The 115,343-nt window shown below is 43.5% G+C and carries 116 protein-coding genes, 2 tRNA genes and 1 pseudogene (1 of these 119 running past the window's edge); 27 read left to right on the top strand and 92 right to left on the bottom strand.

Features of this window, described 5'->3' with window-relative positions:
* Window positions 1-543 carry the 3' portion of a diaminopimelate decarboxylase gene (gene lysA / locus F8R13_RS10735; RefSeq protein ID WP_152834420.1) on the top strand. It extends 711 nt beyond the left edge of the window, so 543 of the gene's 1,254 nt are visible here — the last part of the coding sequence; its start codon lies beyond the left edge, outside the window; its stop codon occupies window positions 541-543.
* A 79-nt stretch (window positions 544-622) separates the two neighbouring features.
* On the opposite strand, the gene F8R13_RS10730 is transcribed toward lysA, so the two are convergent.
* The 4 genes from F8R13_RS10730 to F8R13_RS10715 form a co-directional block, all read right to left on the bottom strand.
* Window positions 623-1,753, bottom strand: a complete 1,131-nt coding sequence (locus F8R13_RS10730; protein WP_152834417.1) for a hypothetical protein — start codon at window positions 1,751-1,753, stop codon at window positions 623-625.
* Window positions 1,754-1,980: 227 nt separating this feature from the next.
* The gene (locus tag F8R13_RS10725; protein ID WP_152834415.1) at window positions 1,981-3,201 is read right to left on the bottom strand and encodes a class I SAM-dependent rRNA methyltransferase; all 1,221 of its coding nucleotides are present in this window, start codon (window positions 3,199-3,201) and stop codon (window positions 1,981-1,983) included.
* A gap of 68 nt (window positions 3,202-3,269) precedes the next feature.
* On the bottom strand, window positions 3,270-3,656 hold the full coding sequence (gene gcvH, locus F8R13_RS10720) for a glycine cleavage system protein GcvH (protein WP_152834413.1): 387 nt from the start codon (window positions 3,654-3,656) through the stop codon (window positions 3,270-3,272).
* An 86-nt stretch (window positions 3,657-3,742) separates the two neighbouring features.
* Entirely contained in the window at window positions 3,743-5,596 is a 1,854-nt protein-coding gene (locus F8R13_RS10715) for a diguanylate cyclase (protein WP_152834411.1), read from the bottom strand.
* An 814-nt stretch (window positions 5,597-6,410) separates the two neighbouring features.
* Here F8R13_RS10715 and fic point away from each other — a divergent pair.
* Window positions 6,411-7,514: a protein adenylyltransferase Fic gene (fic, locus tag F8R13_RS10710; protein WP_152834409.1), complete on the top strand. Its 1,104-nt coding sequence runs from the start codon at window positions 6,411-6,413 to the stop codon at window positions 7,512-7,514.
* Window positions 7,515-7,546: 32 nt separating this feature from the next.
* Window positions 7,547-7,876: a hypothetical protein gene (locus tag F8R13_RS10705; RefSeq protein WP_152834407.1), complete on the top strand. Its 330-nt coding sequence runs from the start codon at window positions 7,547-7,549 to the stop codon at window positions 7,874-7,876.
* Between the two features lie 60 nt (window positions 7,877-7,936).
* Here the strand turns inward: F8R13_RS10705 and F8R13_RS10700 are convergent, their stop codons facing one another.
* The 8 genes from F8R13_RS10700 to F8R13_RS11845 form a co-directional block, all read right to left on the bottom strand.
* Complete coding sequence (locus tag F8R13_RS10700; protein WP_152834405.1) at window positions 7,937-8,221, bottom strand: hypothetical protein; 285 nt, start codon at window positions 8,219-8,221, stop codon at window positions 7,937-7,939.
* Between the two features lie 579 nt (window positions 8,222-8,800).
* Window positions 8,801-8,877, bottom strand: a tRNA-Met gene (locus F8R13_RS10695).
* Between the two features lie 188 nt (window positions 8,878-9,065).
* Window positions 9,066-10,157 carry a redox-regulated ATPase YchF gene (gene ychF, locus F8R13_RS10690; protein WP_152834403.1) on the bottom strand — a complete coding sequence of 364 codons (1,092 nt, stop codon included), beginning with the start codon at window positions 10,155-10,157 and terminating at the stop codon, window positions 9,066-9,068.
* A gap of 31 nt (window positions 10,158-10,188) precedes the next feature.
* On the bottom strand, window positions 10,189-10,770 hold the full coding sequence (gene pth, locus F8R13_RS10685; RefSeq protein ID WP_152834401.1) for an aminoacyl-tRNA hydrolase: 582 nt from the start codon (window positions 10,768-10,770) through the stop codon (window positions 10,189-10,191).
* Between the two features lie 34 nt (window positions 10,771-10,804).
* The gene (locus tag F8R13_RS10680; protein ID WP_152834399.1) at window positions 10,805-11,383 is read right to left on the bottom strand and encodes a 50S ribosomal protein L25/general stress protein Ctc; all 579 of its coding nucleotides are present in this window, start codon (window positions 11,381-11,383) and stop codon (window positions 10,805-10,807) included.
* A 181-nt stretch (window positions 11,384-11,564) separates the two neighbouring features.
* A complete protein-coding gene (locus tag F8R13_RS10675; RefSeq protein ID WP_152834397.1) occupies window positions 11,565-12,530 on the bottom strand; it encodes a ribose-phosphate pyrophosphokinase in 966 nt (321 codons plus the stop codon).
* A gap of 61 nt (window positions 12,531-12,591) precedes the next feature.
* A tRNA-Gln gene (locus F8R13_RS10670) sits at window positions 12,592-12,666 on the bottom strand.
* 113 nt (window positions 12,667-12,779) lie between these two features.
* Window positions 12,780-14,588 carry a tetratricopeptide repeat protein gene (locus tag F8R13_RS11845; protein WP_152834395.1) on the bottom strand — a complete coding sequence of 603 codons (1,809 nt, stop codon included), beginning with the start codon at window positions 14,586-14,588 and terminating at the stop codon, window positions 12,780-12,782.
* Between the two features lie 99 nt (window positions 14,589-14,687).
* Between F8R13_RS11845 and hemA the strand changes: the two genes are divergently transcribed.
* The 4 genes from hemA to F8R13_RS10645 are packed head-to-tail and all read left to right on the top strand — an operon-like array spanning window position 14,688 to window position 18,712.
* Window positions 14,688-15,968 (top strand): glutamyl-tRNA reductase, encoded by a 1,281-nt coding sequence (gene hemA / locus F8R13_RS10660; protein ID WP_152834393.1) that lies wholly within the window; start codon window positions 14,688-14,690, stop codon window positions 15,966-15,968.
* A gap of 29 nt (window positions 15,969-15,997) precedes the next feature.
* Window positions 15,998-17,083, top strand: coding sequence for a peptide chain release factor 1 (prfA, locus tag F8R13_RS10655; RefSeq protein ID WP_152834391.1), 1,086 nt, complete (start codon window positions 15,998-16,000; stop codon window positions 17,081-17,083).
* Window positions 17,084-17,094: 11 nt separating this feature from the next.
* Complete coding sequence (prmC, locus tag F8R13_RS10650; RefSeq protein ID WP_152834389.1) at window positions 17,095-17,931, top strand: peptide chain release factor N(5)-glutamine methyltransferase; 837 nt, start codon at window positions 17,095-17,097, stop codon at window positions 17,929-17,931.
* Between the two features lie 28 nt (window positions 17,932-17,959).
* Window positions 17,960-18,712: a molybdopterin-synthase adenylyltransferase MoeB gene (locus tag F8R13_RS10645; RefSeq protein ID WP_152834386.1), complete on the top strand. Its 753-nt coding sequence runs from the start codon at window positions 17,960-17,962 to the stop codon at window positions 18,710-18,712.
* 2 nt (window positions 18,713-18,714) lie between these two features.
* On the opposite strand, the gene F8R13_RS10640 is transcribed toward F8R13_RS10645, so the two are convergent.
* From F8R13_RS10640 to F8R13_RS10625, 4 genes are all read right to left on the bottom strand, one after another.
* Entirely contained in the window at window positions 18,715-19,452 is a 738-nt protein-coding gene (locus F8R13_RS10640; RefSeq protein ID WP_152834384.1) for a flagellar motor protein MotB, read from the bottom strand.
* Window positions 19,453-19,486: 34 nt separating this feature from the next.
* Entirely contained in the window at window positions 19,487-20,332 is an 846-nt protein-coding gene (locus F8R13_RS10635; protein WP_152834382.1) for a motility-associated protein, read from the bottom strand.
* 71 nt (window positions 20,333-20,403) lie between these two features.
* Window positions 20,404-22,635 carry a DNA topoisomerase IV subunit A gene (parC, locus tag F8R13_RS10630; RefSeq protein WP_152834380.1) on the bottom strand — a complete coding sequence of 744 codons (2,232 nt, stop codon included), beginning with the start codon at window positions 22,633-22,635 and terminating at the stop codon, window positions 20,404-20,406.
* Window positions 22,636-22,676: 41 nt separating this feature from the next.
* Window positions 22,677-22,958 (bottom strand): heavy-metal-associated domain-containing protein, encoded by a 282-nt coding sequence (locus F8R13_RS10625; RefSeq protein WP_152834378.1) that lies wholly within the window; start codon window positions 22,956-22,958, stop codon window positions 22,677-22,679.
* A 101-nt stretch (window positions 22,959-23,059) separates the two neighbouring features.
* Here F8R13_RS10625 and F8R13_RS10620 point away from each other — a divergent pair, with 101 nt between their 5' ends.
* Together F8R13_RS10620 and F8R13_RS10615 are read left to right on the top strand one after the other, a co-directional pair.
* Complete coding sequence (locus F8R13_RS10620) at window positions 23,060-23,404, top strand: PilZ domain-containing protein (RefSeq protein WP_152834376.1); 345 nt, start codon at window positions 23,060-23,062, stop codon at window positions 23,402-23,404.
* 45 nt (window positions 23,405-23,449) lie between these two features.
* On the top strand, window positions 23,450-23,815 hold the full coding sequence (locus tag F8R13_RS10615; protein ID WP_152834374.1) for a PilZ domain-containing protein: 366 nt from the start codon (window positions 23,450-23,452) through the stop codon (window positions 23,813-23,815).
* Between the two features lie 44 nt (window positions 23,816-23,859).
* On the opposite strand, the gene parE is transcribed toward F8R13_RS10615, so the two are convergent.
* Window positions 23,860-25,746: a DNA topoisomerase IV subunit B gene (gene parE / locus F8R13_RS10610; RefSeq protein ID WP_371414950.1), complete on the bottom strand. Its 1,887-nt coding sequence runs from the start codon at window positions 25,744-25,746 to the stop codon at window positions 23,860-23,862.
* A gap of 185 nt (window positions 25,747-25,931) precedes the next feature.
* On the opposite strand from parE, the gene pdxH reads away from it, so the two are divergent.
* The 3 genes from pdxH to F8R13_RS10595 all read left to right on the top strand — a co-directional run bounded on the left by pdxH (window position 25,932) and on the right by F8R13_RS10595 (window position 29,308).
* A complete protein-coding gene (gene pdxH, locus F8R13_RS10605) occupies window positions 25,932-26,579 on the top strand; it encodes a pyridoxamine 5'-phosphate oxidase (RefSeq protein ID WP_152834369.1) in 648 nt (215 codons plus the stop codon).
* A 22-nt stretch (window positions 26,580-26,601) separates the two neighbouring features.
* Window positions 26,602-27,300 (top strand): uracil-DNA glycosylase, encoded by a 699-nt coding sequence (ung, locus tag F8R13_RS10600; RefSeq protein WP_152834367.1) that lies wholly within the window; start codon window positions 26,602-26,604, stop codon window positions 27,298-27,300.
* A gap of 163 nt (window positions 27,301-27,463) precedes the next feature.
* Complete coding sequence (locus F8R13_RS10595; protein WP_253806434.1) at window positions 27,464-29,308, top strand: methyl-accepting chemotaxis protein; 1,845 nt, start codon at window positions 27,464-27,466, stop codon at window positions 29,306-29,308.
* Window positions 29,309-29,328: 20 nt separating this feature from the next.
* Here the strand turns inward: F8R13_RS10595 and F8R13_RS10590 are convergent, their stop codons facing one another.
* Genes F8R13_RS10590 through glyQ form a run of 7 tightly spaced genes read right to left on the bottom strand, consistent with a single transcriptional unit; the run spans window position 29,329 to window position 35,940 of the window.
* On the bottom strand, window positions 29,329-30,015 hold the full coding sequence (locus F8R13_RS10590; RefSeq protein WP_152834364.1) for a flagellar motor protein MotB: 687 nt from the start codon (window positions 30,013-30,015) through the stop codon (window positions 29,329-29,331).
* Window positions 30,012-30,758 carry an OmpA family protein gene (locus tag F8R13_RS10585; RefSeq protein WP_253806433.1) on the bottom strand — a complete coding sequence of 249 codons (747 nt, stop codon included), beginning with the start codon at window positions 30,756-30,758 and terminating at the stop codon, window positions 30,012-30,014. The genes F8R13_RS10590 and F8R13_RS10585 overlap by 4 nt, the downstream gene beginning before the upstream one ends.
* A gap of 16 nt (window positions 30,759-30,774) precedes the next feature.
* Window positions 30,775-31,602 (bottom strand): motility protein A, encoded by an 828-nt coding sequence (locus tag F8R13_RS10580; RefSeq protein ID WP_152834362.1) that lies wholly within the window; start codon window positions 31,600-31,602, stop codon window positions 30,775-30,777.
* 12 nt (window positions 31,603-31,614) lie between these two features.
* Window positions 31,615-32,349 carry a 1-acyl-sn-glycerol-3-phosphate acyltransferase gene (locus F8R13_RS10575; RefSeq protein WP_152834360.1) on the bottom strand — a complete coding sequence of 245 codons (735 nt, stop codon included), beginning with the start codon at window positions 32,347-32,349 and terminating at the stop codon, window positions 31,615-31,617.
* On the bottom strand, window positions 32,346-32,882 hold the full coding sequence (gene gmhB, locus F8R13_RS10570; RefSeq protein WP_152834358.1) for a D-glycero-beta-D-manno-heptose 1,7-bisphosphate 7-phosphatase: 537 nt from the start codon (window positions 32,880-32,882) through the stop codon (window positions 32,346-32,348). Before gmhB ends, F8R13_RS10575 begins: the two co-directional genes overlap by 4 nt.
* Window positions 32,883-32,941: 59 nt before the next feature.
* Window positions 32,942-35,020 (bottom strand): glycine--tRNA ligase subunit beta, encoded by a 2,079-nt coding sequence (gene glyS / locus F8R13_RS10565; RefSeq protein WP_172967754.1) that lies wholly within the window; start codon window positions 35,018-35,020, stop codon window positions 32,942-32,944.
* Complete coding sequence (glyQ, locus tag F8R13_RS10560) at window positions 35,020-35,940, bottom strand: glycine--tRNA ligase subunit alpha (protein ID WP_371414949.1); 921 nt, start codon at window positions 35,938-35,940, stop codon at window positions 35,020-35,022. Before glyQ ends, glyS begins: the two co-directional genes overlap by 1 nt.
* A 120-nt stretch (window positions 35,941-36,060) precedes the next feature.
* On the opposite strand from glyQ, the gene F8R13_RS10555 reads away from it, so the two are divergent.
* The 3 genes from F8R13_RS10555 (at window position 36,061) to F8R13_RS10545 (ending at window position 38,793) form a co-directional block, all read left to right on the top strand.
* Window positions 36,061-36,312 (top strand): sulfurtransferase TusA family protein, encoded by a 252-nt coding sequence (locus tag F8R13_RS10555; RefSeq protein WP_152834356.1) that lies wholly within the window; start codon window positions 36,061-36,063, stop codon window positions 36,310-36,312.
* A gap of 104 nt (window positions 36,313-36,416) precedes the next feature.
* Window positions 36,417-37,709, top strand: coding sequence for a peptidoglycan DD-metalloendopeptidase family protein (locus F8R13_RS10550; RefSeq protein ID WP_371414948.1), 1,293 nt, complete (start codon window positions 36,417-36,419; stop codon window positions 37,707-37,709).
* A complete protein-coding gene (locus F8R13_RS10545; RefSeq protein WP_152834354.1) occupies window positions 37,702-38,793 on the top strand; it encodes an anhydro-N-acetylmuramic acid kinase in 1,092 nt (363 codons plus the stop codon). Before F8R13_RS10550 ends, F8R13_RS10545 begins: the two co-directional genes overlap by 8 nt.
* Window positions 38,794-38,914: 121 nt before the next feature.
* Here F8R13_RS10545 and F8R13_RS10540 read toward each other — a convergent pair whose 3' ends face one another.
* The 12 genes from F8R13_RS10540 to rplU form a co-directional block, all read right to left on the bottom strand.
* On the bottom strand, window positions 38,915-40,093 hold the full coding sequence (locus F8R13_RS10540; RefSeq protein WP_152834352.1) for a citrate synthase: 1,179 nt from the start codon (window positions 40,091-40,093) through the stop codon (window positions 38,915-38,917).
* 15 nt (window positions 40,094-40,108) lie between these two features.
* Complete coding sequence (gene erpA, locus F8R13_RS10535) at window positions 40,109-40,450, bottom strand: iron-sulfur cluster insertion protein ErpA (protein WP_029910425.1); 342 nt, start codon at window positions 40,448-40,450, stop codon at window positions 40,109-40,111.
* A gap of 105 nt (window positions 40,451-40,555) precedes the next feature.
* Window positions 40,556-41,599, bottom strand: coding sequence for an N-acetyl-gamma-glutamyl-phosphate reductase (gene argC / locus F8R13_RS10530; protein WP_152834351.1), 1,044 nt, complete (start codon window positions 41,597-41,599; stop codon window positions 40,556-40,558).
* Window positions 41,600-41,750: 151 nt separating this feature from the next.
* Complete coding sequence (locus F8R13_RS10525) at window positions 41,751-42,188, bottom strand: hypothetical protein (RefSeq protein ID WP_152834349.1); 438 nt, start codon at window positions 42,186-42,188, stop codon at window positions 41,751-41,753.
* The gene (locus F8R13_RS10520) at window positions 42,188-43,276 is read right to left on the bottom strand and encodes a PepSY domain-containing protein (RefSeq protein ID WP_216642629.1); all 1,089 of its coding nucleotides are present in this window, start codon (window positions 43,274-43,276) and stop codon (window positions 42,188-42,190) included. Before F8R13_RS10520 ends, F8R13_RS10525 begins: the two co-directional genes overlap by 1 nt.
* A gap of 47 nt (window positions 43,277-43,323) precedes the next feature.
* The gene (locus F8R13_RS10515; RefSeq protein ID WP_152834345.1) at window positions 43,324-45,489 is read right to left on the bottom strand and encodes a TonB-dependent siderophore receptor; all 2,166 of its coding nucleotides are present in this window, start codon (window positions 45,487-45,489) and stop codon (window positions 43,324-43,326) included.
* Window positions 45,490-45,864: 375 nt separating this feature from the next.
* Window positions 45,865-47,499, bottom strand: a complete 1,635-nt coding sequence (gene groL, locus F8R13_RS10510) for a chaperonin GroEL (RefSeq protein ID WP_152834343.1) — start codon at window positions 47,497-47,499, stop codon at window positions 45,865-45,867.
* 71 nt (window positions 47,500-47,570) lie between these two features.
* The gene (locus tag F8R13_RS10505; RefSeq protein ID WP_029910434.1) at window positions 47,571-47,861 is read right to left on the bottom strand and encodes a co-chaperone GroES; all 291 of its coding nucleotides are present in this window, start codon (window positions 47,859-47,861) and stop codon (window positions 47,571-47,573) included.
* Window positions 47,862-48,144: 283 nt separating this feature from the next.
* Window positions 48,145-49,272, bottom strand: a complete 1,128-nt coding sequence (gene proB / locus F8R13_RS10500) for a glutamate 5-kinase (RefSeq protein ID WP_371414947.1) — start codon at window positions 49,270-49,272, stop codon at window positions 48,145-48,147.
* A gap of 30 nt (window positions 49,273-49,302) precedes the next feature.
* Complete coding sequence (cgtA, locus tag F8R13_RS10495; RefSeq protein ID WP_152834339.1) at window positions 49,303-50,364, bottom strand: Obg family GTPase CgtA; 1,062 nt, start codon at window positions 50,362-50,364, stop codon at window positions 49,303-49,305.
* A 159-nt stretch (window positions 50,365-50,523) separates the two neighbouring features.
* The gene (gene rpmA, locus F8R13_RS10490; RefSeq protein ID WP_152834337.1) at window positions 50,524-50,784 is read right to left on the bottom strand and encodes a 50S ribosomal protein L27; all 261 of its coding nucleotides are present in this window, start codon (window positions 50,782-50,784) and stop codon (window positions 50,524-50,526) included.
* An 88-nt stretch (window positions 50,785-50,872) separates the two neighbouring features.
* Window positions 50,873-51,187, bottom strand: coding sequence for a 50S ribosomal protein L21 (gene rplU, locus F8R13_RS10485; protein WP_029910447.1), 315 nt, complete (start codon window positions 51,185-51,187; stop codon window positions 50,873-50,875).
* A 337-nt stretch (window positions 51,188-51,524) separates the two neighbouring features.
* On the opposite strand from rplU, the gene ispB reads away from it, so the two are divergent.
* Window positions 51,525-52,490, top strand: coding sequence for an octaprenyl diphosphate synthase (gene ispB, locus F8R13_RS10480; protein ID WP_152834335.1), 966 nt, complete (start codon window positions 51,525-51,527; stop codon window positions 52,488-52,490).
* Between the two features lie 15 nt (window positions 52,491-52,505).
* Here the strand turns inward: ispB and F8R13_RS10475 are convergent, their stop codons facing one another.
* Window positions 52,506-53,126 (bottom strand): hypothetical protein, encoded by a 621-nt coding sequence (locus F8R13_RS10475; protein ID WP_152834333.1) that lies wholly within the window; start codon window positions 53,124-53,126, stop codon window positions 52,506-52,508.
* Between the two features lie 199 nt (window positions 53,127-53,325).
* Between F8R13_RS10475 and F8R13_RS10470 the strand changes: the two genes are divergently transcribed.
* Window positions 53,326-53,910, top strand: a complete 585-nt coding sequence (locus F8R13_RS10470) for a helix-turn-helix domain-containing protein (RefSeq protein WP_152834331.1) — start codon at window positions 53,326-53,328, stop codon at window positions 53,908-53,910.
* Here the strand turns inward: F8R13_RS10470 and F8R13_RS10465 are convergent.
* The 14 genes from F8R13_RS10465 to F8R13_RS10400 all read right to left on the bottom strand — a co-directional run bounded on the left by F8R13_RS10465 (window position 53,907) and on the right by F8R13_RS10400 (window position 71,548).
* Entirely contained in the window at window positions 53,907-55,073 is a 1,167-nt protein-coding gene (locus F8R13_RS10465; protein WP_152834329.1) for a sensor histidine kinase, read from the bottom strand. The genes F8R13_RS10470 and F8R13_RS10465 overlap by 4 nt on opposite strands.
* A 266-nt stretch (window positions 55,074-55,339) precedes the next feature.
* Window positions 55,340-56,059, bottom strand: a complete 720-nt coding sequence (locus tag F8R13_RS10460) for a type 1 glutamine amidotransferase (RefSeq protein ID WP_253806432.1) — start codon at window positions 56,057-56,059, stop codon at window positions 55,340-55,342.
* A 62-nt stretch (window positions 56,060-56,121) separates the two neighbouring features.
* On the bottom strand, window positions 56,122-56,970 hold the full coding sequence (folD, locus tag F8R13_RS10455) for a bifunctional methylenetetrahydrofolate dehydrogenase/methenyltetrahydrofolate cyclohydrolase FolD (protein WP_152834328.1): 849 nt from the start codon (window positions 56,968-56,970) through the stop codon (window positions 56,122-56,124).
* A gap of 6 nt (window positions 56,971-56,976) precedes the next feature.
* Entirely contained in the window at window positions 56,977-58,296 is a 1,320-nt protein-coding gene (locus F8R13_RS10450; protein ID WP_152834326.1) for an FMN-binding glutamate synthase family protein, read from the bottom strand.
* Between the two features lie 30 nt (window positions 58,297-58,326).
* On the bottom strand, window positions 58,327-59,004 hold the full coding sequence (locus F8R13_RS10445; protein ID WP_152834324.1) for a protein glxC: 678 nt from the start codon (window positions 59,002-59,004) through the stop codon (window positions 58,327-58,329).
* Between the two features lie 32 nt (window positions 59,005-59,036).
* Entirely contained in the window at window positions 59,037-59,936 is a 900-nt protein-coding gene (locus F8R13_RS10440) for a glutamine amidotransferase family protein (protein WP_152834322.1), read from the bottom strand.
* 12 nt (window positions 59,937-59,948) lie between these two features.
* Window positions 59,949-61,283, bottom strand: a complete 1,335-nt coding sequence (glnT, locus tag F8R13_RS10435; RefSeq protein WP_152834320.1) for a type III glutamate--ammonia ligase — start codon at window positions 61,281-61,283, stop codon at window positions 59,949-59,951.
* Window positions 61,273-61,761: a hypothetical protein gene (locus tag F8R13_RS10430; RefSeq protein ID WP_152834318.1), complete on the bottom strand. Its 489-nt coding sequence runs from the start codon at window positions 61,759-61,761 to the stop codon at window positions 61,273-61,275. The genes glnT and F8R13_RS10430 overlap by 11 nt, the downstream gene beginning before the upstream one ends.
* Window positions 61,758-64,640 (bottom strand): FAD-dependent oxidoreductase, encoded by a 2,883-nt coding sequence (locus F8R13_RS10425; RefSeq protein ID WP_152834316.1) that lies wholly within the window; start codon window positions 64,638-64,640, stop codon window positions 61,758-61,760. Before F8R13_RS10425 ends, F8R13_RS10430 begins: the two co-directional genes overlap by 4 nt.
* Window positions 64,630-64,899, bottom strand: coding sequence for a sarcosine oxidase subunit delta (locus F8R13_RS10420; RefSeq protein ID WP_152834314.1), 270 nt, complete (start codon window positions 64,897-64,899; stop codon window positions 64,630-64,632). The genes F8R13_RS10425 and F8R13_RS10420 overlap by 11 nt, the downstream gene beginning before the upstream one ends.
* Before the next feature lie 8 nt (window positions 64,900-64,907).
* Window positions 64,908-66,149, bottom strand: a complete 1,242-nt coding sequence (locus F8R13_RS10415; protein WP_152834312.1) for an FAD-dependent oxidoreductase — start codon at window positions 66,147-66,149, stop codon at window positions 64,908-64,910.
* A gap of 9 nt (window positions 66,150-66,158) precedes the next feature.
* Window positions 66,159-67,010 carry a formyltetrahydrofolate deformylase gene (gene purU / locus F8R13_RS10410; protein ID WP_152834310.1) on the bottom strand — a complete coding sequence of 284 codons (852 nt, stop codon included), beginning with the start codon at window positions 67,008-67,010 and terminating at the stop codon, window positions 66,159-66,161.
* Between the two features lie 565 nt (window positions 67,011-67,575).
* Window positions 67,576-68,910: an ammonium transporter gene (locus tag F8R13_RS10405; RefSeq protein WP_152834308.1), complete on the bottom strand. Its 1,335-nt coding sequence runs from the start codon at window positions 68,908-68,910 to the stop codon at window positions 67,576-67,578.
* A gap of 358 nt (window positions 68,911-69,268) precedes the next feature.
* On the bottom strand, window positions 69,269-71,548 hold the full coding sequence (locus F8R13_RS10400) for a DUF1989 domain-containing protein (protein ID WP_371414946.1): 2,280 nt from the start codon (window positions 71,546-71,548) through the stop codon (window positions 69,269-69,271).
* Window positions 71,549-71,957: 409 nt separating this feature from the next.
* Between F8R13_RS10400 and F8R13_RS10395 the strand changes: the two genes are divergently transcribed.
* The 8 genes from F8R13_RS10395 (at window position 71,958) to F8R13_RS10360 (ending at window position 79,070) form a co-directional block, all read left to right on the top strand.
* Complete coding sequence (locus F8R13_RS10395) at window positions 71,958-72,650, top strand: response regulator transcription factor (protein WP_152834306.1); 693 nt, start codon at window positions 71,958-71,960, stop codon at window positions 72,648-72,650.
* On the top strand, window positions 72,650-73,447 hold the full coding sequence (locus tag F8R13_RS10390) for a PAS domain-containing protein (protein WP_152834304.1): 798 nt from the start codon (window positions 72,650-72,652) through the stop codon (window positions 73,445-73,447). The genes F8R13_RS10395 and F8R13_RS10390 overlap by 1 nt, the downstream gene beginning before the upstream one ends.
* A gap of 172 nt (window positions 73,448-73,619) precedes the next feature.
* Window positions 73,620-75,002, top strand: coding sequence for an NAD(P)-binding domain-containing protein (locus tag F8R13_RS10385; protein ID WP_152834302.1), 1,383 nt, complete (start codon window positions 73,620-73,622; stop codon window positions 75,000-75,002).
* 21 nt (window positions 75,003-75,023) lie between these two features.
* Entirely contained in the window at window positions 75,024-75,599 is a 576-nt protein-coding gene (locus F8R13_RS10380; RefSeq protein WP_152834300.1) for a dimethylamine monooxygenase subunit DmmA family protein, read from the top strand.
* Window positions 75,599-76,552, top strand: coding sequence for a PDR/VanB family oxidoreductase (locus F8R13_RS10375; RefSeq protein ID WP_152834298.1), 954 nt, complete (start codon window positions 75,599-75,601; stop codon window positions 76,550-76,552). Before F8R13_RS10380 ends, F8R13_RS10375 begins: the two co-directional genes overlap by 1 nt.
* 13 nt (window positions 76,553-76,565) lie before the next feature.
* A complete protein-coding gene (locus F8R13_RS10370) occupies window positions 76,566-77,585 on the top strand; it encodes a DUF3445 domain-containing protein (protein ID WP_152834296.1) in 1,020 nt (339 codons plus the stop codon).
* A 63-nt stretch (window positions 77,586-77,648) separates the two neighbouring features.
* Complete coding sequence (locus F8R13_RS10365; RefSeq protein WP_152834294.1) at window positions 77,649-78,005, top strand: cupin domain-containing protein; 357 nt, start codon at window positions 77,649-77,651, stop codon at window positions 78,003-78,005.
* Between the two features lie 162 nt (window positions 78,006-78,167).
* A complete protein-coding gene (locus F8R13_RS10360; protein ID WP_152834292.1) occupies window positions 78,168-79,070 on the top strand; it encodes a DMT family transporter in 903 nt (300 codons plus the stop codon).
* A 172-nt stretch (window positions 79,071-79,242) separates the two neighbouring features.
* Here F8R13_RS10360 and F8R13_RS10355 read toward each other — a convergent pair whose 3' ends face one another.
* The 11 genes from F8R13_RS10355 to F8R13_RS10300 form a co-directional block, all read right to left on the bottom strand.
* Window positions 79,243-80,364 (bottom strand): helix-turn-helix domain-containing protein, encoded by a 1,122-nt coding sequence (locus F8R13_RS10355; RefSeq protein ID WP_152834290.1) that lies wholly within the window; start codon window positions 80,362-80,364, stop codon window positions 79,243-79,245.
* On the bottom strand, window positions 80,357-80,686 hold the full coding sequence (locus F8R13_RS10350) for a type II toxin-antitoxin system RelE/ParE family toxin (RefSeq protein WP_152834288.1): 330 nt from the start codon (window positions 80,684-80,686) through the stop codon (window positions 80,357-80,359). Before F8R13_RS10350 ends, F8R13_RS10355 begins: the two co-directional genes overlap by 8 nt.
* Window positions 80,687-80,758: 72 nt before the next feature.
* Complete coding sequence (locus F8R13_RS10345; RefSeq protein WP_152834285.1) at window positions 80,759-81,592, bottom strand: recombinase family protein; 834 nt, start codon at window positions 81,590-81,592, stop codon at window positions 80,759-80,761.
* Window positions 81,593-82,009: 417 nt separating this feature from the next.
* Window positions 82,010-83,407, bottom strand: coding sequence for a hypothetical protein (locus tag F8R13_RS10340; protein WP_152834283.1), 1,398 nt, complete (start codon window positions 83,405-83,407; stop codon window positions 82,010-82,012).
* Entirely contained in the window at window positions 83,407-88,458 is a 5,052-nt protein-coding gene (locus F8R13_RS10335; protein ID WP_152834281.1) for an AAA domain-containing protein, read from the bottom strand. The genes F8R13_RS10340 and F8R13_RS10335 overlap by 1 nt, the downstream gene beginning before the upstream one ends.
* A 413-nt stretch (window positions 88,459-88,871) precedes the next feature.
* Entirely contained in the window at window positions 88,872-89,288 is a 417-nt protein-coding gene (locus tag F8R13_RS10325) for a hypothetical protein (RefSeq protein WP_371414945.1), read from the bottom strand.
* Window positions 89,275-91,305 carry an integrase gene (locus tag F8R13_RS10320; RefSeq protein WP_371414944.1) on the bottom strand — a complete coding sequence of 677 codons (2,031 nt, stop codon included), beginning with the start codon at window positions 91,303-91,305 and terminating at the stop codon, window positions 89,275-89,277. The genes F8R13_RS10325 and F8R13_RS10320 overlap by 14 nt, the downstream gene beginning before the upstream one ends.
* Window positions 91,298-92,839 carry a site-specific integrase gene (locus tag F8R13_RS10315; protein WP_152834278.1) on the bottom strand — a complete coding sequence of 514 codons (1,542 nt, stop codon included), beginning with the start codon at window positions 92,837-92,839 and terminating at the stop codon, window positions 91,298-91,300. Before F8R13_RS10315 ends, F8R13_RS10320 begins: the two co-directional genes overlap by 8 nt.
* A gap of 8 nt (window positions 92,840-92,847) precedes the next feature.
* Window positions 92,848-94,059: a site-specific integrase gene (locus F8R13_RS11740; protein ID WP_216642628.1), complete on the bottom strand. Its 1,212-nt coding sequence runs from the start codon at window positions 94,057-94,059 to the stop codon at window positions 92,848-92,850.
* A gap of 148 nt (window positions 94,060-94,207) precedes the next feature.
* The gene (gene ssb, locus F8R13_RS10305) at window positions 94,208-94,780 is read right to left on the bottom strand and encodes a single-stranded DNA-binding protein (protein WP_371414952.1); all 573 of its coding nucleotides are present in this window, start codon (window positions 94,778-94,780) and stop codon (window positions 94,208-94,210) included.
* Window positions 94,781-94,914: 134 nt separating this feature from the next.
* Window positions 94,915-96,303, bottom strand: coding sequence for an MFS transporter (locus F8R13_RS10300; RefSeq protein WP_152834276.1), 1,389 nt, complete (start codon window positions 96,301-96,303; stop codon window positions 94,915-94,917).
* Between the two features lie 185 nt (window positions 96,304-96,488).
* Here F8R13_RS10300 and uvrA point away from each other — a divergent pair, with 185 nt between their 5' ends.
* Together uvrA and F8R13_RS10290 are read left to right on the top strand one after the other, a co-directional pair.
* A complete protein-coding gene (gene uvrA / locus F8R13_RS10295) occupies window positions 96,489-99,302 on the top strand; it encodes an excinuclease ABC subunit UvrA (protein WP_152834274.1) in 2,814 nt (937 codons plus the stop codon).
* 7 nt (window positions 99,303-99,309) lie between these two features.
* Window positions 99,310-100,095, top strand: coding sequence for a DUF2927 domain-containing protein (locus F8R13_RS10290; RefSeq protein WP_152834272.1), 786 nt, complete (start codon window positions 99,310-99,312; stop codon window positions 100,093-100,095).
* A 28-nt stretch (window positions 100,096-100,123) separates the two neighbouring features.
* Here the strand turns inward: F8R13_RS10290 and F8R13_RS10285 are convergent, their stop codons facing one another.
* The 30 genes and pseudogenes from F8R13_RS10285 to tuf form a co-directional block, all read right to left on the bottom strand.
* The gene (locus tag F8R13_RS10285; RefSeq protein WP_152834270.1) at window positions 100,124-100,846 is read right to left on the bottom strand and encodes a ThiF family adenylyltransferase; all 723 of its coding nucleotides are present in this window, start codon (window positions 100,844-100,846) and stop codon (window positions 100,124-100,126) included.
* On the bottom strand, window positions 100,833-101,603 hold the full coding sequence (locus F8R13_RS10280) for a TatD family hydrolase (protein ID WP_152834268.1): 771 nt from the start codon (window positions 101,601-101,603) through the stop codon (window positions 100,833-100,835). The genes F8R13_RS10285 and F8R13_RS10280 overlap by 14 nt, the downstream gene beginning before the upstream one ends.
* Before the next feature lie 32 nt (window positions 101,604-101,635).
* Entirely contained in the window at window positions 101,636-102,019 is a 384-nt protein-coding gene (rplQ, locus tag F8R13_RS10275) for a 50S ribosomal protein L17 (RefSeq protein WP_152834266.1), read from the bottom strand.
* Between the two features lie 16 nt (window positions 102,020-102,035).
* Window positions 102,036-103,016 carry a DNA-directed RNA polymerase subunit alpha gene (gene rpoA, locus F8R13_RS10270; protein ID WP_029910476.1) on the bottom strand — a complete coding sequence of 327 codons (981 nt, stop codon included), beginning with the start codon at window positions 103,014-103,016 and terminating at the stop codon, window positions 102,036-102,038.
* Between the two features lie 25 nt (window positions 103,017-103,041).
* Complete coding sequence (gene rpsD, locus F8R13_RS10265) at window positions 103,042-103,662, bottom strand: 30S ribosomal protein S4 (protein WP_152834264.1); 621 nt, start codon at window positions 103,660-103,662, stop codon at window positions 103,042-103,044.
* Between the two features lie 17 nt (window positions 103,663-103,679).
* Window positions 103,680-104,069: a 30S ribosomal protein S11 gene (rpsK, locus tag F8R13_RS10260; RefSeq protein ID WP_029910482.1), complete on the bottom strand. Its 390-nt coding sequence runs from the start codon at window positions 104,067-104,069 to the stop codon at window positions 103,680-103,682.
* A gap of 21 nt (window positions 104,070-104,090) precedes the next feature.
* Window positions 104,091-104,447, bottom strand: coding sequence for a 30S ribosomal protein S13 (rpsM, locus tag F8R13_RS10255; protein WP_029910486.1), 357 nt, complete (start codon window positions 104,445-104,447; stop codon window positions 104,091-104,093).
* Between the two features lie 106 nt (window positions 104,448-104,553).
* On the bottom strand, window positions 104,554-105,870 hold the full coding sequence (gene secY, locus F8R13_RS10250; protein WP_029910489.1) for a preprotein translocase subunit SecY: 1,317 nt from the start codon (window positions 105,868-105,870) through the stop codon (window positions 104,554-104,556).
* Window positions 105,871-105,872: 2 nt separating this feature from the next.
* Window positions 105,873-106,307: a 50S ribosomal protein L15 gene (rplO, locus tag F8R13_RS10245; RefSeq protein ID WP_152834262.1), complete on the bottom strand. Its 435-nt coding sequence runs from the start codon at window positions 106,305-106,307 to the stop codon at window positions 105,873-105,875.
* A gap of 1 nt (window position 106,308) precedes the next feature.
* Window positions 106,309-106,497 carry a 50S ribosomal protein L30 gene (gene rpmD / locus F8R13_RS10240; RefSeq protein ID WP_029910501.1) on the bottom strand — a complete coding sequence of 63 codons (189 nt, stop codon included), beginning with the start codon at window positions 106,495-106,497 and terminating at the stop codon, window positions 106,309-106,311.
* Between the two features lies 1 nt (window position 106,498).
* A complete protein-coding gene (gene rpsE, locus F8R13_RS10235; RefSeq protein ID WP_029910503.1) occupies window positions 106,499-107,008 on the bottom strand; it encodes a 30S ribosomal protein S5 in 510 nt (169 codons plus the stop codon).
* A 14-nt stretch (window positions 107,009-107,022) separates the two neighbouring features.
* Window positions 107,023-107,376 carry a 50S ribosomal protein L18 gene (gene rplR, locus F8R13_RS10230; protein WP_029910505.1) on the bottom strand — a complete coding sequence of 118 codons (354 nt, stop codon included), beginning with the start codon at window positions 107,374-107,376 and terminating at the stop codon, window positions 107,023-107,025.
* A 15-nt stretch (window positions 107,377-107,391) separates the two neighbouring features.
* Window positions 107,392-107,925, bottom strand: coding sequence for a 50S ribosomal protein L6 (gene rplF / locus F8R13_RS10225; RefSeq protein ID WP_152834260.1), 534 nt, complete (start codon window positions 107,923-107,925; stop codon window positions 107,392-107,394).
* Between the two features lie 12 nt (window positions 107,926-107,937).
* On the bottom strand, window positions 107,938-108,333 hold the full coding sequence (rpsH, locus tag F8R13_RS10220; protein WP_152834258.1) for a 30S ribosomal protein S8: 396 nt from the start codon (window positions 108,331-108,333) through the stop codon (window positions 107,938-107,940).
* Window positions 108,334-108,345: 12 nt separating this feature from the next.
* Window positions 108,346-108,651: a 30S ribosomal protein S14 gene (gene rpsN, locus F8R13_RS10215; protein WP_152834256.1), complete on the bottom strand. Its 306-nt coding sequence runs from the start codon at window positions 108,649-108,651 to the stop codon at window positions 108,346-108,348.
* 12 nt (window positions 108,652-108,663) lie between these two features.
* The gene (rplE, locus tag F8R13_RS10210) at window positions 108,664-109,203 is read right to left on the bottom strand and encodes a 50S ribosomal protein L5 (protein ID WP_029910514.1); all 540 of its coding nucleotides are present in this window, start codon (window positions 109,201-109,203) and stop codon (window positions 108,664-108,666) included.
* A gap of 14 nt (window positions 109,204-109,217) precedes the next feature.
* Window positions 109,218-109,532 carry a 50S ribosomal protein L24 gene (gene rplX, locus F8R13_RS10205; protein WP_152834255.1) on the bottom strand — a complete coding sequence of 105 codons (315 nt, stop codon included), beginning with the start codon at window positions 109,530-109,532 and terminating at the stop codon, window positions 109,218-109,220.
* A gap of 10 nt (window positions 109,533-109,542) precedes the next feature.
* Window positions 109,543-109,911, bottom strand: a complete 369-nt coding sequence (gene rplN, locus F8R13_RS10200; protein ID WP_029910519.1) for a 50S ribosomal protein L14 — start codon at window positions 109,909-109,911, stop codon at window positions 109,543-109,545.
* Window positions 109,912-110,054: 143 nt separating this feature from the next.
* Complete coding sequence (gene rpsQ, locus F8R13_RS10195) at window positions 110,055-110,318, bottom strand: 30S ribosomal protein S17 (protein ID WP_152834253.1); 264 nt, start codon at window positions 110,316-110,318, stop codon at window positions 110,055-110,057.
* Between the two features lie 2 nt (window positions 110,319-110,320).
* A complete protein-coding gene (rpmC, locus tag F8R13_RS10190; protein ID WP_152834250.1) occupies window positions 110,321-110,509 on the bottom strand; it encodes a 50S ribosomal protein L29 in 189 nt (62 codons plus the stop codon).
* On the bottom strand, window positions 110,510-110,923 hold the full coding sequence (rplP, locus tag F8R13_RS10185) for a 50S ribosomal protein L16 (RefSeq protein WP_029910528.1): 414 nt from the start codon (window positions 110,921-110,923) through the stop codon (window positions 110,510-110,512).
* Between the two features lie 14 nt (window positions 110,924-110,937).
* Complete coding sequence (gene rpsC, locus F8R13_RS10180; protein WP_152834248.1) at window positions 110,938-111,624, bottom strand: 30S ribosomal protein S3; 687 nt, start codon at window positions 111,622-111,624, stop codon at window positions 110,938-110,940.
* 11 nt (window positions 111,625-111,635) lie between these two features.
* Window positions 111,636-111,968, bottom strand: a complete 333-nt coding sequence (gene rplV / locus F8R13_RS10175) for a 50S ribosomal protein L22 (RefSeq protein ID WP_152834246.1) — start codon at window positions 111,966-111,968, stop codon at window positions 111,636-111,638.
* Between the two features lie 11 nt (window positions 111,969-111,979).
* On the bottom strand, window positions 111,980-112,255 hold the full coding sequence (gene rpsS, locus F8R13_RS10170; RefSeq protein ID WP_029910537.1) for a 30S ribosomal protein S19: 276 nt from the start codon (window positions 112,253-112,255) through the stop codon (window positions 111,980-111,982).
* 11 nt (window positions 112,256-112,266) lie between these two features.
* The gene (gene rplB, locus F8R13_RS10165; RefSeq protein ID WP_152834244.1) at window positions 112,267-113,097 is read right to left on the bottom strand and encodes a 50S ribosomal protein L2; all 831 of its coding nucleotides are present in this window, start codon (window positions 113,095-113,097) and stop codon (window positions 112,267-112,269) included.
* 13 nt (window positions 113,098-113,110) lie between these two features.
* Window positions 113,111-113,407, bottom strand: coding sequence for a 50S ribosomal protein L23 (gene rplW / locus F8R13_RS10160; RefSeq protein ID WP_152834242.1), 297 nt, complete (start codon window positions 113,405-113,407; stop codon window positions 113,111-113,113).
* Entirely contained in the window at window positions 113,404-114,024 is a 621-nt protein-coding gene (rplD, locus tag F8R13_RS10155) for a 50S ribosomal protein L4 (RefSeq protein WP_152834510.1), read from the bottom strand. Before rplD ends, rplW begins: the two co-directional genes overlap by 4 nt.
* A gap of 10 nt (window positions 114,025-114,034) precedes the next feature.
* Window positions 114,035-114,673: a 50S ribosomal protein L3 gene (rplC, locus tag F8R13_RS10150; RefSeq protein WP_152834240.1), complete on the bottom strand. Its 639-nt coding sequence runs from the start codon at window positions 114,671-114,673 to the stop codon at window positions 114,035-114,037.
* A 64-nt stretch (window positions 114,674-114,737) separates the two neighbouring features.
* Window positions 114,738-115,049, bottom strand: a complete 312-nt coding sequence (rpsJ, locus tag F8R13_RS10145) for a 30S ribosomal protein S10 (RefSeq protein ID WP_029910554.1) — start codon at window positions 115,047-115,049, stop codon at window positions 114,738-114,740.
* A 146-nt stretch (window positions 115,050-115,195) separates the two neighbouring features.
* Window positions 115,196-115,343, bottom strand: a pseudogene (tuf, locus tag F8R13_RS10140) (elongation factor Tu); the annotation flags it as partial.

The following is a 115,343-nucleotide window of genomic DNA, read 5'->3' as shown; positions in this document are numbered from 1 at the left end:
TTAGGCGGCGGACTGGGTATTCAATACACCGACGAACAACCACCGGAAATCGCAACTTACATTCAGGCACTGCTGACCAAGTTGAATGAACCAGGCATTGAAATCATTATCGAACCGGGGCGTGCCATCGCCGGTAACGCGGGTGTATTGCTAACAGAAGTGGAATACCTAAAACCGACTGACCACAAAAACTTTGCCATTATCGATGCTGCCATGAATGACTTGATTCGCCCGGCACTTTATCAATCTCACCATCATATCCAAGCGGTCACGCTTAGAACGGACGGCGAAGATTGCAGCTGGGACTTGGTTGGCCCTGTGTGTGAAACTGGCGACTTCCTAGGTAAAAACCGCACGTTGAATTTAAAAGCGGGCGATTTCCTAGCAGTAATGTCTTCTGGCGCCTATGGCTTTAGTATGAGCTCAAACTACAACACGCGTCCAAGGGCGGCGGAAGTCATGGTGGATGGCGATCAAGCATTTGTAATTCGCCCTCGTGAGACTTACGAAGACTTGATGGGAACAGAAGCCCTACTGCCATAAAAAAAATGCCAGGTTGGGGTCTCTTCTTATCACCCCCAACCTGGCAGATTTTTGATATTTTCTTTTCGTAATCCAGCTTTCAGCTAGCTGATTTATTCACTTCATTCGCTATTTGCGTTGACCACAAATGAATACGGCTGAGCTGCTCCGAGGTCGGCAACTGGTTCTGCATTTGACGGACTCTCAAAACTTCCTGACGCGTTTCATCAAACAAGAAGGCGACCACTTCCTCATTCACCTGCATGGCGTAAAGTCCATTTAGTGAGTTGTCTGCACCCTGCCAATCTGTAAACCAAGCATGCCCCTGTAACGCGCTTAAAGCCAAACAGGCTTCGTAGGATGTCAGTTTTTTAGGGACGTCGCTTAGCGCTAACGCTGGTTCGCTCTCAGCCCCTTTTACCACCGACTGCAACCAGCTGTTATAAAGTTTCTCAACCTCAACCAAATAGCGGGTGTGGGCAATCTTATTGATTTCAGCTATCGGCAGCGCCAAATGTTCTGCCAAACGATAGGCATCTTCCAGCAACGCAATCATGCTCTGACATTGCATCGGTCGACACGGCATGGAAGCCAACGTCAAATGCAGGCGACAACCAATCATCTCAGGGAACTTTGCAGCTAAGGACAGTGCCATTGAATTCACTCTTGGCAAGGCTTGCAATGCATTCAAACGTTTTTCATCCAGTAAACAGACATCAACCTGCTCGGCAATCTGTTGATTGACTTTTCGTAAGCGGAGTTTTTTCAGAAAACGGAAAGTTTCCACCTTACCCGGCCACCCCAGTTGCTCGACCAGTTGGGTGCGTTTATCGTTCAACATGGAAACCACATCCTCTTCACTCAGATGAGAGGTCATTAATCGCCATGCCAGCACTGGAGAGTGATCCAACAACTCCAACAACTGCGGGTAACGCCCAACATAATGCAACAGCTTGAGCTGATGGGTCGGAAACAACGCGCAACTTTCTCTCACCCAACTCGGTATTTGCTTTTGCCAATAGGACAACTGAGGGTGTGCTGAAGGGAAAAGTAATGCGAAATCTTTCGGGTAATCAGGGATTGGATCAGAGCTCAGCATCATGCGATCCCAACTTGGAACCGCCATCACACCATGCTCCGGCAAAACTTTACGGCAATCCACCCACAACTGCTGCTCTTCTTCATCCCAGAAGCAGTTCTGCATCAGTCTTTTCAGTATCAAATTCGACATTGATACCGTTGATGGGTGTTGGGGCATATATCCGACTACCTTTGTATGATTAAAACGAGAAGAGATCTTTATATGAGTCAGGGGCGAGAGAAGAACGAGAAAAAATTTTTACTCGTTGCGGCGAAGAGTGCAGTTAATAGCCTGCTATTAGCAAACTCTTCAACAAAAAGGAGTGAAATTTTAGCCGTTCTGAATCGTTCATGATCTCGTATAAAGTTCTCTATACTTTACCAAGTTTTACTGACTTTGAAAAAGAATGATTTAAGGTACTCGGTTTCAGCAATCGCAGGATGTACCGGATGGTCTGATCCTTGATGACCTTGGTCAAACATTTGAATCGTTCGGTCAATATGTTTTGCCGCCGATTGCACTTGCTGCAAAAGGTCGTCGCGCGACATGTGATGCGAACAGGAAGCCGAAATCAACACACCATCGTTTTCCACCAAGCGCATTGCCAACTCATTGATGCGACGATAACCTTCCGACCCCGACTTCAAATCTTTTCTACGTTTGACGAATGCCGGTGGATCAACAATTACCACATCGAATTTTTGCGCTTCGCCAATCAAGACTTTCAACACATCGAATGCATTGCCCTCGTAGGTCGTCAGCTTGTCGGACACACCGTTCAACTCCGCATTGATTTCTACACCATCCAGCGCGGCAGAAGAGGCGTCAACACAAACCACTTCTGTAGCACCTGCAACTGCGGCTTCCATTGCCCAGCCGCCAAGGTAACTAAAGACATCCAATACGCGCTTTCCTTGCACCAAAGACTGCATGCGCTTTCTTGCCATGCGGTGATCGTAAAACCAACCGGTCTTTTGTCCACTTTCTACCGGGATCTGAAACTTGGCGCCATTCTCTTCAATGACAATGCTTTCAGGCAGCGTGCCGATTGCAACTTCTTCGTAAGACTCTAAGCCTTCTAGTGATCTACTGGCGGTGTCATTACGATAGACCAATGCAGTTGGATGAAACAGGTTTTCAATGGTCTGGGTGATTTCGGCTTTCATCTTCTCCATACCTGCGGTCGTGATTTGCGCGACGAATACATCGCCAAAACGATCAACTACCAAACCTGGCAGGCCGTCCGACTCACCGAATACCAAACGATAATAAGGTGCCTCAAAATTCATTTCACGCAACGCCAATGCCGCTTGAATGCGTTTTTTAAGAAACGCCTGATTGAACTCCACTTTAGGATTTCTGCTCAACAAACGTCCGCAGATAAGTGTGTTTGGGTTGATATAAGCGATTCCCAACGGTTTACCATTGGACGACTCTACCGTCACCACTTGGCCGGACTCAAAGTTCTTCAACGGCGATACTTGGGTATCGACTTCATTGCTGTAAATCCACATATGGCCTTGTTTGAGGCGACGGTCTTCGTTTTTTTTCAGCCTGAGAGTCACTTTGGGTGACGTGCTTGAGGTTTCGGTCGTCATAATCAATCCTGTTTGTTATTTCATCATGCCATGCTAATCACACGGCTTAACAGCAGGTCACTAAACACTTAGTAACCAATCAACTGCTCGTATTCTTCATCCGTTAGAAACGCTTCCAGCTCTTCGCTATCGGCAGGCGCAATCTTTACCAGCCAACCACTGTCATAGGGTTCGTAGTTGATTAAGGTCGGGTTTTGATTGAGCTCTTCATTCACTTCAATCACCTCGCCACTGATCGGCGCGAAAATCTCAAAATGGTTTCTTTCGCCTGCAAGAGACATCAACTCCGAACCTTCTGCCAGCTCTTCCCCTTCCTGCGGCAAGAAGACTTCAACAATATCACCCAAAGTCTCTTGGGCATAGTCTGTCAGACCCAAAGTGACATAGCCTTCGGCATCGACAAACAACCAGAGATGGGCGTCGGAATATAAAAGATGGTGCGGCAAGATACCCATAGACTTTTCTCCACAAAAAACAGGCGTATGCTAACAGATTTGCAACAGGAATGAATAGCTTTGCAGGATGGAGAAAACCGCGAGGTCTAACTGGCAATCACTTCGACGCGATTTCGACCATTATCCTTGGCTTGATACAATGCGACATCGGCACGTTTATAGAGCGTCGACGCGTTATCCCAACGATTGAGTTTGGTCACACCTAAACTGATTGTCACGGCACGCGGGACATCGGAATAAGGAATTTCCTGAACAGATTTTCTTAAACGCTCTGCTGTTGTGGCGGCTTCTTCCAAATCTGTCTCCGGCATCAGGATACAGAATTCTTCCCCCCCGATTCGGCAGAACTTATCCGTGTCTCTCAAACTGCGCGCAACTTCTTTCGTCAATATTTTCAAGACGGTGTCACCAATGTCGTGACCAAAGTCATCATTCACATTCTTGAAATAATCAACATCGAAAGAAATCAGCGAGAAAGGCACTTGGTAACGGTGCGCACGCTTGATTTCTTCTTCCAAGGTTTCATTGAAATAGTGGCGGTTGTAAATGCCTGTCAACTCATCATGGATAATCAGATGTTCCAGCTCTTCTTTATATCGAATCTCTTCCGTAATGTCCGTCAGCAGTACACTGATATAATCATGTCCAAAACTGTTGCTGATAATATTGGTTCTGACTTTGAAGGTTCTGACACCATCTTTTGTCTTCAACTTTGCCAGCAGGGTTTTGTGGTTATCTTGTAGCAAATACTCGTACCAAAGCATACCGTCAACATAACGACTCAAATACCCATCTTCTTCCACCAGCATATTACTCAGGCAATCGAATTTCTCATTAAACTGCTCGACGGTCGAAATATCATCAAACAACGAGAAGAATTGTCTGTTTGCTTGCACCACCCGATGCTTATCGGTGACATAAATCACTTCCGAAGATTCATCGAACACCTGATAGAAGAATCGTCGTTCCAAATCAGACTTTTTCTTGAAGAACAACAACAACATCGACAATACCAAGAACAGGATTGTCGCCACCATTCCCATCGCATAATTCTTATACAACTGACGCGTGTTCGAAAGATCGACCACATTCATCGGTTTAAAACTCAACCAAACCGCAATTTTTTGACCCAGAATGTTTTTCATTGGCGTGGTAATGACAAGCGTGTTATCAATAACCACATGACCTTTTGCACGGAACAGCTTATCTGCACCATACTGGGTGATCATATTTAGCACAGATTTCTGTACACCCGCATTTGCTACATAATAACCATCAACAAACATCCCTGTACGCGCCTTGGTCAACTGTGAACGATAACGTCTATCCACCAGCACTACCGAATTCACACCACTGCTAGTTTTCAAATCACGATCAATGGAGTCAACCTGCGAAATGACATCCAATATCCCCAATAGCTTACCGTTGCTATCAAAAATCGGCGCCAGAGACTTAAAAGTCAGTGAGAACTTGCCCACACTGAAGTTATTGATTTTTCTAGGATTCTTTAAAACATCCGCAATATCTTTACGCACCATTGCCAGACTGTCGCCAGCAACTGTTGTCCAACTTCTACCAATGCTCACACCTTTTGTGTCAATGAGCTGAATCCAAATGGATCTATACCCGGTGTGCAGAGCCAATTCGTCGGTGAATTTCTTCAATCTTTCATGCAGGTCTGCAGGGCGTTGTTTAAGAACTTTACGGAAATCAATGGAGTTGGAAAGTGCTATTGCCAATACTTGCGTTGTCGTTTGTTTCTGACGGACAAGGTTACTGATGGTTTCATGCAAAAACCCTTCATACTGGTTAAGTTGATTTTTTTCAGCTTGGGTGATTTGCGAATGGAAAAAGGTATTCAGAAAGAACACAGCGGTCAACACAATAATAACTGCAGACAGCACAAAACGCCGGGTATATGCATTCCAATTTAAGATCAATCCTTCGTCCTCGAATAGTACTGACTGACAATAATATGCGCGTATATACTAATTTAATAGCAAGCGCCAAAAATGTCTATTTTATTTCTGCCAAATGACAAGTCTGGCAACAAGCAGGATTCCACCCACAGGTCATAGTAGTGAATCTTACCATTTTCTACGCAGTACTACTTCATTAGAATATCGACCGCAATACCGGTTTCTTTACCGTATTCAGCCTTAAGTTAGCACCGAAAGCGACCCTAAAGCTTTGACTGAGTGTATTGATCTACCATGGAATTTCACAAGAAATTTCTAACAAAAAAGCCGTCATAAAGACGGCTTTTAAAATATGGTGGCTACACCGTAATTCACAAAGTTAACGTATTATATTGTTTCTATTATATTGTTTCTATTATATTTAGTTAATTAGTAAGCCTGTAATACCGTTACAAATACCGTCAATAATTATTACTATGATAGAGACCTCATAAACATACAGTGTAAATATGTTTAGAAAACTCAACTTAGTAAACATGTTCTTACTATATAGTTATCATATAAACATATTGTTTATATATGTTTAGAAAACTCAACTTAGTAAACATGTTCTTACTATATAGTTATTATATAAACATATTGTTTATATATGTTTAGAAAACTCAACTTAGTAAACATGTTCTTACTATATAGTTATCATATAAACATATTGTTTATATATGTTTATATTTTTTAATTTTATAAATACAAAACCATAATATATTTACAAAAAATAAAAATATAAACATAATAACCTCATCAAGAAACTAAACACCTAAATGCTGAGGTACAAAATATGGCTTGGAATCCTGAAACTCCATATAACGACATCCCGACATTACCTATAACACACGATATAGAAACTAAGGTCATCCTAAAAAAAGTAACGTCTGCCAGAACTGCTTTAGCACAGCTAAATCAATCTGCTAAACAAATGCCAAACCAATCGGTTCTCATAAATACTCTACCTCTATTAGAAGCGCAGTCCTCTTCCGAAATAGAAAATATCGTAACTACAAAAGATAGCCTATTCCAATTTTCAGACAACTATAACAGCGCTGACCCGGCAACCAAGGAAGCTCTAAGATATAGAACAGCATTATTTCAGGGTTATAAAAATATAAATGAAAGACCCCTAACAGCAAATACTGCCATAAAAATTTGTAGCATCATAAAAGATCAAGACATGGGGGTTAGAAAGCTGCCTGGTACTGTTTTAGCAAATAGCCGAACAGGTGAAACCATTTATACACCACCAGAAGGAGAAGCCGTAATACGAGAGTTACTATCAAACTGGGAGAAGTTTATACATTCAGATATAGACTTAGACCCATTGATAAAACTGGCGATTTCGCACTACCAGTTCGAAGCAATTCATCCTTTTAGTGATGGCAATGGCCGTTCTGGAAGAGTCATAAACAGCTTATTCTTGCTACAAGAAAAACTCATTGATTTACCAATTTTATACCTAAGTAGATACATAATTGAGCACAAAGACGACTACTACAGATTATTACTATCTGTTACTAAAGATCAAAACTGGGAAGAGTGGATTTTATTCATGCTGACTGCCGTAGAGGATACCTCTAATTGGACTCTAGAAAAGATCAATGCAATTGATAAATTAATGCTGCACACAAAGAAATATATAAAAGCTCAAATGCCAAAACAATATAGCTATGAACTTCTAGAGGTTCTATTCAATCAGCCATATTGCAGAATACAAAACCTCATAGATGCCGAAATCGCACAAAGACAAACAGCATCAAACTACTTACAAGAACTTTGCAAAATTGGTGTTTTAAAAGAAATAAACATGGGAAGAGACAAGTTATTTTTACACCCCAAACTACTTAAATTATTAACTCAAGAATCTAACGATTTCCCATTATATTCTTAATATAACCATTACGTAACAGGGTTAAAAACATCATGCTAAACCGTAAATTGTGGAAAGAATACTTCTTGCTGACTGTGGCTTTTGCGTGGTCAATGTTTTCATACTTCTTTACACTTTCTGGAACGCAGGAAGTATGGTTTGCAAGATCAGGAGCATTAATGGTTTTTGCCGCGGTAACAGTTGAGTTCAGATTAGCTGGAATACTCCAAAAAAGCATCAGTGATGCAAATACAGTAGCTGGTTTAGGCATTCCTGCCGGAGTTTCCGTACCAAAAGCGAATAAGATTCTGGCTATAACAGCGCACTTATTCGCTTTAACAGGAACACTTATTTGGGCTTACGGAGATTTGTTTTATGTCTAACTTATTCAATAGTACAGCAAATTAACTTACAGCAACAACTAGACGAGTAACTGACAGAATTTACCTAATCTGCTCAAGTCCAATCCAACTACTGCCGATAGACTCACTAACTAGGACTGCTCGACCATTTACTATCCTGCCAGCAATATTATTTACTAAGTCCCGAACCTCATCAGTAGTTAAGTTTTTGTGGCCGGTGTACTCACCTGGAGGCATTTTGAAAACACGATTATCATTAGATACTATTTCATCTGTAAAACCATTGCTTTGCATTTCTTTATGCAACTTATCATAATCCGCTGAGTTCGCAGAATGCAACTCTACTCTTACTATAAACTTTGCCATAAAATCTCCAAAAATAATTTAATTACATTTTTACAAGATACCAACCAATTATATCCATTAGCGACAAAAATAATATCATTCTTTACTAAGTAACTGGGGCAGTTGGGGCAAGCGGGGCAGCCCAGTTTTTATAAGGGTTTTACCTGCCCCAAGGGTTTGGGGCAGCTGCCCCAGTTGCCCCAACGTTTTTTTAAACAATTTAAAAAAATCACTCATCAACTTCCCCCAAAAGTTCGCCATAAACAGCAATCATTCGAGGGCGTTTTTTCGTTGCGTTAGAAGGCAGTTTGCAATCAAAACGATCAACATCACATTTCAAAAAGCCTCTTTCTTTTAATTCAGAAAGTGCCGTTTTGTAGTTAACATCTTTGCAAACCTCGGCTTTAAACGTTTCCGGGTAGATGTAATAAACTTCTTGCCTGCTTTCATGGTTTTTAAAGCCCGCCCTATCCCTAATAATCTAATTCCAATACCGTCAAAAAAGTTGATTCGTTAAAAGACTTAAAGCAAGGCGTCCACAAAGGGCTATAGCGGATTTCAGGCATAAAAAAAGCCGTCATAAAGACGGCTTTTAAAATATGGTGGCTACACCGAGATTCGAACTTGGGACCCCATCATTATGAGTGATGTGCTCTAACCAGCTGAGCTATGTAGCCTAAAGAAGTTGCGTATTATAATTTGTTTATGAATCTTGTCAATTGCTTGACGCTATTTTTCTTCATATTTTGTTAACAAGAACGCAAAATCTACCAGGTTGGGGGTCGATTGAGTACCCACCCAACCTGGCAGATTTTTAATTCAATTTCACTTTGGAATTTGAATTTGTTGGTGTGGTGAGAGTATGTCAAACATTGAAACGGAAATGCATCACATCTCCGTCTTGTACGATATATTCTTTCCCTTCCAAACGTTGTTTACCTGCGGCTTTCGCGCCAGCATCGCCTTTGTATTCGATAAAGTCATTGTAAGCCGTCACTTCTGCTCGGATAAAGCCTTTCTCGAAATCGGTGTGGATAACACCTGCCGCTTGAGGAGCGGTGGCTCCTTTTTTGACTGTCCAGGCGCGTACTTCTTTTACACCTGCGGTAAAGTAGGTTTGTAACCCAAGAAGATCGTAAGCAGCACGAATGACACGGTTAAGCCCTGGCTCTTCTTGCCCCATTTCAGCTAGGAATTCTTCTTTTTCTTCGTCGTCCAGTTCGGTCAACTGTTCTTCGATCTCTGCACAAATCGGCACTACCACGGCACCTTGAGATTCTGCGATTTTTTGTACGGCATCTAGGTGAGGGTTGTTCTCAAAACCATCTTCATTCACGTTCGCAATGTACATCATTGGCTTGATGGTCAATAGGTGCAAATCTCTTAATAATTGAAGCTCGTCTTTGTTGAATTCAATTAAACGGACCAGCTTGCCTTCTTCGACTTCTTTCAATACGCGCTCGTAAACCGCCATTTTTGCCGTGGCAGATTTGTCTCCGCTCTTGGCGATACGTTGAACTTTTTGGATGGCTTTTTCCAAAGATTCCATATCGGCGAACATCAATTCCATATTAATGATTTCGATATCGGAAACTGGATCGACTTTACCGGCAACGTGAACGATGTCGTCGTTTTCAAAACAACGCACGACTTGAACAATGGCATCGGTTTCACGAATATTTGCTAGGAACTTGTTACCCAGACCTTCCCCTTTAGAGGCACCTTCAACCAAACCGGCGATATCCATGAAATCAACCGTGGCGGACAATACTCTCTCTGGCTTAACGATTTCTGCCAAAGCATTTTCTCTTGCATCCGGTACTGGAACAACACCGACGTTTGGCTCAATGGTACAGAAAGGGTAGTTAGCGGATTCAATACCGGCATTGGTCAATGCATTAAACAGGGTTGATTTACCCACGTTAGGTAATCCCACGATGCCACATTTAATTCCCATTCTATACTCCTAAATATTAAATTCTGAACGGCTATTTTGTTTCGGTATGCAGTTGATTCATGGCTTTTTCGACATTGCCTGCAAGCAAATCGGGCAAGACTCGGGTTGCTTGGTAAATAGCATCATCAATCTGCTGAAATTCGGTTTTTGAGGGCGCTTTCAGCACAAAGTCAACGACCTGACTTTTGTCACCTGGGTGACCAATCCCCAACCTTAAACGTTGAAACTCTTTTGTACCCAAAGCGGCAATGGTGTCTCTCAAGCCATTGTGTCCGCCATGTCCGCCGCCTTTTTTCAAGCGGGCGACACCGGGAGTCAAATCCAGCTCATCATGAGCCACCAGAATCGATTCGGGCTCTATCTTGTAGAAATTTGCTAGGGCTTGGATGGATTGACCGCTTCGATTCATAAACGTGGTCGGCTTCAAAAGCCAAAAGTCCATTCCGTTTTGTTGAATACGAGCGGCTTCACCGAGAAATTTGGTTTCTGGACGAAATTGCACACTGAATTGTCTGGCAACTTCCTCCACAAACCAAAAACCCGCATTATGTCGGGTCTGTTCGTATTTCGCTCCTGGGTTACCAAGACCGACTATTAACTTAACAGAGGACATATGCGGGCTTTCAGACTAGCTTTTTAGGCGCTTATTAGCGTCTAACTTTACCAATACCTACTACAGCTTGGTCGTAATCGGCACTACCGTGCGTCAAAGCTGTTAGCACAACACCAGCAGGCATTTCCAATTGTGAAAGACGTAGGCTTGTGCCTGCTTCCATTTTAGAAACATCAACAGTGATTTTAGTTGGTAGATCTTTAGCCAAACAACGCACTTCAACAGTTTGTTGCATGAATGACATCAAACCACCCATTTTCACACCAGGAGAGTTTGCTCTACCTTGGAAGTCCAAAGGTACACGTTTAACGATGTAAGATGCATCAGACGCTCTTTGGAAATCGATGTGAGAAATCATGCCAGTAGCAGGATGACGTTGTAGGTCTTTGATAACGCAGTTTTCTTCATCACCAGCACCTTTAATGGTTAGCACAGTGTTGTACATATCGTTATCTTGTAGTGCATGCTCAATCGTGTTGCTTGATAGTGAAACAGATTTAGCGTCTTTACCAGCACCGTAAATAATTGCTGGGATTTTCCCCGCATGACGAAGGCGGCGGCTCGCACCTTTCCCTTCTTCAGTACGAAGTTCTGCAGTCCATACTTGACTCATGTTTTTACTCCAAAAAAACTGAGAAATCGTTATTTCTCAATATTACAGAAACTCCATGCCCGCGACCAAGCATGGAAATGAAGGCGGTATTATACAGAAAAACGATAAAAATAATAGACTTAGAAACAAAAAAGCCCCGATTTTTTCTTCGAGGCTTTTTAGGGATTTGATGCCGGCATTCTTAACGAATCGGCATAATCTCTGAAACGGATTCTTCTTGGTGAACACGACGGATGGTTTCACCCAGCATTGGCGCGATGGTGACCTGACGAATTTTGCTGGATTCAATCGCTGCAATCGACAGTGGAATCGTGTCAGTCACTACTAGCTCAGTCAAAGCAGAGTTATTAATGTTTTCTACTGCAGGACCCGATAGAACGGCATGCACAACATAAGCTGTGACACTTTTTGCACCGTGATCCATTAACGCTTGCGCCGCTTTACAAAGCGTGCCGGCTGTATCAACCATGTCATCAACCAAAATACAGTCGCGACCGGCAACATCACCGATAATATTCATGATTTGCGCGACATTGGCTTTTGGACGACGCTTGTCGATAATCGCCATATCGCAACCTAAAGCTTTCGCAACGGCTCTGGCACGAACTACCCCACCCATATCAGGTGAAACCACCATCATATCATCTTCAACGATATGCTTAGAGGTACGCATGTCTGCAACCAATGTCGGTGAGCCGTAAATATTGTCTACCGGAATATCAAAGAAACCTTGAATCTGGTCGGCATGCAAATCAACTGTAATGACACGATCCGCACCCGCAACAGTAATCATATCTGCCGCCAATCTTGCCGTAATTGGTACACGAGCTGAATGAGGGCGTCTATCCTGACGAGCGAAACCATAATAAGGAACCACCGCAGTAATACGTTTGGCCGACGCACGTTTAAGAGCATCGATCATCACCAACAACTCCATCAAGTTGACAGCAGGTTCTGGTGTACAGGTAGGTTGAAGAACATAGACATCTTTCCCACGAACAGATTCGTTGATCTGCACCATGATTTCGCCATCACTAAAACGACCGACATCAGCTTTGCCTAGAGGGATTTCAATTGAGGAAGAGATGTTCTCTGCTAGACTAACGTTTGCGTTTCCTGCAAACAATCGGACATTTTTATAGGCCATTCAAGGCGTCTCCTAATGGGTAGGACAAGGAAAAATGTTTTGATGAATTCTGTAAGGATAATGGCTGGGCTAGCAGGATTCGAACCTGCGCATGACGGGATCAAAACCCGTTGCCTTACCGCTTGGCGATAGCCCAACTATATGTGTCATCGAAGACAGGAGCGTATTATCCACTTTATGGAATTCAAATCAAGAGGATTTTTAAAAATAAATCCTAAAACGATGGTGAAATGATAACAAAATTGGAACCTACTTCTCCAATTGAATTATCAAACCCTGCAACTCTGTATTTTCAGGAAAGTTTCGATGATATTGATTCCAAAGGTTTTTGGCATCATCTCGCTTCCCTAGCTTCCACTTAACCTTAATCAGATGAATCAAAACTTCGTCATCTTTTTCCATGCTGAAAGCGCGTTTTAAATCTGATTCGGCTTGTTCGTATTTTCCCTGTTGGTAATACAGCCAGCCGCGACTATCCAGTATGTAATATTCATCCGGCGCAAGCTTGAGCGCTTTTTTCAGCAACTTCTCTGCTTCATCCAAATGTTCATTGCGTTCAACGTAGAAATACGCCAAAGCATTCAAGGCTTCGATGTTATCCGGCTCAACCTTCAATGAACGCTTGATGTTGGAAACATAAGATTTATATTGCTTCAAATCATAGTAAATCATCGCCTGCGACAGAAGTACCGTAACATTTTTCGGTTGTAGTTGTAGTGCTGCGGAATACATATTGATGGCTTTTTGCTTTTCGCCTGCCAACTTATAGAAAATTGCTTGCGCACGATACAATTTAACGCGCTGATCATCATTTGTGGCTTGTAAGCTGTTCAAAATTTCCAGCGTACGCTCAAGCCCAACATCTGGAAAACGGATTTCCGCAATATGAAGCTGCGCATCCAAGTAATAATCCGTTGTCTTAACCGACTGGTAATATTTAACAGCTTGCTTGAACTCACCCTGCCCCTGACTGGCCAAGCCAAGATAATAGTTTGCGGTCGAACGGTACTCAGGCAATTGGCGCAATTGTTTCAGGTTGCCAATGGCATCTTTGTAATCTTTGCGCTCAAGCTGCAACAATGCCACCGACAATCTTGAAGTAAAGGCTTTAGGTTCGTGTTCCAAAACTTTTAGGTAACGTTTTTCCGCATCAGCAAAGCGCCCGGCTTTTACTTCTAGGCGTGCAAATTTTTCCTGCAACTCCCAATCTTCTTCATGGGCATCAAGGTAAGGATGGACTTTTTCCATCCCCTGTTCAGGTTGGTCTGACTTCAAATAGGCTGTCGCCAGCAATAAATAGATTTCTCTGTTGATCTTTTCAGGATCAATCGAGTCTTCAGAACTCGTACTGCCATTCCCCTTTTGATATAAGTCTGCAGACTTTTCCAACACAGGGATCGCTTGGCGATAAGCGCCGTAATTAACAGATGCCAGCCCTAACGCAAAATAAGAAGCGGGTTCTTTTGGATAGTTGTTTTTTAATTTGGTTAAAAACTCTAGCCCTTTCGCACGGTCAGCTGACTGACTGACTTTGAGTCCTGTTTCAATCAAAACGGACTCAATGGGCGCGCCAGACAATGTCTTGTAGTGACCCCACTGTGCCAGGGCGGTATTGATATCACCTGCTCGAACCGACATCAGATAAGACGCTTTCCAAGGCAAAGCTTTGTTGGGTTCGACTTCTCGCCACAAATTGGTGGCATCTTCGATGGCTTGTAAATTAAAAGTCGTCATCGACAATTGGAATGCGCGCTCAGCCAACCCGGGATCTTTCGATTCCTGGGCAGCCGAATACATCAATGGATAGGCAGCGGAAGCTTGGTCACGCTTGATTAACAATTCGGCAACCATCACTTTATACATAACATCCGGCGGAAAGTGTCGATAAACCACTTTTGGCTCAGGTTTTGTCACTTTTGACGTGGCGGATTTTGTAGGCATCTTCCCTGTTTGCCCATCTGGTTTAACGTTTTGACTACAGGCAGACATCAAAACAATGAGAGAGGTGATAGAGAAGAAGGATAAAATCGTCTTGAAATTTGAAGGGAAATTCTGCACAGAAATCTATCCATAAACTTGCAATTAGATGCATAATTTAGCAAAATTACGCCTCTTTAGCGCAGTATTTTTTCTTTTTTATTAAAAATCGGTTCTTCAATGAAATTATTTGTGTTGGGCGTGAATCATAAAACAGCCCCTGTGGATGTCCGTGAAAAGGTGTCTTTTTCACCGGAACAAGTGCAGCATGCACTCGTAGAACTGAAAGAGAAATGTCCTAGTGATGAGTACATGATCCTCTCGACATGTAACCGCACGGAAATCTATTGCAACCTGAAATCCTTAGAAGAAGGTGTCATTGAGCAATGGCTACATGACTACTTCAATCTTCCGCCAGAAAGCTTGCAGGATTACCTTTACAAGAAAACCAATCTGGATGCCATTAAGCACATCATGCGCGTATCCAGCGGATTGAATTCCTTGATTCTGGGGGAACCTCAGATTTTCGGCCAGATTAAAGACGCCTATGCGCTGGCACAAAAGTCCGATAGTATTCATCAACGCATGGATGCTTTGTTCCAACACATCTTCAAAACGGTCAAACAAATCCGTACCGATACGGCCATTGGTTCAAGCCCGGTTTCCGTCGCGTTTTCTGCGGTGGCACTGTCAAAACAGTTTTTTGGTGATCTATCCGATCAAACTGCATTATTGATTGGTGCTGGAGAAACCATTGAATTGGTTGCCCGCCATCTAAAAGAACACCATATCGGCAAGTTGATTATTGCCAACCGTACGTTGACGAAAGCTCACCAAATTACCGAAGCATTAGGTGGCTATGCGATTGGCTTGAATGAAATCAATGATCACCTTCATGAGGCGGACATGATTATTGCTTCCACAGCAAGCCCAACCCCTATTTTGAATCAAAACGATATCAAGGCGGCCCTTAAAGCCCGTAGACACAAGCCTATGTTTATCGTCGACATCGCAGTACCAAGAGATATTGCGCCGGAAGTTGGGCAACTGGACAACGTCTATCTTTATACGGTTGATGACCTCACCGCCATTATTGAAGAAAACAAACAATCCCGCAAAGACGCTTCTTTGGAAGCGGAAGAAATCGTCAGCTCTCAAGCTGAAAACTTCATGATGCAATACCATGCATCTCTACAGGCAAGCCCGTTGATACAGCATTACCGCCAGCAAGCCTATCAAATCAAGGACCATGCGCTAGAAGATGCCTTAGCCCTACTGCAAAAAGGCGAAAAACCAGAGTTGGTCATCAAAAAACTGGCCAATCAGCTCACCAACAAAATTCTACACACACCTACGGCAAACCTACACCATGCTGGACTGAAAGGTGAGCAACACATCATTGATGCTGCAAAACAACTGTTATTTGAAGCTGATAAACCAAACAACTCGCATACTTCTTAGTACGCCACATTTGATAAAGACAATTCGTAATGAAAGACTCTATTCGTAAAAAACTCGACCTGCTCGTAGAACGCCTGGATGAAGTGAACCATCTGATGTCCGATCCTGAAATCATCAGTGATCAGACCAAGTTCATGAACCTCAATAAGGAGCACTCGCAGATCAGTTCCGTGGTGGAAGCCTACACACAGTTTCTGCAAACTGAAAGTGACTTGAATGAAGCAAAAGCTATGATTGCCTCAGGCGACCCTGACCTGAAAGAAATGGGGCAAGAAGAGCTTCCGATCCTATCCAAGAAACTCGAAGAGCTTGAGTTGGCATTACAGAAAATGCTACTTCCAAAGGACCCGAATGATGACGCCAACATCTTCTTGGAGATTCGTGCCGGAACGGGTGGAGACGAAGCCGCTATTTTTGCCGGGGACTTATTCCGTATGTACAGCCGCTACGCGGAAAACATGAAATGGCAGATTGAAGTGCTTAACGCTCAGGAAGGTGAGCATGGCGGTTATAAGGAAATCATCACCCGAATCATCGGTGATGGCGCTTACTCTCGCTTAAAGTTCGAATCCGGCGCTCACCGTGTACAGCGCGTACCGGCAACTGAAACCCAAGGACGTGTCCACACCTCCGCCGCAACCGTGGTTATCATGCCCGAAGCGCCTGATGTTGAAGCAGTTGAACTAAACCCTGCCGATTTAAAAGTGGACACTTTCCGCGCCTCTGGTGCGGGGGGACAGCACGTCAACAAAACCGATTCGGCGATTCGTATCACTCATATTCCAACCGGAACGGTCGTTGAATGTCAGGACGAACGCTCTCAGCATAAAAACCGTGCCAGAGCCATGTCTCTGCTGGCGGCACGCATCATGGATGAGAAGCAACGCAAACACGACCAGGAAATCGCACAAGAACGTAAAAGCCTGGTCGGCTCAGGCGACCGCTCCGAACGTATCCGTACCTACAACTACCCGCAAGGGCGCGTTACCGACCACCGCATCAACCTCACGCTTTACAAGCTTGACGATGTTATGCAAGGCGGCTTACAGCAAGTCATTGATCCGTTAATCAATGAATACCAAGCGGAACAACTTGCCTCTTTGAGTGAACAGTAAGCAAGGTCAATATGACGATTACCGAGGCGCTCAATCTGGGGCGAAGCACCCTAACCTCTGAATCGCCATTACTGGACACGGAAATCCTGCTTGCCTATGCCTTAGGCAAAGACCGAACTTATCTTTTTACCTGGCCGGAACATGAGCTTTCCCCTCAACAGGCAGAACACTTTTCTGAGTTGTTGAAAAAACGCCAGGTTGGGGTACCGATCGCCCACCTAACCGGTAGCAAAGAATTCTGGGGATTAGACTTCAAGGTCACTTCTGACACACTGATTCCTCGCCCTGACACGGAAATACTGGTGGAACAAGCACTGCTAAAAATCGAGTGCTTTAAGCAAGATCACATTAATGCTCGTGTATTGGACTTGGGCACAGGCTCAGGTGCAATCATTTGCTCACTCAAACATGAAGCGCCTTACATAAATGCCTACGCCGTTGACCTTCAACCAGCGGCACTAGAAGTTGCCAAGCAAAATGCCGAACAACATGGCTTGTCCATTGATTTTCGCGTTGGTAGCTGGTTTGAACCCATAGCAAATGCTCGCTTTGAAGTGATTGTTTCCAACCCGCCATACATTGTTGAAGACGACCCTCATTTATCTCTGGGAGATGTGCGCTTTGAACCACTCACAGCATTAACCTCCGGGCACGACGGGTTAGAAGACATTCGCTCCTTGATATCAGAAAGCAGAAGTCATTTAATTGAAGGCGGCTGGTTGTTGATAGAACATGGATTCGACCAAGCCGAGGCATTACAACAACTCTTTACCGACAACGGTTTTCAACAAGTAGAAACCATTTACGATTACGGGCACAACCCAAGAGTCACCTTAGGGCAACTCTAAGCCAATACCAAGACAAAAAGGATTTGAGATGAAATCTTTAAACGATGACGAATTGAGTCGCTACAGCCGCCAAATCTTACTCTCGGAAGTGGATTACGACGGCCAATTAAAGCTCACTGAATCCCATGCTGTGATTGTTGGGCTGGGTGGCCTAGGGTCTCCTGTATCACTTTATTTAGCTGCTGCGGGGGTAGGAACGCTTAGTCTGATTGATTTTGATGAAGTAGATGACTCCAACCTACAACGCCAAATTGTCCATCGTGAAAACAATATCGGCATGACAAAAGTCAGGTCTGCTGAAGAAAATCTCAGCGCGCTAAACCACTTTATCGATATTCATTCTTACGATGACAAGTTATCCGAACAAGAATTTGAAGCCATTATCGAAAACGCAGATGTGGTGATTGATTGTACTGACAATTTTTCGACACGCTTTACGCTGAACCGTATCTGTTATGCCCAGAAGAAACCTTTGGTCTCTGGCGCAGCCATCCGCTGGGAAGGACAACTTTCGACTTTTGACTTCAGAAAGAACACCTCTCCTTGCTATCAGTGCTTGTATAAGGAAGACTCAGGTCAAGAGCTGACTTGTAGCGAAAACGGTGTGCTGGCACCTGTCGTGGGTATGGTCGGTTCAATGCAGGCGATTGAAGCCATTAAAGCGTTATTGGGCAAACCAACATTGACTGGAAAACTCATGATTTTGGATGCCTATACCATGAATATACGCACCCTTAACTTGAAAAAAGATCCACATTGCCCGATCTGCTCGGGCAACTAATTTTAGCGAGGAAGTGGCGGTGCCACCTGACCGGCTACCGGACGAGTCGGCTGAGCCACTTTCTTGTTCTTGATCATAATCACCACTCGGCGGTTCAACGAACGTCCATAAGAACTATTGTTCGGTGCAACAGGTTCATTGTCTGCTTTACCTTCAATGGTGATGTATTTTTGATCTACCCCCATGTAGATAAAGGTTCTGGCAACTGTTGCCGCCCTAGCTGCCGACAACTCCCAGTTTGAAGGAAATTGGAAATTGGAAATCGGCACATTATCGGTATAACCGGTAATGATCATATCCTGTTTACGCCCTGCAAGGGTTTCCCCAAGGTTTTCCAACTGCTCTCTGGTTTTATCTGTGATATTCGCACGTCCACTTTCAAAGAAACTATCCGATCTCAAGGTAATCTTGATACCTTCCGGCGTTTGCTGAATATCGATATCCTTTGGATTAACTTTCGCTACAGCAGACTGAATCTCTTGTTCCGTGACAGGTTTTTCCTGCTCGATTGGTGGCTTGATGGGTGCAGCCTGTGCAGAGGCATCCTGCTTTAAAACCTTATCGCCGCCACCGCTGTCACCAACAAGGTTTTCAACGAAGGCTTTTCGTTTCTCAGGATCGATGATAGAAGTCAGCCACATGACCAAAAAGAAAACCATTAAAACGGTCATCAAGTCGGCAAGTGCAATTTCCCATGCACTGTCTTCTTGTTCGCACTCATTCCCTCTACCTCTGGACATATTGGCTCCACTCATCTCGGCGCGTCATAAACGATTAAGGCCCTTCTCGCTTAATCTCAAAATCTGGCGGAATACGTTGTCTACCAATCTCTGCAGCCATACTAGGCGATACTCCGTGAGAGAATGCATAGAGGAAAGCGGCAGCCACTTCAAAAATTGCCTGATCCTGACGAATCATCACTTCTGTTGCATGCGTAAAGGGCGCAACAACAGCAAATGAGAAAAAGATACCCGTCAAAGTCCCTACAAGGGCGGCGCCGATTGAGCTACCAATTTTTGCCACATCCATGTCACCCCCCAACAAATTCATTGTCAGGATAACGCCCATTACCGCCGCCACGATCCCGAAACCAGGCAACAACCCGGAAATCTTACCAGTCGCGCGCGGCACTTCCATCATCGAATGAATAATATCGTGAATCTGATCTTCTAAATAATGCTTAAAATCCAGCGCTTGCGGTGGATTCAACAATAGGTAAGAGAAGTTATCGACGATAAACTTCTTAAGCTCTCTATGCTTAAGAATCAGCGGATAGTTCATAAAGATTGAGCTGTCCTCAGGTGAAGTGATGTGAGCTTCCAACGCAAGTACCCCTTGCGCACGAGCCAAGCGGGACAATTCATCCAACAAGCCCAACAACTCAATATATATCTTTTTATTGACGCGGCCACCTTTGAAAAAGCGCCCCAAATAAACAAACGTCTTACTCCAGACATAGACTGGTGTCGCTGCAAGGAACACACCAAATGCAATTCCAAGAATAATGACCAGCTCTGAAGGGTGCCATAATGAAGAAAGCACACCCCCTTCCATGAGGAAACCGCCAATAAAACTTCCGATAATAATCAGTATGGCTAAAGGTTTTGAAATAATATTCATAATGTTTCTACAAGCCTAAAAATCTCTACAGTCGCTTAAGCAACTTTAAGACCAACTTTATTTTTTAGACTCTATTCCTTAACCAAACGAATTTCGGTAACCTGTTTCAAAGTTCTTGGCAAGGTGATTCCTTTCTTCGCTCTAACTGCAAAGGCTTCTTCTATTGCCGTTGGGCCAAAAGACTTCGCATAATCACCCGCAACTAGCTCTAGTTTAGCGCCCGGACTAAAGGCAAATACTGCCGTCACAGCTTCACCCTTGGGCATTTGAATCAACTTATTCCCTTTCCCTTTAGCAATTTCCGGCAACTCGGATTGTTCAAACACCAACATTCTTGGCTCACTAGTCGTCACAATCACCCAGTCCCCTTCTTTCACAGCAGCTGGCGCAAGCACTTTTGCACTCTTATCAACACTCAGCGCCGCTTTTCCGGATTTGTTCTTTGAAGATAAGTTCTCCAACTGGGTAATAAAACCATACCCGGCAGAGCTGGCAAGGATAAAGCGGTCTTTATCCTGCCCTAGAATCACGCTTTCAATACTGGCTCCTGTCGGCAAGCTCAAGCGGCCCGTTAACGGCTCACCATGACTTCTTGCCGAAGGTAGACTGTGGGCAGCCAATGCATAAGCCCGCCCGGTTGAATCCAAAAAGATCGCTGTTTGACGGCTTTGCCCTTGTGCTTGATGTTTAAAGGCATCCCCAGATTTATAGCTCAGCGCCCGTCCATCAATATCATGCCCTTTTGCCGCACGTACCCAGCCCGTTTCCGACAATACAACCGTAACCGCTTCCGATGGCAAAAGATCCTGCTCGCTCATGGCACGTGCCATTTCAGCACTAACAATTGGAGAACGGCGCTCGTCGCCATAAAGTTCGGCATCGGCAATCAATTCTTTTTTCACCAAGGTTCTCATTCTGGTTTCGCTGCCAAGCGTTTTTTCCAGCATTTGACGCTCTTTGTCCAACTCGTTTTGCTCGCTACGGATTTTCATCTCTTCCAAGCGCGCCAAGTGACGTAACTTCAACTCAAGAATGGCTTCTGCCTGGATTTCCGTTAGATTAAAACGCTCCATCAAAACCGGTTTAGGCTTATCTTCTTCTCGGATAATGGCAATCACTTCATCAATATTGAGGTAGGCGATTAACAAACCATCCAAAATATGCAGCCTTGCCAACACCTTATCCAAGCGGTATTGCAAACGTTTTCTAACGGTCTCAAGACGGAACATCAACCACTCGGTCAAAATGTCTTTTAAGCTTTTAACTTGAGGGCGTCCGTTCAGTCCAATTACATTCAGGTTAACGCGATAACTTCTTTCCAAATCCGTAGTGGCAAACAAGTGAAGCATTGCCGCCTCAACATCAATGCGACGCGAGCGTAGCTCGATAACAATTCTGACTGGATTTTCATGGTCAGATTCATCTCGCAAATCCACCACCATCGGCAATTTCTTGGCGCGCATTTGCGCGGCAATTTGCTCCAACACTTTAGAACCTGAAACCTGGAACGGCAACGCATCAACAACCACATTCACACCGTCTTCTACTTCGTAGTGCGCGCGCTGACGAATGGTTCCGTTTCCGGTTTGATACAAGCGCTGCATTTCACTCTTTGGTGTGATCACCAACGCACGGTTTGGATAATCCGGTCCCGGGACGTGTTCAAAAATCTCTTCATCGGTAATGTTTTTATTTTCCAGAATGGCAATACAGGCACCGACGATTTCTTTGAGGTTATGAGGGGGAATATCCGTCGCCATCCCGACGGCAATACCCGAAGTCCCATTTAATAGAACGTGAGGTACACGAGACGGCAGCACACTTGGCTCATTGAGAGAACCATCGAAGTTCGGTACCCAATCCACGGTACCTTGACCAATCTCTTCCAGCAACAACTGACTGAATTTTGACAACTTGGCTTCGGTATAACGCATGGCGGCAAACGACTTCGGATCATCGACAGACCCCCAGTTACCTTGCCCGTCAACTAATGGATAGCGGAAAGAGAAATCCTGCGCCATCAATACCATGGCTTCGTAACAGGCCGAGTCGCCATGTGGATGGAATTTACCTAACACATCCCCAACGGTACGCGCTGATTTTTTATGCTTTGCAGAAGCCTTCAACCCCAACTCTGACATGGCGTAGATGATACGTCTTTGAACAGGCTTCAACCCATCACCGATATGCGGAAGTGCACGATCCAAAATAACGTACATCGCATAATCTAAGTAGGCCTTTTCGGTAAATTGAGCGATGGTTTGATGTTCGATGCCTTCGTAGTTGATTGATTGCTGGCTCATGCGTCGTCTTTTCTCTAAAGGTTTAAATTAGGTTCGTTTGATTATGCTTTGTCAGACATACGACCAACGGCACAGGAAACAAAAGATTTCGCTTTTGCACCCGCCGAAGCCATTCCCTGAATCGTACCGGTTTCAGGATACCCCATTCCGGTCAATTGCGCTTTAACCTGCTCAACTTGATTTTCGTTGTCCACCTCAAAGCGGACTTCGCCGTTTTCGATATCGACCTGAACATCAGCGACACCTTCCAACGATAAAAGTTTTTTGGTGATGCTATTGGCACAACCACCACATTTGATATTCTCTACCTGAAGGCTATACATTATGTTATTTCCTCTAAATCCGGTATGATGAATCTTGTCCATGATTATCAAGTTAATTTATCATAGAAATCTATTCGAATAAATGCGCAATCTCTAAACATATGAAAGCAATAATACCCAACAGACGCCACTACGAACGAGTTTCAACCGAAAGACCCGTTACCTTATTAACGCCCGAAAACAATGCTTTGCAGGGCAAAATGATCGACATTTCCATTCATGGCGCGGGCGTTATTGTCCATTCAAGCTGCATAACTTGCGATCAAGTACAAATCATGTTCCATTTACCGACCAGTGGCGGAACACCGCTTACCCTTTCAGCAATCATCACGCACCACAGTTCAATCAGAGGAGATTGTTTTTTGGGACTAGAGTTCGTCGGGCTTCTAAAGAATTACGAATCGGCAATCAACGAATTTATTCGATTTCATCACCGATTGGATTAAAATAACTTTCAAAACGATAATAATTAAGAGTTTCAGAGACGCCAAATGCTCTTCAACAATCCATCTGTACATACCGAACGTGCTGCCAAGGTCAGAGGCCAAACCGTTACTGTTGATGCTGTCTTAACCGAGATATCCATCAGTGGTGTGGTGGTTATCAGCCCAAAAAGAGCCAGCATCGGTACACGTGTTGAAGTGTTCTTTGAGATTCCTGCAAAAGGTTATTTTAGAGAATTAAGCACAACAGGATTTGTGGAGCACTTTCACAGTGCCGACAATGGGTTTCTATTGGGCATACGTTTTGAAGACGTTCCTGATGAGATCAAAGACTACATTCAAGACTTTATCGACTACAAAGATCGCCTACATCAACTCGGCAAAAAGACTCACCACAAACCTGACAACAGCTAACCCCAACCTGGCAGATTTTTAACTTTCTCTGCCCCGGTCGAATCTTAAATCACTGCAGCCAAATCGCCTTTTTCTTCCAGCCACTCTTTACGATCAGCTGAACGTTTCTTCGCTAACATCATATCCATAATAGGAATTGATTCCGCTTCGTCCATGCTCAGTTGAACTAAACGACGAGTTGCCGGCAACATGGTGGTTTCACGCAACTGCGAAGGATTCATCTCCCCCAGACCTTTGAATCGCGTTACCTGAATCTTACCGGGTAACTTTTCAGTCTCTATACGATCCAGAATGCCTTCTCTTTCAGCTTCATCCAATGCATAAAAGACCTGCTTACCGACATCGACACGATACAAGGGTGGCATCGCAACATAAATATGCCCGTTTTCGATAAGCGCGGGAAAATGTTTAACAAACAGCGCACAAATCAAGGTAGCGATATGCGCACCATCGGAATCCGCATCCGCCAAAATACAAACCTTCCCATAGCGCAAGCCAGACAAGTCTCTGGAGCCCGGGTCAACACCCACTGCCACACTGATGTCGTGAATTTCCTGTGATGCAAGAACCTGTGAGGAGTCTACCTCCCAAGTATTCAAGATTTTTCCGCGTAACGGCATGATGGCTTGATAGTTTTTATCTCGTGCCTGCTTCGCAGAACCACCAGCCGAGTCCCCTTCCACTAGGAATAGTTCAGTCATATTGATGTCCGACTCGGTACAATCCGCCAGCTTTCCAGGCAATGCAGGGCCGGAAGTAATCTTTTTACGGGTCACTTTCTTGGCTTTTTTATTCCGGCTTTGCGCATTATTAATAACGATTTCCGCAATTTTCTCGGCAATCTCGGTGTGTTGGTTCAGCCACAAGCTAAAGGCATCTTTAACCACCCCCGAAATAAATGGAACGCACTCGCGTGAAGACAAACGCTCTTTGGTCTGACCAGCAAACTGAGGTTCGCGTACTTTGGCCGACAAAACAAATGCAACGTTTTGCCAAACGTCTTCGGGCGTCAGCTTAATGCCTCTCGGCAATAAATTTCGGAACTCACAAAACTCACGAATGGCGTCAGTCGCTCCCGAGCGCAAACCGTTAACATGCGTCCCACCCTGTGGGGTTGGAATCAAGTTCACATAACTTTCTAATAGGGCTTCCGCTGGTTCAGCTAACCAAGCGATTGCCCAGGAAACACCTTCATGTTCCCCATTCACATCCCCAACAAAACCTTCAACCGGGAAACGCTCAATGCCATCCAGTGCGTGGTTCAAATAGTCTCTCAAACCATCTTCATAGTACCATTCGCATTTTTCATCACTGACTTCATCAAAGAAGATCACTTGCAATCCGGGACTCAGCACCGCTTTTGCGCGGAGTAAATGCTTCAGCTTCGACAACGCATATTTAGGTGTATCGAAGAAGCTGGCATCCGGCCAAAAAGTCACTTTGGTTCCGGTATTTTTTTTACCGACTTTACCAATTTCCGTCAAAGGTTCGACAAGATTGCCATTTTCAAAAGCGATCTGGTACTTAACACCGCCACGTCTAATTTCAACCTCAACACGTTTTGACAAGGCATTTACAACAGAAACACCTACACCGTGCAAACCACCCGAAAACTGATAAGCCTTATTGGAAAACTTTCCGCCGGCATGCAACTTGGTAAGAATAACTTCTACCCCAGGCACACCCTCTTCCGGGTGGATATCTACGGGCATCCCTCGCCCGTTATCTTCAATCGACATTCCGCCATCTTTATAGTGCGTGACGAGAATTTCATTGGCATAACCTGCTAGCGCTTCATCCACAGAGTTGTCGATAACCTCTTGTGCCAAATGGTTAGGTCGAGTGGTATCGGTATACATCCCAGGGCGTTTTCGAACTGGATCCAGTCCGGTTAGCACTTCGATTTCTGAGGCATTATAGTTTTCGCTCACTAGCAACAACTCCTGCAAACAATTAAATGACGATTTTAGCTTTTCGGTAATGCTCGTATGTTGAGTTACAAACGAGTCTCCGCTATATTACATAAAAAAAGGGACAACACCAAGATTCAACCCAAATCATATCTGTGAACAATAGGTTCACTGACATCAAATTAACTCAACATAGAGACATATCAATGCCGAATCGTGATTATCACTCTGAGCGACGCGAGTACAACTTCGCTTCACTTGACAGAGACCAGATTGACGCCAATCCTTTTGAACAATTCACGAAATGGATGACTTTCGCGCACCAAGAAGCGGAGATTAAAGATCCGACTGCCATGTCGGTCACCACGGTTGATGCCGAAGGACAACCTCACAGTCGAGTCGTGCTCTTGAAAGAATTTTCTGCTTCAGGTTTTGTGTTCTACACCAACTACAACAGTGCAAAAGCGCACGAACTTGCAAATAATGCCAAAGCTGCACTCTTGTTTTTCTGGCCGGAGCTTGACCGACAAATTCGCATTGAAGGAACCATTTCTAGAATTGATCCCGAAAAATCCAAAGCTTATTTCCACAGCCGCCCAAGAGGCAGCCAACTGGCTGCGTTGATTTCAGAACAAAGTGAAGTAGTCGCAGACCGGGCGACACTTGAGCAGCGACTACAACAAGCTGAAACGACCTACCAAGATCAGGAAATTCCCGCTCCGGCTAACTGGGGTGGTTATCAATTAAAAGCGAATCTTTTCGAGTTTTGGCAAGGCCGCCCGAACCGTTTGCATGATCGTTTTCGCTACCTAAAACAAGGCGAAAACTGGCAAATAGATCGCCTTTGCCCTTAAACACACATAACCGACAAAAGCTATGACAAACACCAACCACATGATTGATTTAGAAGCATCCTGGCTGTCACAACTCAAACAAGAATTCGACATGCCCTATATGCAGCAGTTGAAGGCTTTTTTATTGGCGGAAAAGCAGCAAGGCAAAACCATCTTACCGAAAGGAAGCCTTTGGTTTAACGCGCTCAACTCTACGCCGTTCGATCAGGTTAAGGTAGTTGTGCTTGGACAAGACCCTTACCCCACACCCGGTCACGCTCATGGGTTAAGTTTTTCCGTACTGCCAGGCGTGTCTCCCCTCCCAAAATCTCTGCTTAATATTAATCAGGAACTCCTAACCGATGTAGGCGTGAATAACGCCCATACCGGTTATTTACAACCTTGGGCAAATCAAGGAGTCTTGCTACTCAACGCCGTGCTTACCGTGGAGGCAGGCAAACCCAATGCTCACCAAAACAGAGGCTGGGAGCAGTTTACCGACAAAATCGTGCATCTATTGGCCGAAAATAATGAACATTTGGTATTCATTTTATGGGGGGCTTACGCGCAGAAAAAAGGAAAATTTATCGACCGACAAAAACATTTTGTGATTGAGTCTCCGCACCCGTCTCCCCTCTCTGCTTACCGTGGTTTTTTTGGTAGTCAGCCCTTTTCTAAAACCAACAGTTATTTGCAACAGCATGGCAAAACACCGATAAACTGGCAACTTCCGGTTGTTTAATCTTAATAACCCAGAATTTCTATCCCTATACACCCTGTTATTAAAATCCACTTTTTAGGCAATTATCCCTATAAAACTGGGGTTTCTCCACTTTTCTCCTAGGTAAGAATTCATAGATTTTATGCTAGACTATAAGTATTAAAACTAGCACTCTTGTGACCAAATGAGCTTTAACATTATGGACAAAAACGTCAAAATACAGAAAGCTGGCTTATGGAGCCGGGCAAAAATATCAACTTTGAGCATCATATTGCTTGTCATGATGGCAGGTGCAGGGGTCTTTTTCACCACAGCCTTTAGTGTTCTTCACATCCAACTTGATGGCGCATTGAAGGACTGGCAGATTATCCAGAAAATTTTGTCTGACACCGGCGTCTTACAGACTTCAAACCTACAAGCACATAGCGAACAACTCTCTCACAGTATTGAAGCGGTGAAGGCATTAACCGTTTATTTCATTATTGCCGTACTACTTGCAGTTGGCGCGTTCTTTATTTTGATGTACAGCACACTTATTATCAAAATCGTCAGACCTGTCAAAGAAATGGAAAAAGGCATTTTGGAAATCACGTCCACCAATGACTTTTCTAAAGTTTTGAATGTGAAATACCAAGATGAAGTTGGGCAGGTCATCCGCTGTTTCAATGGGCTGACTGGCGACCTAAAGAACGTATTTGACCGTATCAACAGCAATCTTGAACAAGTGGCAAATGGTAACTTTGAACAACGCTGTACAATCGATGTTCACGGAGACCTGGAAACTTTGAAAAACCGCGTAAATGCATCCGTTGACAGTGTTCATGTCACCATGAATTCTCTAGAAGATATAGGAGATGCCATTTCTAATGGCGATTTCTCAGCGCGAATGAACCCTGAAGTCAAAGGCACTATCCGCATTAAAATCGACACGGCTATGCACAACATGGACACAATCATTCAACAAATCAATGACGTGATGCAAAAAATGATGGTATCGGACTTTAGTGAACGTGTTACTGGCGAAGCAAAAGGGCAAATGGCGGAGCTTAAGTCCTTCATCAATGAAGCCGTTTCCGAAATATCGCAAGGCATTCAGGAACTGAACACTGCAACCAAACACCTAAGCCAAGGTAACCTTGCCTACAGCATGACCCGAACATTCAGCGGTGACTTGAAAACATTACAAGACAACCTGCAACATGCCGTCAGCCAATTGAATGACTCTATGACACAGGTTATCAACACGTCGTCAGAAGTCGCACAAGGAACATTTGAAATCTCCCAAGGAAACGACAACCTTTCGGAAAGAACACAATCGCAAGCGGCTTCTTTGGAGGAAACCGCCTCAGCCGTTGAGCAAATCACGTCTACAGTACAGCAAACTTCCGATCATGCACAACGTGCTCACCAACTGGCTACTGAAACCATGAAGCTAGCCAACGAGGGTCGTCAGGTCATGCAGGACTCCGTTGAATCCATGTCCCGCATACAAGAGTCCAGTGAACGTATCAGTGACATCATTGCACTCATTGATAGCATCGCTTTCCAAACTAATCTATTGGCGCTTAACGCGGCGGTTGAAGCGGCTCGAGCTGGCGAACACGGGCGAGGCTTTGCCGTTGTTGCCGGTGAAGTTCGAAGCCTAGCCGGAAAATCTTCGGATGCCGCCAACGACATTAGAAAGCTCATTGATGAAGTGGTCGCAAAAGTAAATCAAGGGGCTTCGCAACTTAATGAAACGAATGATGCTTTCGACAAAATCAATCATGGTGTACAAACTGTTACCGAAATCGTAGCTGAAATCACCGTCAGTGCTAGAGAGCAGGCTACCGGTATAGGCCAAGTGAACCAAGCTATTTCACAATTAGACAGTGCCGTTCAACAGAATGCAGCTTTGGTTGAAGAGACTGCTGCCAACGCCTCTCATCTGACGGAACAGGCCATCAAGCTACAACAGGATGTGTCTGGATTCCAAGTAAAAGCATCAAGCTCTCACAATGACAATTATGCGCTACCATACAAAGATTAAACTCTAATTTAGCTTAACGACTACTTTTCTAACTTTTCTTGGTGCGCGAAGTTGGCGGTGATGACTATTTTCACCCGGCGGTTTTTAGCACGACCGTCCGGTGTGTCATTTGACGCTATCGGGCGGTACATACCATAACCGGCAATTCCGAATAAGTCCTGAGGTAACCCACTTGAAGCCGACAGAAGCTGCATTACGCTTTCCGCTCTCATGGTACTTAAAAACCAGTTATTTCTTAGGCTCGATTCCGGGTTGATTTTTGCATTATCCGTATAACCGGCAATGGAGATTTCCCGATGTAAAAGCAAGCCTTGTTTCCCTGCATCATAAGCAATCCCTGCAGGCAGAATTTTCGATTGCTCTTCCGTCAACAATGGAATTTTTTTCAATTCTTCTCCAACTTCTGTCAACTCTTTCACCAAACCTTCGGATGGTTTAAACCCCCCTTCCACAAAGGCCTGGTCGTTATTGATATTAATTTCCACCCCTAACGAGGTTCTTTTCACCTTGATGAAAACAGCATCTTTCAACCTTTCCGTCAACTCAATAGAGATCTGATCCAAGTCATCTTCCAGCCATTTCTGAACTTTTGAAATTTCACCTTTGTTCAGCACAATCATCAAAATAAAAAATGTAATCAGAAGCGTGATCATATCGCCAAAAGACAATAGCCAACCGGATTTAATCTTTTCCGATTTAACACTCATGACTGCCCCTCTGGCTTGGTAATAATTTGAGGCAACAGATAAATTTCTACTCGACGGTTAATGGGATCCATCTGATTGTTGGAAATAGGACGTAAACTACCGTAGCCGGCAATGCCAAAGCGATCCTCTGGAATCTGACTATAGAGCTGAATGTAATTCATAATGGCGTAAGCCCTAAAACCACTGAGTTCAATATTACTCTGATACAGGGCGGTTTTTGCCAAAGCACCTGCATCAGTATGACCTTCCACTCGAAGGGTCATAATCAACTCATCCCCCTTCTCGATCGGAATCGCTCCAACCAAAAACTTATGCTCTTGAATATAATTTTCAAAGTTTACTTGTTTCAGCAACTGAATTAGCTGGTTCAAATAGGGTAAGTACAGCGGATTTATTTTTGCGCGCGCCGCTGCAAAAAGTTGGTTTTTCTCAAACAGCTCCGGCTTGAAGGTAATTTTGACACCTTTTGCTACCGTATTATCAACCTCCAGCCAACTCATACCATCCTTCTGCGCCTGTGTTTTGACATCACGGTAGAGTGTATTAATCACTTTTTGATAACTACGTTTTTCTTGACTGGTTTCGATACCGACAATAGCAATAATGATGACAAACAATGCTAACAGCGAAGTAAACAATGCAATGAAAATGATTTGAGACGAACGATAGCGCTTAAGCCTTAAAAAACCACTCGCTTCAACTTCCGCTTCTTGTTTAGACTGATTAAGGAGCATGCGTTTCATGGTTTCTCCTTAGTCTCTAATGAAGCTCTAAGTCTAGCTTTTGTTTAGTTTTGTGATTAACGTAGGAAAGTAAACTTTCTTTCATCATCAATGGTGGTAGCTTTTGTTTCAACCCCATCACACCATAGATAATAATTTCGTCTTTTACGACTTCTGCATCAGAAAGCACCTTGAGCTTCCCAGCCATTGGAATAAAGATAAAGTTGGCGAACAAGACCCCATAGAAAGTTGTCACCAATGCCAACCCCATCCCAGCCAACAATGAGTTCAACATATTTTCGGACTGCCCGACAACATTGGCAGTATCGCCTCCGCCAACTTGAGAGGTCATCATCATGATCAACCCCATTACCGTTCCCATCATACCGAATGCAGGTGCATAAGAAGCCATGTTGTTAAACACATCTTGGCAATTCAAATGGCGCATACGCATGGAGTTAAGGTGATTCTCAAGACTTAAACGTAGTTGTTCTTCATCTCGATAGATCATCATTTCTGTCAAAGCAAACGTCAGGAATCGATCTGATTGATTCTCTATCTCTTTTTCCAATGCCAGTTCTCCCTTGGTATAAGCGAGATGAGATAGATACATAAGTTGTTCGATGATTTTTGATTCCGACTCTGGTTCGGCAACAAGGACTTTACCAATTCCTTTGAAAAAACAGAGCATTTGATTCAAAGGATAATTAATGAAAGCGGCAGCGAATGTACCGCCTAAAACCACCAATAAAGCTTGCAAATTAAAGAACGCGGATAGCAACTGACCTGATTTAAAGTCGACCATATTGAATAGGACGACAACTAAACCCAGAATTAATCCGATAATGCTCGCTAATTTACTCATTTATTATAGGTTTTAAGCACCTCCACTCTCTTCAGGAGGGGACGGTAGGTGCGTTCTAAACCAATCCTCTAGTTGTTGGTTGATTTCTTCAACTGAAAATGCCGCTGGATCAATCGATGGACTGATGTAAACATCTATCGTCCCAGGATAGATAAGCAAACTGCCAGAAGGCCAACATTGTCCCGCGTTGTGCGAAACAAAATAGGTTTTGGCCTTTGACCGATTGGCGAGGATTGCCCCGCCTGTATTGATTTTGCCTATCTTTCCATGCGATGTTCGGGTACCTTCCGGAAAAATTACGACCCAAACACCTTCTGCGAGCTTTTCATTCCCTTGATTAATGACTTGCATCATCGATTTTCGGCCGGCTTTGCGATCAATCGCAATCGGCCCCATCATCCTTAAACCCCATCCAAAAAAAGGAATTTTCAATAATTCTTGTTTTAATACAAAGGTTTGGCGAGGAAAAAACTCCTGAAACGCAAAAGTCTCCCACGCCGACTCATGTTTAGCAAGGATTACGCCAGGTTGGGATACGTCCAGATGTTCGCGCCCATGCACCTGGTACTTGACCCCACAAGTCCACTTCAACCAACGAATGGTGAAACGCGCCCATAAGTGAATGTACGCATAGCGTACAGCGGGCGATGTGAGCCATAAAACCTGAGCCGTCGTCACAAAAAAAATCAGCGAAATAATTTGCCCAGTAAAAAATACAGCAGACCTTAAGGCTGTCAAAAACTTCATAACAAACTCTCCACCGCCGTCAAAAGATTGTCGTAAACCGGCACATCCGACAGCTCAGGGGCATTTTTTGCCAACGTCCGCTCACCCTTGCCGGTTTTAACCAGCATAGGCTTCATTTTCATTGCCTGAGCGACTTGAATATCCGCAATTGAATCACCAATCATTGGGCTGCCAACCAAGGAAACATCAAATCTATTTTGTATGGCTTGTAGCATTCCAGTCCCTGGCTTTCGACAAGGAGAGTTATCTTCAGACACATAGGGCGAGTAACTGATCCAATCAACTGTCACACCATGCTCCGCCAGAAGCCCAACGAATTTTTGATGCATTGCATGCAATGTTTGACGAGAATAATATCCTCGACGCACACCGGATTGATTGGTGGCAATAGCAACTGTCCACCCTGCTTTTTTCAGCTTTGCAATCGCTTCAATACTACCAGTTTCGGGAATCCATTCATTCGGGTGTTTGATATAGGCGTCTGAATCCTGATTGATGACACCGTCACGATCCAAAACAATGATTTTATTCATAAGACAACAACAAGTATACGCAAAAAAACGGGCGAATTATCTCGCCCGGTTTGGTTGAACTAAGCTGACAAACGTGAAATATCAGCGGTCTGCAAGAAGAGTTGATAAATTTGGTTCAACAAGGCCAGACGATTGTTGCGAACATTCAAATCATCAGCCATCACCATAACATCATCAAAGAACACATCTACCGGCTGGCGGATTTTCGCCAAAGTCTGCATGGCTTGCGCGTAATCTCTGTCAGCAATCAAGCAACTCACCTCTTCCCTTAGCTCATCTAAAGTGGCAAACAGGTTCTTTTCCGCATCGGTTTCAAACAAATTAGTATCGACCGTTTCTGCAAAAGGTTGATCCAACTTTTTCAAGATATTCGAGATACGCTTATTCGCTGCACTCAAGCTTTCCGCCTCTTCCATCGCACCGAATTGCTGAACCGCAGCAATACGTTTGTCGAAATCTATCGGATGACTCGGCTCACAAACTCTAACCGCTTCAAACTCTTCAGCCGAAATACCTTTATCAGCATAATAAGCTTTCAGACGGCTGACAATAAAGTCGTAGATATCTGCTGCCAATGCATCTGTCGCGTCAACCGCATCATGCAATTTCAAGCTTTCTCGAATCAGTAACATTAAATCGAGATTTAGTTGCTTCTCAATCATGATTCTTAGCAAGCCTAGCGCCGAACGACGCAATGCAAAAGGATCTTTGTCTCCGGTAGGCACCTGACCCAAACCGAAAATACCGGTAATGGTATCCAATTTATCAGCTATCGCTAAGGCCTGTGCAACGCCGGAGTTTGGCAAATCATCACCCGCAAATCTTGGCTGATATTGCGCATCTAACGCATCTGCCACTGCGGCGTTCTCACCTTGTTCCAGAGCATAATAACGCCCCATAATGCCTTGCAATTCAGGAAACTCACCCACCATTTCAGACATCAGATCGCACTTGGATAAACGTGCAGCTCTTTCCAAAAGCTGTGGTTCTTCACCTAAGGGTTTCCCGATTTTGACCGCCAAAGTTTCAAGGCGTTCAATCTTGTTAAACAAGGTTCCCAACTTCTGCTGAAAAACAACTGTTTTCAGGCGTGGTAAAAAGTCATCAAGCGATTGCTTGCGATCTTGATCCCAGAAGAATTTGGCATCCGACAATCTTGGTCGAATAACGCGTTCATTCCCCTTCTTCACTGAATCCGGGTTATTACTTTCAATATTTGAGAAAGTAATGAATTTCGCCATCAAACTACCGTCTTGGTTTAGCAAATGAAAATACTTCTGATGTCCTTTCATTGCAGAGATCAATGCCTCGGATGGCACCGACAAAAATACTTCGTCAAAATCACCCACCACAGCTTGAGGCCATTCATTTAGAGCCGTAACTTCTTCCAACAGGTCTTCATCGATATCGGCAATACCACCCAATGATTTTGCCGCCGCTTCAACTTGCTGACGAATCATGTCTGAGCGTGAAGCAAAGTCAGCCTTCACTTTCCCTTCTGATTCCAGTGTAGACAAGTAAACCGCAGGAGACGTAATTTGAATTTCCTGCGGTGCATGGAATCGATGTCCACGCGTGGTGTTGCCCGTTTTCAAACCTAGAATCTCAGCGGGAACCACAACCTCATCCAACAACATCAACACCCAATGAACAGGACGAACAAACTCAACATCTGATGCTCCCCATCTCATACGCTTTGGAATCGGCAATTTGGCAAGGGATTGATTGACGATTTCAGGCAACAATACTTCGGCTGCTTGCCCTTGTTGCGCCTGATAGTAAACCATCCAAGTACCTTTATCGGTTTCAATCTCAGAAAGTTCACTGACCTCTGCCCCACAACCACGAGCAAAACCAAGCAAAGCTTTGGTTGCTTGACCTTGGTCGTCAAAAGCTGCTTTTTTCGCTGGCCCTTTTTTCTCGACTGTTTTATTTGCTTGAACGCGCTGGAGCTGTTCAACTCTCACCGCCAAACGACGAGGAGAGGCGTAAATACTGACGGCTCCATAAGTCAATTCAGCTTCATCCAGTCCTGACTGAATGCCCGAAGCAAATGCTTCTGACAATTTTTTCAACGCCTTTGGCGGAAGCTCTTCTGTTCCTATTTCGACCAAAAAATCTGCTGTCGTCATCGTCATTATTGGGCTCCTCCATCTTTCACCAATGGGAACCCTAAGGCTTCACGCCCCTCATAATAGGCTTCGGCAATTTGTCTGGCCATTGCTCTTACTCTTCCGATAAATCTCGCTCTCTCGGTAACACTGATGGCATGACGTGCATCCAGTAAGTTAAATGCATGAGAGGCTTTTAATACTTGTTCATAAGCTGGCAAAGGCAGTTTGTCTGCTACCAACTTGGCAAAAATCGTTTCACACTCGTCAAACGTACGGAACAAAATATCCGTATCCGCTTTTTCGAAGTTATAGGCCGACATTTCGACCTCATTTTGATGGAAAACATCCCCATAGGTGACTTTGCCTTCTGGTCCATTGACCCAAGTCAAATCGTAAACACTATTCACCCCTTGCAGATACATAGCAATACGTTCCAAGCCGTAGGTGATTTCACCCGTCACCGGACGACATTCCAAACCACCGACTTGCTGGAAGTAGGTGAATTGCGTCACTTCCATGCCATTCATCCAGACTTCCCAACCTAATCCCCAAGCACCGAGTGTTGGCGATTCCCAGTTATCTTCAACAAAACGAATATCGTGTTCTAAAGGGTCAATACCCAATTTGCGCAAAGAGTCCAAATACAACTCTTGAATGTTGTCTGGAGAAGGCTTGAGCATGACTTGGAACTGGTAATAGTGCTGCAAGCGGTTAGGGTTTTCGCCATAACGACCATCTGTCGGACGGCGGCATGGCTGCACATATGCAGCTCTCCACGGCTCCGGACCGATGGATCTTAGAAAAGTGGACGGGTGAAAAGTTCCTGCGCCCATTTCGTTGTCATAAGGCTGCATGATTACGCACCCTTGTTCAGCCCAATAGGCTTGCAATGTTTGGATTAACCCTTGAAAAGTTAAAATATCGGTTGCTGCATTTGAAGACACTTGAATTGTTTCCTATCTGAGTGTTTCGGGATGTTTTTTCGTTTAAAATGTTTCTATTCGTGTTCGACACGTAAAATTCTGATAATTATACCAATTTAAAGTCACTAAATTAGGAAGAAAATGCCTGAAAACCACGTAATAGACGCTAAGGGACTCAGATGCCCGATGCCGGTGATAAAACTCCAGCAAGCCATTCGCAATGCATCGTCTGGCGACACCATCACGATAGAGTGCACAGACATGGGTGCTGAAAAGGATATTAGCAGCTGGTGCAAAGTCAACAAACACGACATGACAGACAGCTCAACAAGAGAAGGCGACTTTAAAGGTCAAACCACATCCGTACTTTTCATTACGGTCAGTGTGAGTTAGGGACAATTTTTCTTGTCACCATTTGACTCCGCTAGATTCTATTCCGGTTTTCAGTATAATCTGAAGCCATAGATTAAAAATTTCAGTCAGGTAAGAACACTCTCGTGCAGGCTTTCATTAAAAAATTGGGGTTTATCGTCACTTCCCTCCTATTAGTGAGTCTCTATGCATTTAACTCTGATGCAAGCCAGCCTTTTGAAAAACAAACCTTACCGCTTCCCCCGCTTCACTCGCAACTCAACCCGTCTTTAGGACTTGACACTTCAAACAAATCCAGCTCAGCGAAATGGGCAAAATACTCGGTCAAAATCCCCAAAAATGGTTCTTTATCGGAAGCACTGGATAGCCTAGGCATCAGCAAAGCCACTGCTTTTGAAATCAAAAAACTGAAAAACAGTCGTCACTTGACGCAACTCCGAGTTGGTGACACCTTACACATTTGGGTTGATCAAAACAGAGAACTACAAAAAATTGACTACCCAAGAACTCGCGGACTTCACTACCAACTAACGCGTTCTGATGAAGGATTTAAAATTCAAGCCGTTGAACACCCAGTCGAAACCAAAATCGTATCGACTGCCGGCGTGATCAAGCACTCTTTTTACTTAAGCGCTCAGGATGCTGGGTTAAGTGCGAACACCATTATGAATCTTGCGGACATCTTCAATTGGGAAATTGACTTTATCCGCCAGCTTCGTCCAGGCGATCCATTTAAGGTCATTTACGAACAACGCTTTATTGATGGTCAATATGTTGGCGATGGCGACATCCTGGCTGCCGAGGTAACAACTGCAGGCGATGACAAACACACTGCATTTCTCCTTAGGAGTTCTAAGGGTGAAAACATCGGTTACTACGACATCCACAAACACAATCTGAAAAAAGCCTTCTTGCGTAACCCTGTTGACTATGTGCGCATCACCTCTACTTACAAACCTATGAGATTCCACCCTGTGCTCAAAAAATGGCGTGCACATCGTGGTGTTGACTATGGTGGACCTGTTGGTACGCCAATTCATGCCGTAGGCGAAGGCCAAATTATCAAGCGAGGTTGGAGCAATAGCTATGGCCGAGTCATCTATATCAAGCATGCCGGGAAATACACCACTGTCTACGCGCACATGTCACGCTTTGGAAAATTCAAACAAGGGCAATGGGTAAAACAGGGACAAGTCATCGGTTACATCGGGCAATCAGGTCTAGCAACTGGCCCTCATCTTCACTATGAGTTCCGCATTAATGGACGATTTGTCGACCCTATGAAAGTCAAGTTCCCGGACGCCGCGCCGGTTCCTAAGAAGTATCGCACGCAATTTGTTGAGTATGCCGCCTTGATGCATGGCCAACTGGACAGATTGACGCCTCAAAACACACAACTGGCGAGTCGCTTTGAATAGCGCACTCTATCTTGGGCTAATGTCAGGCACCAGCCTGGATGGTGTGGACATTGCGCTGACTGAAATTTCTGATGACTCTCACGCTATTAGATGCCTGGTATTTGACACAATTCCCTACCCGGCTGACCTTAAAGATGAGCTGCACACCCTAAACTTAAGTCCCGCGGTATCACTACACACGCTTGCCAAGCTGCAGTCAGAACTCGGTCAACTCTACAGCGACAATATCAACCGCTTCCTGAAAAAAAATGACCTCACTAATCACTACATTAAGGCCATTGGTTCACACGGGCAGACTATTTTTCATGATCCAATCGTCTCAATGTCAATACAAATCGGCCACCCTGCTTTTATTGCCAAACAGACTGGCATCAAGACTGTGGCTGACTTTCGTATTGACGACATGGCCAATGGCGGCCAAGGTGCCCCGCTAGCACCGGCATTCCACAAAACATTATTCCAACAAAATAATGAACGCCTGGCTGTTGTTAACCTAGGGGGCATCGCCAATGTCTCTCTACTGTCGGAAAACGGGAATGTCATTGGCGCCGATACAGGCCCCGCAAACGGTTTAATGGATGAAATTTGCCAACAACATCTCGGCATTAATTATGATGAGAATGGTGCTATTGCTGCCTCTCAAAACCCAGACCAAACGCTGCTAATGAAAATGTTGGCCGAACCTTACTTTGCAAAACCCTTTCCTAAAAGTACAGGAAGAGATTTATTCAATCTGAATTGGTTAAACCAATTCAACACCAACCACCTGTCGACTGAGGTTTTAATCTCAACACTTAATCAATTGACTGTTGAAACGCTTGCTAATGCAATACGCGGCTTTGATGTTGAAAAAGTCATCTTATCCGGTGGCGGTGCTGAAAATAGCACTATAAAAAACAGATTACAGACTGCTCTGAACGTTGAAGTACTTACCGCTTTTGATTATGGCGTAAACCCACATGCGATTGAAGCAATGATGATGGCTTGGCTAGCGCATCAAAGATTAAACGAACAACCCGTCGAACTACAATCAATCACCGGCGCCTCTAAAGCCTCCATTCTCGGCGGCGTCTGGCTACCTTAATCCTCGAAACTATTCGCCAACTCTTTGCAAAAATCTACCAGGTTGGGTCTGGCTTTTCGCCACAAATAAAAATGCCCAACAAAAGTCGGGCATTTAAAGTTCAACCTGGCTCAGCAGACTGTTATTTATCCATAAAGTCCGGGTCTCCGTGACCACGTTGCTCCAGCGGGATATAACAAGCACTACCGACACCCGTATAAATCTGGGTTGGTCTAAAAATTTTGTTGTCCTGCAACTGCTCACGCCAATGCGCCATCCAACCTGCAGAACGCGCTACCGCAAAAATAGGCGTAAACAAACCAGCGTCAAACCCCATTTCTTTATAAAGAATACCGGAATAGAAATCGACGTTTGGATAAACCCCTTTATGCCCCAGCAGCTCTTCGCAAACTCTTTCAACTTCCTGCGCCGTATCAAACGCAATACTGAGACTGCCGGATTTGTTTCTCAGAATATCACTCGATAGCTTCTGCAAAATGGTAGCACGAGGGTCTTTGGTTTTGTACTCACGATGCCCCATCCCCCAAATCACTTTCTTCTTGGCAAGACGATCTTCGATATAAGCGCGTGCATTTTCAGGACGACCGATCTCGTCCAGCATTTCAATCACCATTTGGTTGGCGCCGCCATGCAAAGGGCCTGACAAAGAAGCGATAGCAGACGCAATAACCGAACATGGATTCGCCAAAGTCGACCCCGTCACCATCGTGGTGAACGTTGATGCATTGATGGTGTGCTCCGCATGCAAGATCAAGCAAGCATCCAACAGACGCGCCCAGTCTTTGTCCGGCTCTTCACCCGTCACCATGTACAAGAAGTTTTCCGCATAACTTAAGTCGGTACGCGGTTCGATTGGGTCATAACCATTGCGCATATGTTCCCACATAGCAACCAACGTCCCCATGTGCGCGATGATTTTTACGGTTACGTCATTGATATAGGCTTGGTTTTCCGTACCACCTTTCATATATTCGGTACTTGGATAGAAGCTCGCCAAGCTCGCAACAACCACCTGCAACATGTGCATTGGATGTGTTGTTGATGGTAAATTGCGCATCATTTCACGAATATTGAACTTAACGCGACGAGATTGGCGCAAAGACTGGTCAAATGCTTCCAACTCTTCTTTTGTCGGCAAGCGACCGAAGAGTAGCAACAGCGTCGTTTCTTCAAACGAAGATTTCTCCGCCAGCTCCATAATATCGTAGCCCCGGTATGACAAAATGCCTTTCTGACCATCAATGAAAGAAATTTCTGATTTGGTAGCAGGGACACCTGCCAATCCTGGGATATATTCCATAAGCCTATTTACAAGTTAAACACTAAAAGATGACCCGCAACCACACGTGGTCGTTGCATTCGGATTTTCAATGACAAAGCGCGCGCCTTGCAAGTCTTCAAGATAGTCAATCTTGGCGCCCATCAAGTATTGAAAACTCATTGGGTCAATCATCAGTTTGACACCACTTTTTTCTACAACAGTATCGTCTTCCGCTTGGTTTTCATCAAAAGTGAAACCGTATTGGAAGCCAGAACAACCGCCACCGGTAATATACACGCGCAGCTTAAGTTCAGGATTGCCTTCATCTTCAATCAAACCACTGACTTTTGAAGCGGCGGCATCCGTAAAATTTACTGGCGTTGGGATTTCTGACATAACGACCTCCTTCAGAGCGTTATCAATTCTAAGAAGGGTATTATAACCCAAAACCCTTCTTTTAAGAATGTGAGGACAGCTTTGTCCTAGAAACTAATCAGTTGATTATGGCAAGAGTGCTACTTGCTGTAGCCCGGTTGTTTCCGGCAAGCCAAACAGGATGTTCATATTTTGCACTGCCTGACCAGAAGCGCCTTTGACCAAGTTGTCGATGACCGAAGTCACCACAACCAAAGGACTGTCTTCCGGGCGGTAAATCGCCAGACGACACATATTGGAACCTTTTACCATTCGAGTTTCAGGCAGGCTTCCCGAAGGCATCACATCGACAAACGGCTCATCCTGGTAGGCAGATTCATACAATGTCTGGATCTCAGCTTGAGATTTTTCAACCGTCATGGTCGCATAAATCGAGTTTTCCATCCCACGAATCATTGGCACCAAGTGAGGTACAAACGTCAGACCAACCGCTTTACCGGCTTGTTGCGCAAGTTTTTCCTTCATCTCAGGCAAATGACGATGTCCGGCAACGCCATACGCCTTAAAGCTCTCGCTCATCTCCGCACCTAGCATCGCAACATTAGCACCTTTACCTGCACCGCTCACACCTGACTTACCATCGGCGATGATTGAATTCAAATCAATCCAACCTGCCTTCACCAAAGGTAACAACCCAAGCATGATACTGGTTGGATAACACCCAGGGTTTCCGATAATATCGGCCTTCTGAATCGCATCACGATAATATTCAGGCAAACCATAAGCAACCTTTGGAAAAAGGTGCTTCCCAGTATGCTCGTGCTTGTACCATTTTTGCCAAACATCCAAATCTTCAAGACGGAAATCAGCCGCCAAGTCGATCACTTTGACGCCTTTCTCCACCAACGATTCCGCCATGCTCATCGCTACACCATGCGGCGTCGCAAAAAACACTACATCGCAAGTTTGCAGTTGCTCGACATCAGGCACTGAAAAACACAGGTCGTAAAACCCTCTCAGGTTGGGATACATATCAGCGACAGCAACCCCTTCTTCACTACGAGAAGTAATCATCGCAACTTCGGCATTCGGGTGGTTTGCCAAAATTCTCAGCAATTCCACACCGGTATAGCCTGTTCCACCGACGATTCCAACCTTAATTTGTTTCATTATTTACGACCTTACAAATTCTTTTAGACAGAAAGCTAATTTTGCCAGAAAACGGCAAAAAAATCAGCGATAGTTTATTTAACCACTTTCTTTTAGAGAAAAAAAACCGCAGTAATTGCGGCTTTTTAAAAATAGTTTAAATCTCATTCCATCATTTTTCCAATACCCACGAGAGTTGAATGATTCGCCCTTGCCAATCTTGAATAGTTAACCACAAACGATCATCTGTTTTTATTACATCGGGAAAAGGTACATGAGCGTGCTGTATTGAGGTATTGCCATGTACAATTCCACTGTCATCATCAGGCAGATTAGGTGCGCTTGTAGCGACTCTCAAATACGCCTGCTTAACTTTATTGGCACAACTGTCACCAAAAATCACACTAAAATCTTTCTCTCTTTTACCATCATGCAGGTATGGCGGTTCTTTATCCATCGGCCTAACCTCAGCCGAAAACTCTCCGCTCTGTTTTTTCGCCCATTTTGACTCTAATGGCGGCGGCGTTAATGCCTGATATAAAAACCAGAATGGCAACAACAGAATAAAGCCATTTATCCAAAAACGATATCTCAGCCAAAATACTTTCATCACACTGCCTTCTTTGGCTTAATAATTGTGCGCTTACTCCACATCAAAAACCCCGTTATCGACATGGTCGAAAGCAACAAACCAAAAACAAACCATATTGCTTTACTCCACAATCCCGCAAAGGTGCCATAGTGCAATGGATCCGCTATATGCGAAATAACTTGCAACACATTCATCTGACTAGGTTTTCTTACATCAGAAACTTCATCATTCCAAGGGTTGACCAACAATTGATATGAATAGTCATCAAATAGAAATGCGCCTTCAGTTCCCGCAACCCGGAAGTAGTCGCGATTATGCTCAGGAAAAGAGATCATCTTTGGTTGAAAGTTTTTAAATTCAGATTCAGACCTCTTCAGTGCTGCAGACAAAACATCTGGGGATTGCAGTGACTTCTGTTGCGCTTGAGACATTACCTGTTGAGAAATAGGCTTTGCCTCCTTCCATAGAGGCACTTCGTTATGCCACATGACTGCTTGAACGAAATACCATATGCCTGTCAGCGACATAATGACAAAAAACCAAATTGACCATATGGCAACCAAGCGGTGAAAGTCTTTATAGAAGGCTTGCCTGCCTTGATTTAACCTTAACTTTGGTTGTAAAAAACACCGCCAAAATTTTTTATAAACGACCAAACCCGAGATCAACGCCCCCATGAGCACAAATGCCATCAAGGTCACCAAGTAATAACCCACGCTGTAATGATGGTGCCACGGAAATAAAAGCCAGCCGTGCAACATTCGCATAAACCCGATAAACGTTAGACCTTGGTTCACTTCCTGAACTTTTGCGGAGTATGGATTTACATATAAAATTGCAGGTGGCTTATCTTCTCTATTTACAAATACGGCTGTCACCAAGTACGGCTCCAACTCCATGATCCGTGTTACTTTTGCATCCGGAACTTGTGCCTGCACTGCTTTAAAAAGCTCAACCATAGATTTTTTGGGCAAATTCTTAGGATTTTCAGCACGCGCTTCTGGATTGGTTATCCAAGTTATTTCATGACTCATAACGGCGATTGTTCCGGTAACACATACAAAGCTAAACAGCAACCAAACAGGCAGCGAAAACCAACCATGCAACTTAAACCAAAACCTGCGTGATCCAAACACCATACAGCTACCCTTTTTTAAAGTTCTACTTTCATGCCGGCTTCAACCGTTCTTGGTTTTCCGAACCAACACCAAGAAGTAGAGTAACAACCGGACACGTAACGTTCATCCGTCAAGTTATGTACAGACAAATTGAACAACACAGATTTGTCCATCATTTTTGTCTTGTAGGAAGCTGACGCATCATAAAGCGTATATCCAGGTGTCTTGCCTGTATTAGCTGCATCAACATAAGTTTCTCCTACATAACGCGCACCACCACCCAACTTCACACCACTTGTAAAGGCATATTGCCCCCATAAAGATGCCGTCTTGTCAGCGACCCATGTTGGCGTTTTCCCCTTGTTATCACCTTTTGTATACTCCATATCCAGAGCCGTATAAGTCAAGGCCACATCAAAGCGATCAACTGGAGTAAAGTTTGCCTCCATCTCAAACCCTTTAGATTGCGCTTCACCCGACTGAATTTTGTACCCCGTGTGAGCAGGATCTGTTGCCGTGATATTCTGCTTTTTCAAATCAAAAACAGATGCCGTCAAAGATACTTTCTTGTTCGGTGAGTTATACTTCGTTCCTAACTCTATTTGCTGACCTGTCGTCGGCTTAAAGGCTTTGCCGTCATAACCGGAACCAGACTGAGGCTCAAATGACTCGCTATAACTGATAAATGGCGCAATACCTGAATCAAACGTATAAAGTGCGCCCAATCTACTTGAAACATGATTTTGATTCACTTTGGTTTTTGTACCATTCGCAACCTCGGAACCATCATATTGATCGTAACGGGTGCCAGCCATCACAACAAAATTGTCCCACTTCATTTGATCTTGCAAATAGGTTCCAACTTGCTTGGCTTTGATTTCGCGCTTGGTAATCGAATACATGGATGACATGATGCCTGCATGTGTCACCTGACTATTGTTAGGGTTAAAAATATCTAATGTTGGTGCACTGCCATACCCTGTATTCAGGTGAGCATCCATATTCTGATAATCCAACCCAACCAACAAATGATGCTTAACCTTTCCTGTTTCCAGTATGCCTGACAACTGGTTATCTATGGTTTGCGTATCCATACTTTCATAGGAGTAGATTGAATAGCGCGTCAGCGTATGATTATCAGCCTGTAGACCTGAACCATAAATGCTTTCATAATCGACCTTGCTATTCATCACTCTGGCATTTTGCTTAAAAGTAATACCGTTTTTAAACTCATGTCGAAGACTGTATCCAAGAGAACGTTGCTCCCGATTGAATTTTTCAAAATTAGTATCACCATCATAAAAATCAGGCTCTAACTGCCCCAATGGATTTGAGTAAAGCGAACCTTTGCTCGGTGCAGATCCATAAGAGCCAGATTTTGGATCATTCTGATACAGTGCCCGGACTGTCAACGAGGTTTTATCAGATGGCTCCCACTTTAAAGATGGAGCCAACACTACGCGCTCTGCTTCCGTTGTTTTAGCTTGCCCATCTTCAGTACGACCTAACGCAATTAACCTGTAACTAAAGTCACTACTACCGATACCGCCAGTAAAATCACCTGATAACTCTCTTAAATTGTAGTTACCAAGCTTAACTCCAATTTCATTCTTGGATTTGAAACTTGGTTCTTTACTCACCATATTAACCAAACCACCTGGAGCAGCATTACCATACAGCACAGATGCTGGCCCTTTGAGTATCTCAATTCGATCCAAAATACTGTTATCCAACTGTGGATACAAATACCAGTTGTCATACATCAACGACAAGCCATTCCAGTAATTGTTGTTTGAAGAAAAACCACGAATGGTGAACATGTCATAACGACTGACGACGCCACCTCTAGAATCAGGCGTAATCCCTGCCATATAGTGTGTTGCCTCACTTAAAGAACTTGCACCTTTAAATTCCAAGTCATCACTCTTGGCCACGCTCACCACAGCGGGGGTCTCAGCCAAAGACAGAGCTGACTTAGTCGCCGTACTTCCTTTTACAGTTGAAGCATCTTTACTAATAGCCGCCTTATCTTTATCAGACTGTACAACTACCGGCTTAAGCTCTGTTACTTTGGCAGCATGCGAGATTAGTGGATTTACAATCAAAGCCGACCCTAGTAGACATCGACTGAATACTGATGACAATGGATTCTTGCTTTGGTTTAGACAACTAATACCAACATTTTTTGATGACTCGTTCATTAAGATACCCAGCAAATTTTGTGAAGATGCGTAAGTATATAATAACAATTATCGTTTACAATACTTTTATCAAATAAAACTAAAACTCAACCATGAAAAACATAAGGTATATTAAGTAAGTACGCAAAAATTATTAAAAGAAATTTTTAAAAGGAAGGAAGTATTAAAATCAGGTAATTAAAAAAGCCGGCATATGCCGGCTTTTGAGAATAAACGAACTTATTTGAGTTCAATTTTGACATTCAGAGTTTCAGTTTTGCGCCAGACTTAAGGCGAGAATTTGACCCGAAGCGGAGTGTGCAAATAGCACATGAGCATCGGAAGCAAATTCTCAACGCAGAAGATGGCGTGAAAATGAGCCTCTGAAACCAAAATTTACATCATGCCGCCCATACCGCCCATTCCACCTGCTGCGCCAGCATCAGAACCGCCATCTTTAGCTGGAAGATCCGCAATCGCTGCACCAGTCGTCAAGACAAGTCCTGCGATAGAAGCTGCATTTTGTAGTGCAGAACGCGTTACTTTAGCAGGGTCAATAATACCTGCCGCGATCATGTCTACATACTCTTCTTTCGCTGCATCAAAGCCGAAGTTACCTTCACCTTCCATTACTTTGCTAACGATAACAGAACCTTCTAGACCACAGTTAGTAGCGATTTGACGCATAGGCTCTTCCATGGCGCGTAGAGCAATCTTAATCCCTACGTCTTGGTCATTGTTATCACCAACCACGTTGATTTTAGATTTAGCGCGAACCAAAGCTACACCACCACCGGCAACGATACCTTCTTGTACCGCAGCACGAGTTGCGTGCAATGCATCATCAACACGGTCTTTCTTCTCTTTCATTTCAACTTCAGTTGCCGCACCCAACTTCAATACTGCAACACCGCCTGACAACTTAGCCAAACGTTCTTGAAGTTTTTCTTTATCGTACTCAGAAGTCGTGTTTTCGACTTGAGACTTGATTTGCGCACAACGAGCTTCGATATCTTCTTTAGAACCAGCACCGTCGATCAACTTAGTTGAGTCTTTACCAACAACTGCAGACTTGGTTTCACCCAGTAGATCCAAAGATACGTTTTCCAGTGTCAAACCAACTTCTTCAGAAATAACGGTACCACCAGTCAATACTGCCATGTCTTGCAACATCGCTTTACGACGCTCACCGAAACCAGGCGCTTTAACCGCAGCAACTTTCACGATACCACGCATGTTGTTGATAACCAAAGTCGCTAGTGCTTCACCATCAACATCTTCAGCGATGATCAACAAAGGACGACCTGCTTTCGACACAGCTTCCAAAGTTGGTAACAACTCACGGATGTTAGAGATTTTCTTGTCGTAAAGAAGAACGAATGGCGTTTCCAATTCGCAAACCATTTTTTCTTGGTTTGTAACGAAGTAAGGAGAAAGGTAACCACGGTCAAATTCCATCCCTTCAACCACAACCAACTCATCTTCGAGAGAAGAGCCTTCTTCAACGGTAATAACGCCTTCAGTAGAAACTCTTTCCATTGCGTCTGCAATCATCTTACCGATTGTAGCATCAGAGTTTGCAGAGATCGTACCTACCTGAGCAATCGCTTCAGAAGTTGTACAAGGAACAGACATCGCTTTGATTTCTGCAACAACCGCTTCAACTGCTTTGTGGATACCACGGTTCAAATCCATAGGGTTCATACCAGCCGCTACAGCTTTCATCCCTTCGCGAACGATTGATTGCGCAAGAACGGTTGCAGTGGTTGTACCATCACCTGCAACGTCATTGGTTTGAGAAGAAACCTCTTTAACCATTTGCGCACCCATGTTCATGAACTTGTCTTCAAGTTCGATTTCACGAGCAACAGAAACACCGTCTTTAGTCACAGTCGGTGCACCAAAGCTTTTCTCTAGTACAACGTTACGACCTTTTGGCCCTAGTGTGACTTTAACAGCATCTGCAAGGATGTTAATCCCTTCAACCATCTTTTCACGGGCATCTAAACCAAACTTTACTTCTTTTGCCATTGTGTATTCCTTTTACTTAAATCTGTTTGTTCAAATGTTTTAGACAATTCTAAAAGTGCACTATCCAATCATTAATCAATGATGGCGATGATGTCGTCTTCGCGCATTACTTTCAACGCTTGACCGTTGTCATCTTTTACTTCTTGACCAGAGTATTGGCCGAAAAGCACTTTGTCGCCTACCTTCACAGTCATAGGGATAATCGAACCGTTATCCGCAGCTTTACCTGGACCAACCGCAACAACTTCACCACGATTTTCTTTTTCTTGCGCAGAACCTGGCAGCAAAATACCACCAGCAGATTCTTTCTGCTCTTCAACTTGGCGAACTACAACGCGATCATGCAAAGGTTTGATATTCATACATTACTCCTAAAAAAATGATTTGATTTCATAAATATATCGCTTTCAATTAGCACTCTATCTATGAGAGTGCTAAACATTTTAGACAATCATTTAAAGCTGTCAAGAATATAGTGACGCTTTTCTGCTTTTCAAGGAGATGAAAGGAAAAAAATTTTTGAGGAGCCCCCCAACCTGGCAGATTTTCATCCAACAAAGTACTCGGCGCCCGAAGGAGTAAGGCGAGAAAATCTGCCAGGTTGGGTCAGTTAGAATTCAGTTAAGAGAAATAAAAGCGAAAGGCTTATTCAGACAAAACAAAGTTATCGCAATGAATCAAGAACTCGCCTTCGTTATACCCAAGCAAGGATTCTATTTCTGATGACGGCTTACCAATGATTTTTTGCGCATCATCAAAATCATAGTTCACCAAGCCACGACCCACTTCTTGATTCTGTTGATTGACACATACCACCATTTCACCACGACGAAACTGCCCCGAAGCTTCCAACACACCAATCGGCAATAAACTTCTGCCAGTACGTTTAAGCGCTTGTACCGCGCCATCATCCAGCACCAACTGACCTTTTGCCTGAAGGTGACCTGCCAACCACTGTTTACGCGCGGTCATTGGCTCCAAGTCAGGAATCAACAAGGTACCGATTTGTTCACCAGACTGCAGTCTAGGCAAAATATTCGCCTCTCTACCCGAAGCAATAAAGGTTGCCGTACCGGAGCGTGCCGCGCGTTTCGCCGCCATCACCTTGGTATACATACCACCTTTACCCAGCAAACCGCCTTCTGGACTTGCCATGGCTTCAATATCCTTACGACTCACATGTGCTTCGGAAATAAGTTTTGCATTCGGGTTGGTACGCGGATTATCGTCATACAGCCCTTGCTGGTCGGTCAAAATCACCAAAATATCCGCCGACACCAAGTTAGCTGTCAACGCCGCCAAAGTGTCATTATCCCCAAAACGAATCTCATCGGTTACGACCGTGTCATTTTCATTAATGATAGGAATCACACCTTGCTGAAGCAGCGTCTGAATAGTATTTGAAGCATTCAAATAACGTGCACGATTTGACAAATCATCATGCGTCATGAGAATTTGTGCCGTTAAAATCTGATGCTCTGAAAAAGCTGATTCATAAGCTTGAATCAACCCCATCTGACCTACAGCAGCGGCCGCTTGAAGCTGGTTGATTTCTGTTGGGCGCTTTGCCCAGCCTAAACGCTTAATCCCTTCTGCAACTGAGCCGGACGAAACAATCACCACCTCAACCCCCTGATTTCTCAGGGCTACAATCTGCTCAACCCATTGTTTCATTGCGGACAGGTTTAACCCCTTACCATCGTCCGTCAGCAAGGCACTGCCAATTTTTACGACCCAACGCTTAGAATTTTTGACTGCTTCTCGACTTTGCACGCTAATTTTTCTCGCTAAAATCCAATGCAATTAATCCCAAATATCGCTTTCGGATGAAGCATCCGATACTTCTCTGGCATACTGACGATTTTGATGAAGGGCATAGGCGATGTCTTTTACCAAAGCCTCTGTCCCCTTTCTATTGACGGCAGAAATATAATAAACAGGTCCTTGCCAATCAATTTGCTGAACAATATCGTCACAGAGTTCTTGCGCTTCTTCCGGCAACAAAAGATCTGTTTTGTTCAGCACCAACCAACGCTCTTTAGAGGCAAGATGCTCACTGTACTTTTCCAACTCAGCTTCAATCACACGAATCGATTCAAGTGGATCTGATTCGTCCATCGGCGCTATATCCACAACATGCAACAAAAGTCCGGTTCTGGACAAATGCTTCAAGAACTGAATACCTAACCCAGCACCTTCCGAGGCACCTTCAATCAAACCAGGAATATCCGCAATCACGAAACTGGATTCCGGCGAGACTCGCACAACCCCTAAATTTGGATAGAGCGTGGTAAAGGGATAGTTTGCAACCTTTGGTCTTGCAGCAGAAACTGCGGTAATCAAGCTAGATTTACCTGCATTTGGCAACCCAAGTAGGCCGACATCCGCCAACACTGCCAACTCAAGCTGTAGATTTCTCTCTTCTCCAGGCTCACCCGGTGTAAATTGACGTGGCGTACGGTTGGTACTGCTTTTGAAGTGGATATTACCCAAACCATGACGCCCGCCCTGCGCGACCAAAAGTACTTGATCATGCTCAATCAGATCACCGATCAGCTCATCGGTATCAACATCTCGCACCAAAGTACCCACTGGAACTTGGATATACAAATCCTCACCAGCTCGACCAGTTTTCTGCTGCCCCATTCCTGCTTGGCCGTTTTGAGCCTTATAGTCACGGGTAAAGCGGAAATCCACCAAAGTATTCAGATTACGATTAGCCTTAAGATAAACACTACCGCCATCACCGCCGTCGCCCCCGTTAGGACCACCAAATGGAATATATTTTTCACGACGAAAACTCGCCACACCGTTTCCACCTCGGCCGGCGACTACATGGATTGCCGCTTCATCTACAAATTGCATGCCTATCTCTTTTTTTGACTTTGCATCTAAAATAAAACAAAAAACGAATGCTCCATTATAAAAGCTTTCGTTTCTTAAATATAGCTGGTGAAATTTTCTTTGGAAACAAAAACGCCCCGTCAATGCGGGGCGTTTTGCTAGTAACGATTAAAGCTAAGCTTACGCAGAAGCTTCAATAGTTACATAAGTACGTACTGGCTTACCTTTAGATACAAAAGCAACTTTACCATCTGCTTTTGCAAACAAAGTATCATCCTTACCGCGACCAACGTTATCACCCGCGTGGAACTTAGTACCACGTTGACGAACGATGATGCTACCAGCAGAAACTAGCTCACCACCAAAGCGTTTTACGCCTAATCGCTGAGCATTAGAATCGCGACCGTTTTTTGTACTACCTGCAGCCTTCTTATGAGCCATGGTGACAATCTCCTGTTAACCTGTCTACCCCCTACTCAGAAGTAGCTCAAGTTCTATTAATCGAAATCTAAGTATCTAACTCAGAGTATTAAGCAGAAATCTTACCGATTACTACTTCAGTATAGTTTTGACGATGGCCTTGCTTAGAACGTGATTTGTTCTTACGACGACGGAATTTGATGATCGTCACTTTTTTACCACGACCGTTAGACTTAACAGTTGCAGCAACTTTAGCGCCTTCAACAAGTGGAGCACCAACTTTAACATCAGCACCTTCACCAACCATCATAACCTGGTCAAATTCAATTGCATCACCTTCACTTGCGTTTAGGGATTCAACTTTCAATACTTGACCTTCACGGACTCTATATTGCTTACCACCGGTTTTAATTACCGCATACATTCTTGGAAACTCCCGGTTTCATAGTTACCTGAAACATCCCAAATAGCCAACTCATCCAGTCGTTTTTTCCCGACCTACTGCTACAATGGCTCAAAGGACTACTTTTCAGAAATTCTTTTAAATTCTGTATTTCACGCCGAATTACGGCAAAGGCGGGATTATAATGAGTTTTTAAACTTAGGTCAATTGAATTTCTAAAAAAATCTAACTAATTAATACGAAAGATAAATCACCCTATCATTTGCGCATTAATTACCCCCTTTTCCAAACGAAAGCTTTGAATCCCACTCCCATTCATAATAAACTTTGCAAACTTATTTATATTCTATAAAACTCTATGACTCTTAATGATATTCGCGCACTGATTATTGATGACATCCAAAAAACGGATGATTTGATTCTAAACCGCTTGGCTTCAGATGTTGTTCTGATTAATCAAATCGGCCACTACATCATCAATAGTGGCGGCAAACGCCTAAGACCGCTATTGGTTCTTTTATCTGCAAAAACTTGTGGATATCAAGGCAACCAACATCACAACATGGCTGCTGTCATTGAGTTTATCCATACATCAACACTATTACATGACGATGTTGTTGATGAGTCTTCAACTCGCCGAGGCAACAAAACCGCTAATGAAGTTTGGGGCAATGCCGCGAGCGTTCTGGTGGGTGACTTCCTTTATTCCCGTTCCTTTGAAATGATGGTTGAACCCGGCTCTATGCGCATCATGGAAATCCTCTCGGAAACCACCAATGTTATCGCCGAGGGAGAAGTGCTTCAGTTATTGAATTGCCACGATGCCGACACGACCGCAGAACGCTACCTAGAAGTCATCCATCGTAAAACGGCAAAACTGTTCGAGGCTGCAGCCCTTTTAGGCCCTGTACTGGCAAATACACCAGAGTATGAAACCGCTTTCACTCTATACGGCAAACACCTTGGAGCAGCTTTCCAGCTAATTGACGACGCGTTGGACTATATGGCGGATGAAGAAGAGCTCGGCAAAAACATCGGTGATGACCTAGCAGAAGGCAAACCGACTCTGCCACTAATTTATGTTCTGGAAAATGGATCTGAAGACGAAAAACAAATTATCCGTCGAGCAATCGAAACCGAAGGACTGAATCTGCTCAAGAAAGTGACGGAAATCATTCAGAACAGTGGCGCAATCGACTATACCGTCCGCTTTGCTAAAGATGAAGCTGAAAAAGCTAAGCAAGCGATCAAATCGCTACCGGAATCGGCATTTAAAACAGCCTTAATCAGTTTGGCAGACTTAGCGGTTAATCGTAACCACTAAATCCGCAACCACCAATCAAGGTGACACATTCCTAATTGGCAAACGGCCTTCTTTTCCGAAGTGTTTATCTAGCGTCTTTTGTAACTCCATCGCTTCCAACTGAGCGATTTCCTCTGCCACTTGCTCTTCGTACTCTTGGCGCTCGACTTCTTTAAAACGTCTATACAAGTCAAGATTGCTGATTTTAGTTTTACTCCAATCAATACGCTTCACCACCCAATTTGAGAAAAAGCGAATTACATGACACTCGTCAACGCTTGCATACAACAACTCAGGCTTTGGTCTATAACCATGCATGCGTTCAACCACAATTAATTGCTGTTGATAACATGGACGCATGCGGATATACCCTTGAACCGATTCATCAAAACTCGTGGAATAATATAGTCGAACCACTTTATTGATGCTAAACATAGCTTTCGACAAAATCGTTGACTCATGCTTACCATTCACCCCAACCGTGTGAATAAAGATGTTCTGCGTCATCAACGCACGCGAAAAATTCTCCACCTGATCAAAGGGGACATCCCGGTGCGAGGCAACAAGAGACGCCCTTTCTTCTTCAAGCTCAGAGGATTTTTTCTCCAATTTCTTGAAGAAATATTTCAATCCCTTGGTAATGTCTTGCTTTTTCATAAACTCAGTCTCCCTCTGTAGAAATCTATCGGCAGAGAACAGACTTACTTAAGCTAAATAAAGAAATAAAAATGCCGCTATTTTCAACACTTTTAGTCCCCCAAAAATCGCCCGTTTTTGTCAAAAAACAACAAGAACCTATCATCCATTTAAATTTGCCTTTACAATGAACATCAGGAATATAAGAAAAAAGTAAATAATGGAAAAAAGTACTGATTTAGACGCCTTCATAGGCAAAACAATTCATGATTTTCGTAAAAAACTTGGCCTGACAATCGCCGAAGTTTCAGAACAATCAAATATCAGCCGAGGTATGTTTAGTAAAATTGAGAACGGACAGGTTTCGCCCAGTTTAGACTCTCTATTAAGAATATCCCAGGCACTCGGTATACCAATATCTGCTTTATTCAAAGAATTCGACTCAGAAGGTGAAACGGCTCAACACGTCAAATCAAATGAGCGACTCGAAGTGGTTCGAAGAGGCACTAAAGTCGGACATACATACCATTTACTTGCTTACGACTCTGGGCCAAATAAGCTTTTTGAACCTTTTCTGATTTCGCTAGACAATAAAAGTGAAATTTTTCCTTCATTCTCACATGAAGGTAAAGTATTCATGTACTTAATTGAAGGCGAATTAATTTATCGTCACGGTAAGTCAAAATACCATATGAAACCAGGTGATTCACTGACATACGATGCAAAAGTATCACACGGTCCAGAAGAACTAATCGATGTTCCGATCAAATTTTTGAACATCATCATCTATGATAATGTTCATTAAGGATTAACACTAAAAGAAGTCTGCTGAAGCGGCAGGAAAATTGAAACTTGAGTTCCCCCTCCCTGCCTAGGCTCTACCTCAAGCAATGCGCCAGCTTTATGCATCCTTTCTTGCATAATTTTTAAACCAAAACTGTCTCTTCTTTTGGCTGTTTTATCAATACCGATCCCGTTATCCTCTATTCGCAATAACACCGTATTATGTGCAGATTTTCTAACCAGTATTCTTGCGTGCGAAGCATGAGAATGCCTTACCAAATTAGTAATTGACTCTCGAACCACATAAATAATTTCATTCGCGCTCCCCAAAGAATCGACTTCCGGCTGGCAGCGATTATCAATCTCAAACACGATACCTGAAAGCGATTCATACTCATCGACAATCAATTGAATTGCCTTTGAAATCGGGTGACAAGAAAGTTGAACACGAGAAGAACCTATCAATTCTCTCGTCAAGCGATTTGCATAGATGACTTGCTGATGAATATCCTGAATATTGTTTTTTAAACGTAAGTGATTGCCTTTTGCCTCACATAAGTTTTTTAAACTAGATGTCTTGAAGTTCAAATAGCTCAAGACTTGTGCCACGGTATCATGTAGATCGGCTGCAAATTCCTTGCGCTCATTTTCAATCGCCCTTTCGAGCTGCTGGTGCTTAACCGCTTGAACTTCAAGTATTTTTCCAACCGCAACAAGAAAAGGTTTAAAGGCGAAAGTGAATTGCTCACAGTCAGACACAGGTTTAAAACAGGCAACAAAAACATTCCCAAGGAGTTGTTTTTGTTCACTCCAAACAGGAAAACCGTAGAACACATACCGTTTGCCAGCATTATCCTGAAAAGCAAAGTCATGCTCATGTTCAGAATATTGAGATAGCAATACAGTCCTCAGCTCTTCAGATAACATATCGTGCTTTTGCGCAGTCAGTTTGAGCTGGTTATTGACAATGAAAAGTTGGCAAAAAGGATTAATCGTTGATCGGAAATAAAACTGGAGCGCCGGATCAGACAACATTTCTAAAAACGCCTGCTCAAAACTTACACCCGTCAAAACATCAAGAGCAAGACGTGAAAAATCCGGCTCTTTTGAAACGGGCTTTGTGCTATCGCATGCCCTTTTTTTAAACAAGTAGGGCGACTTGAAACCAGAGGTTAGTCCAAACATAATCCGTCATCCACTTTGACTTATTTTTACTTATTTAAGCAAAAAACTAACCAGAAAAAGTATTGATCAACGTAGCATATTAGGCTCTGTAAGACATTCCTTTAATCCCGCTAAATAAGCGGGGTTAAACACCTCTTAAAGCAGAAAAAATTTCAGAGACGAGTCTGTATTTTTGGTACATGAAATAAACGAACCACAAGATGTAATAAAACAGGGCAACTCGACTCTCAATTGCCCCAGAATCAACCATATGTTTTTAAAGTTTTTTACCTTCTGGTTAGATAATCTAAAAGCGAAAATAAAACCGGCTTAACAGCCTCTGATTTTTCATCGGTTTCTGCCAGCATTCGATCAGGGGTATGAACATAAGCACCTTCAATCATTTGTTCGCCTATTTCATCTACCCATTCTTGAACTTCTTTAGTGGTGACTTCAGGGTGACACTGCAACCCGATCACATTTGCGCCAAGCTGATATGCTTGATTAGCACACACTTCGCTTTGTAATAACCGAACCGCCCCTCTTGGTAGCTCAAAGGTTTCTCCGTGCCAGTTAAAAACTTCTATTTCATCTGGAAATTGAAACACTTCAGCGGTTGAAGGCACTCGTTGCAGTTTATGCCAACCAATTTCTGTTTCGTCATTAAGTGTGACTTTGGCGCCTAATGCAGCCGCAATCAGCTGCCCACCAAGACAAATACCCAGTACGGGAATCTCTGCTGCAATCGCATCGGCAATATACTGCTTCTCTGCAACCAGCCAAGGATAGTCATCTTCTTCATTGACACTCATTGGCCCTCCCAGAACAATCAACAAATCCAAAGACGACAATTCAGGGTACACAAATGACTTTTGATAGAGATTCACTTCTAGAACCTCTGCAGATTGTGTGTCCAACCACTGCTGAATATTACCGAGTCTTTCATAAGGAGCATGAACCAAAACCGCTACTTTCATCAAACCAACCTCTAAAAACAAAAAAGCCATACTTCCCTTTAACGAAAAGCATGACAAGTACCGAAACGCCCTTTCTTTGAAAGGAAACTAGGTTAATGCAATTGCTCGCAAGCCATCAGTGTATTCTCTAACAAAGTGGCTATTGTCATTGGTCCAACACCACCTGGCACGGGAGTCACATAACCGGCAATATCTGTTGCCGACGGCTCTACATCCCCCGTCAAACTGCCATCCTCCAAACGATTGATTCCCACATCTATCACGATACAGCCAGGTTTCAACCAGCTTGCCGGAATAAAGTTCGGCTTGCCGACCGCTACCACCAAAATGTCCGCCATTGAAACATGGATCGGAAGATCAGCCGTAAAACGGTGACAAACCGTTGTGGTCGCACCAGCAAGAAGCAGTTCCAAAGACATAGGGCGACCAACGATATTTGAAGCCCCAACAATCACTGCATGTTTACCTTTTGCCGACAACCCATAGTGATTCAGCAACGTCATGCACCCGTAAGGGGTGCATGGACGCAAAGTTGGCATTCTCACCGTCAATCGACCGATATTGTATGGATGAAATCCGTCCACATCTTTATCGGGATGAATGGCCTCAATCACGGTTTCCGTATCAATATGATCAGGTAATGGCAGTTGAACCAAAATACCATCAATCGAGCCATCTTCATTTAATTGATCAATCAATTCCAACAGCGCCTCTTGCGAAACAGATGCCGGCCATGCCCAAGACTTGGAAACAAAGCCGACTTCCTCACAAGCCTTCTTTTTACTATTGACATAAACCGCTGAAGCAGGATCATCACCGATCAAGACGACAGCCAGCCCCGGCACTCTCAAACCTTGAGCAGACCTTAAAGCGACCTTCTCTTTGATTTTGTCACGCACTGCCTTGGAAACAACTTTTCCATCAATAATCTGCGCACTCATGGTAAATCAATATCCTTTACCAGGAATCCAATCCGTACCCGCTAACGGAACACCAGCCATCGCCGCTGCTTCAACATTCAATGCAACCAAATCTTCCGGCTCAAGATTGTGAAGATGCGACTTGCCACAAGCCCTTGCCAGAGTTTGTGCTTCCAACGTCAACACTCGAAGGTAGTTTGCTAAACGTCTACCGCCTTCTTCGGGATTCAGACGAGCAGCCAACTCTTCATTTTGCGTTGAAATCCCTGCAGGACACTTGCCCTCATGATAATCATCATAAAACCCTGAGGCAGAACCAATTTTGCGATACTCTTCATCCCATTTAGGGTGGTTACAGCCCAGTGCAACCAAAGCTGCCGTCCCAATAGCCACTGCATCCGCACCAAGCGCCATCGCTTTTGCCACATCAGCACCACTACGAATCCCCCCAGAAACAATCAACTGGACTTTACGGTGCATACCCATTTCCTGAAGTGCTCTTACTGCTTGAGGAATCGCCGCCATGGTAGGAATCCCAACATGCTCGATGAATACATCCTGAGTTGCTGCAGTACCACCTTGCATACCATCTACAACAATCACATCCGCACCGGATTTCACCGCCAGCTTCACATCATAATAAGTACGCGTAGCACCCACTTTGATGTAAATAGGCACTTTCCAGTCGGTGATTTCTCTCAATTCTAGAATCTTGATCGCTAAATCATCCGGTCCTGTCCAGTCAGGGTGACGACATGCACTACGTTGGTCAATGCCTTTTGGCAGGTTACGCATCTGTGCAACACGATCAGTGATTTTTTGTCCAAGCAGCATTCCGCCGCCACCCGGCTTAGCGCCTTGCCCAAGCACCATTTCAATAGCATCTGCTTTTCGCAAATCATCTGGATTCATACCGTAGCGCGATGGTAAGTATTGGTAAACCAATGTTTTAGACGTTCTGCGCTCTTCCGGCGTCATACCGCCATCACCGGTGGTTGTACTGGTTCCGACCATATTAGCACCACGACCCAAAGCTTCTTTGGCATTGGCGGACAACGCCCCAAAACTCATTCCGGCAATGGTAACAGGAATGTCCAATTTGATTGGGTTCTTCGCAAAACGGGTTCCCAACACGACATCCGTACCGCATTTCTCGCGATACCCTTCCAAAGGATAACGTGACATACTTGCACCTAAAAACAGCAAATCGTCAAAGTGAGGTACCTTACGCTTGGCTCCAAAACCACGAATATCATAAATACCGGTTTCTGCCGCACGTTGAATTTCATGAATCACATCTCTGGAAAACGTTGCCGACTCGATTAATCCTGGTTCTTTCATTGTCATATCTGACTCCTTAAATTTAATCAACAAGTCTTAGTACGCCGAAGCGTTATCGACTTTAAAGGTGTAGAGTTGGCGAGCAGATCCATAGCGCTTAAAGCTCTTCGGATCATCATCACAGCCGGCTTCTTTCAATAGCGCAGACAGCTCTTCAAGGTGCTCCGCACGCATTTCTTTTTCAACACAGTCCGCTCCCAATGAAGCCACTTTTCCTTTTATGTAAAGGTGCGCTTCATAAAGAGAATCTCCCAGAGCTTCTCCCGCATCGCCACAGACAACCAGACACCCTGATTGCCCCATGAAAGCACTCATATGACCGACGGAACCCTTGACAACGATGTTCACACCTTTCATTGAAATCCCGCAACGTGCGGCGGCATCGCCATCCACCACCAGCAAACCGCCATGAGCAGTAGCCGCTGCGGATTGACTGGCATTCCCCTTAACGTGAACCTTACCGGACATCATGTTTTCCGCAACACCTTGTCCGGCATTACCGTTGATAATGATTTCCGCGGATTTATTCATACCTGCGCAGTAATAACCCGCATGACCATTCAGTGTTATTTTCACTGGATGATCCATTCCCACAGCAAGGTTATGATCCCCACTGATGCCGCCTACCACCACTTCTGCCGATTGGTCTTTTGGCAAATCATGTAGTGCTTGGTTCACTTCTCGAACCGTTTGTTTCTTCAAATCAAATTCCATGGCTAATCCCTTCTAATGCTATTCTGTATCTATTACCCTTTACCCCAGAAGTACACTTTCCCCGGATCTGGCTCCCAAAGCTTGGCATTTTCAATTCCAGGTAAAGTAGACAACGCATGGTATTCGGAGGCCATGGCGACATAGTCCTCTGTTTCCGCCATGACGGCAGGCTTACAAGCGATAGGGTCGCGCACTACCGCAAAGCCATCTTTCGTCCCAACAGTAAAGGTGAAGAAACCATCCAAATCCTCAATTGCGCCTTCCAGTGCTTCCTGTACGCTAGCACCTTCACGTAAACGCCAAGTTAAGTAGCCCGCAGCCACTTCAGAATCATTTTCGGTTTCAAACTGAATGCCTTTACGCTCAAGTTCTTCACGCAAGCGGTTATGATTGGAAAGCGAACCGTTGTGCACCAGGCATAAATCCATACCGGTTGAGAATGGGTGAGACCCTTCCATCGTCACACCACTTTCGGTTGCCATACGGGTATGGCCGATAATGTGGCTACCTTTCATACCAGACAAGCTGAATCGCTCCGCAATGTTTTCCGGCAAACCGACTTCTTTTAAGATTTCAATTGAATGCCCAACGCTCATAATGCGAATACTTGGGTCAAACTCACCAATCGTTCCACGAACAGGCGTTTCTTCCGCCTCCATTTTCAAGACCGCAGCATTGGCGTTGTGCATAACGGACACCGGCGTGTCATAATCTTCTTCCAACTTTTCCGCCAACAGGTGCCAAGGATAGTGTTCATCTTCATGTTGAAGCGTTAGCTTGATCATGTCATCACCAACCTCATCACCATAAATAGCAAATCCCGCACTATCTGGCCCGCGCCCCGTCATGGCAATCAGCATTGGCTCAAATAGTTGGCCGAGCTGCCCCTCAAGTGCGCTATTTTTCAAATACAACCCTACAATTCCACACATGAGTTTTCTCCTTTAAAAATACTCTGCATAACGGTTTAATTCCCAATCAGACACATGGCGTTGATACTCAACCCACTCCATACGTTTGACGTCAATAAACTCTTTGATAAAGTTAGTTCCAAACTGCTCTTCAAACAATGAATCAGCTTCCAACTCATCAATGGCTTCAGACAAGGACTGCGGCAGGGTATCAATGCCCATTTCCTTGATTTCCTCTAGCGAATAGCCGTAATGGTTGATATTACGTGGCTCGCCTGGATGCAATTTTTTCGCGACACCATCAAGACCTGCGGCAATAATCGCGGCAGTCACTAGGTAAGGATTACATCCGGTATCCGGTAAACGGAACTCCAAACGGCCGTAAGGAATGCGCACCATCGCTGAGCGGTTGTTATCACCGTAACTGATGAACGCCGGAGCCCAAGTGGCACCTGAAAGCGAACGCCCTACCACCAAACGTTTGTAAGAATTCACCGTTGGCGCAGCAAAAGCACACAAGGCTTTTGCATGGTGCATCAATCCACCTAAGAAGTGGTAAGCCAGCTCAGACAATCCAAGGTTGTTGGTGTCCGTCTTATCCATGAATAGGTTTTTGCCATCTGCATCGGTAATGGATAGATGGAAGTGGAAACCATTCCCTGTACGATTGGCATTCGGTTTTGGCATAAAGGAACAAATCATGCCCATTTCATTGGCAATCTCGCTTCCTGCCATACGGACAAAGGTAATGCGATCCGCTGATGTTTTAGCGTCAGAATAGGTGTAATTGATTTCGAACTGTCCGTTGGCGTCTTCATGGTCAATTTGATAAACATCAAAACCAACCTGTTGCAACGAATCTACAAACTTCTCCAAGAATGCACGAGAGCGTGATAGACCTTTGTAGTCGTAACAAGGTTTATCCAGGGCATCCGTTTCATCAAACGGCATCAGATGACCTTTCTCATCACGCTTGAGCAAACTGAATTCCGGCTCGATGCCCGTATTCAACGTCCAACCTTTTTCCGACAGACGCTCAATTTGCTTTTCCATGATATAACGCGTGTCGTATTCATAAGGTTCGTCATTAACATAACCGGTACAGGCAACACGCGCATAACCCGGTTGCCAAGGAATCACGCTGAGTGTCGTCAAATCTGCTTTGGCCATATAGTCCGCACTATGAGGTTCCATCCCCATCCCCCAAATTGCAAAACCCGCAAACCCAGCACCGTCGGTTACAATCGACTCCAAACAACTTGCTGGAACAGACTTGGTTTTCGCTACTCCGTGAATATCGACAAATTGCGCCAGAATGAATTTAATCTGGTTGTCTTCAAGAAATTTTTTCGCTTCTTCAATCGTCATCTTGACACTCCATTTTTAAAAAAGGGGACACTTCGAGCTGTCTTACCAGCGTCTCGTAAAAATAATGACCATAGGTAGGGTCACATCCTAGAACCAGCGGAGCACCTTCTTCAGGAATCAACAACCAGGCAGAAACACCTGCAATCAATACCATCAAAAAATCGCCAGGTTGGGTCTGACGAAAGTCGTAAATACAAACTTCCGCCATCAATCCCTTCCAGTCACCCGACAGTTCAAAAATTGCATCCCCTCTTTGGAATGCATATTGTTTCTTTTCTTCGGAGATATCTAACGGCTGCTCAACACAGACGAATATCTCCTCATTTCCCAGCTTGGCAACGAACTGACCATTCGCCACAAACCGGTACTGAAAAATATCTAAATTCGATGTCCCTAGCGAGGCCAAAACTTCATCTAAACCTTCGCCACGCAAGTGCATCAATACAGGAAATGCTTTTGGAACGATTTGAATACTCATGCCGCTTCTCCTGAACCTTCATTCGATTTCTGTAACCACCCTTCAGGATCATAGAATGGTGTTTTCACTACTTTTGCCTTAACCAAACGCCCATCACTCAGTTTGATATTCAACTCTTGACCTTCTGCCGAGTATTCAGTCGACACCATCGCTAGGCCAATCACTTTTTTCAAGGTGTCACTCTGGCCGATACTGGTAACCCTACCGACCATTTCCTTACCTTCAATCAAAAGGTTTGATTCCAACGGCTGATCTTTTTCGGCATCCGACAGAAGTTCAAACCCAACCAATGTTCTCGTCTGCATCTGTTTCAACTTCATCAAGCTAGGTTTTCCTAAGAAGTAAGGTTTTTTGAAATGCACCGCCCAAGACATGTTGGCTTCAAAAGGATTGGTTAAACCATCAGTATCTTGTCCAACAATAATGTGCCCTTTCTCCAAACGAAGAAGTCGCTGTGCTTCAACACCGAACGGCTTGATACCAAACTCCTTGCCGGCATTCATAATCGCATCCCAAACCATCAATGCGTTACTGGCATCAACATGAATTTCGTACCCCAACTCACCAACAAAACCAACTCGGATCATCGTGACATCAACCCCCGCCAACTTCGCCTGACGCGAAGCTAAATAAGGGAAGTTGTCATTCGACAAGCCAAATGCCGTCAGTTTTGACAAGACCTTTCGGCTGTTTGGTCCCGCGACATTCATTGCCCCAATTTGTCCAGTACGGTTCAGCACCGTCACCATAAGATTCCATTCAATGACTTTTTTCTGGATCATGCGGTAAGCGGAATCGGATGTTGATGTCGTTGTCGTGACATAAAAATGTTCATCTGAAAAACGCACGGCAACCCCGTCATCAATCAACACACCCGCATCATCAACCATCAGTGCGTAACGGCTAGCACCAATTGCCATATTCGACATACGCATGGTGTAAAGGCGATCCATCAATTCCGCGGCATCGCGGCCAAAAATTTCCAACTTTCCAAGTGTTGAGACATCAACCAATCCGACTGCATTTCTGACGGCAGAAACTTCGGCTTTTATTGAATCCTCTCGTGTTGCTTCTGTCGGATAATATTCTGGTCTCAACCAATTACCCGCTTCCATAAAGCACGCCTTAGCTTCTTCATGAAACAACTGCATCGGCGTCACACGCTCAGGACGAAAACGCATTCCGGCCAGATGTGAAACAGGGGTTGGATGGAACATGGGTCTGGCTGTCGTCGATCCTGTTTCATCAATGGTCTTACCCGTCAATTTCGCTAGCATACGAATACCATTCATATTGCTGTGCTTACCTTGACTCGGCCCCATCCCGATTGTCGAGAAGCGCTTCATAAGCTCAATATTGTCAAAGCCTTGGGCAATCGCGCCTTTTAGGTCTTTGACTTGAATATCCTCATCGAAGTCAACGAACTCTTTACCTTTTGGATGTTGCCAAATCGGATACGGATGAGAATGTGCGACACCATCTCTGAAGTCTTTCCACTCAGGAATCGCATCACCTTTGACATGCAAGGCAGCGGCCAACCCTGCTTGCTCACCATCTTTAATTCGATCTTCCATCACATAGACCCCGTTAACTCGCCCACAGGCGAAAACGCCATCGGGAAGAGAAACGGGAATCAGTTGCTGGACTTCCGGTTCATAACCGAATTTTGCACCGGCTTGGTACAAGGGAGCCCCCGCTGGGGCCCATCCGACACTCATCAAAATGCCATCGCAATCCAAACGATGTTCCATGCCATTCAAACCGAAGATAAAGCCTTCTACTTCTCGGCTACCTAGCGCTTCTATCGGCGTAACCTGTTCATAAACAACAATCCCTGCTTTCTTAGCCTCGTCTACCCAAACACCTTCGGTTTTTCCTGTGTCCAAGATGGCTTTGACAATCAAGCCGTTCTCATGCATATCCAAAGCCGCACGATAACCTTCGTGGTTGGCCGTCAAAACAACCCCTGCGTTACAGGGAGCTACGGCATATCTCGCCATCAACCTTTGTGCTGCGGAAGCGTTCATCACACCGGGCAAGTCGTTGTTTCTAAATACTGCAGGTTGTTCAAACACACCTGTTGCAACCACCACCGATTGAGCGGATAACTTAATCAACCCCTGATCAGTATTGACTGCTAACCAGTGATCTCCGTAGTACCCGGCAACATAAGCCGAAGTAATCACCTGAATGTTTGGCAATGAAGCAACTGTTTCTTTAAGATATTGACGATTGAGTGACTGGCTACGCTGATTAGCGAATTGATAGTCCAACGAACCTCCGATAAAAGGGTTCTCATCTATCAAACAAACATCAACCCCCTGTTTTGCAGCCTGGATTGCCGCTGCCATACCTGATGCTCCCGCACCGATAATCGCAACATCGCAATGACGATAGCGTTTAGGTTGACGCTCTTCGCTCCAATTGGTGTTAATTTTCCCCAATCCGGCCATCTCACGAATTAGTCGCTCCCACTTCGGGAACAAAAATTTCGGCGAATAGAAGGCTCTGTAGTAGAAGCCAACAGGTAAAAATTTTGCAATCCACTCCACCAAGGCGCCCTTGTCATTTTCCAGCGAACCAAAGGTATTGACTGCCGTCAAAGACAATCCATTCTTAGCAGGCGTGACATCACCTCTGACGTTTGGCATTTCAGCTGTTTGAAACAATGCATTGATGTCATGATTGGCAAAAGACATCAGACCACGTCGTCGATGATATTTGAAGCTACGCCCCAATACCTTCCAACCCTCTGCCCAAAGGGCACTGGTAACGACATCTCCTTCAAATCCTGTAACGCGCTTACCTTCAAAATCGAAAGTCACCGAAACATTACGATCAATCCATTCCAATGGTTGCGGGCCAAGTCTAAGCTTCATGTGTCATTCCTTTTCTCGCAAAATCAACTTTGTTGATTCGATCTGTCAAAGTATCTCTTTCAAATAAGAACCAAATACCTGTCGGACGGTGATACCACCACTCTATTTGTACTTTTGGCGCACCATTGTGATAGAAGACGTAATCAGCCCATTCCTTTTCAGATACGGTTTCTTGTGCAGGCTCTTGCTCGTATCGACCACCATAGGTGAACTCGCTCAAGGCCCTTTTTCCCAAACTTGGACAAGTTACAAATTTCATATTGACTCCTAATGCCCAACCGAGGCCGCGCCTTTTTCGCCGACCAGTTTGAAATCTTCATAACGGGATAATGCAAACGGCTTTATCAACTCATGCGGCCTGTCGTTTGCCACGGTATATGCCATGGTCTTTCCACTCACAGGAGTTGCCTTGAACCCCCAAGTACCCCAACCAGCATCAAGATAAAATCCTTCAATATCTGTTTTTCCCATAATCGGCGCAAAATCCGGCGTGATGTCAGCCATTCCCGCCCATTGCCGCATGATTTTCATACGACTGGTGAAAGGAAAGAGATCCATCATCTGATCGGTCAGCCCTTCCACAAAATCCAACGTAGAACGCGTTGAATGAAGTTCTGCCGGATCAACAGACGCCCCCATGACCAATTCACCACGGGAAGACTGACTCACATACACATGCAAGCTGCCCGATACAACTATCGTGTCCATAAAAGGCTTCACTGGTTCCGTCACGCAAGCTTGCAAAGGGAAAATTTCTATTGGTGTCTTGATGTCTAGCATCTCGGTGATTCGGGGGGTGGAACCGGCCACCGCAGAAATCACCTTTTTCGCTTCCACGAATCCCCGGTCGGTTTCTACCCCCACCACTTTTCCACCTTTGGTCTTGATGTCCATTACTTTTGTTTTTTGGTGAATTTCCACCCCGCGCATTTGCGCGCCTCGCGCATAACCCCAAGCTACAGCATCGTGCCTCGCCACCGACCCGGGTGCGTGATATAAAGCGCCCATGACTGGATGCTGACCATTGCATGTCATATCCATATAAGGCACTTCTTTTTGAATGGTTTCGACATCCACCACTTCACTGTCAATACCGTAATGTTTATTCACTTCTGCGCGCCATCTCATAGTGCGCATCGCGCTGTCGGTATGCGCTAGAGTGAAATGGCCACGAGTGGAATAAAAAATGTTCAAATCGAAGTCATCACTCAAGTCTTCAAACAGGCTCAAACTCTCGTCGTAGAACTTCACCCCCTCTGCCGTCAAATAGTTTGAACGAACGATGGTGGTGTTTCTTCCGGTATTGCCTCCGCCAATATAGCCCTGCTCAAGCACAGCAACATTGGTGATGCCATGCTCCTTCGCCAAATAATAGGCACAAGCCATCCCATGCCCGCCGCCGCCAATAATGACGACGTCATAAGCCTCTTTTAAAGGTTTTTCACTAGGAAAAAATCTTGGTTCGTCTTCCGGCTTTTTCCAGGCATATTTAAGTAATCTAAGCGGCATGCGAGTCTCCTACGCGAACACAACAGTTTTGTTGCCATAAACCAACACACGATCATGCAAGTGATACTTCAGACCGCGTGCCAATACATTTTTTTCAACATCCTTGCCAAGCACCACCATTTCTTCAGCCGACTCACTGTGTGTGACCCGCGTGACATCCTGCTCGATGATTGGACCTGCATCCAAGTCTTGCGTTACATAGTGACAAGTTGCACCAATTAACTTCACCCCTCTTTCATAGGCTTGGTGGTATGGTTTAGCACCGATAAATGAGGGTAAGAAACTGTGATGAATATTGATGATTTTCCCTGGATACTTTTGACACAGCTCCGGTGGAATGATTTGCATGTAGCGGGCAAGCACGATGGTGTCCGCCTCATAATGTTCAACCCATTTGACCACCTCTGCAAACGCCTGAGGTTTATTGTCTGGTGTGACTGGAATATGAATAAACGGAATGCCATGCCACTCAACCAAGCTTTTCATGTCCAAATGGTTAGATATTACACATGGAATATCACACTCTAATTCACCACTACTCCAGCGGTAAAGCAGATCAGACAAACAATGGTCTTGTTTGCTAACCATCAAGATAACCTTCTTCTTCTCGCAGGTTGAATTAAGCTGCCAAGTCATTTCAAACTCATCAGCAATTTTTGAAAAATCTTCGCGAAAAGCTTCATCTGAAATTTCGATATCAACAATTTCATTGCGCATAAAAAACATACCGGTATGCGTATCTGCATGATGATTGGCTTCTGCAATCATGCAATTTCTTTCCGCCAAAAAGGTTGAAACTTTGGAAACAATACCAACCCTATCTGGACATGAAATCGTTAACACATATGAGTTTTTTTCCATTATTTATTTTCCTTTAAAGAAACTTTGATTCATATGATAAAAAATATAGTTTTTCATATCAAGAACTTTTTTTAATTAAAAGTAATTTTTTTGCATATTTATCCTTAAACCCAACCTTTTCCATAAGAGAGCCTCAAAATTGATATATAAACTAAGCGTTAAAGCGTTCAATCACGTATGAATACACGGGTGATTTAGAAACAGAAGAAAAGTGTTTTTATTGGATAATTTTTAATTGATATTCACAGAAAAAAGCACCCTGAATCCTTTCAGGCCTAGCTTTTGTAGTAACGACTAAAACCATTTACGAAAACAATTAACGGCGCATAAAGAAACTATGCGCCGCCAACTGCTAAATGGTTAAACAACTTTGGAAAAGTTACTTATAGTCTATATAGCTGTGATTTTCATGCATAAAGGTATAAACCACTACACCAAGCGTTATCACAATAGACAAGGTCAGGATGACCCCGATCATTGTAGGACTATGAGCAAAAGTAAAATACGCTGCCGCATCTTTCCAGCTAGTAATTGGACTTACATTCATTTTAGACCTCCGAAACAATTAAACTGCTTTACCAAAAGAAACCACATCTGGTGACTGTGGAACAGACTCAGGGTAAGCTTTCATTGGAACTTCAACAGCATCAAGACCTGCCATTTCTGCTTTAGGTGGAACACGAAGCACACCTGCTTTTGCCAAGATATATGACAGAACAAACCCTGGAACAAACCCTAACAATGCCATGACGATGGCACTCTTAAGCTGCCCCATAAAGGAAATTGCTGGCGCACCTTCCAAGACATTAGGGAATCCGCTGAATACGCCCAACATCACGATACCGATTAGGCCACTAATACCGTGCACAGAGAACGCGCCAACTGGGTCATCTACTTTCAGTTTATGCGTCATGAATTTATCAACCAATGGCGCAACACCGCCACCAATCATCGCAATCATAAATGCCAAAGGCGGATAGTAAAGGTCTAGACCCGGAGCAGCCGCAACGATACCGGCGATTGCACCGGACAGCATCCAGAAAGGCTGGCGAGTTGATAGATAAGCACCAATAATCCCACCGGCAATCGCCATCAAGGTATTAAAGCTAATTGCAGAAAGTGTCGTAGGCGTTCCGAAAATTGACGTCCATTGCTCACCAGGCACATAGATAATACAACCGCCAAGGAATCCGAAGAATCCAACCACAATCAGCATCAAACCGATCATACTCATTGGCGTACTATGTCCAGCAATGTTATAAACCTCGCCATTTTCACCAAATCGACCAATACGAGGTCCTAGATTCAATACCACGCCTAGTGCAAAGAAACCTGCAACCATATGCACACAGCCTGCCGCACCGAAATCATGAAAACCCCAATCCTTCGTCAGCCAACCTGACGGACTCCATCCCCAAGCAGCAGCCAAAATCCAAATGACCGACCCGAGAATAATCGACAAGACTAAAAAAGCACTCATTCTAATACGCTCAATCACAGCACCTGACAAAATTGAAGCTGTGGTTGCCGCAAAGAGAACAAACGCCCCCCAGAAAATGCCGCTGGCATTATCCGTTAAATTTGGCCCCATGTTTTCTGACCAAGGAAGACCGGCAGCACCGGCTTCAAAATCAGGCACAAAGCCGTTGTACATACTTAAATAAATCCACCATCCGACAAAGAAGAAAGTGGGAACCATAAATGCAAATGCAAGAATATTTTTTACGCCTGACGCCAAAGCATTCTTGAGTCGAGACGCGCCCATTTCATAAGCTAAGAAGCCGACATGAATAATGACCATCAGGGCAGTACAAAACCAGTAGAATATTTCCATACTGACTGTATCTGACATTGAAATCATCGCATGCAAGCTTTCTAATGTAGGTGCTGTATGCTCCATAGTTGAAAACCCTCTAGTTGTATTGATTAACAAACCTGTACTTACAGAAGATCGTGTCAGACAAACTAACCCATTCTTCCAGTTCCTATAAATAAATTAGGTACGCAAACAACCACTCACAAAAGAGCTATCTAGCCTATACCTACCTTATTGCCACTCCTAATCATTACTTAGAAGTGACCACTTACCCACTAGCCTGCATCAAACTTTCTGACACTTAATAGTGAGCCACAAGCGCAAACCAATACCCCTATGCATTGGATTCAATTCACACCGGCTTAAAACCAGTCGAATTTGAATTCGTTTGATGAAAAAGCGTTACTCCGTTCTTCACCAAGATTTTGAGAACACCTAACTGTTAGCTTCTGACCCTTACCCGCTCTGGATCATAAAAAGGTAACGAAGTTACTTTGACAGGAATTCGTTTCTTCTGCCCATCCAATTGACCGACATCCAACTCGGTTCCCAAAGCTGTAAAATCCGGTGCTAACCGGCACATCGCAATTTGTTTTTTCAACAATGGTGAAAAAGTCGCACTGGTCACTACCCCCACTGGATAACGCCCATGATAGACTTCGTCACCATGATGAATCGGTTCATTCGACTCAACAAACAAGCCCACCAGTTTGTATCTGCTTTCTGGCGCTTGGCGTTCAATAGCCGCCCTACCTACAAAATCTTCATCATTGGTTTTCAAAGGTGTTGTAAATCCAATTCCAGCTTCAAATGGGTTTGTTTGTGGACAAAACTCATGGTCTGCAAAAATCAACCCGGCTTCAATGCGCAACTTATCCAGCGCATCAAATCCCATTGGCGCTAGATCATATTTTTGACCCTTTTCCCAAATCAAGTCCCAGAGCGCTTCCGCATCATCTGGATGACACCAAACCTCAAACCCTAGTTCTCCGGTGTATCCTGTCCTAGACACCATGACTGGAAACCCTGTAGCATCGATCACTCGACCTACCGTAAAATGAAACCACGCCAAATCATCAACCGATGTACGTTGCTCAGGAGTCCACACTATCTCAGAGAGCAGTGCTCGGCTATTTGGCCCTTGAACCGCTATATTATGAATTTGGTCTGATGATTCACGAACACTGACTTTATAATTATTCTTCGAGGCCAACTCCCTTAACCAAACACCCGTATACGGATCTCCACAAACCCAACGAAATGCTTGCTCTCCCATTTTGAACAAAGTACCGTCATCAATCATGCCACCAGTTTCATTGCAAATTGCCGAGTAGACAATTTCTCCTACTGATATGCGACGCACATTTCTCGTTACGGCATACTGCATAAATATTTCAGCGTCAGGCCCAACAACTTCAAACTTTCTCAGCGGCGTCAGGTCGATCATGGCAACCTTTTCTCTACAAGCGAGATATTCGGTGTTTACCCCCCAGCCAGCATATTCCGACGCCACCCAGTATCCTCGGTATTCGATAAGGTGTTTTGTTAATGCTGATATTCGGTTATAAAAACCCGACTGCTTTGTCATTCTGGCCAACTCCTGTGGTTCGGTTCTATAGGCAATGGAACGAGGAAATTCTTCAACTTCACTGTAAACTCGTACATGAATATCTGTTGGATTCCACCCATTTGCTGCATCAATATCATCCGGGCAAGCCGACGATCCACATAACAAATCCCGATTTGCCCTTAACAAAACATAATCTCCCGGTTGCGACCAAGGTTCCGCAAACCCGATGGTTCCACAAGGTTCAGAATGAGTATTAAAGAAAAAATTAATCGCCGGCCACCCCATCCTTGGTTTGATTCCATAATCTTTCAACGCCTTGTTAAAGTTCTCGGTACAACTATCATGACCAAAATATCCTTGATCCTCGTAATACTTAGGGGTACAGGCAAATAAAAAACTGTCATGACGACCTACCGTATCCTGAACCACCTCCAGCATAGCTTGCTGATTTTGATCAAGAAACTTTGAATACAATCCTGGCTGCGGAAGTGACAACCCCATTCCTGTTCTGGTTGCCGTCGCATCAATAAAAACTTCTTCGCCTTGATCTAGAGCTGCCTTATCAAAAGCAATGAAATCCGAACTTTGTTTACCCTGAACATCAATGATTTGAATCCACTGCCCTGCTCTCACCTCATAGATTCGCGCACTACTATGCGGAATGCGAACTTCAAAAACTGGCTCAGCCAATGGTTGCGGCAAGTCATCCGCCTCAAAAGAATAGTGCGTTACTTTCAATTCTGTCGCTGGACAGTGTTCATCAACAGCCATCCTTTTACCGGAGGCAACCACAATCACTCTAGCTTTGTCGTCGAAATGTATTTCTGACTCAAATGACGGAGGGAGACAATAGGCATTCGACAGGACATCACTGTTCACGCGCCATAGTTCAAAGTCCCTATTCAGCTTATCTGACACAGCCCCCTCAGATTCCAAGAGTTTGAGGGTGCCACTTGCCTCTCCTTTGTATTGGTCATACACAAGATCTAATAAACTTAACGGCTCACCATCACCACTGAACAACATGACCTCACAGTCCTGACAACTATCAATCGAACAAACGCTGACCTTTTCACCTGCACGCACAGACAGACAGACTGCACCCAATCCTGAGACGCGATATTCTTTTTGAAAGCTCGCCACCTTTACCACAAAAACACTCCCAACCAATGGTTGCCCTGAACAAATCTATAATCTTCAATAACTTGCATTAAACTAGTGCATCTTGGTTCATAATTAGTGCGCAGATCACTACTAAGCTCAAACGCAATTTCTTAAATCTTTCATTATTCCTGTGAAGAATAAAAATTTACTGATATGATTCAATATAAATAACCCCAAAACAATACACCATTGGCGGTATCTCTTTTTGGGTACCCCCAATAAACCAAGTTGTGGCATATACTCTGCTTGATGGTAATTATTTGCTACCAAATGAGCAGAGCCATAACCACTAAATCGCTATCAATAAGCCACGTCATTTAGTGGATGTTTTACCTTCTCTTTAAACATTAAGAGTGAATGAGCAATTAGAAAAACTACAAGATCTCAAGGAAACTTCATGTCGATTCATACGACCGTGCAAACCATTGTTGTTGATGACCACCCACTTTTTAGACGAGGCGTGGTGGAGCTACTTACTGAAAGTGGGCACTTTGAAGTTGTTAACGACTTCGGCTCCGCCGTGGAGTTACTGGAAAATATGCCGGAAGTTCACCCAGATCTATTACTGATGGATTTTCAAATGCCAGGGCTTACAGGCATTGAAGCGGTAAAGAAACTCCGACCTCAACTTCCAAACACAAAAATCGTTATGCTTGCCGTCTCAATGGATGCTCAAAGTCTATTGGAAGTGATTAGCGCGGGTGTAGATGGTTACCTACCGAAAGATACCGATGCTGAAGTCATTCTGGACAAGCTCACCAAGGTACTTAATGGTCAAATGATTCTAAGCGATTCAAGCCTTAATCTACTTGCCGAAGGCCTTCGTGCTCAATCCTTTGGCACATTTTCAACGCCCGATGTCACTCAAAATCATGAATCCTTAAAGGACCTAACTGAACGAGAGCGCCAAACTTTGGACTTAATCTCAAAAGGCTTGAATAACAAACTCATTGCTAGAGAGCTTGGAATCAGCGATGGCACCGTTAAAGTCTATGTAAAAAACCTACTAAGAAAATTAGGTCTCCACTCGCGCCTTGAATTGGCTGCTTGGAAGCATAACCAAAAAATAGACATATTTGGAGATGGTTAATGTCATATTTAAAAGACCTACTAAGCAGTTGGTTTCGACATCACGGCACCTCCCCCAACCTTAAAGCTATCATTAACAGCCTAGAGAACGCTGTCATCATTATTGGCAAAGACAACACACTGCAATATGCGAACAGCTACTGGACTCACCTGAGTGGACATCTTCCCCATGAAAGTCAACACACGGTATTTAGTGAATTCATTCACCCTGAAGACCGCGTGCTATGGCTCACGCATCTGCAAAAATTTTATCAATCATCTGAGACGCCGAATCCAGTTTGGCTTCGTTTAATTAACGACAACGACGACAAAGTCTACTGGTGTGAAATAAGAGTTCAACGCCTTTACCCAAACTCACCATACCCATTAAGTGCGACCATTTTTGATATAACCCCTCAAATTCGCTCGGATCAAGTCAAGGAAGCCCACTATCGAAGTTTAAAAAGTCAAATAAACCGAATTCCTGCAATGCTGTACAGATCTCGTAACGACTTAAACTGGACAATGGAATATGTTTCAGACGGCTGCAACACCTTGACAGGCTATGCCCCAAAACAAATGATCAACAATGCCGAATTATCCTACGGCTCTCTCATTCATGAAGACGATCGAGAATCTGTCTGGCGAAATGTACAAAAAGCCATCCAATCAGACAAATGTTTTGAAATCACCTATCGCCTACAGCATGCTCGCGGCGAAACCATCAAGGTATATGAAAAAGGCTGTGCCATTTTTTCTGAATCCGGTTCAATACTAGCAATTGAAGGCATCATCTTCACCCTCAACGAATTGCCCTAGCTTACAACCTACCCCCAAACGAATAGTTGACCTACCCTTTTCGAGTTACTAATTCTTAGGAATACCCCTAAGCATTCATTTCTTATAAATTTAAAAACAGCAAGAAACTTTTTTTCTCAAAAAGAAACTTATATTTAAATCTATATGTTACCGAATGTTAGGAGAACAAGTCATGAGTGAACGTGTTGCTATTCTCGGCGCCGGCCCTAGCGGCCTAGCACAGTTAAGAGCTTTTCAGTCCGCACAGTCCAAAGGGGCAAAAATTCCTGAACTGGTGTGCTTTGAAAAACAAAGCGATTGGGGCGGTCTTTGGAACTATACATGGCGAACAGGTACCGACGAGAATGGTGAACCTGTTCATTGCAGTATGTATCGTTATCTTTGGTCTAACGGCCCAAAAGAATGTCTAGAATTTGCTGACTACACCTTCGAAGAACACTTTGGTAAACCTATAGCATCTTATCCACCACGCGAAGTGTTGTGGGACTATATCAAAGGGCGTGTTGAAAAAGCTGGCGTCCGTGATTACATTCGCTTCAACACAGCAGTTCGCAATGTGTCTTATGACGAATCAACTGATAAATTCACCGTCACCGTACAGGACCATTCACAAGATAAAATCTATTCTGAAGAATTTGATTATGTGATTACCGCTACTGGCCACTTTTCGACACCTAAGGCACCCGAATTTGAAGGATTTAAAACCTTTGGAGGACGTATCCTGCATGCTCATGACTTTCGTGATGCACTAGAATTCAAAGGCAAAGATATTCTGCTTATTGGCGCCAGTTACTCGGCAGAAGATATAGGTTCTCAATGCTACAAATACGGCGCGAAAAGCATCACTAGTTGCTATCGCACAGCGCCTATGGACTACAAATGGCCGGATAACTGGGATGAAAAACCATTATTGCAACGCGTAGACACCCATAAAGCCTACTTTGCCGACGGCTCTTCGAAAAAAATCGATGCCATCATTCTTTGCACGGGTTACCTACACCACTTTCCGTTTCTACCTGACTCTCTCAGACTTGTTACAGACAACCGTCTGTGGCCTCTCGATCTTTATAAAGGCGTGGTTTGGGAAAACAATCCGAAATTCTTTTACTTGGGAATGCAAGACCAGTGGTACACCTTCAACATGTTTGATTCTCAGGCTTGGTATGTCAGAGACATTATATTAGGCCGTATCGCCCTGCCCGAAACAAAAGAAGAAATGACCGCCCACTCCATGATGTGGCGAGAAAGGGAATTAACGCTGGAAACCGCTATTGAAATGTACACCTTCCAAGGCGATTACATTCAGGAGTTGATTGACGCGACAGACTACCCTTCTTTCGACATTCCCGGCGTTAACCAAGCTTTCCTAGAATGGAAGCACCACAAGAAAGAAAACATCATGACGTTTAGAGACCACTCCTACCGCTCATTGATGACAGGCACTATGTCGCCAAAACATCATACGCCATGGATTGATGCATTGGATGACTCTCTTGAAGCCTATCTTTCCGAAGAACCAGAAGGCTTTAACAACACAGCTGTCGCTAACCAATAGAAACGTCATTTGGAGAGCTGTATGCAACCCGTACCTACTATTAAAAGCCGACCTGTCTACCCTGCTATTCATGTCGATCCATCTGTTGCCTACCACTTATTCATTGCTGGTACAGGAGCTTTTCCATCTTTATCCGAGCTTTACAACGCATGTGATGGTGAACGCTCCTGCTGGGTGATAGGTGAAAGCCTGCAACACATTTCTTACAAATATCCTAAAGGTTGTCATTTTATTGATGAATCCGCAATGCAAGAAACATTTTCAAAACTGTTTGCGACACTGCCCATTTCAACCAACCTCTATCTGGCTTCTAAACAAGAGTCGATGTTATGGGATATTCACCGTTTGGCTGTCAACGCAGGTCTAGGACAGGAACAAATCAAAAAACTCGAACCCCTTAGCAATGAAAGACGACTGTTTTGCACCCATTGCTACACACTAACGGACGGTGTTACTTACACCCCCTATGAATGTCCTGGCTGCAAACGACTACTTTTGGTCAGGGATCACTTTTCAAAGCTTCACTCTGCCTATGTCGGTGTACAGATCAATGCTGAAGACCCAAGTGACATCCCTGAAAGAGAGGAGCTAATCTAATGGCTGCAATGCAAATGAAAGTCACGGTAACGGACATCCAAGATGTTGCACCGTCTATTAAAGAGTTCACGCTCTCACCAGTGGATAAACGTTTTTCAGCTTTCTCTCCAGGGTCACACATTGTTGTTGAGATGAATGCCCCAGGAAGAAAAATCCGAAATGCTTACTCGCTGTTGAGTGATCCCAGCTTAAACACCAGCTACAAAATCGCCGTAAGGTATCAACCTGAGTCTCGCGGCGGTTCAATCTTCATGCACGAGAACGTCAAGAAAGGTGACCAACTGCTAATCAGCCCTCCAGCAAATCTTTTTGCGCCGGATTGGCAAGCAAAGCACCACATCCTGCTTGCAGGAGGGGTCGGCATTACGCCCTTTATGTCCTACATTCCTGAAATGCTGAGACGTGAAGACCTCGACTTTGAATTGCACTATATGTACCGCAGCAGTCAAACCGGGGCGTACGTCAACCAATTGAACTACATACTGGGCGATAGAATCAAAACCTATGACTCTGACAACAGCAATCGAGCAAATATAAGAGACATCCTTTCCAATCGACCTCAGGGAACTCATGTCTACATTTGTGGGCCGGAATCCTTAATCGAAGATGTAGTCAATGTGGCAAAACAGACAGGTTGGCCACTATCTCACATTCACTATGAAGCATTTGCAGCACCCAAACCAGGCCAACCATTTGTTGTCGAATTGCAAAAAACCAAGCAAACGGTTTACGTCAACGAAGACCAGTCATTGTTAGAAGCGCTGGAAGCTGCGGGATTAGATATTCCAAACATGTGTCGAGCCGGTGTTTGCGGCCAATGCATCACCCCTGTTCTTGAAGGCGACATTGAGCACAGAGACGAATTTCTGTCTGAGAAGGAGCACAACGGCAACCGTTGCATCATGCCCTGTGTCTCCAGATCAAAAGGCAGTCTTTTACAACTGAACCTATAAGAAGGAATTGACCATGAGATTAGCGCCCAAAGCCATTCAAAGTTTCCGAGACGACTTCACCTATACCAATAGCGAAGAGGCCATTAAACGGTTTCCCTTCCCTTTCCCAGAAGACGAATACATGTATTCGGTCAATATCGAACCTCACGCCCTGCCGGGGCCGAAAGACAGTGTCTACGAACACCTTTTTGATATCGACGAACACTACTTGTCCGAAATGGCTGAACGTGAAATCGTCTTGAAAGAAAACCCTAAACGTTGTTTGGCAATGCCCCATATGGACTTAGCTTGCTGGGACTTTATTGATCGGGCAATGACAAGCCTCTCTGAAGACTACCCAAACTACTTCTCGCTCGAGAAAGATGGCGAATTTTGGACTTGGGAAAACAAACTGCTAGGCATCAAAGACACCTTCACTTTTGGTCAAAGTAGCACCCTACCCAAACCGCCACTGGAATACATTGGCTGCCAGGTTCAAGGAGACATTGCCCTACTGGATCAACGTAATAACGATTTATACATGGACGCAGGCGTGATCACCTGTCCCGCAGACTGGTCCTTGGCATTTGATGCAGGCATGAGTTTCTCGGAATGGCATGGCCCTGTTCCGCTAGCCCATGAAGCCGGCATTTTCGAACGCGCCCTCAAGTTTCTGACAGCCATTCCCATAGGTCAGCCTGTACGACGTTTGAATTGGACTTTAACCATCAATGCTCGCATGGACACCTCCCCGGAAACCTACCCAAACTGGGGAACAGATCGGGACACCGTCACGCTCGAAAACGTAGGTGAAAAAGTCTATTTGCGCGTCGAGTTACAAGTACTTGATCGCATGGCAAGAAGCAACGCGCTTTTATTCAGTATTCGCACCTATCTCATCAGTATGAATGATTTAGTCACGAACAAAGCCTGGGCCAAACGAATGCACAGAACCATGAAAACGCTTCCAAGTGAACTTATTGAGTACAAAGGTTTGTCTCGATATCACTCAACTCTCGTTGAATGGCTAAAGCAATTTGATCCAGAAAATTAACGCAGTATTTGCCCGCAAAATAGATCGCTGGCTAAAAAAAATTTTTAACAAAGGAGTCCTATTATGGCAATGACACACTACCCTGTTGCAACAAAACGATTCAAGCTTCCAAGCATGGGCGTCGAAAACACCAATGCCTTTTTGGCAGACTTAACCGTCTCTGATGACCCTGAAAAAACCATCGTTGGTGGTTTCTTTAGAATGGAAAAGTCTGATAAGCCTTTGGTTTATACCTACCACTACCATGAAATGAAAATTATTGTAGAAGGAGAAATGATCATTACAGACGAAACAGGTCAGGAAGTCCACGCAAGAGTGGGCGATGTTTTCTACTTCGCTAAAGGAAGTGTTATCACTTTCCAATCGCCTAGTGTTGGCCTCGGGTTCTTCTGTGGCCAACGTCTTGAAGGGGAAGGTTAAAAAAATAAGTCTCTAGCAAATTGGCACATTTATATTTGTTGAATATCCCACAACAGACTTAGCCATCTAAACCCTCAACCAACTTTGGTTGCTTGAGGGTTCCACCTACAAGCATGATAAGAAAACAAACCAACTTAGCATGTTACTCACGGTTGAACTTCTATGCAAAATGTCGCAATTTTAACGCTCTCGATTTCTTCAATCTTGTGGGGACTTACCTGGCTACCGCTTAAGTATCTCCATGAAAAAGGTTTCGACGGCATAGCTATCACACTATTGATTTATTGCCTGATGACCATTGCCACACTACCGATTGTCTGGAAATATCGAAAGCTGGCAATTCAAAATTGGCCTTACCTAATCGGAATTTTGCTCTTAGGCGGCGGTACACAGCTAGCATTCAACACTTCTATGGTGTATGGCGATGTCATACGAGCCATGGTGCTTTATTACCTGATTCCATTTTGGGGAGTGATTGGCGGGCGTATATTCTTGAAAGAGAAAATAACGCCTCTTAGATTCCTAGGTATGGGGTTTGCACTACTTGGCGTGTTTTTAGTCGAAGGCGGAATGTCTGTCTTCACCTCCCCAGTAAGTTGGGTTGATTTGACGGCGTTGCTATCAGGTCTTTTGTTTGCGATGAACAACATTGTCTATCGCGCTTCCCCGAATTTACCCATTATGCTGAAGTTACACGTTATGTTTATCGGCGCCGCTTTTTTTGCCGCCATCACAATCGGCATGATGACGCAGCAACCCGCGATACTTCCTGATGTAAGTTTTAGCGCTTGGCTGATTTTATTGGGCTTTGCATTAATTTGGATGTTGACGGCAAACTTTGGAACCCAATGGGCTGTCACTCACATTGAATCCGGAAAATCTTCTATCATTCTGATTCTAGAACTTTTCACCGCCGTAGTATCGGCACACTTCATTTTGAATGAGACCCTTCAAGGATTGGAAGTTGTCGGCGGCATACTGATCCTTGCTGCTGCAATGATGGAAACGCTTCCACTCCCAAAAACCAATATTCGCATGTCGTTCAAATACAAAAAAAGCTCCTAAAGAGGAGCTTTTTTAAACATCGCCCAGAACTTTGAAGAAAGCTTAGAATGGTTAAATTTACCTGATTATACAAACACCCTTATAAAACAATTAATTAAAAATAATTGTAAATTATTTAGTTAATTTTTATATCAATTATATAAAAATGTCAATTTGTGATGAGACTGCTCTATCAATTTGGATTTTTTGCAAATTCAAATTTTTCTTTTAGATCATTCATCCATGAGGGTTGTATAAACCCATCATGCTGTAAACGACCCACCACAATGCCTGGATGTATGCCAATTTCTTTTGCAAAGGCCTCTACCCCAGCTTTAGTATTCAAACTGGCTAATAGCCCCGAAAGCTCAGAAGGTATTAACCAGTTTCCAGCCCAAGCATTTGCCTCATGCTCCTCAGATGAATCAGAATGAGATGAATTCGGATCATCAAGGAAAATGGATTTTTTTTCTTCTCTAGTTCCTGAATGCAACAATATATGGGCCGCTTCATGAAAAAAAGTGAACCAAAATTTATCATTTGTTTTGCCATACAATGACAACTGTATTAAAGGTCTAGTAGGCCCTAGCCATCGAGCTACTCCACTTACATGGGCTCTGGGAATAGCTGGTACTAAAATAAAAGTAACTCCCGCACCTGAAAGCAGTTTCCTCATTTTTGGCTCAAACTCTTCTGGCGGCTGACATGTGAAGGTACGAATCTCGTCTAAAGCTTTTTCAAAACGGGCCTTGTTGTACTTAGGAACCTCAATTCTCTCAGCATATTGCTCTCCTAAGCGTAGCCAAGATGATATTGCACCCACGTCACATTGCTCAGCTTTGCTTTTTCTAAAAGCTACCTGCATTCCTGCGTAGTAACTTCTCCATTCATCAGGAGACGCAACTCCAAAAAATCGAAGGCATGATTCAACGACACCAGGCTTATTCTTTTCAAGCAAACGTTGTTTTTGAATGAATCCACTATTCATTAGATCTTTAACTGGCAACTCATCTAGCCAAGATACCCAACTAGAATGCTTTTCAGCGGCCTCTAGTCGAGCTTTATGATTTTGATAATTTGCTTCACGAGATAGCCAGAATGCAACTGTTCCACCAACCACACGTTCCAGCCGCGATGCAGCATCAACACTAAGTGCTACTTTTCCATTGATAAGCTGACTAACGTGTTTTTCTGTATATCCCAAACGTTGAGCAAGCTCACTTTGAGACCAACCACGTTCTTCAGAAATATCAATAATGGATTCGCCAGGCGGAGAGACCCAGTCTGGCGCAAATTCAACACTCAACTCAGCCATGATAATCTCCTATATACTCTATGTTAACTATGGTCACTTTTGACCAATCAATTCCACCATCATCCTTCATGGGACAAGGATCATTAGCAGGACAAAAAACTAAACGCCAACCTCCTGCAAGATCAAGTGCAAACTGGCCTGTCCTATCTCCTTCAAGAGGATGTGGATTTCCTGCAACAAGCTCGGTCACCCTACTAACAGCCTCCAAATCACTCAAACGAGTACGCAACTTACGCGCACAATCTGACCCAAGCTTCTTCACAGCTTTACTCTTATTCTCACAGAGCTCTCTGATTTTTTTATTGTCAAATAGGATTTCCAAAACGTTACCTATTTTATATTTTTTTACCAATTAGGTAAAGATTTAAAAAAATTTAGGATTTAAAAATAGTGACTACTTCAATTTTTTATCTTGAATTTGTCTTGCGCCTTTTTTAATTTCACCACCAACCATAGGATGACTTGATTCTAGAATCAAGTCCAAAGCCTGATTCGTCAATCCTAACCTAATTATTCTTCTGGCATTATTGATTCTCGTTCTGCTGGCAGTTTCAGCATAACCTTCTTCATTAAGTAAAAGTTCAACAATATCCTCAACTGGCTTATCAGAAGCAAATTCTTCGTAGTACTTCACAAAACAAGTTTTTCCCACTGAATTTAAAGCACGTTGTAAGTCCATTTCACCTCCTATCAAGCGATAAACGCTCGGAATACTGATACCATATTTCTTAGCCAAGTCTTTAACTAAGACACCGGACTCGCGCTCTTGAGTCATTTGCTCAATTTCTTCTTCTGAGAGCTTCTTCTTAGCCCCAAACTTCACGCCTTTCGATTTAGCTTTCTCAATGCCTTCAAGCTGCCGCTCTTTACGGATCTCCGTTTCAAATTCAGCAATGCTGGCCAGCATATTGAAGAGTAACTTACCCGTTGGCGTTGAAGTATCAATTTGCTGATCCAACACAACAAAATCGATAGACTTCTCTTCAAGCTGATTCGCAATTTGGGTTAAATGAAATGTAGAGCGGGCCAAGCGGTCTAACTTAGTGATGACGAGACTATCACCTTCACGAAGGTATTCTAAACACCGCTGCAACTGAACACGGTTCGCTGTGGTGCCACTGACTTTTTCTTCAAATATTTTGTCACAACCATACTTATTCAGCTTTTCGAGTTGCACATCCAGCTTTTGACCTAAACTCGAAACACGAGCGTACCCTACAACAGCCATTATTAAAACCTTTTAGACTTTTCAATAATTTAATTATAAGACATAAAATAATAATACAAAAGCGTTATTCTCAAAATGTATACATTTTGAGAATTTAATAGTTACTATTGGCTTTTAAGTACAAACCTATAATGCTGTTGTTGCTGAAAATCGCACTCAAAAAGATATTTCAAAACTAAAGTGCCTTTTGTTCTATCATCTTGCCCATCCTCTTCAAAAGATACATCTACGAAACGATCATCTTCAAAACACACAGTGTAGTGGTAAAGTGAACTTGCAGAGGTCATAAAGGAAAAGAGAATAGAGAAATACGATGACTTCTTACCTGTTGAGCTCTAGTGAACCTCCGACACGATAGTGTGAAGGTTCAAACAGGGTTGCTTAGTTCGATAACTTCAAGAATCTTGCATCAAACTGTCATACCAATTTCTGGCCACTAAGTACCAAAGGGCCGTAATCTCTTTTTTCCATATGCGTATCATAGCTTTGTAGGTATGACTCAAAGTTTTGATGGATACGATCTATATCTAATTCACCTGTCGTGATGAACCCAAACGGGATAGATACTGATTCACCTGGATTTTGTAAGTAAAAGCAGACCATGGAAACTATTCCTGGCACTAAAATTACTTCTACTGATCCACCCATAAAGCCTTCTGAAACCTTTATGGCCTTGCCCTTCATAGAGCCGAGTGATTTCTTCCATAACAATTCCTGATGCTTATCCTTACTACCTTCAACAGGCACATAAAGTTGTGCCTCAAGCCCTTTAGTGGCGTTGATTAATTCAGAAGTTCGGCTAAAGGATTGATTGCTCATTAACCAAAAGCGATCTGACGGTGCTAACCAGGTACATGTGGCAGTGGATTTACCGTCCTTCAGATGTTTTTTTATGAGAGTCGTTAGTTGGCTCCAATTAGCACTATTTGTTGGCGAGCCTAGAAAGTATGAGCGGCCAGATGATGAGGCGCTTTGTTTGACCGCCAATATAGCCAGTGCCGTAAGGTCAATGCCATCCGGTGTAAAACAATCTAGCAATTGTGTTTCATCTAGCGTATCTAACGCAGAAACAATATCCTGAATGTTAGATGTGTTAAATGAGCTGAGTAGTACCTCGTTGAGATTCTTTTGGATTTCATCAACATCGAAAAAGCGGCTGTCTGAATGTCGCTCGATTGAATTACGTTCAGTATCCAGAGAAAAAGTAAGAGAAAATCTGGTGTTATAATCTTTGTTCTTTCTGACGTCAGATAATTTATACAGCTCTACTTTACGAATATCGTTAACACCATCGAAGCTGATCGACTCTTCCTCAAAAATATCAATGTAGTTTCGTAGGAATGCCGATTTAGCATAGTTGACACTGTTGCTGAGCTTTTCTGTTTCAGGAGAAAGACGTAAAGTATTAAGAGGAGGACTTATCTTGTCATAGGGTCGAATTAAGCCAAATGACAATAGGTCAAATTTGAAGGTACTGGTTCCTTCAAATAGTTTTGTGATTTTCGGGCGATTATCAGAAGGCCCATCAAAATATTTGTGAGCTTCAGCTGTCAGTTGAATATTGCCTTCGTTGTCCAAGCAGATTTCATTCAGGCTGACTAATTGTGACACGGCTATGCTGACCTCTTTCTCAGTGAGGCCAAGAAACTTCGCCAAGTGAGTAGCCGACATATTCCCCACTTTCAACAGGCGCAGGATAAACTCACGGATGAAGGGTAGATCACTTCTTCCCACCAGTGTGTATTCAAACCTAAAGGCCTGAACAGGTAGCGCTATATCTATCGTCATTAGAGGAATCAAAGTGTGATTTGCCATTATCGTTTCCCTCCATTCTTCACCGTCTGTTTCGCTGACACGATGCGATACTCATCGCTTTGGTGACGTTGGATATACGAGGCCACTTGGCCAAGTGGCAAAGAGGCGTTTTCTCGGTTCCACATTTGCATGGAACCAACAATCAACAAACGATCCATAGCACGGGACATGGCAACATTGATTCGGTTGGGTTCTTTCAAAAACTTGGGCTTTCGATCTTTACCATTTCGGGTAATTGACACAATGATGATCCGATTCTCTTTACCTTGATAGCTATCAACGGTATCGATTTTGATCAGAGATCTGAACTCTGGACTCCATGCTAGTTCGTTGAACTTTCTTCGTAAGAGTCGTTTTTGAGCACCATACATACAGATAATGCCAATGGCAGGTTCGCCTGAAGAAACTAGAGAGGCAAGCTGTTCAACATATTCGCCATTGGCTTCAATCTCTTTTAAAACGGCGAGGATCTGATTTATTTCTTCAAGATTAACGAGGCTCGTACCATCTTCACTGTCGAAGCCGAACTTACATTCTGACGTGTCCAGCCAGGTCACAGGTGCTTTCAAAACATCGATGCCATCATTATAAAAAACTGGGATTTCTCGATCTCCGGTGATTAAAGGTTGATCATAGAAAGTATCTGAAACCAGTCGACTGATCGGCTCAGCCATACGGTATTGAGTTAAAAGGCTCTTTCCGACGGCTTTGCCATATGGAGACAGAAATGCCTTTTCAAAATCGCTCTTGAAGACTTCCTTTTGAAATGGCTCAACTCTTGGAACACCCAGTTTCCTCAATATGGCGTTTTTATGCTCCTCCTGGAATAGAGGTGGCAATTGCTTGTGATCCCCAACCAGCAAAATACGATTGGCAGATTGCATTGCAATAGCAAGCTCTGATGATATAGAACGTGCCGCTTCGTCGATAATCACCCAGTCATATTGAATCTGATTTAAGCCCAGATGCCCGAGTCCCATACCTACGCAAGTCCCGCATACCAAAGTTCTGGATCTGGCCAGAAACTCCTCATAGCTTCCAGGATTGGATGATAGCCTGTCTCTGTAATCATTAACCAAATCTAATAGGGCGCTTATGCGTCTATGCTCATGGGGGCCGATGCCATACAGCGCATTAAGGTGTTTATCGATTTTTTCACCGATACTGCCTAGCTCCAACTGACTGATCTCAATTGAATATGATTCATTGAGTTCAGATATGATTTGATAACAAAGCGATTCTAGGCTAGACGATAAACTGGATGACAGTTGCTCATCCGAAGAATCACTAATATCCGTCTGCAAGCGAAGTGCGTTTTTGATTTTCTTCTTGATACCAAGTTCCGCGTTGAGAATGGCATCGATATACTCAGGTTCCAACTTCAGTGATGGCTGAATAAACTGAATCCGCTCCCTTAGTTCAGCGATAAAGGACTGTCTTCTTGATTCGATCAAATTGCGGGAATAGACATCTTTTAGACCCTGGGAAACCGATGCTTCTGAGTTACTAAACCGAACAATATCGATTGGCGACTCCAGTCGGGTGCAGTGTTTACGGATACGCTCAACTGCCGTATTGACGGCTTCATGTGACTGACTAACAAGCAATATATGCTTCGCATTGCCTTCAGTCAGCAAGTAATGCACGAAAGCCGAGATAAACTCGGTTTTACCGGTACCTGGTGGTCCTTGTAAAAGTGACAGTGGCCCTTTGCTGAACAGTGTCTTGAAAGCATCACGTTGTGCCGCGTTCAAACTAACGGTTAAATTTCCCTCGTCGTCATATTGGTCATAGAGATCCAGCTGTTCTTCAGTGGGAATGACTTTATAATCAGTAAAAAGCTGATCTTTAGAAGGCTCAAAATAGTCTGTTAGGTCAGATATGACCGCATTCTTATTGAGCACTCTCTCCATCGCCTTTTTACGGCGACTGTAGGATGCCCTGTCTCGTTTTGTGCGAAGGTATAAAACGTCGCCGGTTTTAGGGTAATTCCTACCGGAACTCAGCGGGACTCGCATTTCTGAGCTGGTGGACTGGTCAATGTTGACCTTCCCTACGATAAACTCCTTATCATCCACCTTCTTGATGGCGATGACATCATCCTCTTTAGAAAAGCGGTCAAGCACTTCGTTATCTGAATCATAGGGAATAACCAATTCATTTTTTCGAATATCAGGCTTCGGTTCGTCGGCGACTTCAACGCTTGGAAGCGCTTCTGTCTCTGTCTCTAAAATAGCCTTCCATATGTTCTTTGTGGCAATCTTTTCATTCTTTATTGAAACAATGGATTCTTCATCATATTCAACATCAGCAAGTAGATTCTTGAGTTGCTCATCAATGTCTTTACTGAGCTTCTCATCGACCTCTTTGCTTTGAGTGCTTTCCTTGATAGCTGCTTTACTATCAATAAGAAATGTTTCGTGAGCCAATAGGTAGGACTGAAGTGCTGAGGTATCCGTCTGGTAATCAGAAGGTTCGATGTTGATTTTTATGGGTAGCGTTAACTGGCTTTTATCCCGAATCCAGGGTGGAATATCATCGGTTTTTAGAGGCGCTAGTCCACCTTCGATAGCTTCATTTATCGGGTTAAAGAAAATCGTCCAAGAAGAGTCTACACCAGACAGTAACACCTTCACTGAGTCTGTGTTTTTCGTGGAGGGTTCATAAAACAGAAACAGCTCACCGTTATCGGGTAAAAGACTGATTGCTTCGTGAAAGTCCTGACGGAATAGCTGGACGCTCAGCTCCTCGATGGATTCAGATGAGGTTTCGTAAAGTTCTTTGAGTGACTGGCTAAATCTTTCCAAAGAAATAAACCCGGCACTGTCCGATTTTTCAGCTTTGATGATTTCAATTAACTGCGGATGCGTATTTTCTTCTTCGAGCTCATCCCAGTCGAGTCCAAGGAGCTCACAAGACATACGAATAACCGCATAGTTATCGCGCACAATGGCTGTTGCGTTATGGATCGTTTCAGGACTATATCGATGGTTCTTAACTTCAGTTGTCCCAAGCTTAAAATCGGGTAAGTCGATGATATAGACGTTAAGTTCTTCACCTTCGGCCAGTACAAGTATATTCCCAGGATGTATATCGCCATGAGTAACTTCACTTTCATGCAGGAAGCTAACATGGCTAATTAAGGCGTTGATGGCTTTGAGCTTCTGTTCTTCAGAAACATTGTAAGTCGCCCATGTGCCCCATGAGGGCGCGTCGATAAAATCCTGGATCAGAAAGAGTTCAGATTTGTGAGTAATACCCTTGTCCCGAATGCTAGGGATAAACCCAGCTCCAAGCCCCTGGATCTTTTCAGCTTTCTCGATAAAAGCTTTACAGAAAAAGATATTACTCGAATCTTCATTGTCGAGGGCGTTGTTCCAGATTTTAACAAGTAGCTGACCCGAGCGATAAACCTCTTTTGCATCGGTAGAGGATATTTCCTCATCTTCGACATAGGTCTTATAGAGTTTAACCTCGGTTTTGTATTGTTCGATAATGGAACTATCAAATAGCTCAATGGTTTCTGCTTCAGGCTGTGATGCTGAAAAAGCGGCTAGAAATTCGTGGGCATTCCGGTAACGACCCTGTGGCTCAGGACTGATAGCTTTTTGTATGACAGGTGCGTACCAGATACTGGAAGCGGTAATGTTTTTTATAGCGTCTTTAATTGATGCGGGATTGAGGCGTCTCCCCTGCATTATCAGCCAGGTCAGAATGCCCAGTGAATATATGTCACGGTGATACTCGGTGCCATTATGTTCCGAGTTCTGTTCCTCAGGGATGGGTATAATCCCTGAGCTAATTGCTTTGCGTCTATCACCGACAGTTCCTGCTGGCTTATGGTAGGCCGACATGAAACTGGACATGGCCATTTTCATACCAGGGGAAAGCCATAAGCTGTGATCGCCAATATCTCGGTGAGCAATTTTTATATCATGCAGAGAGGAAAAATTATTCAGGATAATTTTGACGAGTGTCGCCCGCTCTTCTTCGGCGTACTTGATAACAAAAGAAGAAATAAATTCATTTAGGCGTGAATAGTTATGGGGAAGCTCAAAAAGCTCATAAAACTCCTCGGTAATATTGTTTGGATCAATATTGGTCAGAGAGCGTAAACAGGCGTTATATAAATCCACGTCGTTTGAACGTATGAATGATAAGACTTCTTTCTCGTGACTAACGATTTTATAGCGTTCGTCTCGCGTTTTACTGCCAACATCATCTAACTCAGAGAAGTCCCATCTTCTCAGCAGTGCAAAGTCGTCCTTGTTGTTCTTGTTTTTAGATAAGAACTCGGTGTATATGGACTCAATGTTCTCTGGCGGGAATATCTTCTCAATGGCTTCGTAACCATCGACGATTAGACTCTTGGGTTTGGTCTCACCTTCGGAGAAGATTTGATCAAAAACCGAGATGTCTTGGTTTAAGCTTTTATTGGCTTGCGGATGTGGTCTAAAACTTTTGTTGTACGCATCTTCGACCGAAAGTTGTAGAAACTCATTAAGCGTTAGGACGTGTTCCTGTTCTCTAGGCGGCAGTTTAGAAGCATCAGCAGTGCCCGTTAACACCACTAGAAAGTCTACCTTGGGACGGTCAAACTTGTGCCCCTGGAAGCTAGGAAAAGCCCGCCCACACTTGGCAAGTTTCGCTGTGAGCAGATGAACCTTGTCTTGTGTTTTGCTGACAGCTGATCGCTCTCTGTACTCTCCATTTTGATACCAATTATCACCAGACGCAGTAAGCTCGCCATTCCAATGCTTTAGCTCAACGATGATGACGTTATAGTGGGTCACGATGACAAGATCGAATTCCCCTTCACGGCCAGAACCAGCAAGTCGAAATCCTGCATATCCTTTCCAGGGGAACATAGCATTCCCTCCAGGCTTTAAGACCTTTAAGTCACTCAAAGAGCCGAGTTTTGCTGGTTTGGATTCCTGCTTCTGGTTAGCACCTGCAAAAGTTTGAGCGATTTTTTCTATGGCTCTAACTTCGTGAAGCGTTAATCCACCTTCCCAGTATTTAACGTCCATTTTATTTGTATCATGCGACATTGATTAATATTCCAATTCAATTTAAGGAAACACCTAACAAGTGATAGTTACTCGATTGCTTGCGCTGAAATTCCAAAATTGACTGAATTCCGGTCATCATTCTACCACTTACCTCCTGAACTTCACTTAAAACTGGGATTTCAGATAGTTTTAGAAACACCTATCCTGCATTTCGTCGAATCAACTGGCCAATCTTGCACACGTTGGCGAGCGTAAATAACATCGCAAGCTCGTTATCATTCTTGGCTCGTCCACGATAAAGGGTTTTAGTAAAACGGGTTAGAACCCAAGGAACGGATTTACGGCAAGTCACCGATTCAAAACGGGCAACTGTCAGATGAAGTCTGAACTACTACAAATAAACACTGCCTTTACCAGTCTAAAAACCTTGATTCTAGCCCTTTCAAACCTTATCAGTTTTCAGTTCTTTCTCTATCAATTTCTGGCATTGGCTCATTTAGTTTTTGCTCTGTTACGCCATATTTATAAGCATTATATTGCCAACGTACAAACTGCTCTAATAATGCCGCATTTTTTTGTTTGAGCATATCATTTTCGGCTCGAAGGTGCGCAATCCGATCTGCTGCCACATTAAGGTTACTCGGCTTTGGTTTATCCTGACCACGTTGCCTAATTCCTGTTTTACGCGACTTAAAAGCATCCCGAATATCGTGGTTTGCATATAGAGTCTGACGTGTTGGTCTGAAGCCGATTAGTGGTTCAATCGAATCAAGAACGACATCCCAAGTGAGCTTCTCATCACCCCAGCCAAGAATATGGCTAACAACCGCTTCAATATCTCTTTTTGATAAGTGCTTAGCCAAGACCACCTCCTAACAGCGCTTTAGCTTGCTCAGCTAATTTCTGCTGCTCTTGTTTTAACCGGCTTTCACCGTGCTTGTTTCGCAGTACTCGATTTGTTTGTGAAAAAGATTTATCGTTAGCTAGCTTAATCAACGAGCCGTCAGGTACGTTAGGGTCTTCAAGAATTTCAACCAATTGCCTCAAGTGAGTTAGGGTATGTTGATGATATTCATACCAGCGGTCAGCACCAGCTAACCCCTCTTTCATTGATGATTCTGCCGCTTTATATTGCTCTTCTACTTCGGCTAGCTGAACCTTAACTCTCTTTAACTTTTCGGCTTCACCTTTAATACAAACTTGCTCTGAACAATTCAAGCAGTCTCTATATTTTTCACAAGGTGAAATTGTGTAATCATGAATACAAAAACCATATTCAGTAACATGTGCGGCTCCTTTTTCAAGTGTATTAAACTCTTGAACCGTTACAGGGATATGCTTTTTAGCTTCACCAACCGGGCCAAATAATGATTTCGATGGATCGAACTGTTCCGCACGCACGACCATCTCAAACTCACTCATTTGGTTATAAACACGGTTTTGCTTTGCGTCGGCTCGTCCAGCCCATTTAGCTAACTCATCTTGTGCCATACCGCCGCGTTCAGCAATGGTAGATAAAAGGTGGCGCATTTGATGTGAAGTCGCTTTAAGAGGATTTCCAGACTCATCACGATATCCATAACGCTCAAAAATGCTTTTATGCACATCTTTGTTTAATGAGGCCCTTGGAGACAAGTCGTTATTGAACACATTGTTAATCGGAGCCCAAAGAATAACCGGCGAAGTTCCTCTTTGCTCATGGAGTAAGTTTTTAGTCATGCAAAAAAGGGCATTGCTGTATTTAATGCTTTGTTCTTTCGGCAACCACGGAAAACCTTCAGGTTGTCGGGGCATAACGTAATCATTCCAAAGCTCATTTAGACTATAGCTGTTATTCTGAGACTTTAACTGCATTTTAGATAATGATGACATCGCGACACCTGAACTTCTTGCGACAAAACCTAAGGCCAAAGCTGCTTCAATTGCTGTTAATTTTGTATTTGAATTAACTTTTGGGCATCCCGTGTGCGGATAGAAACTTCGAGGGTCATCTTCAATCCATTTAGCTAAATCACGAGCAGGCGCTGTTAATGATTTTATTCTTGCAATCGCTTCTTTGGCTATTGGCACCATAACTTTTGGTATCCATTTGATATCACCTCCAAAACCTTTTTCAGAATAAAAACGCCAGCCATATTGAATTTCACCTTGACTGTCTTTTTCCTCGACTTCACAATCAACAGGCAAAAGTAAGATTTCAGTTATGCGTGATGGGGCACACATCAACATCGCAAAAACTGATGATGTAAAAATATCTTTCGGATTATCAGGGTTTGAAGCAAATATCTCCGCCATCGCTTCAAGCACATCCGAGGATGGAAGTTTCTTTTCTCGGTCTGATTTAGCTTTTTGGCCCGTGTTGACTCGATCATTCGCTCGTTTTATCGGATTTTTCCATGAATCCAACTTTTCAGGAACTAAGTTTTTTTCACTCACGAACTTAGCTAATCGCTCAATCTCCCGACCGGCATGATAGGCAGCCGCTTTTTCATAAAACTGCCGAGCAACCACCGAAGCTTCACCTAACACTGAAATCGAAATCTTAGAAAGATGTGCCGAGCCATTGTGCTTTAAAAGCGCTTGCTCAATACATCGCAATGCTCGCATTTCATTTTTTGCAACGGTTGGATTGTGACCTTGTTGATAACGGAAGTATGCTTTTGCAAAATCCATAAATTCAGGAGCCAACAAATCAGAATCAGGATTTACGCTCCGAGATTTAACCCCGACCTTAGTGAAATTAGCCGCTTTAGGCCATTTCCAATCACTCCAATTTAAATCCGCACCGAAAACGGTTAACTCATCTCGACAAAGGCTAATAAAGTCTTCTAAGTTTTTTGAAGCGTCGCGTTCTGCTCTAGGGACAAACTGTATAACATTAGTCACGAGCCAACTCCTGCTTTCGTTTTTCACAACGTTGAATAACTTCTGCAACGGCAATGATTATTCTGTCATTAGCAGAAGCAACAGCTAAGTCTTCGGTCAGTTCAACAATACGCTCTCGTTCCTCAACCAACCTGTCCAGGACTTCTTGGTGAGGCGCATCTAACCAAGGTTGGAAATGTGCGCATGCATAGCACGGAACCGGTACATTTGCGCCGCAATAGTCATAGCTTCCGCACGTCCCGATATTTGCATCTTGATTAAGCCTAATTCTGCTTAACTTATCCTTTCCACGAATGGCTTCATCCTCTGAATCCACAAGCACACCGGCAAAAGCTTTTGCATAAGGCGCCATCAGGTGACCAATTTTCTCATTTATTCGTCTAGCGTATTCTGGAATATTCTCAACATAGACATGCGCATTTTGAGTATCCTCATGATCAAGAAGTTCAGCGATGATTAGTTTTCCAAAACCCTCGCGTGCGGCTCTTGTTCCAATAGTGTACCTAAGCCTATAGGGCATTACTTTTAGTTGCTCTGATGTTCTTTCTGAAAAGACGTTTACTACTTTTGATACCGATTTAAATATCAGATCAATATCTGCCGTCTTCAGATGAACTCGATCGGTATCCAACAAATCTGCAACCTGCTGAAGGGTTGACGAACTTTCTTCAATTACACTAAACTTTGGAAACAATGGTAGCTTAAGCTTTAGCCCATCCGGTAATCGAAACCCTAAGGTTTTTTCAACCTTTATAATCACGTCTTCTTTGTGTAGCAAAACGATATGATTTAATTCAGGCGTTATCGCAAAACGCTTAAATGTAGTCCGAAAGCCTGCTGCCCTTTGCTTAGCTCTTGGGATGTTTAGAAAGAATTTATTGCCTTCATTTTGTATATCCATCAACTTCAATTCAGCGATTTGCTTTGGTCTGCGACCTGTAGCTAACAAGACCTTTATCATGGAGTAAGAAAACAGGTCTATATCAGATCTCTCGTAAACTAAGGCAAGCCCCTCGCTGAATGCTGACAACTCAATATCTGTTAACGGACCATCATAGGGATCTAATCTTTTTACAACATCCCCCTTGATTGAACCAGGAATACGCCAAGAGTAGAGCATATCGATTAGCGACTCATCAATGCCCTCGTAACCCAAATCATGCCAAAGCTTCAGAAAGGTTCTCATAGTACCTAGCCTATGAACATTTACCTTTTTCAACCCTGACCTGAAGTTAATCAACGTATTTGAATTGATGGTTTTAGCATTTGTTAGTTTTAGAAAAAGTGCAAAACTGCTATTAATCGAGCTTCCGTACCCAGCACTTCTGGTTTGACAAATAAAACTCAATGTCTTTATAAATCCGTATTTATAACCGTCATCAAGGTTCGAAAGAACGGACTCTAAATTAATACTGTTGTCTCTTGATAGTCGCCATACCGTGTCACCCTCATAAAATTCGTAACCATAGGTACTGAAAACTTTTTCAAACGATTCAGCATCACCCTGAGACCCTATAAGCTTTTGAGCATCCATTTACGAAATTAGCCTTTTGTCATTATTTCATCTTGAAGAAGTAGTGCAGCGCTTTCAGCTTTACTCCGAATATACCTTTGGTTGTAATACGCCGCAGTTCCTGAGCCTTGCTTCCAGCCCATTAACCATGAGCGAAGCTGCTCTTGCTGAGCTTCATCAGGCGGCTCATCCATTGAATCCATTAACAGTGAAAAGCGTTCATTCCATTTGTGGCGCAATGCATGACCAGTGAAATCAATGAGTTTAGGCGACAAAGCCTTAACAGTGGTCATCACCTTGTTATAGGTCGCTTTGGAAACAGGCTGCCCAGATGTCGGGCCGGGCTTATGTACAACAAATAAGTATTCATGTTTTCTTGCTGACAACTCTCTCTTGCGGTAATTCATCACGTAGTTATGAATCTCAGCGGCGAGACTATCTTTAAGCGGAATCCTTCTATCCATGGTTTTTACTAACGGCTGATCAACCCTTGGATCTGATTTCTCATCTGCACGTCTTGCAATCACTATTTGGTTGTTAGAGAAATCAACATCCTTAACTTTTATTGAAAGCAGCTCTCCCATCCTGATTCCAAGATAATGCAACATCAAAAACATTAGTCGATTCCGCACCTTCGTTGATTTGCCCTCAAAAGGATTCAAATCTGATTCAGGACGAAACACCTCAAACAACAAATCTACTTGCTCATCAGTTAACCCCTTTTCAACCAATGATTGGTTACGCCCTTTTTTTACTGGACGACGCGAACGGATTTTTTTAACTAAAGCCTCCAGATTCTTGCGATTCTCAACGCTACTATCACCCAACAGAGAGCCTAGCCATTCTATGTACTTTGCTATCACCGAAAGCCTTCTATAAACCGTTTCGTTTGCTACTCTTGGCTTTCTTACCTTGGCCAAACTTGTGACCTTATTTGCAACAACCTTACTTGAAAGATTGAACTGACAATAATCGGCTAACACATCAACTTCATTCAATTCAAAAAAAGAACCTGACCTTAACCTTTCCACCAAGTCAATCTTACGTTCATCACAAAACTTCAACAAAACAGATATTGACGACAAAGCACTTTCCATAGAAGCAAAAGACAATGAAGCGTTTCTGACTTGGGTTGTTATGAATAAATTTGGGTAAAACAGTGGCACACCAGAATCAGCATTAACCAAAAGGCAATAACGCTCACCACTCTCCATCACAAAACTTTGTATTGAAACTGCCACACCATCACCATTAACAATTTTTAACGTAATACTTACTATAATAACTTAAAAAAATACCTAACCAAAATAAAGTTAGGTATTTTATATTTTAGACCAATTAAACAATAACTTACAGTTAAAAAGCTAACAAAATAGTAGCATGTAAACCCTAGAACGGAACGTCATCATCACCAAAGTCATTTTCAGGATAAGCCGGTGCTTGCTGCATCGGTGGTGCTTGATGTTGCATTGGCTGCGGTGCTTGCCCGTAATTAGGCGTAGCTTGTTGTGGCGCAAACCCTTGTCCGGCTGGTGGCATAGAAGAAGGTTGTCCGCCCATTCCTGGCGCCATACCGCCTGGCGCCTGTCCAAATGCTGCATCACCTTGACGGTTGCCGCCGCCAAGCATTTGCATTTGTCCGCTAAAATCAACCACAACTTCCGTTGAGTAACGGTCTTGTCCGGTGTTTTGATCTTGCCATTTACGGGTTTGTAATTTGCCTTCAAGATAAACCTGAGAGCCTTTCGTGAGATACTGGCCTGCGATTTCAGCAAGTTTTCCAAAAATGACAACTCTATGCCATTCGGTTTTTTCTTGCTTCTGCCCGGAGTTTTTATCTGTCCAGTTTTCAGATGTCGCAATGCTCAAATTGGCAATCGCGTTGCCATTCGCCGCATATTTCATTTCTGGATCCCGTCCAAGGGTTCCAACCAAAATGACTTTATTCACTCCTCTCACGATTTACACTCCGTCTTATGTTCATTCCCAGCTTGATTGATGTACCCCAACCTGGCAGATTTTCACTATCGAATTATCTTTTCTCGATCATTTAGCCATTTATTATAGCGAAGGGTGTTTCACCATGTTCGGAATTTTCAAGACAATCCTTGTTCTAGGTAATTGATCAATCCAACTTCATCGATTTTCTTGCGGTCTATCTTGAAAAACACTCGATTTTCGGACAGAACAAATACCACTTCGTGAATACCGTCATACGACAAAAGTTGTTGTGTTAATGCTGGCACATCATCCTGAGTCACAATACCTTGGATCGGCACTGAAGCAATACTCAACGGCAATGGTTTTTGCATGGTTGCAGCAACTGCAGCCCATAACAAAGCAATCACAGAGGTAAACAGGAAGACCCCTTCAATACCATGGTGCTGGTACATCCAACCACCGACAAAACCACCTAGTGCGGCACCAAAAAACTGGCTACTCGAGAACACGCCACTTGCTGTCCCTTTCTTGTCGGCCGGAGACAGTTTTACCACCAATGATGGCAAAGAGGCTTCCAACAAGTTAAACGCTGTGAAGAAAACCATTAAGATTAGGAAAATTGGCCAATACCCCCCGGAAAAACTTAACAGTGCAACCTGTACCAACCCGATGGTAATGATTGACCCGACAAAAATCTCTTTCATCTTGTCTTTGGATTCCGCCATGATAATAAACGGCACCATCAACACAAAAGACAGCAACATCACTGGCAAATACAACTCCCAGTCATGCATTGAATCCAAATGCGCGGTATCACGAATCATCAATGGCACCACAACAAACATCGCCGTTAAAATGGAGTGAAGAACAAACACGCCCATATCTAGTCGAAGTAGCTGTGTGTTTTTCAATACATCTTTGAACTGGCTTGTATCAACTTCCGCTTCACGCTGGAAAGTCTGATGTTCGATTTTCGGCACCGCGAAGATCACCAAAAAGATACCTGCCAAAGCCAATAGCGCAATAACCCAGAAAATGCCGCGAACACCGAACAACTCACCTAAAATCGGTCCAATAATCAGCGAGAGGGTAAATGAAAAACCGATGGTCATCCCAACGATAGACATGGCTCTTAGACGAAATTGCTCCGTCACCAAGTCTGCAACGGTCGCCATCAAAACAGCCGCTACCGCACCCATTCCCTGGATGGCTCGACCGACAATCATCATTTCAATCGAGTCCGCCATAGCACAGATAATAGAACCGAACATAAACACCAACATACCGGCGATGATCAGTGGTTTACGACCAAACCGATCAGACAGCATGCCATAGGGAATTTGTAAAAACGCCTGTGTTAGACCATAAATACCCATCGCAATACCGATCTGAGTACCGGTAACATCTTTAAACTCCTGCTGAGCAAAAATAGCAAACACCGGGAAAATCATGAACAAACCCAACATTCGCGTCGCAAAAATACCGGACACTGAAAGGGCTGCGCGTTTTTCCATAGGTTGCATTGTCTGATTCTCTGAGGTCATGTCTTTTCCTAATCTGTTTCATTGAAATTCGTTTGTTAAATCCGTTTACTGAAATCGCTTTCTCAGCCGCCACAGCACAAGACGAATACGCGTCGAATTATAACAAAGGCCAAGGTTTAAAGGATTGAAGAACCCTGCTTTTTGCTATAATGATTGTTTTGATTAATCGTTTTGAGTCCCCTTTTATGCTAGAAGAAATTATCGTCCGTGGAGCCAGAACCCATAACCTTAAAAACATTGACGTCATACTTCCTAGAGATAAGTTGATTGTCATCACAGGATTATCCGGCTCTGGTAAGTCTTCTCTAGCATTTGATACTATTTACGCAGAAGGTCAGCGACGTTATGTTGAGTCGCTATCAGCCTATGCGCGCCAGTTCTTATCCATGATGGATAAACCTGATATAGATCACATAGAGGGACTTTCTCCTGCGATTTCCATTGAGCAGAAATCCACCTCTCACAATCCTCGTTCGACTGTAGGCACCGTAACGGAAGTCTACGACTATTTAAGGCTGTTATTTGCCCGTGCCGGCACCCCTCGCTGCCCAACCCATGGTTGTGACCTGGAAGCGCAAACAGTCAGCCAAATGGTCGACCATACGCTTGAGCTACCGGAAGGTACCAAATGCTTGTTGATTGCGCCCGTTGTAAGAGGCAAAAAAGGCACGCATATCAACCTGCTCAATGAGCTGCAAGCACAGGGATATATTCGTGCCCGAATCAATGGCACGCTAATGGAACTGGATGGTTCCATTGAACTGGACAAAAACATCAAACACAATATTGAAGTCGTGGTTGACCGCTTCAAGATTCGTGACGACATTAAGCAACGTCTGGCAGAGTCTTTCGAAACCGCTTTACACCTTGCAGACGGCATCGCCCAAGTAGTGCCTATGGATGAAAGTGATGACTTTGAGTTGTTGTTCTCAGAACGTTTCTCATGCCCCCATTGCGGTTACTCCGTTCCAGAATTAGAGCCCAGAATTTTTTCATTTAACAATCCGCACGGTGCCTGCCCAACTTGTGATGGTTTGGGAATCAAAGAAAGCTTTGATCCAAGCAAAGTGATTATTCACCCTGACCTTAGTTTGGCGGGTGGCGCTATTCGAGGATGGGACAGACGACACAAATACTACTATGACATTCTAAAAGCGGTTGCAGACCATTACCAATTCGACATTGAAACCCCTTGGAATGAGCTTTCCGAAAAACACCAGCAAGTGATTCTGTTTGGCTCAGGTAAGGAAAAGCTTCCACTACCGCATGGCCGCTATTCAGACACCCGTCGTTTTGAGGGCGTTATTCCCAACATGGAACGACGTTTTACTGAAACTGAAAGCAAAAGCGTTAGAGACGAGCTGGACAAGTATCGCATTTCCCAACCTTGTAGCAGCTGCCACGGCACAAGACTAAATGAGGCTGCTCGCAATGTCTTTGTACAAGATCATTCGCTCCCAAGCTTAACAGAGCTTCCAGTTGGACAGTTACACGACTTCTTCTCGAACCTTACTCTGGAAGGTACCAAGGGACAAATCGCACAAAAAATCATTAAAGAAGTGCATGACCGCTTATCTTTTCTTGTCAACGTTGGTTTGAATTATTTAACACTCGGCAGAAGTGCGGACACGCTTTCTGGTGGAGAGGCGCAACGCATCCGACTAGCATCTCAAATCGGAGCAGGGTTAGTCGGTGTCATGTACGTGTTGGACGAACCTTCAATTGGACTTCATCAGCGTGACAATGATCGACTCCTCAACACCCTGACGCACCTGAGAGATTTAGGAAACACGGTCATTGTTGTTGAGCATGATGAAGATGCTATTCGTGCAGCGGACTATGTGCTGGACATTGGCCCTGGCGCCGGTATTCATGGCGGCCGAATTATGGCTCAAGGAACACCGGAAGAAGTCATGGCAACGCCTGCCTCATTAACAGGACAATATCTATGCGGCACACGCAGGATAGAAGTGCCTAGCGAACGCCTACCCTATCCCAAAAAATTCTTAACTATTGAGGGTGCTTCCGGTAACAATTTACAGGACGTGACGCTGGAAATACCCGCAGGATTGCTCACTTGTATTACTGGCGTATCAGGGTCTGGAAAATCGACACTCATCAATGAGACGCTCTACAAAATTACGGCAACCAAGCTGAATAATGCGCAGCTGGAAGCTGCTCCCTATAAGAAAGTTACTGGGCTTGAGCACTTTGATAAAGTCGTCAATATTGATCAAAGCCCTATCGGCAGAACACCTCGTTCAAACCCTGCAACCTATACCGGACTGTTTACCCCTATTCGAGAACTGATGTCTGCAACTCCTGAAGCTCGCACACGCGGCTACACACCGGGTAGGTTCAGCTTCAACGTTAAAGGTGGGCGCTGTGAGGCATGCCAAGGTGACGGCGTACTCAAAGTGGAAATGCACTTTCTTCCTGATGTTTATGTCGCCTGCGACACTTGTAATGGCGCTCGCTATAACAGAGAAACCCTGCAGATCGAATATAAAGGCAAAAACATTCATGAAATCTTGGATATGACTGTTGAGGATGCCCGTGCATTTTTCGATGCCATCCCCGTCATTGCCCGAAAACTACAAATGCTAATGGAAGTCGGTCTTGGGTATATCAAACTTGGGCAGAGCGCTACAACGCTTTCCGGGGGCGAAGCTCAACGTGTCAAGCTCGCCAAAGAGCTTTCCAAGCGTGACACAGGGAATACGCTTTATATTCTAGATGAACCGACAACAGGACTCCATTTTCATGATATTGAGCTACTGCTCAAGGTCATCAGAAATTTACGAGACCAAGGCAACACCATCGTCATCATCGAACATAACTTGGATGTTATCAAAACAGCAGACTGGATTGTTGACCTTGGACCTGAAGGTGGCTCAGGCGGTGGAGAAATCATCGCAGTGGGAACACCGGAAGAAATTGCAGGGACGGAGCGCTCACATACAGGACGTTATTTAAAACCGCTACTCAGTATAAAATGATGACACTATGAGAAAGTTTTGGCGAGTTCCAGCTGTTTTTCTTACTCTATTTCTCTTGGGTAATACGGGTAATACCAATCTCTACGACTGGCAAAAGCCAGATTACATAGAGAAAGCGTTTGTTGAAATCACCTTAAAGGACGAGTATCGAGCAACGGATATGCATCTGAGAAAGTGGACTTCTCCAATTCGTTACTATATCGATTTCTATGGCTTAAAACCCTATCCTTTGGCGATAAACATGATTAACGCTCATATGCGCCAATTAACCCATATCACCCATCATTCCATTGCGCAAACGCACATCAAGCAAGAGGCAAATCTCATCATTTACCTCTCAAAAGACCGTGACTATAAAACCGTCATCGAAAAATATACCGGTAACAAGGTTCAGGACCTATCCAGAGAAAGTAATTGCATGGGAACATTCAAGCAGAGCCAATCTCATGTCATTATTGGCGCAACGGTTGTTATCCCCATTGACTACGCCATGTCACAAGGACTGTTGCCATCCTGCATTGTTGAAGAGTTAACACAAGTCATGGGACTCCCGAACGACTCCGACTGGGTTTACCCATCGGTGGCCAATGATGTCAGTAAAGTGGAATTGCTTTCCGGACTGGACTATCTATTCCTAAAAATGCTCTACTCCCCGCAGCTAAAACCAGGAATGAACCTAATAGAAACGAAAAAAGTCGTCAAAAAATTGATCAGAGAGTTTCAACAGCAAGGCCTGATCAAAAGAGCAAACATGAAAGTCAGACAAGAAGGCCTCTACCCGCTTCTATACTAACTTAAGTAACTTGATTTGTGCAGACAAGCTAGGCCGTCAAGTCTTGAATGACCTTACCCGCAATCATCAAGCCAAATAAACCCGGCATATAACTTGCCGTACCATTCACGACGCGTCCTCTTGCCCCCTCAATCGACTCCATTGGCCCAGGGGCTTTGGGAAGCTCCGTTGAAAAAACAACCGTCAAACCTTTTCGATACCCTTGCTTTCTCAATCGTTGCCTGACTTGGCGTGCCAATCCACACGTATGGGTTTTATTTAAATCGGTCATTATGATTTTTGTTGGGTCGACCCTTCGCCCAGCTCCCATGCTGGCGATAACTTTATAGCCTTTTTGAAGAGCTATTGAAACCAGATTAACTTTGCAATTCAAGCTATCTATAGCATCCACCACGTAGTCGTAGGGGTGACTAAGCAATCCATCCATATCTTCCGGTTTCAAAAAGCTCTGAATAACCTCAACATCACAATCTGGATTAATGTCCAAAATACGTTGTTTCATCACAACGGCTTTGTTTTGCCCCAATGTAGAGTTTAAGGCGATAATCTGACGATTTATATTAGACGGGGAAACTTTATCATGATCAACAATAGTCAATTTGCCAACACCAGCTCGTGCCAATGCTTCGATAACAAAACCGCCAACCCCACCAACTCCGGCGACAAGTACATGCGAATGGATTAGTGAATTCATTCCATCTTCACCAAATACCAGCAAGCTGCGTTCGAATAGTGGATTATTCAACATCATGATAATTCAATCCCAAAATTAACCTAGCGGAGTTGTAAGTTGTACTCACAACCTCTTCCAATGAAACCATTTTGATAGCTGCAATGCGTTCCGAAATAGCTTGCAGGCGTTGTACTAAACTCATATCGGCACCGACTTTTACATAGGGGGCGTCCGTTTCAAGCACAAGCGAATCGAGTGGCGCATACTTTACCAGTTTTTCATATTTAGTCGACTGAAGATTTAATATCTGAGAACCAATCCCTAGCTTGTACCCCATATCAACAAAAGGCTTGGCTTGCTCATGCGAACCAGAAAAACCGTGCATGACCGCACGTTCAATATTATTGCCCTTTAGTTCGGATAAAACAGCATCAAACGCCTTTCTACAGTGAATAGATAGTGACAATCCTTTCCTGACTGAAAGCTCAACTTGAGCGGCAAAGTAGCGCTCCTGTATTGATCGCGTTAACAAATATTCCGCTGCAAAATCCAAGCCTATTTCACCAAGAATCCTTATGTGTTCCGAGTTGACTAGTTCATCAAGTCTCATCAAATCATTTTCAAATGAATTGAGATCGTGAACATACCAAGGATGAACACCCAGCGCAGGGTAAATATTTTGATAATGAGAACAAAGATCAATGTTCGGCGACCAATCACTCGGTGACTTTGAAACTGACAGGAGCTCTATATTGGAAAGTAAAGAGGTAAGGCTTGTGATGGTATCGATGTCAAAATCGATGAAGTGGCAATGTGTATCAAATAACTTTGGCATATAAAAAAGCCAGCTTGCGCTGGCCTTAAAACTTAAGCTTCTTCAGTTGCTTCCACTACTGGACGATCAACCAATTCTACATAAGCCATAGGTGCATTATCACCATCACGGTAGCCGCATTTCAAAATGCGAATGTATCCACCTGGACGAGACTCATAACGAGGCCCCAAATCAGTGAACAATTTTCCTACCGCAGCTTTATCACGCAAGCGCGAAAAAGCAACTCTTCTGTTATGCACACTATCCTGCTTAGCCAGAGTAATTAATGGCTCAGCAATGGTGCGCAACTCTTTTGCTTTCGCAACAGTTGTTTTAATCACTTCGTGCTCAATCAAAGAAGCCGACATGTTTCTAAACATTGCCTTGCGATGTGAACTATTGCGATTTAATTTACGACCACTTTTACGATGACGCATGAGTGTTTCCTTTAAATTATGCTGACTCTTTGCTGACCAAGCTTGAAGGTGGCCAGTTTTCGAGTTTTGTTCCTAAACCAAGACCTCTTTGTGCAAGCACGTCTTTGATTTCCTGCAAAGATTTTTTACCTAAATTAGGTGTTTTCAATAAGCTTGATTCTGCTCTTTGTACAAGATCGCCGATATAGTAAATCTGCTCAGCTTTCAAGCAGTTTGCTGAACGAACAGTCAATTCCAAATCATCTACTGGTTGTAGATAAATAGGATCAAATTCGTTTTCTTCTTCTTCTTGTACAACGATCTCTTTATGCTTCAGATCAACAAACGCAATCAACTGATAATGTAATACAGTCGCTGCTTGTTTGATTGCATCTTCAGGATCAAGAGTTCCATCAGTTACAACATCAAGAATTAATTTGTCTAAGTCTGTTCTCTGCTCTACACGTGCATTTTGCACTTCATAGCTTACAGTTTGAACAGGGCTGAAACTTGCATCCAGTTTCAATGACCCGATAGAGGTATCATCAGACTGTACCGATGCACGATAACCAATTCCCTTTTCCACTTTTAAAGTCATTGACAACTCAGCGCCTTCGCTTAAGTGAGCAATAACCAAGTCTGGATTCATAACTTCAGTATCATGATTTAGCTGAATATCGCCAGCAGTCACAACAGCTGGACCTTTCTTGCTTAGAGTTAATTCAGCTTCAGAGCTTTCGTTTAATTTAATAGAAACCTCTTTTAAATTAAGAAGAATCTCTAAAACATCTTCACGTACGCCTTCAATTGACGAGTACTCATGAAGTACACCATCAATTTGTGCTTCTACAATCGCAGCACCTGGCATTGATGATAAAAGAATTCTTCTTAGAGCATTTCCAAGCGTATGTCCAAAACCACGTTCTAATGGCTCTAAAGTGACACGGCTATGAAAACCATTTACTTTTTTGATATCTACTAAACGTGGAGTCAGTAGCTGCTCTAGCATTTCTTGCATGAGAAGTTATCTCCGTTTCAAAGGGTTACTTAGAGTAAAGCTCTACAATCAAGTTTTCAGAAATATCTGAAGATAAATCAGTACGATCTGGTACAGATTTGAAAACACCTTCAAACTTAGAGGTATCAACTTCTACCCAGCTAACGTTACCTGCTTGTGCACTCAATTCTAATGCAGTTGCAATACGAGACTGATTGCGTGATTTTTCTCTTACGCTGACAACATCTCCTGCTGAAACTTCAAAAGAAGGAATGTTAACAGCCTGTCCGTTTACTTGGATTGCCTTGTGAGAAACCAACTGACGAGCTTCAGCTCTTGTAGAAGCGAATCCCATTCTGTAGACAACGTTATCAAGTCTTGATTCTAGAATTTGTAGAAGGTTAACACCTGTTGAACCTTTACGACGATCCGCTTCTTTATAGTAAAGACGGAACTTCTTCTCAAGAACGCCATAGATTCTACGAACTTTTTGTTTTTCTCTTAACTGTAAACCATATTCGGTAACACGCTTACGACCAGCACCATGCTGACCAGGAAGCTGATCGATCTTACATTTTGATTCGATGCTACGAACACCGCTCTTCAAAAATAGATCAGTACCTTCACGGCGAGACAGTTTACACTTTGGACCAATATATCTAGCCATCTATCTACTACCTCTAATTAAACGCGACGTTTCTTAGGTGGACGACATCCGTTATGAGGGATTGGTGTTACATCAGCAATAGATGTAATTTTGAAACCAACGCTGTTCAATCCTCTAACGGCAGAATCACGTCCTGGCCCTGGGCCTTTAACCATAACGTCCATATTTTTAACACCATACTCTGTCGCTAGCTGACCCGCTTTCTCTGCAGCAACCTGTGCTGCAAAAGGAGTGCTTTTACGCGAACCACGGAAACCACTACCCCCAGCAGTAGCCCAACAAAGAGCATTACCTTGACGGTCGGTAATCGTCACAATGGTGTTATTAAAAGTAGCATGAACATGCGCAACTGCATCAGTTACGACTTGTTTGGCCTTCTTTTTAACACGAGTTTTTGCTTTTGCCATATCTATTCTCTAAATTAGTGCTTAACGCTTAATAGGCTTCTTAGGACCTTTACGGGTACGTGCATTTGTCTTAGTACGTTGTCCTCTTAATGGAAGACTACGACGATGACGAATACCACGGTAACAACCCATATCCATAAGACGCTTAATGTTCATAGAAACATCACGTCTCAAGTCACCTTCAATTTTGTAATTCGTTACTTCTGCACGCAGAGCTTCTAACTGATCTTCAGTTAGATCTCGAACCTTAGTAGTTGGATCCAACTTTACAGCATCACAAATTTTTTGAGCTGTTGTTTGACCAACACCGTAGATCGATCTTAATCCAATAACAATATGCTTGTTTTGTGGAATATTTACGCCGGCAATACGAGCCATTTTGCGCTCCTTAACTATCCATCTACCGAAAAACGAGCAATTATACTCATTTTCACTTTAAATTACTAGCGATAATTTGAAGTAAATGTTTGACACTTAAATCAAATTACCTTCCTTTTAAATTTGCTTTCTTCATCATGTTTTCATATTGCCCTGATTGCATATGAGCTTGGACGTTTGTCATAAAGTCCATAACAACCACAACGATAATCAACAGGGATGTGCCGCCAAAATAGAACGGTACATTCCAATACAAAATCAAGAACTCTGGCAACAAACAGACCAAAGTAATGTAAATCGCTCCAGCAAGAGTCAATCTACTCATGACTGAATCTAGCCTTTTTTCGGTAGCCTTGTAAGGAGGGATACCCTTCAAGAACGCCCCTGATTTTGCTAGATTATTTGCTATTTCTTTTGGATCAAATACGATCGCGGTATAAAAGAAACAAAAGAAAATAATTGCCGCGGCATAAGCCAGAATATATAAAGGCTGACCTGGAGACATCGTTGTTGCAATGTCTTTCAACCACCCCATATTTTCAGCTGAACCAAACCAACCACCAAGGGTTGCTGGGAACAGAATAATGCTTGACGCAAAAATTGGAGGAATAACACCCGCCATATTTAGCTTTAAAGGCAAATGGCTTTGCTGACCACCATAAAGTTTTCTGCCTCTCATCTGCTGTGCATAATGGATAGGCAATCTTCTTTGACCTCTTTCCACAAAAACAACAAATGCGATAACAAGAAATACAAGAATCAACAGAACAAATGCAGTAATTGCATGCATCGCACCTGTATTAACTTGCTCAAAAGTTCCACCTAGTGCTTTAGGAAGCCCCGCAACAATACCTGCAAAAATGATCAGCGAAATACCATTTCCAATCCCTCTCTCAGTGATTTGCTCTCCAAGCCACATCAAGAAAATCGTCCCACTCACCAACGTTGTAACTGCAATTACCTTAAACCAAATTCCTGGTTCAAGCACAACTGCCATACCGTTGATGTTTTGAGACTCCAATGCGATGGAAACACCTAGAGCTTGGAACGTTGCCAACACCACAGTACCATAACGAGTATATTGGGTGATTTTGCGACGACCAGCTTCACCACCTTCTTTCTTTAACTGTTCCAAAGAAGGCGATACTACCGTCAATAACTGCATAATAATGGATGCAGAAATATAAGGCATGATTCCCAAAGCTAGGATTGATAAACGCTGAAGGGCACCTCCAGAAAACATGTTAAACATGTCTAGAATAGTGCCCTTTTGTTGCTCGAACATTGCAGCTAGTGCAACGGGATCAATTAATGGAACAGGAACATGCGTTCCCAATCTGTATACAATCAACGCTCCCAAAACGAAAAATATTTTTCGGCTTAGCTCGTTGGCGCCAGAGTTATCAATTGATCTCGTTTTCATAATTAAGCTTCTACTGTTCCGCCTGCAGCTTCAATTGCAGCTTTAGCTCCAGCAGTTGTTCTAATGCCAGATAACTTAACTGCCTTAGTGATTTCACCAGTATTGACAACTTTTACTGATTTAATGTTGTCTGCAACTAAGTCAGCCGCTTTGATTGCAGCCAAGTCAATTACATCAGCATTAACTTTAGTTAAATCATCTAAGCGAAGTTCCGCAACAAAACGGGACTTTCTTGAAGTAAAACCAACCTTTGGCAAACGACGTTGCAAAGGCATTTGTCCACCTTCAAATCCGATTTTTGGCATCCCACCTGAACGAGACTTCTGACCTTTGTGACCACGTCCAGCCATTTTTCCGTTACCGGAACCTTGACCACGACCTTTACGCTTAGCGTCAGTTTTTGCACCTTCAGCAGGTTTTAAACTATTCAAATACATCTTAAGCTTCCTCTACTTTTAGCAGATAGGAAACTTTATTGATCATGCCACGATTTTCTGGCGTATCAATAACTGTTACAGTTTGGTGCATTCTTCTTAGACCCAAACCAGATACACAAGCTTTGTGTGCTGGCAAACGGCCAATAGTGCTTTTAACCAAAGTAACATTCAACGTTTTCTTATCTGACATATTACTCACCTAAAATTTCTTCAACAGATTTGCCGCGCTTTGCAGCAATCATGTCTGGGCTACTCATGCTAGTTAGTGCATTTACAGTTGAACGAACAACGTTAACTGGGCGCGTAGTACCAACACATTTTGCCAATACGTCTTTTACACCAGCAGCTTCCAACACCGCACGCATCGCACCACCTGCGATGATACCTGTACCATCAGAAGCAGGAAGCAATACAATGTTTGCAGCACCTTGTTTAAAGTTGATTGGGTATTGAAGAGTTGCTCCGTTTAGATGAACATCTTTCATGTTACGACGCGCTTTTTCCATTGCTTTTTTAATTGCAACAGGAACTTCGCTCGCTTTACCACTTCCGTAACCAACACGACCTTCTCCGTCACCTACAACAGTAAGTGCAGAAAAACCGAATACACGTCCACCTTTTACTACTTTAGCAACTCGGCGAACAGATACCAATTTTTCGATAAGACCGTCTTGACCTTCTTGCATTTCTTTTGAAGACATCGTTATCCCTTCTCTTAAAATTGAAGACCGTTTTCACGGGCTGAATCTGCTAGTTCCTGAATACGACCGTGGTATTTAAATCCAGATCTATCAAATGCAACAGACTCAATACCTGCCGCTTTTGCTTTTTCAGCAATAGACTTACCAACGATTTTGGCAGCATCTTTATTCCCACCAAAACCAACTTCTTTTTTAATATCCGCTTGTACTGTTGAGCTAGCAGCAATAACGGTAGTACCGTCTGCAGAAATAATTTGAGCATAAATGTGCTTAGGTGTGCGATGTACGCACAAACGAGCCACTTTCTGTGCAGACACTTTTGCTCTAATTTTTTTAGCTCTACGTAGTCGGGTAGTTTTCTTATCCATATCTTTTCCCAACCTTTACTTCTTCTTAGCTTCTTTACGAAGGATCCACTCATCAGAGTACTTAACACCTTTACCTTTATAAGGCTCAGGCGGACGATAACCTCTAATTTCTGCGGCTACTTGACCAACAACTTGCTTATCAGCACCCTTAACTACGATTTCAGTTTGAGAAGGAGTTTCTACTGTAATCCCTTCTGGAAGCTCGTGATTAACTGGATGAGAAAAACCTAGGGTCAAGTTAAGAACTTTACCTTGTGCTTGCGCACGGTAACCAACACCGACCAAATTTAGACGCTTTTCAAAACCTTCTGTTACACCAACAACCATGTTGCTGATAATTGATCTTGCCGTACCAGCTTGTGCCCATCCTGTTTTGGTTTCAGTTTTAGGAGAAACATTAACAACTCCATCATTAACATCAACAACAACAGCATCATTGAACACTTTAGTTAATGCACCCTTTGAACCTTTTACAGCTACTTCAGCACCATTAACTTTAATTTCCACACCTGCTGGAACAGCAATAGGAGACTTAGCGATTCTTGACATTGCGACTTCTCCTTATGCTATGTAACAAATGATCTCACCGCCAACTCCAGCACTTCTCGCTGCGCGGTCAGACATTACACCCTTAGAAGTTGAAACAATTGCAACTCCAAGGCCACCGATTACTTTTGGCAATTCATCTTTGTTTTTGTAAACACGAAGACCAGGACGACTAACGCGCTTGATCATTTCGATTACAGGCTTACCGTTGTAATATTTCAAATCCAAAACCAACTCAGACTTACCATCTTTTTCATTCACGCTATATGCATTCACATAACCTTCATCTGCAAGTACTTTAGCAACTGCAACTTTCACTTTAGATGACGGCATAATAACACTCGAATGTCCAGCCATCTGGCCATTTCGAATGCGAGTTAACATATCCGCTATTGGGTCAGACATACTCATATTATTTTATCCTTACCAACTTGCTTTTCTTAAACCAGGTACATCACCCTGCATAGCCAACTGTCTTAGCATATTACGTGACAACCCGAACTTTCTATACACGCCATGAGGACGTCCTGTCAAACGACAACGATTTTGTTGACGAACAGGTGAAGCATTTCTAGGAAGCTTATTCAACTTCTCAATTGCATCCATTCGCTCTTCAAAGCTCAAAGTCATATCAACAGATACCTTTTTAAGCTCGGCGCGTTTTGCAGCATATTTAGAAACCGTTTTTGCGCGTTTCTTTTCTCTTGCAATCATTGATTGTTTAGCCATAAGAAACCTCTATTACTTTTTAAATGGGAAATTAAAGGCTTCTAAAAGAGCTTTAGCTTCTTCATTAGTTGACGCAGTAGTAGTGAAGTTAATGTCCATACCACGAATTTTGTCAACCTTTTCGAATTCAATCTCTGGGAAGATAATTTGCTCTTTAACACCTAGGTTATAGTTTCCGCGACCATCAAATGCATTTGCCTTAACACCTTGGAAGTCACGCACACGAGGTAGAGCAATATTGATCAAACGATCAAGGAACTCGTACATTTTCTCGCCACGAAGAGTAACTTTACAACCAAGTGGATAACCATCACGAACCTTAAAGCTTGCAACAGATTTACGAGCAACTGTTCTCAATGCTTTTTGACCAGTAATCGCTTCCATATCAGCAACTGCATTATCAAGGAATTTTTTATCACCAATCGCTTCACCGACACCCATATTCACTGTAATTTTAGACAGTTTTGGCGCCTGCATTGGAGACTTGTAACCAAATTTCTCCATCAATTGTGGAAGAACTTGGTCCTTATATACTTTTTGTAATCTTGCCATATCTAAACCTACTATTAAGCGTCAACCGCTTTACCATTAGATTTAAAGAAGCGAACTTTCTTATCGTCCTCAACCTTAATCCCAACACGGTCAGCTTTCTTTGTCTCAGGGTTATACAGAGCAACATTTGATGCATCGATTGGCATTTCCTTAGAAACGATACCACCCTGCTCTCCTGTCATAGGATTTGGCTTAACGTGTTTTTTTGCTAAATTAATCCCATCTACAAGTAATTTACCGTTCTGCATTACGCGGGAAACCGATCCACGTTTTCCCTTATCTTTACCTGCAATAACGATAACCTCATCACCTTTTCTTAGACGATTCATCATTAATTCCTTATAAAACTTCTGGAGCCAATGAAACAATCTTCATAAAACGATCGTTACGAAGCTCACGAGTAACAGGGCCAAAAATACGGGTTCCGATTGGCTCCAGCTTTGCATTCAAAATAACAGCAGCATTGCCATCAAATTTAATTTTTGAACCATCTTGACGTCTAACACCAGAAGCTGTTCTTACAACAACCGCATTATAAACATCACCTTTTTTCACTTTTCCGCGTGGAGTTGCTTCTTTTACAGCAACTTTAATAATGTCACCAACACTTGCATAGCGACGCTTTGAGCCACCCAACACTTTGATACATTGGACTCTACGCGCACCGCTGTTATCAGCAACATCAAGCACAGTTTGCATTTGAATCATGATGGAACTCCATCCAAAATTATTTTATAAACAACACAAAAACCACCAAAGTAGCTAGTCCCTATCTGAAATAGGCTTGGCCACAATGGCGGTTTTAAAAATTTTGCGTATTATATCAAAATTTTTATCTTATGCAACCCTTATTACAGAGCTGCCTTTTCATCTACACTTACCAACGCCCATGATTTGTTTTTTGACATAGGCTTGCATTCTGCAATTGTTACCTTGTCGCCAACACCAGCAGCATTATCTGCATCATGTGCCATCAGCTTGGTAGATTTCTTAATAAATTTCTTATATTTAGAATGTTTAATAAAACGTTCGATAGAAACAACAATTGATTTTTCCATCCCGTTACTTACAACAACACCCTGCATTGTACGTGCTTTATTTTCTTGACCAGCCATTCCTATTTACTCACTTTTTCACGAATGATGGTTTTAACTCTTGCAACAGAACGACGAACTGTTTTCAATTGAGCTGTGTTTTTCAACTGACCAGTCGCATGTTGCATTCTCAAGTTAAATTGCTCTTGAAGAAGACCTAAAAGCTCTTCTCTAAGCTCTTCAACAGATTTAGTTTTTAATTCTGCAGTCATTTACATCACCGTTCTAGTTACAAATTGTGTTTTGAAAGGTAGCTTAGCTGCTGCTAGCTCAAATGCTTCTCGAGCAACTGTTTCATCAACACCTTGCATTTCATAAAGGACACGACCTGGCTGAATTTGGGCAACCCAATATTCAACAGAACCCTTACCTTTACCCATACGAACCTCAAGAGGCTTGTTGGTAATCGGCTTATCAGGGAAAACACGAATCCAAATTTTCGCACCACGGCGAACTTTACGCGTCATAACACGACGACCTGCCTCAATTTGGCGAGATGTCATACGACCACGCTCAACCGCTTTCAAACCGAACTGACCAAAGCTAACCTTGTTACCAACGTTTGCTAGACCACGGTTACGGCCTTTATGCATTTTTCTAAATTTTGTACGTTTTGGCATTAACATAACAAGCTATCCCCTTAATTACGAGCTTTCTTGGCTTTCGCCTGCTTCTTGTCATCACTTACCATAGAGATTTTTTCAAGTCTTTCACCTTTAAAGATCCAAACTTTTACACCAATCTTTCCGTAAGTTGTGTCAGCTTCGAAAGTTGCATAATCGATATCAGCACGCAAAGTGTGAAGAGGAACGCGCCCTTCTCTGTACCATTCCGCACGAGCAATTTCAGCACCGTTCAAACGACCAGAAACATTTACTTTAATGCCTTCCGCACCAAGACGCATTGCATTACCAACTGCACGCTTCATAGCACGACGGAATTGAATACGTTTTTCAAGCTGTTGAGCAATACTCTCAGCAACCAATTTCGCATCCAACTCAGGCTTTTTAATCTCTTCAATAGCAATATTTACTGGCATACCAGTTTTTGCCATCAAAGAAGCCTTCAATTTTTCAATGTCCTCACCTTTCTTTCCGATAACGACACCAGGTCTAGCTGTATGGATCGCAACACGAATACCATTAGCCACACGCTCAATATTAATTTTACTTACAGAAGCATGCTTCAACTTCTCACTAAGCTCTTTACGAATTTCAACATCACTGACAAGAAAATCAGAATAGTTTTTACTATCTGCATACCAGCGAGCATTCCAATCTTTGGTAATCCCTAAACGAATCCCAATAGGATGTACTTTTTGTCCCATACTGATTCTCCTTACTTATCGCCAACAGTGACTGTAATATGACTTGTACGCTTAAGGATGCGGTTTCCACGCCCTTTAGCTCTAGCTCTCATTCTTTTCATAACAGGAGCTTCGTCAACGTAAGCAGAAGTTACTTTCAACTCATCAATATCAGCGCCTTCATTATTTTCGGCATTTGCAATTGCTGAGTTCAGAACTTTACTCATCAGTTCGGCTGCCTTTTTATCGCTGAAAGCCAGGATATTAACAGCTGCCTCTACATCTTTACCGCGAATTTGATCTGCAACCAGACGCGCTTTCTGCGGAGAGATGCGGGCAAATTTATGTGTAGCACTTACTTGCATTTAATTTCTCCTTATCTCTTCGCTTTCTTATCGGCCGCATGACCACGGTAAGTACGAGTCATTGAAAACTCACCCAACTTGTGTCCAACCATGTTCTCAGAAACATATACAGGGATATGCTCTTTCCCATTATGAACAGCAATGGTCAACCCAATCATGTCAGGAAGAATTACAGATCTTCTTGACCAAGTTTTGATTGGACGTTTATTACCAGATTCTTGCGCCTCCATCACCTTTTTTGCTAGGTGATGATCTACAAAAGGTCCTTTTTTAACTGAACGTGGCATTCTGTCCTTCCTTATTTGCTGTTTCTACGACGTACAATCATGTTATTTGTACGTTTGTTACTACGTGTCTTCTTACCTTTAGTCGGAACACCCCATGGCGTAACAGGGTTACGACCACCAGAAGTACGACCTTCACCACCACCATGCGGGTGATCAACCGGGTTCATCGCAACACCACGAACAGTAGGACGAACACCTCTCCAACGTTTTGCACCAGCCTTACCAAGCTTTCTAAGCGCATGTTCTGAGTTACCTACTTCACCGATAGTTGCACGACACTCGGCAAGAATTTTACGCATTTCACCAGAACGCAATTTAACAAGTACATATGCACCGTCACGACCAGCGATTTGAACAGAGGCACCAGCACTTCTTGCAATTTGAGCACCCTTTCCAGGACGCATCTCAAGTGCATGAACAATGGTACCAACCGGGATATTTCTCAATGGAAGCGCATTACCAACTTTAATTGAAACCGCTTCACCAGATTCTACAACATCACCTGATTGAATGTTTTTTGGTGCCAAAATGTAAGCACGCTCACCATCTGCGTATTTCAACAACGCAATGTGCGCAGAACGATTTGGATCATATTCCAGACGCTCTACAGTCGCAGGAATACCATCTTTGCCACGTTTAAAATCAACTAAACGATAATGTTGCTTATGCCCACCACCTTGATGTCTTACAGTGATTCGACCATTTGCATTACGACCACCTTTCTTAGACTTTTTCTCCAAAAGCGCAGAATGTGGTTTACCTTTATGCAGGTCAGGCTCAACAATATTGACAACGAAGCGACGCCCAGGAGATGTCGGTTTTGCTTTTTTAATAATAGCCATCTACTTAACCCTCTTATTCCGCACCAACAAAGTCAATTTCTTGACCTGGAGCTAGGCGAACAATAGCCTTTCTGATGTCATTACGCTTACCAACACGACCCTTGAAGACTTTCTTTTTACCCTTGATGTTAATCATGTTTACTGATTGAACTTTTACATCAAATAATGACTCAACAGCCATCTTAACTTCAGGCTTTGTCGCATTCGGAAGCACTCTAAAAATATACTGCTCAGAAGCGTCAGCAAGTCTTGCAGACTTCTCAGAAACATGAGGAGCCAACAAAACCTTTAAAATACGTTCTTGACTCATCCCAAATTCTCCTCAATCTGCTTAACAGCTGCTTGTGTTACAACTACTGACTGAAAACCAACCAAACTAACAGGATCAAGTGAATTTACATCACAAACATCCGCGTTATAAAGGTTACGACAAGACAAATACAAGTACTCATCAAAACCCTCTGTAACAACTAGAGCATCTTTAATTTTCAATGATGCCAATTTGGCATTAAATTCTTTAGTCTTTGGCGCATCAACTTTAAAGTCATCAACAACCACCAAACGACCGCTTCTAGCAAGCTCAGAAAAAATCGAGCGCATTGCACCACGATACATTTTCTTATTAACTTTCTGAGAAAAATCGCGATTGTGACCAGGGAATGCACGACCACCACCAATCCAAACAGGGCTTCTAGACGTACCAGCACGAGCTCTACCAGAACCCTTTTGCGCCCATGGCTTAGCACCACCACCGCTCACTGCCGAACGATTTTTTTGACCTTTTGTACCAGAACGCGCACCTGCCATATAAGCAGTTACAACCTGATGCACAAGAGGTTCATTAAACTCAACACCGAAAACAGAATCAGACACACTCAATGCACCTGTTTCTTTTCCGCTTGATAATTCAATTAATTTCAAATCCATCATGCCCACCTTACTTAATTGCTTTGCGTACGATTACAGTACAGCCTTTCGCACCAGGCAATGCACCCTTGATCAAAAGCAATGAATTTTCAACATCAACCTTAACCAAATCAAGATTAAGCGTTGTTTGTTTTACATTACCCATATGACCGGCCATCTTCTTGCCTTTAAATACACGACCAGGCGTTTGGTTTTGACCAATCGAACCAGGCGCACGGTGAGACAATGAATTACCATGTGTAGCGTCTTGCATTCTGAAATTATGGCGCTTTACCGCACCTGCAAAACCCTTACCTTTGGTTGTTCCTGTAACATCTACTTTTGTTACATCTGTAAATTTTTCAACAGTAATCTCTGACCCCAATTCAAGACCTTCGATATCTGCATCATTTTCAAAACGGAACTCCCACAAACCAAGACCAGCCTCAACACCTGCTTTTGCAAAATGTCCAGCTTCAGGCTTAGAAACACGACCTGCGTGTTTTTTACCCATGGTCACTTGGATAGCATTGTAGCCATCCAATTGATCGTTCTTGATTTGAGTAATACGATTAGGAGAAACCTCCACAACCGTTACAGGAGTAGATACACCGTCTTCATTGAATATGCGAGTCATACCAATTTTGGTACCTACAACACCAATACTCATAACGTTACCTCATTATTATTGCCATTAATCATTACGATTGATGATTAACCTTAAAACCTTCGAATTAACGAAGCTCCAATTGAACATCCACACCAGCTGCCAAATCCAACTTCATCAAAGCATCAACTGTCTTATCAGTAGGATCAACAATATCTAGCAAACGCTTGTGCGTACGAATTTCGTACTGATCACGAGCATCTTTGTTTACGTGTGGAGAAATCAATACTGTAAAACGCTCTTTACGAGTTGGCATAGGAATTGGACCACGAACTTGCGCACCAGTTCTCTTTGCTGTTTCCGTAATTTCACGCGCAGATTGATCAATTAAACGATGATCAAACGCTTTCAAGCGAATACGAATATTTTGAGTCGCCATAACCATTTCTCTTATAACAAAAAAAAGAAAAGCAGCGGCTATTAAAAGCCACTGCTCAGTAGAGGGTGCGGATTATAGCAATAAATAATTAATTTTACAATTAATTTTCTTTGCCAACATCCGCTCGACAGGTGTATTAAAAATTCTTATTCAAGAATTTTAGCAACAACACCTGCACCAACTGTACGTCCACCTTCACGGATTGCGAAACGTAGACCTTCTGACATTGCGATCGGGTTGATCAACTCAACTGTCATTTGTACGTTATCACCAGGCATTACCATTTCTGTTCCT

Origin of the sequence: Hydrogenovibrio sp. JE_KL2, assembly GCF_009296185.1 — a bacterium.
Lineage (GTDB): Bacteria > Pseudomonadota > Gammaproteobacteria > Thiomicrospirales > Thiomicrospiraceae > Hydrogenovibrio.
This window is presented reverse-complemented; position numbering and strand designations above follow the sequence as displayed.

Bases quoted from the DNA above. Each gene is read 5' to 3' on its own strand.
- F8R13_RS10730 (WP_152834417.1), bottom strand. From the start codon at position 1,753: ATGTCGAATTTGATACTGAAAAGACTGATGCAGAACTGCTTCTGGGAT.
- F8R13_RS10725 (WP_152834415.1), bottom strand. From the start codon at position 3,201: ATGACGACCGAAACCTCAAGCACGTCACCCAAAGTGACTCTCAGGCTG.
- gcvH (WP_152834413.1), bottom strand. From the start codon at position 3,656: ATGGGTATCTTGCCGCACCATCTTTTATATTCCGACGCCCATCTCTGG.
- fic (WP_152834409.1), top strand. From the start codon at position 6,411: ATGGCTTGGAATCCTGAAACTCCATATAACGACATCCCGACATTACCT.
- F8R13_RS10705 (WP_152834407.1), top strand. From the start codon at position 7,547: ATGCTAAACCGTAAATTGTGGAAAGAATACTTCTTGCTGACTGTGGCT.
- F8R13_RS10700 (WP_152834405.1), bottom strand. From the start codon at position 8,221: ATGGCAAAGTTTATAGTAAGAGTAGAGTTGCATTCTGCGAACTCAGCG.
- ychF (WP_152834403.1), bottom strand. From the start codon at position 10,157: ATGGGAATTAAATGTGGCATCGTGGGATTACCTAACGTGGGTAAATCA.
- pth (WP_152834401.1), bottom strand. From the start codon at position 10,770: ATGTCCTCTGTTAAGTTAATAGTCGGTCTTGGTAACCCAGGAGCGAAA.
- F8R13_RS10680 (WP_152834399.1), bottom strand. From the start codon at position 11,383: ATGAGTCAAGTATGGACTGCAGAACTTCGTACTGAAGAAGGGAAAGGT.
- F8R13_RS10675 (WP_152834397.1), bottom strand. From the start codon at position 12,530: ATGGCCTATAAAAATGTCCGATTGTTTGCAGGAAACGCAAACGTTAGT.
- hemA (WP_152834393.1), top strand. From the start codon at position 14,688: ATGAAATTATTTGTGTTGGGCGTGAATCATAAAACAGCCCCTGTGGAT.
- prfA (WP_152834391.1), top strand. From the start codon at position 15,998: ATGAAAGACTCTATTCGTAAAAAACTCGACCTGCTCGTAGAACGCCTG.
- prmC (WP_152834389.1), top strand. From the start codon at position 17,095: ATGACGATTACCGAGGCGCTCAATCTGGGGCGAAGCACCCTAACCTCT.
- F8R13_RS10645 (WP_152834386.1), top strand. From the start codon at position 17,960: ATGAAATCTTTAAACGATGACGAATTGAGTCGCTACAGCCGCCAAATC.
- F8R13_RS10640 (WP_152834384.1), bottom strand. From the start codon at position 19,452: ATGTCCAGAGGTAGAGGGAATGAGTGCGAACAAGAAGACAGTGCATGG.
- F8R13_RS10635 (WP_152834382.1), bottom strand. From the start codon at position 20,332: ATGAATATTATTTCAAAACCTTTAGCCATACTGATTATTATCGGAAGT.
- parC (WP_152834380.1), bottom strand. From the start codon at position 22,635: ATGAGCCAGCAATCAATCAACTACGAAGGCATCGAACATCAAACCATC.
- F8R13_RS10625 (WP_152834378.1), bottom strand. From the start codon at position 22,958: ATGTATAGCCTTCAGGTAGAGAATATCAAATGTGGTGGTTGTGCCAAT.
- F8R13_RS10620 (WP_152834376.1), top strand. From the start codon at position 23,060: ATGAAAGCAATAATACCCAACAGACGCCACTACGAACGAGTTTCAACC.
- F8R13_RS10615 (WP_152834374.1), top strand. From the start codon at position 23,450: ATGCTCTTCAACAATCCATCTGTACATACCGAACGTGCTGCCAAGGTC.
- pdxH (WP_152834369.1), top strand. From the start codon at position 25,932: ATGCCGAATCGTGATTATCACTCTGAGCGACGCGAGTACAACTTCGCT.
- ung (WP_152834367.1), top strand. From the start codon at position 26,602: ATGACAAACACCAACCACATGATTGATTTAGAAGCATCCTGGCTGTCA.
- F8R13_RS10595 (WP_253806434.1), top strand. From the start codon at position 27,464: ATGAGCTTTAACATTATGGACAAAAACGTCAAAATACAGAAAGCTGGC.
- F8R13_RS10590 (WP_152834364.1), bottom strand. From the start codon at position 30,015: ATGAGTGTTAAATCGGAAAAGATTAAATCCGGTTGGCTATTGTCTTTT.
- F8R13_RS10585 (WP_253806433.1), bottom strand. From the start codon at position 30,758: ATGAAACGCATGCTCCTTAATCAGTCTAAACAAGAAGCGGAAGTTGAA.
- F8R13_RS10580 (WP_152834362.1), bottom strand. From the start codon at position 31,602: ATGAGTAAATTAGCGAGCATTATCGGATTAATTCTGGGTTTAGTTGTC.
- F8R13_RS10575 (WP_152834360.1), bottom strand. From the start codon at position 32,349: ATGAAGTTTTTGACAGCCTTAAGGTCTGCTGTATTTTTTACTGGGCAA.
- gmhB (WP_152834358.1), bottom strand. From the start codon at position 32,882: ATGAATAAAATCATTGTTTTGGATCGTGACGGTGTCATCAATCAGGAT.
- glyS (WP_172967754.1), bottom strand. From the start codon at position 35,020: ATGACGATGACGACAGCAGATTTTTTGGTCGAAATAGGAACAGAAGAG.
- F8R13_RS10555 (WP_152834356.1), top strand. From the start codon at position 36,061: ATGCCTGAAAACCACGTAATAGACGCTAAGGGACTCAGATGCCCGATG.
- F8R13_RS10540 (WP_152834352.1), bottom strand. From the start codon at position 40,093: ATGGAATATATCCCAGGATTGGCAGGTGTCCCTGCTACCAAATCAGAA.
- erpA (WP_029910425.1), bottom strand. From the start codon at position 40,450: ATGTCAGAAATCCCAACGCCAGTAAATTTTACGGATGCCGCCGCTTCA.
- argC (WP_152834351.1), bottom strand. From the start codon at position 41,599: ATGAAACAAATTAAGGTTGGAATCGTCGGTGGAACAGGCTATACCGGT.
- F8R13_RS10525 (WP_152834349.1), bottom strand. From the start codon at position 42,188: ATGAAAGTATTTTGGCTGAGATATCGTTTTTGGATAAATGGCTTTATT.
- F8R13_RS10515 (WP_152834345.1), bottom strand. From the start codon at position 45,489: ATGAACGAGTCATCAAAAAATGTTGGTATTAGTTGTCTAAACCAAAGC.
- groL (WP_152834343.1), bottom strand. From the start codon at position 47,499: ATGGCAAAAGAAGTAAAGTTTGGTTTAGATGCCCGTGAAAAGATGGTT.
- F8R13_RS10505 (WP_029910434.1), bottom strand. From the start codon at position 47,861: ATGAATATCAAACCTTTGCATGATCGCGTTGTAGTTCGCCAAGTTGAA.
- cgtA (WP_152834339.1), bottom strand. From the start codon at position 50,364: ATGCAATTTGTAGATGAAGCGGCAATCCATGTAGTCGCCGGCCGAGGT.
- rpmA (WP_152834337.1), bottom strand. From the start codon at position 50,784: ATGGCTCATAAGAAGGCTGCAGGTAGTACAAAAAACGGTCGCGATTCT.
- rplU (WP_029910447.1), bottom strand. From the start codon at position 51,187: ATGTATGCGGTAATTAAAACCGGTGGTAAGCAATATAGAGTCCGTGAA.
- ispB (WP_152834335.1), top strand. From the start codon at position 51,525: ATGACTCTTAATGATATTCGCGCACTGATTATTGATGACATCCAAAAA.
- F8R13_RS10475 (WP_152834333.1), bottom strand. From the start codon at position 53,126: ATGAAAAAGCAAGACATTACCAAGGGATTGAAATATTTCTTCAAGAAA.
- F8R13_RS10470 (WP_152834331.1), top strand. From the start codon at position 53,326: ATGGAAAAAAGTACTGATTTAGACGCCTTCATAGGCAAAACAATTCAT.
- F8R13_RS10465 (WP_152834329.1), bottom strand. From the start codon at position 55,073: ATGTTTGGACTAACCTCTGGTTTCAAGTCGCCCTACTTGTTTAAAAAA.
- F8R13_RS10460 (WP_253806432.1), bottom strand. From the start codon at position 56,059: ATGGCTTTTTTGTTTTTAGAGGTTGGTTTGATGAAAGTAGCGGTTTTG.
- folD (WP_152834328.1), bottom strand. From the start codon at position 56,970: ATGAGTGCGCAGATTATTGATGGAAAAGTTGTTTCCAAGGCAGTGCGT.
- F8R13_RS10450 (WP_152834326.1), bottom strand. From the start codon at position 58,296: ATGACAATGAAAGAACCAGGATTAATCGAGTCGGCAACGTTTTCCAGA.
- F8R13_RS10445 (WP_152834324.1), bottom strand. From the start codon at position 59,004: ATGGAATTTGATTTGAAGAAACAAACGGTTCGAGAAGTGAACCAAGCA.
- F8R13_RS10440 (WP_152834322.1), bottom strand. From the start codon at position 59,936: ATGTGTGGAATTGTAGGGTTGTATTTGAAAAATAGCGCACTTGAGGGG.
- glnT (WP_152834320.1), bottom strand. From the start codon at position 61,283: ATGACGATTGAAGAAGCGAAAAAATTTCTTGAAGACAACCAGATTAAA.
- F8R13_RS10430 (WP_152834318.1), bottom strand. From the start codon at position 61,761: ATGAGTATTCAAATCGTTCCAAAAGCATTTCCTGTATTGATGCACTTG.
- F8R13_RS10425 (WP_152834316.1), bottom strand. From the start codon at position 64,640: ATGAAGCTTAGACTTGGCCCGCAACCATTGGAATGGATTGATCGTAAT.
- F8R13_RS10420 (WP_152834314.1), bottom strand. From the start codon at position 64,899: ATGAAATTTGTAACTTGTCCAAGTTTGGGAAAAAGGGCCTTGAGCGAG.
- F8R13_RS10415 (WP_152834312.1), bottom strand. From the start codon at position 66,149: ATGCCGCTTAGATTACTTAAATATGCCTGGAAAAAGCCGGAAGACGAA.
- purU (WP_152834310.1), bottom strand. From the start codon at position 67,010: ATGGAAAAAAACTCATATGTGTTAACGATTTCATGTCCAGATAGGGTT.
- F8R13_RS10405 (WP_152834308.1), bottom strand. From the start codon at position 68,910: ATGGAGCATACAGCACCTACATTAGAAAGCTTGCATGCGATGATTTCA.
- F8R13_RS10395 (WP_152834306.1), top strand. From the start codon at position 71,958: ATGTCGATTCATACGACCGTGCAAACCATTGTTGTTGATGACCACCCA.
- F8R13_RS10390 (WP_152834304.1), top strand. From the start codon at position 72,650: ATGTCATATTTAAAAGACCTACTAAGCAGTTGGTTTCGACATCACGGC.
- F8R13_RS10385 (WP_152834302.1), top strand. From the start codon at position 73,620: ATGAGTGAACGTGTTGCTATTCTCGGCGCCGGCCCTAGCGGCCTAGCA.
- F8R13_RS10380 (WP_152834300.1), top strand. From the start codon at position 75,024: ATGCAACCCGTACCTACTATTAAAAGCCGACCTGTCTACCCTGCTATT.
- F8R13_RS10375 (WP_152834298.1), top strand. From the start codon at position 75,599: ATGGCTGCAATGCAAATGAAAGTCACGGTAACGGACATCCAAGATGTT.
- F8R13_RS10370 (WP_152834296.1), top strand. From the start codon at position 76,566: ATGAGATTAGCGCCCAAAGCCATTCAAAGTTTCCGAGACGACTTCACC.
- F8R13_RS10365 (WP_152834294.1), top strand. From the start codon at position 77,649: ATGGCAATGACACACTACCCTGTTGCAACAAAACGATTCAAGCTTCCA.
- F8R13_RS10360 (WP_152834292.1), top strand. From the start codon at position 78,168: ATGCAAAATGTCGCAATTTTAACGCTCTCGATTTCTTCAATCTTGTGG.
- F8R13_RS10355 (WP_152834290.1), bottom strand. From the start codon at position 80,364: ATGGCTGAGTTGAGTGTTGAATTTGCGCCAGACTGGGTCTCTCCGCCT.
- F8R13_RS10345 (WP_152834285.1), bottom strand. From the start codon at position 81,592: ATGGCTGTTGTAGGGTACGCTCGTGTTTCGAGTTTAGGTCAAAAGCTG.
- F8R13_RS10340 (WP_152834283.1), bottom strand. From the start codon at position 83,407: ATGGCAAATCACACTTTGATTCCTCTAATGACGATAGATATAGCGCTA.
- F8R13_RS10335 (WP_152834281.1), bottom strand. From the start codon at position 88,458: ATGTCGCATGATACAAATAAAATGGACGTTAAATACTGGGAAGGTGGA.
- F8R13_RS10315 (WP_152834278.1), bottom strand. From the start codon at position 92,839: ATGGATGCTCAAAAGCTTATAGGGTCTCAGGGTGATGCTGAATCGTTT.
- F8R13_RS10300 (WP_152834276.1), bottom strand. From the start codon at position 96,303: ATGACCTCAGAGAATCAGACAATGCAACCTATGGAAAAACGCGCAGCC.
- uvrA (WP_152834274.1), top strand. From the start codon at position 96,489: ATGCTAGAAGAAATTATCGTCCGTGGAGCCAGAACCCATAACCTTAAA.
- F8R13_RS10290 (WP_152834272.1), top strand. From the start codon at position 99,310: ATGAGAAAGTTTTGGCGAGTTCCAGCTGTTTTTCTTACTCTATTTCTC.
- F8R13_RS10285 (WP_152834270.1), bottom strand. From the start codon at position 100,846: ATGATGTTGAATAATCCACTATTCGAACGCAGCTTGCTGGTATTTGGT.
- F8R13_RS10280 (WP_152834268.1), bottom strand. From the start codon at position 101,603: ATGCCAAAGTTATTTGATACACATTGCCACTTCATCGATTTTGACATC.
- rplQ (WP_152834266.1), bottom strand. From the start codon at position 102,019: ATGCGTCATCGTAAAAGTGGTCGTAAATTAAATCGCAATAGTTCACAT.
- rpoA (WP_029910476.1), bottom strand. From the start codon at position 103,016: ATGCAAGAAATGCTAGAGCAGCTACTGACTCCACGTTTAGTAGATATC.
- rpsD (WP_152834264.1), bottom strand. From the start codon at position 103,662: ATGGCTAGATATATTGGTCCAAAGTGTAAACTGTCTCGCCGTGAAGGT.
- rpsK (WP_029910482.1), bottom strand. From the start codon at position 104,069: ATGGCAAAAGCAAAAACTCGTGTTAAAAAGAAGGCCAAACAAGTCGTA.
- rpsM (WP_029910486.1), bottom strand. From the start codon at position 104,447: ATGGCTCGTATTGCCGGCGTAAATATTCCACAAAACAAGCATATTGTT.
- secY (WP_029910489.1), bottom strand. From the start codon at position 105,870: ATGAAAACGAGATCAATTGATAACTCTGGCGCCAACGAGCTAAGCCGA.
- rplO (WP_152834262.1), bottom strand. From the start codon at position 106,307: ATGTATTTGAATAGTTTAAAACCTGCTGAAGGTGCAAAAACTGACGCT.
- rpmD (WP_029910501.1), bottom strand. From the start codon at position 106,497: ATGTCAGATAAGAAAACGTTGAATGTTACTTTGGTTAAAAGCACTATT.
- rpsE (WP_029910503.1), bottom strand. From the start codon at position 107,008: ATGTCTTCAAAAGAAATGCAAGAAGGTCAAGACGGTCTTATCGAAAAA.
- rplR (WP_029910505.1), bottom strand. From the start codon at position 107,376: ATGGATAAGAAAACTACCCGACTACGTAGAGCTAAAAAAATTAGAGCA.
- rplF (WP_152834260.1), bottom strand. From the start codon at position 107,925: ATGTCAAGAATCGCTAAGTCTCCTATTGCTGTTCCAGCAGGTGTGGAA.
- rpsH (WP_152834258.1), bottom strand. From the start codon at position 108,333: ATGAGTATGTCTGACCCAATAGCGGATATGTTAACTCGCATTCGAAAT.
- rpsN (WP_152834256.1), bottom strand. From the start codon at position 108,651: ATGGCTAAACAATCAATGATTGCAAGAGAAAAGAAACGCGCAAAAACG.
- rplE (WP_029910514.1), bottom strand. From the start codon at position 109,203: ATGGCAAGATTACAAAAAGTATATAAGGACCAAGTTCTTCCACAATTG.
- rplX (WP_152834255.1), bottom strand. From the start codon at position 109,532: ATGAATCGTCTAAGAAAAGGTGATGAGGTTATCGTTATTGCAGGTAAA.
- rplN (WP_029910519.1), bottom strand. From the start codon at position 109,911: ATGATTCAAATGCAAACTGTGCTTGATGTTGCTGATAACAGCGGTGCG.
- rpsQ (WP_152834253.1), bottom strand. From the start codon at position 110,318: ATGGCTGGTCAAGAAAATAAAGCACGTACAATGCAGGGTGTTGTTGTA.
- rpmC (WP_152834250.1), bottom strand. From the start codon at position 110,509: ATGACTGCAGAATTAAAAACTAAATCTGTTGAAGAGCTTAGAGAAGAG.
- rplP (WP_029910528.1), bottom strand. From the start codon at position 110,923: ATGTTAATGCCAAAACGTACAAAATTTAGAAAAATGCATAAAGGCCGT.
- rpsC (WP_152834248.1), bottom strand. From the start codon at position 111,624: ATGGGACAAAAAGTACATCCTATTGGGATTCGTTTAGGGATTACCAAA.
- rplV (WP_152834246.1), bottom strand. From the start codon at position 111,968: ATGCAAGTAAGTGCTACACATAAATTTGCCCGCATCTCTCCGCAGAAA.
- rpsS (WP_029910537.1), bottom strand. From the start codon at position 112,255: ATGCCACGTTCAGTTAAAAAAGGACCTTTTGTAGATCATCACCTAGCA.
- rplB (WP_152834244.1), bottom strand. From the start codon at position 113,097: ATGGCTATTATTAAAAAAGCAAAACCGACATCTCCTGGGCGTCGCTTC.
- rplW (WP_152834242.1), bottom strand. From the start codon at position 113,407: ATGAGTCAAGAACGTATTTTAAAGGTTTTGTTGGCTCCTCATGTTTCT.
- rplD (WP_152834510.1), bottom strand. From the start codon at position 114,024: ATGGATTTGAAATTAATTGAATTATCAAGCGGAAAAGAAACAGGTGCA.
- rplC (WP_152834240.1), bottom strand. From the start codon at position 114,673: ATGAGTATTGGTGTTGTAGGTACCAAAATTGGTATGACTCGCATATTC.
- rpsJ (WP_029910554.1), bottom strand. From the start codon at position 115,049: ATGGCGACTCAAAATATTCGTATTCGCTTGAAAGCGTTTGATCATCGT.